The sequence below is a fragment of the Geothrix fuzhouensis genome (assembly GCF_024609325.1).
In the GTDB taxonomy this organism is placed as follows: Bacteria; Acidobacteriota; Holophagae; order Holophagales; family Holophagaceae; genus Geothrix; species Geothrix fuzhouensis.
This window is the reverse complement of sequence record NZ_JANHMQ010000001.1, coordinates 281,270-392,439: the sequence shown is the minus strand read 5'-3', so window position 1 is coordinate 392,439 and position 111,170 is coordinate 281,270. Positions and strand designations below refer to the sequence as shown.

The 111,170-nt window shown below is 65.7% G+C and carries 106 protein-coding genes (2 of these 106 running past the window's edge); 59 read left to right on the top strand and 47 right to left on the bottom strand.

Features of this window, described 5'->3' with window-relative positions; translation table 11 throughout:
• Together NOV74_RS01840 and NOV74_RS01835 are read left to right on the top strand one after the other, a co-directional pair.
• Window positions 1-186 carry the final stretch of a TonB-dependent receptor gene (locus tag NOV74_RS01840; RefSeq protein ID WP_257308752.1) on the top strand. 2,718 nt of this gene lie to the left of the window's left edge, so only the last 186 of its 2,904 coding nucleotides appear in the window; its start codon lies off the left edge, out of view; its stop codon occupies window positions 184-186.
• Between the two features lie 66 nt (window positions 187-252).
• On the top strand, window positions 253-1,023 hold the full coding sequence (locus NOV74_RS01835) for a TIGR00282 family metallophosphoesterase (protein ID WP_257308750.1): 771 nt from the start codon (window positions 253-255) through the stop codon (window positions 1,021-1,023).
• Window positions 1,024-1,045: 22 nt separating this feature from the next.
• Here NOV74_RS01835 and aqpZ read toward each other — a convergent pair whose 3' ends face one another.
• The 3 genes from aqpZ to NOV74_RS01820 all read right to left on the bottom strand — a co-directional run bounded on the left by aqpZ (window position 1,046) and on the right by NOV74_RS01820 (window position 2,983).
• Window positions 1,046-1,726 carry an aquaporin Z gene (gene aqpZ, locus NOV74_RS01830; RefSeq protein ID WP_371748414.1) on the bottom strand — a complete coding sequence of 227 codons (681 nt, stop codon included), beginning with the start codon at window positions 1,724-1,726 and terminating at the stop codon, window positions 1,046-1,048.
• 82 nt (window positions 1,727-1,808) lie between these two features.
• Complete coding sequence (locus NOV74_RS01825; RefSeq protein WP_257308746.1) at window positions 1,809-2,624, bottom strand: 3'-5' exonuclease; 816 nt, start codon at window positions 2,622-2,624, stop codon at window positions 1,809-1,811.
• 2 nt (window positions 2,625-2,626) lie between these two features.
• Window positions 2,627-2,983, bottom strand: coding sequence for a DoxX family protein (locus tag NOV74_RS01820; RefSeq protein WP_257308743.1), 357 nt, complete (start codon window positions 2,981-2,983; stop codon window positions 2,627-2,629).
• Between the two features lie 53 nt (window positions 2,984-3,036).
• On the opposite strand from NOV74_RS01820, the gene NOV74_RS01815 reads away from it, so the two are divergent.
• The 3 genes from NOV74_RS01815 to NOV74_RS01805 all read left to right on the top strand — a co-directional run bounded on the left by NOV74_RS01815 (window position 3,037) and on the right by NOV74_RS01805 (window position 5,718).
• Entirely contained in the window at window positions 3,037-3,816 is a 780-nt protein-coding gene (locus NOV74_RS01815; RefSeq protein ID WP_257308741.1) for an HAD family hydrolase, read from the top strand.
• 51 nt (window positions 3,817-3,867) lie between these two features.
• Entirely contained in the window at window positions 3,868-4,725 is an 858-nt protein-coding gene (locus NOV74_RS01810; protein WP_257308740.1) for a 3-hydroxybutyryl-CoA dehydrogenase, read from the top strand.
• Window positions 4,726-4,797: 72 nt separating this feature from the next.
• On the top strand, window positions 4,798-5,718 hold the full coding sequence (locus NOV74_RS01805) for a class I fructose-bisphosphate aldolase (protein ID WP_257308739.1): 921 nt from the start codon (window positions 4,798-4,800) through the stop codon (window positions 5,716-5,718).
• Between the two features lie 58 nt (window positions 5,719-5,776).
• Here NOV74_RS01805 and NOV74_RS01800 read toward each other — a convergent pair whose 3' ends face one another.
• The 4 genes from NOV74_RS01800 to NOV74_RS01785 all read right to left on the bottom strand — a co-directional run bounded on the left by NOV74_RS01800 (window position 5,777) and on the right by NOV74_RS01785 (window position 12,511).
• Entirely contained in the window at window positions 5,777-7,345 is a 1,569-nt protein-coding gene (locus NOV74_RS01800; protein WP_257308737.1) for a peptide chain release factor 3, read from the bottom strand.
• 70 nt (window positions 7,346-7,415) lie between these two features.
• The gene (locus NOV74_RS01795; protein ID WP_257308736.1) at window positions 7,416-7,847 is read right to left on the bottom strand and encodes a VOC family protein; all 432 of its coding nucleotides are present in this window, start codon (window positions 7,845-7,847) and stop codon (window positions 7,416-7,418) included.
• Window positions 7,848-7,908: 61 nt separating this feature from the next.
• On the bottom strand, window positions 7,909-9,981 hold the full coding sequence (locus tag NOV74_RS01790) for a S9 family peptidase (protein WP_257308734.1): 2,073 nt from the start codon (window positions 9,979-9,981) through the stop codon (window positions 7,909-7,911).
• Between the two features lie 142 nt (window positions 9,982-10,123).
• The gene (locus NOV74_RS01785) at window positions 10,124-12,511 is read right to left on the bottom strand and encodes a sodium-translocating pyrophosphatase (RefSeq protein WP_371748413.1); all 2,388 of its coding nucleotides are present in this window, start codon (window positions 12,509-12,511) and stop codon (window positions 10,124-10,126) included.
• A gap of 439 nt (window positions 12,512-12,950) precedes the next feature.
• On the opposite strand from NOV74_RS01785, the gene NOV74_RS01780 reads away from it, so the two are divergent.
• The 3 genes from NOV74_RS01780 to NOV74_RS01770 are packed head-to-tail and all read left to right on the top strand — an operon-like array spanning window position 12,951 to window position 16,379.
• The gene (locus NOV74_RS01780) at window positions 12,951-13,646 is read left to right on the top strand and encodes a succinate dehydrogenase cytochrome b subunit (protein WP_257308732.1); all 696 of its coding nucleotides are present in this window, start codon (window positions 12,951-12,953) and stop codon (window positions 13,644-13,646) included.
• A gap of 16 nt (window positions 13,647-13,662) precedes the next feature.
• On the top strand, window positions 13,663-15,582 hold the full coding sequence (locus tag NOV74_RS01775) for a fumarate reductase/succinate dehydrogenase flavoprotein subunit (protein WP_257308731.1): 1,920 nt from the start codon (window positions 13,663-13,665) through the stop codon (window positions 15,580-15,582).
• Between the two features lie 11 nt (window positions 15,583-15,593).
• Window positions 15,594-16,379 carry a succinate dehydrogenase/fumarate reductase iron-sulfur subunit gene (locus tag NOV74_RS01770; RefSeq protein ID WP_257308730.1) on the top strand — a complete coding sequence of 262 codons (786 nt, stop codon included), beginning with the start codon at window positions 15,594-15,596 and terminating at the stop codon, window positions 16,377-16,379.
• Between the two features lie 298 nt (window positions 16,380-16,677).
• Here NOV74_RS01770 and gnd read toward each other — a convergent pair whose 3' ends face one another.
• Window positions 16,678-17,583, bottom strand: a complete 906-nt coding sequence (gnd, locus tag NOV74_RS01765) for a phosphogluconate dehydrogenase (NAD(+)-dependent, decarboxylating) (RefSeq protein ID WP_257308729.1) — start codon at window positions 17,581-17,583, stop codon at window positions 16,678-16,680.
• 97 nt (window positions 17,584-17,680) lie between these two features.
• Here gnd and NOV74_RS01760 point away from each other — a divergent pair, with 97 nt between their 5' ends.
• Window positions 17,681-18,193, top strand: coding sequence for a MarR family winged helix-turn-helix transcriptional regulator (locus NOV74_RS01760; protein ID WP_257308728.1), 513 nt, complete (start codon window positions 17,681-17,683; stop codon window positions 18,191-18,193).
• Window positions 18,190-20,025: a chloride channel protein gene (locus tag NOV74_RS01755; RefSeq protein ID WP_257308727.1), complete on the top strand. Its 1,836-nt coding sequence runs from the start codon at window positions 18,190-18,192 to the stop codon at window positions 20,023-20,025. Before NOV74_RS01760 ends, NOV74_RS01755 begins: the two co-directional genes overlap by 4 nt.
• On the opposite strand, the gene NOV74_RS01750 is transcribed toward NOV74_RS01755, so the two are convergent.
• Window positions 20,026-21,915, bottom strand: coding sequence for an APC family permease (locus NOV74_RS01750; RefSeq protein ID WP_257308726.1), 1,890 nt, complete (start codon window positions 21,913-21,915; stop codon window positions 20,026-20,028).
• 303 nt (window positions 21,916-22,218) lie between these two features.
• Between NOV74_RS01750 and NOV74_RS01745 the strand changes: the two genes are divergently transcribed.
• The 11 genes from NOV74_RS01745 to NOV74_RS01695 all read left to right on the top strand — a co-directional run bounded on the left by NOV74_RS01745 (window position 22,219) and on the right by NOV74_RS01695 (window position 34,136).
• Window positions 22,219-22,398 carry a hypothetical protein gene (locus NOV74_RS01745; RefSeq protein ID WP_257308725.1) on the top strand — a complete coding sequence of 60 codons (180 nt, stop codon included), beginning with the start codon at window positions 22,219-22,221 and terminating at the stop codon, window positions 22,396-22,398.
• An 11-nt stretch (window positions 22,399-22,409) separates the two neighbouring features.
• Entirely contained in the window at window positions 22,410-22,502 is a 93-nt protein-coding gene (locus NOV74_RS01740; protein ID WP_257308724.1) for a potassium-transporting ATPase subunit F, read from the top strand.
• Window positions 22,499-24,208, top strand: coding sequence for a potassium-transporting ATPase subunit KdpA (gene kdpA / locus NOV74_RS01735; protein WP_257308723.1), 1,710 nt, complete (start codon window positions 22,499-22,501; stop codon window positions 24,206-24,208). Before NOV74_RS01740 ends, kdpA begins: the two co-directional genes overlap by 4 nt.
• A gap of 182 nt (window positions 24,209-24,390) precedes the next feature.
• Window positions 24,391-26,514 carry a potassium-transporting ATPase subunit KdpB gene (kdpB, locus tag NOV74_RS01730; RefSeq protein ID WP_257308722.1) on the top strand — a complete coding sequence of 708 codons (2,124 nt, stop codon included), beginning with the start codon at window positions 24,391-24,393 and terminating at the stop codon, window positions 26,512-26,514.
• Between the two features lie 8 nt (window positions 26,515-26,522).
• Complete coding sequence (gene kdpC / locus NOV74_RS01725) at window positions 26,523-27,116, top strand: potassium-transporting ATPase subunit KdpC (protein ID WP_257308721.1); 594 nt, start codon at window positions 26,523-26,525, stop codon at window positions 27,114-27,116.
• A gap of 35 nt (window positions 27,117-27,151) precedes the next feature.
• A complete protein-coding gene (locus NOV74_RS01720; protein WP_257308720.1) occupies window positions 27,152-28,075 on the top strand; it encodes a TorF family putative porin in 924 nt (307 codons plus the stop codon).
• A gap of 59 nt (window positions 28,076-28,134) precedes the next feature.
• Entirely contained in the window at window positions 28,135-30,819 is a 2,685-nt protein-coding gene (locus NOV74_RS01715; protein ID WP_257308719.1) for a DUF4118 domain-containing protein, read from the top strand.
• Window positions 30,816-31,511, top strand: coding sequence for a response regulator (locus NOV74_RS01710; protein ID WP_257308718.1), 696 nt, complete (start codon window positions 30,816-30,818; stop codon window positions 31,509-31,511). The genes NOV74_RS01715 and NOV74_RS01710 overlap by 4 nt, the downstream gene beginning before the upstream one ends.
• A 246-nt stretch (window positions 31,512-31,757) precedes the next feature.
• Window positions 31,758-32,618 (top strand): UbiA-like polyprenyltransferase, encoded by an 861-nt coding sequence (locus tag NOV74_RS01705; RefSeq protein WP_257308717.1) that lies wholly within the window; start codon window positions 31,758-31,760, stop codon window positions 32,616-32,618.
• 60 nt (window positions 32,619-32,678) lie between these two features.
• Window positions 32,679-33,656 carry a M23 family metallopeptidase gene (locus tag NOV74_RS01700; protein ID WP_257308716.1) on the top strand — a complete coding sequence of 326 codons (978 nt, stop codon included), beginning with the start codon at window positions 32,679-32,681 and terminating at the stop codon, window positions 33,654-33,656.
• Window positions 33,657-33,674: 18 nt separating this feature from the next.
• On the top strand, window positions 33,675-34,136 hold the full coding sequence (locus NOV74_RS01695; RefSeq protein WP_257308715.1) for a bactofilin family protein: 462 nt from the start codon (window positions 33,675-33,677) through the stop codon (window positions 34,134-34,136).
• Here NOV74_RS01695 and ruvB read toward each other — a convergent pair whose 3' ends face one another.
• Window positions 34,137-35,150 (bottom strand): Holliday junction branch migration DNA helicase RuvB, encoded by a 1,014-nt coding sequence (ruvB, locus tag NOV74_RS01690; RefSeq protein WP_257308714.1) that lies wholly within the window; start codon window positions 35,148-35,150, stop codon window positions 34,137-34,139. It lies immediately after the preceding gene.
• A gap of 117 nt (window positions 35,151-35,267) precedes the next feature.
• Here ruvB and NOV74_RS01685 point away from each other — a divergent pair, with 117 nt between their 5' ends.
• Together NOV74_RS01685 and ispF are read left to right on the top strand one after the other, a co-directional pair.
• Window positions 35,268-36,794 (top strand): ATP-binding protein, encoded by a 1,527-nt coding sequence (locus NOV74_RS01685; protein WP_257308713.1) that lies wholly within the window; start codon window positions 35,268-35,270, stop codon window positions 36,792-36,794.
• The gene (gene ispF, locus NOV74_RS01680; RefSeq protein ID WP_257308712.1) at window positions 36,791-37,282 is read left to right on the top strand and encodes a 2-C-methyl-D-erythritol 2,4-cyclodiphosphate synthase; all 492 of its coding nucleotides are present in this window, start codon (window positions 36,791-36,793) and stop codon (window positions 37,280-37,282) included. Before NOV74_RS01685 ends, ispF begins: the two co-directional genes overlap by 4 nt.
• Here ispF and NOV74_RS01675 read toward each other — a convergent pair.
• Window positions 37,279-38,625: a CCA tRNA nucleotidyltransferase gene (locus tag NOV74_RS01675; protein WP_257308711.1), complete on the bottom strand. Its 1,347-nt coding sequence runs from the start codon at window positions 38,623-38,625 to the stop codon at window positions 37,279-37,281. The two genes, ispF and NOV74_RS01675, sit on opposite strands and share 4 nt — an antisense overlap.
• Window positions 38,625-39,107 carry a GNAT family N-acetyltransferase gene (locus tag NOV74_RS01670; protein WP_257308710.1) on the bottom strand — a complete coding sequence of 161 codons (483 nt, stop codon included), beginning with the start codon at window positions 39,105-39,107 and terminating at the stop codon, window positions 38,625-38,627. Before NOV74_RS01670 ends, NOV74_RS01675 begins: the two co-directional genes overlap by 1 nt.
• 53 nt (window positions 39,108-39,160) lie before the next feature.
• Between NOV74_RS01670 and NOV74_RS01665 the strand changes: the two genes are divergently transcribed.
• Entirely contained in the window at window positions 39,161-40,063 is a 903-nt protein-coding gene (locus NOV74_RS01665; protein WP_257308709.1) for a thiamine pyrophosphate-dependent dehydrogenase E1 component subunit alpha, read from the top strand.
• Window positions 40,064-40,155: 92 nt separating this feature from the next.
• The gene (locus NOV74_RS01660) at window positions 40,156-41,325 is read left to right on the top strand and encodes an acetate/propionate family kinase (RefSeq protein ID WP_257308707.1); all 1,170 of its coding nucleotides are present in this window, start codon (window positions 40,156-40,158) and stop codon (window positions 41,323-41,325) included.
• Between the two features lie 61 nt (window positions 41,326-41,386).
• Here the strand turns inward: NOV74_RS01660 and NOV74_RS01655 are convergent, their stop codons facing one another.
• On the bottom strand, window positions 41,387-41,842 hold the full coding sequence (locus NOV74_RS01655; protein WP_257308705.1) for a hypothetical protein: 456 nt from the start codon (window positions 41,840-41,842) through the stop codon (window positions 41,387-41,389).
• 312 nt (window positions 41,843-42,154) lie between these two features.
• Between NOV74_RS01655 and NOV74_RS01650 the strand changes: the two genes are divergently transcribed.
• The 6 genes from NOV74_RS01650 (at window position 42,155) to NOV74_RS01625 (ending at window position 47,647) form a co-directional block, all read left to right on the top strand.
• Window positions 42,155-43,375 carry an efflux RND transporter periplasmic adaptor subunit gene (locus NOV74_RS01650; protein WP_257308704.1) on the top strand — a complete coding sequence of 407 codons (1,221 nt, stop codon included), beginning with the start codon at window positions 42,155-42,157 and terminating at the stop codon, window positions 43,373-43,375.
• 67 nt (window positions 43,376-43,442) lie between these two features.
• Window positions 43,443-44,192, top strand: coding sequence for an ABC transporter ATP-binding protein (locus NOV74_RS01645; protein WP_257308702.1), 750 nt, complete (start codon window positions 43,443-43,445; stop codon window positions 44,190-44,192).
• Window positions 44,189-45,436: an ABC transporter permease gene (locus tag NOV74_RS01640; RefSeq protein ID WP_257308700.1), complete on the top strand. Its 1,248-nt coding sequence runs from the start codon at window positions 44,189-44,191 to the stop codon at window positions 45,434-45,436. The genes NOV74_RS01645 and NOV74_RS01640 overlap by 4 nt, the downstream gene beginning before the upstream one ends.
• The gene (locus NOV74_RS01635; protein ID WP_257308698.1) at window positions 45,429-46,742 is read left to right on the top strand and encodes an ABC transporter permease; all 1,314 of its coding nucleotides are present in this window, start codon (window positions 45,429-45,431) and stop codon (window positions 46,740-46,742) included. The genes NOV74_RS01640 and NOV74_RS01635 overlap by 8 nt, the downstream gene beginning before the upstream one ends.
• Before the next feature lie 21 nt (window positions 46,743-46,763).
• Window positions 46,764-47,189 carry an alternative ribosome rescue aminoacyl-tRNA hydrolase ArfB gene (gene arfB, locus NOV74_RS01630; RefSeq protein ID WP_257308696.1) on the top strand — a complete coding sequence of 142 codons (426 nt, stop codon included), beginning with the start codon at window positions 46,764-46,766 and terminating at the stop codon, window positions 47,187-47,189.
• Between the two features lie 26 nt (window positions 47,190-47,215).
• On the top strand, window positions 47,216-47,647 hold the full coding sequence (locus NOV74_RS01625) for a DUF6526 family protein (protein WP_257308695.1): 432 nt from the start codon (window positions 47,216-47,218) through the stop codon (window positions 47,645-47,647).
• Window positions 47,648-47,661: 14 nt separating this feature from the next.
• Here the strand turns inward: NOV74_RS01625 and NOV74_RS01620 are convergent, their stop codons facing one another.
• Window positions 47,662-47,844 (bottom strand): hypothetical protein, encoded by a 183-nt coding sequence (locus tag NOV74_RS01620; RefSeq protein ID WP_257308693.1) that lies wholly within the window; start codon window positions 47,842-47,844, stop codon window positions 47,662-47,664.
• 129 nt (window positions 47,845-47,973) lie between these two features.
• Window positions 47,974-48,861, bottom strand: a complete 888-nt coding sequence (locus tag NOV74_RS01615; RefSeq protein ID WP_257308691.1) for a DUF1684 domain-containing protein — start codon at window positions 48,859-48,861, stop codon at window positions 47,974-47,976.
• A 62-nt stretch (window positions 48,862-48,923) separates the two neighbouring features.
• On the opposite strand from NOV74_RS01615, the gene NOV74_RS01610 reads away from it, so the two are divergent.
• Complete coding sequence (locus NOV74_RS01610) at window positions 48,924-49,895, top strand: DUF1028 domain-containing protein (protein WP_257308688.1); 972 nt, start codon at window positions 48,924-48,926, stop codon at window positions 49,893-49,895.
• An 8-nt stretch (window positions 49,896-49,903) separates the two neighbouring features.
• On the opposite strand, the gene lspA is transcribed toward NOV74_RS01610, so the two are convergent.
• From lspA to NOV74_RS01590, 4 genes are all read right to left on the bottom strand, one after another.
• Window positions 49,904-50,395 carry a signal peptidase II gene (gene lspA / locus NOV74_RS01605; protein ID WP_257308686.1) on the bottom strand — a complete coding sequence of 164 codons (492 nt, stop codon included), beginning with the start codon at window positions 50,393-50,395 and terminating at the stop codon, window positions 49,904-49,906.
• Window positions 50,392-53,184: an isoleucine--tRNA ligase gene (ileS, locus tag NOV74_RS01600; protein WP_257308685.1), complete on the bottom strand. Its 2,793-nt coding sequence runs from the start codon at window positions 53,182-53,184 to the stop codon at window positions 50,392-50,394. Before ileS ends, lspA begins: the two co-directional genes overlap by 4 nt.
• Window positions 53,185-53,315: 131 nt before the next feature.
• Window positions 53,316-53,699, bottom strand: coding sequence for a large conductance mechanosensitive channel protein MscL (gene mscL / locus NOV74_RS01595; protein WP_257308684.1), 384 nt, complete (start codon window positions 53,697-53,699; stop codon window positions 53,316-53,318).
• Window positions 53,700-53,755: 56 nt separating this feature from the next.
• Window positions 53,756-54,844 carry an OmpA family protein gene (locus NOV74_RS01590; RefSeq protein WP_257308683.1) on the bottom strand — a complete coding sequence of 363 codons (1,089 nt, stop codon included), beginning with the start codon at window positions 54,842-54,844 and terminating at the stop codon, window positions 53,756-53,758.
• Here NOV74_RS01590 and NOV74_RS01585 point away from each other — a divergent pair.
• Window positions 54,843-55,034, top strand: coding sequence for a hypothetical protein (locus NOV74_RS01585; RefSeq protein ID WP_257308681.1), 192 nt, complete (start codon window positions 54,843-54,845; stop codon window positions 55,032-55,034). The genes NOV74_RS01590 and NOV74_RS01585 overlap by 2 nt on opposite strands.
• Window positions 55,035-55,251: 217 nt before the next feature.
• Here NOV74_RS01585 and NOV74_RS15275 read toward each other — a convergent pair whose 3' ends face one another.
• Window positions 55,252-55,776, bottom strand: coding sequence for an acyl-CoA carboxylase biotin carboxyl carrier protein subunit (locus NOV74_RS15275; protein WP_306672256.1), 525 nt, complete (start codon window positions 55,774-55,776; stop codon window positions 55,252-55,254).
• A gap of 10 nt (window positions 55,777-55,786) precedes the next feature.
• Window positions 55,787-57,280, bottom strand: coding sequence for an acetyl-CoA carboxylase biotin carboxylase subunit (locus NOV74_RS01575; RefSeq protein ID WP_257308680.1), 1,494 nt, complete (start codon window positions 57,278-57,280; stop codon window positions 55,787-55,789).
• Between the two features lie 34 nt (window positions 57,281-57,314).
• Here NOV74_RS01575 and NOV74_RS01570 point away from each other — a divergent pair, with 34 nt between their 5' ends.
• Window positions 57,315-57,758 carry a hypothetical protein gene (locus NOV74_RS01570; protein WP_257308679.1) on the top strand — a complete coding sequence of 148 codons (444 nt, stop codon included), beginning with the start codon at window positions 57,315-57,317 and terminating at the stop codon, window positions 57,756-57,758.
• Between the two features lie 16 nt (window positions 57,759-57,774).
• Here the strand turns inward: NOV74_RS01570 and coaBC are convergent, their stop codons facing one another.
• Complete coding sequence (gene coaBC / locus NOV74_RS01565; RefSeq protein WP_257308678.1) at window positions 57,775-58,983, bottom strand: bifunctional phosphopantothenoylcysteine decarboxylase/phosphopantothenate--cysteine ligase CoaBC; 1,209 nt, start codon at window positions 58,981-58,983, stop codon at window positions 57,775-57,777.
• An 87-nt stretch (window positions 58,984-59,070) separates the two neighbouring features.
• Between coaBC and NOV74_RS01560 the strand changes: the two genes are divergently transcribed.
• The 7 genes from NOV74_RS01560 (at window position 59,071) to NOV74_RS01530 (ending at window position 65,362) form a co-directional block, all read left to right on the top strand.
• Window positions 59,071-59,355 carry a DNA-directed RNA polymerase subunit omega gene (locus tag NOV74_RS01560; RefSeq protein WP_243315126.1) on the top strand — a complete coding sequence of 95 codons (285 nt, stop codon included), beginning with the start codon at window positions 59,071-59,073 and terminating at the stop codon, window positions 59,353-59,355.
• 181 nt (window positions 59,356-59,536) lie between these two features.
• Complete coding sequence (locus tag NOV74_RS01555) at window positions 59,537-60,202, top strand: TetR/AcrR family transcriptional regulator (RefSeq protein WP_257308677.1); 666 nt, start codon at window positions 59,537-59,539, stop codon at window positions 60,200-60,202.
• Entirely contained in the window at window positions 60,199-61,191 is a 993-nt protein-coding gene (locus tag NOV74_RS01550) for an HlyD family secretion protein (RefSeq protein ID WP_257308676.1), read from the top strand. The genes NOV74_RS01555 and NOV74_RS01550 overlap by 4 nt, the downstream gene beginning before the upstream one ends.
• Complete coding sequence (locus NOV74_RS01545) at window positions 61,191-62,111, top strand: ABC transporter ATP-binding protein (RefSeq protein ID WP_257310545.1); 921 nt, start codon at window positions 61,191-61,193, stop codon at window positions 62,109-62,111. Before NOV74_RS01550 ends, NOV74_RS01545 begins: the two co-directional genes overlap by 1 nt.
• On the top strand, window positions 62,108-63,082 hold the full coding sequence (locus NOV74_RS01540) for an ABC transporter ATP-binding protein (RefSeq protein WP_257308675.1): 975 nt from the start codon (window positions 62,108-62,110) through the stop codon (window positions 63,080-63,082). Before NOV74_RS01545 ends, NOV74_RS01540 begins: the two co-directional genes overlap by 4 nt.
• A complete protein-coding gene (locus tag NOV74_RS01535; protein ID WP_257308674.1) occupies window positions 63,079-64,221 on the top strand; it encodes an ABC transporter permease in 1,143 nt (380 codons plus the stop codon). Before NOV74_RS01540 ends, NOV74_RS01535 begins: the two co-directional genes overlap by 4 nt.
• 10 nt (window positions 64,222-64,231) lie before the next feature.
• A complete protein-coding gene (locus tag NOV74_RS01530) occupies window positions 64,232-65,362 on the top strand; it encodes an ABC transporter permease (protein WP_257308673.1) in 1,131 nt (376 codons plus the stop codon).
• A 15-nt stretch (window positions 65,363-65,377) separates the two neighbouring features.
• On the opposite strand, the gene NOV74_RS01525 is transcribed toward NOV74_RS01530, so the two are convergent.
• On the bottom strand, window positions 65,378-66,160 hold the full coding sequence (locus NOV74_RS01525; protein ID WP_257308672.1) for a DODA-type extradiol aromatic ring-opening family dioxygenase: 783 nt from the start codon (window positions 66,158-66,160) through the stop codon (window positions 65,378-65,380).
• 117 nt (window positions 66,161-66,277) lie between these two features.
• On the opposite strand from NOV74_RS01525, the gene NOV74_RS01520 reads away from it, so the two are divergent.
• Together NOV74_RS01520 and NOV74_RS01515 are read left to right on the top strand one after the other, a co-directional pair.
• Window positions 66,278-67,006, top strand: a complete 729-nt coding sequence (locus tag NOV74_RS01520; RefSeq protein WP_257308671.1) for a pyridoxine 5'-phosphate synthase — start codon at window positions 66,278-66,280, stop codon at window positions 67,004-67,006.
• Window positions 67,003-67,821: a DUF4388 domain-containing protein gene (locus tag NOV74_RS01515; protein WP_257308670.1), complete on the top strand. Its 819-nt coding sequence runs from the start codon at window positions 67,003-67,005 to the stop codon at window positions 67,819-67,821. Before NOV74_RS01520 ends, NOV74_RS01515 begins: the two co-directional genes overlap by 4 nt.
• 18 nt (window positions 67,822-67,839) lie before the next feature.
• Here NOV74_RS01515 and NOV74_RS01510 read toward each other — a convergent pair whose 3' ends face one another.
• Together NOV74_RS01510 and NOV74_RS01505 are read right to left on the bottom strand one after the other, a co-directional pair.
• On the bottom strand, window positions 67,840-68,526 hold the full coding sequence (locus NOV74_RS01510) for a fumarylacetoacetate hydrolase family protein (RefSeq protein WP_257308669.1): 687 nt from the start codon (window positions 68,524-68,526) through the stop codon (window positions 67,840-67,842).
• 10 nt (window positions 68,527-68,536) lie between these two features.
• Window positions 68,537-69,457: a tyrosine-type recombinase/integrase gene (locus NOV74_RS01505; protein WP_257308667.1), complete on the bottom strand. Its 921-nt coding sequence runs from the start codon at window positions 69,455-69,457 to the stop codon at window positions 68,537-68,539.
• Between the two features lie 33 nt (window positions 69,458-69,490).
• On the opposite strand from NOV74_RS01505, the gene NOV74_RS01500 reads away from it, so the two are divergent.
• Window positions 69,491-71,317: an AMP-dependent synthetase/ligase gene (locus NOV74_RS01500; protein WP_257308666.1), complete on the top strand. Its 1,827-nt coding sequence runs from the start codon at window positions 69,491-69,493 to the stop codon at window positions 71,315-71,317.
• A gap of 16 nt (window positions 71,318-71,333) precedes the next feature.
• On the opposite strand, the gene NOV74_RS01495 is transcribed toward NOV74_RS01500, so the two are convergent.
• The 10 genes from NOV74_RS01495 to NOV74_RS01450 form a co-directional block, all read right to left on the bottom strand.
• A complete protein-coding gene (locus NOV74_RS01495; protein ID WP_257308665.1) occupies window positions 71,334-71,840 on the bottom strand; it encodes a dual specificity protein phosphatase family protein in 507 nt (168 codons plus the stop codon).
• Window positions 71,841-71,985: 145 nt separating this feature from the next.
• The gene (gene hemN, locus NOV74_RS01490) at window positions 71,986-73,356 is read right to left on the bottom strand and encodes an oxygen-independent coproporphyrinogen III oxidase (RefSeq protein WP_257308664.1); all 1,371 of its coding nucleotides are present in this window, start codon (window positions 73,354-73,356) and stop codon (window positions 71,986-71,988) included.
• Entirely contained in the window at window positions 73,353-74,342 is a 990-nt protein-coding gene (gene hemE / locus NOV74_RS01485) for a uroporphyrinogen decarboxylase (RefSeq protein WP_257308662.1), read from the bottom strand. Before hemE ends, hemN begins: the two co-directional genes overlap by 4 nt.
• A 71-nt stretch (window positions 74,343-74,413) precedes the next feature.
• Entirely contained in the window at window positions 74,414-75,670 is a 1,257-nt protein-coding gene (gene hemL / locus NOV74_RS01480) for a glutamate-1-semialdehyde 2,1-aminomutase (RefSeq protein WP_257308660.1), read from the bottom strand.
• 93 nt (window positions 75,671-75,763) lie between these two features.
• Window positions 75,764-76,741, bottom strand: coding sequence for a porphobilinogen synthase (gene hemB, locus NOV74_RS01475; protein WP_257308658.1), 978 nt, complete (start codon window positions 76,739-76,741; stop codon window positions 75,764-75,766).
• Window positions 76,735-77,427 carry a uroporphyrinogen-III synthase gene (locus tag NOV74_RS01470; RefSeq protein ID WP_257308656.1) on the bottom strand — a complete coding sequence of 231 codons (693 nt, stop codon included), beginning with the start codon at window positions 77,425-77,427 and terminating at the stop codon, window positions 76,735-76,737. Before NOV74_RS01470 ends, hemB begins: the two co-directional genes overlap by 7 nt.
• Complete coding sequence (gene hemC / locus NOV74_RS01465; RefSeq protein ID WP_257308654.1) at window positions 77,424-78,302, bottom strand: hydroxymethylbilane synthase; 879 nt, start codon at window positions 78,300-78,302, stop codon at window positions 77,424-77,426. The genes NOV74_RS01470 and hemC overlap by 4 nt, the downstream gene beginning before the upstream one ends.
• Window positions 78,299-79,462, bottom strand: coding sequence for an NAD(P)-binding domain-containing protein (locus NOV74_RS01460; RefSeq protein ID WP_257308653.1), 1,164 nt, complete (start codon window positions 79,460-79,462; stop codon window positions 78,299-78,301). Before NOV74_RS01460 ends, hemC begins: the two co-directional genes overlap by 4 nt.
• Window positions 79,463-79,543: 81 nt before the next feature.
• Window positions 79,544-80,668, bottom strand: coding sequence for a chorismate synthase (gene aroC / locus NOV74_RS01455; protein WP_257308652.1), 1,125 nt, complete (start codon window positions 80,666-80,668; stop codon window positions 79,544-79,546).
• A 14-nt stretch (window positions 80,669-80,682) separates the two neighbouring features.
• Window positions 80,683-81,909, bottom strand: a complete 1,227-nt coding sequence (locus NOV74_RS01450; RefSeq protein WP_257308650.1) for a glycosyltransferase family 4 protein — start codon at window positions 81,907-81,909, stop codon at window positions 80,683-80,685.
• A 140-nt stretch (window positions 81,910-82,049) separates the two neighbouring features.
• On the opposite strand from NOV74_RS01450, the gene NOV74_RS01445 reads away from it, so the two are divergent.
• Together NOV74_RS01445 and gmd are read left to right on the top strand one after the other, a co-directional pair.
• Window positions 82,050-82,919 carry an NAD-dependent epimerase/dehydratase family protein gene (locus NOV74_RS01445; RefSeq protein ID WP_257308649.1) on the top strand — a complete coding sequence of 290 codons (870 nt, stop codon included), beginning with the start codon at window positions 82,050-82,052 and terminating at the stop codon, window positions 82,917-82,919.
• A gap of 78 nt (window positions 82,920-82,997) precedes the next feature.
• Window positions 82,998-84,041 carry a GDP-mannose 4,6-dehydratase gene (gene gmd, locus NOV74_RS01440; RefSeq protein WP_257308647.1) on the top strand — a complete coding sequence of 348 codons (1,044 nt, stop codon included), beginning with the start codon at window positions 82,998-83,000 and terminating at the stop codon, window positions 84,039-84,041.
• A 22-nt stretch (window positions 84,042-84,063) separates the two neighbouring features.
• Here gmd and NOV74_RS01435 read toward each other — a convergent pair whose 3' ends face one another.
• Window positions 84,064-85,158, bottom strand: coding sequence for a class I SAM-dependent methyltransferase (locus tag NOV74_RS01435; protein WP_257308645.1), 1,095 nt, complete (start codon window positions 85,156-85,158; stop codon window positions 84,064-84,066).
• Window positions 85,159-85,419: 261 nt separating this feature from the next.
• On the opposite strand from NOV74_RS01435, the gene NOV74_RS01430 reads away from it, so the two are divergent.
• The 6 genes from NOV74_RS01430 (at window position 85,420) to mqnE (ending at window position 91,653) form a co-directional block, all read left to right on the top strand.
• Entirely contained in the window at window positions 85,420-87,072 is a 1,653-nt protein-coding gene (locus NOV74_RS01430) for a peptidylprolyl isomerase (RefSeq protein WP_257308643.1), read from the top strand.
• Window positions 87,069-88,373 carry a hypothetical protein gene (locus NOV74_RS01425; RefSeq protein WP_257308641.1) on the top strand — a complete coding sequence of 435 codons (1,305 nt, stop codon included), beginning with the start codon at window positions 87,069-87,071 and terminating at the stop codon, window positions 88,371-88,373. Before NOV74_RS01430 ends, NOV74_RS01425 begins: the two co-directional genes overlap by 4 nt.
• 46 nt (window positions 88,374-88,419) lie before the next feature.
• Complete coding sequence (locus tag NOV74_RS01420) at window positions 88,420-89,082, top strand: 3-oxoacid CoA-transferase subunit B (RefSeq protein WP_257308640.1); 663 nt, start codon at window positions 88,420-88,422, stop codon at window positions 89,080-89,082.
• Window positions 89,083-89,088: 6 nt separating this feature from the next.
• Window positions 89,089-89,445, top strand: a complete 357-nt coding sequence (locus tag NOV74_RS01415; protein ID WP_257308639.1) for a hypothetical protein — start codon at window positions 89,089-89,091, stop codon at window positions 89,443-89,445.
• A complete protein-coding gene (locus NOV74_RS01410; RefSeq protein WP_257308637.1) occupies window positions 89,445-90,461 on the top strand; it encodes a quinone-dependent dihydroorotate dehydrogenase in 1,017 nt (338 codons plus the stop codon). Before NOV74_RS01415 ends, NOV74_RS01410 begins: the two co-directional genes overlap by 1 nt.
• A 64-nt stretch (window positions 90,462-90,525) precedes the next feature.
• Window positions 90,526-91,653: an aminofutalosine synthase MqnE gene (gene mqnE / locus NOV74_RS01405; protein WP_257308636.1), complete on the top strand. Its 1,128-nt coding sequence runs from the start codon at window positions 90,526-90,528 to the stop codon at window positions 91,651-91,653.
• Here mqnE and NOV74_RS01400 read toward each other — a convergent pair.
• On the bottom strand, window positions 91,650-92,852 hold the full coding sequence (locus NOV74_RS01400; protein WP_257308635.1) for a phospholipase D-like domain-containing protein: 1,203 nt from the start codon (window positions 92,850-92,852) through the stop codon (window positions 91,650-91,652). The genes mqnE and NOV74_RS01400 overlap by 4 nt on opposite strands.
• A 68-nt stretch (window positions 92,853-92,920) precedes the next feature.
• On the opposite strand from NOV74_RS01400, the gene NOV74_RS01395 reads away from it, so the two are divergent.
• Window positions 92,921-93,484, top strand: coding sequence for a 5-formyltetrahydrofolate cyclo-ligase (locus NOV74_RS01395; protein WP_257308634.1), 564 nt, complete (start codon window positions 92,921-92,923; stop codon window positions 93,482-93,484).
• Between the two features lie 8 nt (window positions 93,485-93,492).
• Here NOV74_RS01395 and NOV74_RS01390 read toward each other — a convergent pair whose 3' ends face one another.
• Together NOV74_RS01390 and NOV74_RS01385 are read right to left on the bottom strand one after the other, a co-directional pair.
• Window positions 93,493-95,592, bottom strand: coding sequence for an FHA domain-containing protein (locus tag NOV74_RS01390; RefSeq protein ID WP_257308632.1), 2,100 nt, complete (start codon window positions 95,590-95,592; stop codon window positions 93,493-93,495).
• A 48-nt stretch (window positions 95,593-95,640) separates the two neighbouring features.
• Entirely contained in the window at window positions 95,641-95,940 is a 300-nt protein-coding gene (locus NOV74_RS01385) for a YhbY family RNA-binding protein (protein ID WP_257308630.1), read from the bottom strand.
• Window positions 95,941-95,985: 45 nt separating this feature from the next.
• Between NOV74_RS01385 and NOV74_RS01380 the strand changes: the two genes are divergently transcribed.
• Complete coding sequence (locus NOV74_RS01380) at window positions 95,986-97,368, top strand: IgA Peptidase M64 (RefSeq protein WP_257308628.1); 1,383 nt, start codon at window positions 95,986-95,988, stop codon at window positions 97,366-97,368.
• A 131-nt stretch (window positions 97,369-97,499) separates the two neighbouring features.
• Here the strand turns inward: NOV74_RS01380 and uvrB are convergent, their stop codons facing one another.
• The 3 genes from uvrB to acpP all read right to left on the bottom strand — a co-directional run bounded on the left by uvrB (window position 97,500) and on the right by acpP (window position 101,169).
• Entirely contained in the window at window positions 97,500-99,512 is a 2,013-nt protein-coding gene (gene uvrB, locus NOV74_RS01375) for an excinuclease ABC subunit UvrB (protein ID WP_257308627.1), read from the bottom strand.
• 84 nt (window positions 99,513-99,596) lie between these two features.
• Entirely contained in the window at window positions 99,597-100,850 is a 1,254-nt protein-coding gene (gene fabF / locus NOV74_RS01370) for a beta-ketoacyl-ACP synthase II (protein WP_257308625.1), read from the bottom strand.
• Between the two features lie 79 nt (window positions 100,851-100,929).
• A complete protein-coding gene (gene acpP, locus NOV74_RS01365) occupies window positions 100,930-101,169 on the bottom strand; it encodes an acyl carrier protein (protein ID WP_243288255.1) in 240 nt (79 codons plus the stop codon).
• Window positions 101,170-101,306: 137 nt separating this feature from the next.
• Here acpP and NOV74_RS01360 point away from each other — a divergent pair, with 137 nt between their 5' ends.
• Window positions 101,307-102,242 carry a tyrosine recombinase gene (locus tag NOV74_RS01360; RefSeq protein WP_257308623.1) on the top strand — a complete coding sequence of 312 codons (936 nt, stop codon included), beginning with the start codon at window positions 101,307-101,309 and terminating at the stop codon, window positions 102,240-102,242.
• 7 nt (window positions 102,243-102,249) lie between these two features.
• Here NOV74_RS01360 and NOV74_RS01355 read toward each other — a convergent pair whose 3' ends face one another.
• Entirely contained in the window at window positions 102,250-103,128 is an 879-nt protein-coding gene (locus NOV74_RS01355; RefSeq protein WP_257308622.1) for a DMT family transporter, read from the bottom strand.
• A 99-nt stretch (window positions 103,129-103,227) separates the two neighbouring features.
• Between NOV74_RS01355 and NOV74_RS01350 the strand changes: the two genes are divergently transcribed.
• On the top strand, window positions 103,228-104,295 hold the full coding sequence (locus tag NOV74_RS01350; protein ID WP_257308620.1) for a helix-turn-helix transcriptional regulator: 1,068 nt from the start codon (window positions 103,228-103,230) through the stop codon (window positions 104,293-104,295).
• Window positions 104,296-104,318: 23 nt separating this feature from the next.
• On the opposite strand, the gene NOV74_RS01345 is transcribed toward NOV74_RS01350, so the two are convergent.
• Together NOV74_RS01345 and NOV74_RS01340 are read right to left on the bottom strand one after the other, a co-directional pair.
• Window positions 104,319-105,884: an ABC transporter substrate-binding protein gene (locus NOV74_RS01345; RefSeq protein ID WP_257308618.1), complete on the bottom strand. Its 1,566-nt coding sequence runs from the start codon at window positions 105,882-105,884 to the stop codon at window positions 104,319-104,321.
• 49 nt (window positions 105,885-105,933) lie between these two features.
• Complete coding sequence (locus NOV74_RS01340; RefSeq protein WP_257308617.1) at window positions 105,934-106,506, bottom strand: thioredoxin domain-containing protein; 573 nt, start codon at window positions 106,504-106,506, stop codon at window positions 105,934-105,936.
• Between the two features lie 85 nt (window positions 106,507-106,591).
• On the opposite strand from NOV74_RS01340, the gene NOV74_RS01335 reads away from it, so the two are divergent.
• Both NOV74_RS01335 and ttcA read left to right on the top strand, forming a co-directional pair.
• Window positions 106,592-107,098 (top strand): Rrf2 family transcriptional regulator, encoded by a 507-nt coding sequence (locus tag NOV74_RS01335; protein WP_257308615.1) that lies wholly within the window; start codon window positions 106,592-106,594, stop codon window positions 107,096-107,098.
• Between the two features lie 13 nt (window positions 107,099-107,111).
• Complete coding sequence (ttcA, locus tag NOV74_RS01330) at window positions 107,112-107,963, top strand: tRNA 2-thiocytidine(32) synthetase TtcA (protein ID WP_257308613.1); 852 nt, start codon at window positions 107,112-107,114, stop codon at window positions 107,961-107,963.
• A gap of 132 nt (window positions 107,964-108,095) precedes the next feature.
• Here ttcA and NOV74_RS01325 read toward each other — a convergent pair whose 3' ends face one another.
• Window positions 108,096-109,286, bottom strand: a complete 1,191-nt coding sequence (locus NOV74_RS01325) for a class I SAM-dependent rRNA methyltransferase (protein ID WP_257308611.1) — start codon at window positions 109,284-109,286, stop codon at window positions 108,096-108,098.
• A 30-nt stretch (window positions 109,287-109,316) separates the two neighbouring features.
• Here NOV74_RS01325 and NOV74_RS01320 point away from each other — a divergent pair, with 30 nt between their 5' ends.
• Window positions 109,317-110,489 carry an alkaline phosphatase family protein gene (locus NOV74_RS01320; RefSeq protein WP_257308609.1) on the top strand — a complete coding sequence of 391 codons (1,173 nt, stop codon included), beginning with the start codon at window positions 109,317-109,319 and terminating at the stop codon, window positions 110,487-110,489.
• Between the two features lies 1 nt (window position 110,490).
• Here the strand turns inward: NOV74_RS01320 and NOV74_RS01315 are convergent, their stop codons facing one another.
• Window positions 110,491-111,170, bottom strand: the final stretch of a protein-coding gene (locus tag NOV74_RS01315) for an aspartate:alanine exchanger family transporter (RefSeq protein ID WP_257308607.1). It continues 1,003 nt past the right edge of the window; the window shows 680 of its 1,683 coding nt (coding positions 1,004-1,683); the start codon falls outside the window, past its right edge; its stop codon occupies window positions 110,491-110,493.

Genomic DNA, 111,170 nt, shown 5'->3' with positions numbered 1-111,170 from the left:
AAGATTTACGGAAAGGTGAAGGCCACCCTCTCCGCCGATATCTTCAACCTCCTCAACCGGCAGGACACCTACCTGTCCTACCGGCCCACGAGCGCGTCGATAGATGCCGCACCGAACCTCCAGGCTCAGCAGAACTGGATCGGCTCGGCCCGTCAGGTCCAGCTCGGCGCTAGGCTCGCGTTCTAGCTGAACCTGTCCCACCCACGAAAGGGCGGCGCACCAGCGCCGCCCTTTTTCATTTACCCTGGTTCCATGAAGATCCTGGCGCTGGGCGATGTGGTGGGGGAACCGGGACGGCGGCTGGTGGAGGCCTTCGTGCCCGAGCTGCGGCGGGAGACCGGGGCTGATCTCGTGATCGTGAACGGCGAGAACGCCGCCCACGGCCACGGCATCACCGACACCATCGCCCGGGAGTGGTTCGACCGCTTCGGCGTGGACGTCATCACCACGGGCAACCACGCCTTCGACGTGAAGGGGATCGAAAGCTACTTCCGCCAGGAACCCCGCCTGCTGCGACCCGCCAACCACCCCCCCGACACGCCAGGGAACGGGTGGGTGAAGCTGCACACACCTTCTGGCGCCGAGGTGCTCGTCATCAACCTCATGGGCCGGGTACACATGCCCGCCTGCGATTGCCCCTTCAGGGGCGTGGACAGCATCCTCCAGAAGGAACGAGCCGACCTCGTGATCGTGGACATGCACGCCGAGGCCACCAGCGAGGCCCAGGCCATGGGCTTCCACCTGGAGGGCCGGGCGACGGCCGTCCTGGGCACCCACACCCACGTGCCCACCCTGGACGCCAAGGTGCTGTCTGGCGGCACAGCCTACGTCACCGACATCGGTATGACCGGCCCCTACGACGGGGTCATCGGCATGAAGAAAGAAGCCAGCATCGGCCGCTTCCTCAGGGTGCAACGTCCCAAGTACGAAGTCGCCGAAGGTGACCTGCAGCTCCACGCGGTGCTGGTCACCACCGAGGGCCGCAAGGCGACCAGCATCGAGCGAATCCTCCGGCGGCTTTGAGCCGCTGAAGGAAGGCCGGCCCTCACTCCTCCATTTTCGGGAACAGCAGGCCAGCCAGGGCGGCACCGAGCAGCGGCGCCACCCAGAAGAGCCAGAGCTGCCCGAGGCCCCAGCCGCCCACGAACAGGGCCGGACCCGTGCTGCGGGCGGGGTTCACGGACGTGTTCGTGACCGGGATGCTGATGAGATGGATAAGGGTGAGGCAGAGGCCGATGGCGATGGGGGCGAAACCCGCGGCGGCTTTCTTGGCGGTGCTGCCCAGGATCACCATCAAGAAGAAGAAGGTCATCACCACTTCCGTCAGGAAGGCCGCACCCAGCCCGTACTTGCCCGGGGAGTGGTCCGCGTACCCGTTGGCCGCGAAGCCGCCAATGGAGGAACCGTTGCCTGTGGCGATGACGTAGAGGATCAGGGACGCAGCCACGGCCCCCAGCACCTGAGCCAGCCAGTAGCCGGCCACGTCCTTGTAGGGGAAGCGCCCGCCCACCGCCAGCCCTAGGGTCACGGCCGGGTTGAGGTGGCAGCCCGAGATGGGACCGATGGCGAAGGCCATGGTCAGCACGGTGAGCCCGAAGGCCAAGGCGACACCGAGGAAGCCGATGCCCACGCCCGGGAAGGTTGCGGCCAGCACGGCGCTGCCGCAACCGCCCAACACCAACCAGAGGGTTCCGAAAAATTCTGCAACCAGACGCTTGCTCACAATGCCCCCTTTGGGAAGAAACAGGCTATGACCGGAAGATCGGGCCCAGTCTAGCCGCCTCCGAGGCGGATTCAAGTACCGGCGGTCAGGACAGTCGCGTCCATCCGTCGAGAAACAGCCCGAAGACTGGATCCGTGGTCATCTTCTGCTGGACCAGGGCGCGGATCTGAGCCTCCTCGGCCTCCATCTGCTCGGGCGTCAGGTGGCCCGAGAGCGTCATGGCCCGCAGCCACACCAGGAAGGTGGTGAGGGCGTCGAACTGGTTGTAGCGGACAATGCCGGCGATGTCTCCGGCCCGCCAGAGGTCGATGACGCTCTTGCCGTCGGTGCCCAGCTTGCCGGGAATGCCGCAGGCCGTGGCCAGCTCATGCAGGGTGGACGAGGCCTTGCCCCAGGCGCCGGTGATCTCACGAAGATCAATGTGCTGGTTGCCGTAGCGGTCGAAGAAGTCGCCGGGTGCCCACTTCTCCGCGCTGCGACCCAGGCCCGGGATGGACAGGCGATGGACCATGGCGCGCTGCACGAGGATGGGCATATCGGCGTCCCGGGAGTTGAAGCCCACCAACTGGGGCTTCCGGTCCCCGAGGGCCACCAGGAAGCGGCGGAGAAGGTCATCCTCCGGAAGCGCCTCCGGCGTTTCCGGAAGAGCGAACAGCTTGTGGTGCACCTCGCCGTGCTTCACCATGCGGATCACCGCCGCGATGGACACCACGCGGCAAAGAATGGTCTTGAGGTAGGGCCGGGGCTCCGCCTCCGTGGCGCCCCCGTAGGCCCAAAGGCGCTCGGTCACCTCCTCATCCGACATCTCCTTCGGTAGATCAAGCACCCGCCGCCCCGTGGCGGGATCCGGCACCCATTCGGCGTCGAAAGCGAAGATCAGAGGATGTGGGGGGCGCAGCATGGCTACTTCTCCAGGGCCCACTTGCCCCCGCCGCCCACGGCGCAGGCCAGGCCCACGAGCAGACGGAAGAGGGCTGGAAGGTTAGCCAGCGGGCCAGCGCCGTGGATCCAACCATGCACCAGGGGCCAGCCCAGCACGGCCACAAGAAGGCCACCGGCCAAGGGCACCCAGATGCCGAGGAGGATCAGGGCGCCGCAGGCCAGCTCGCCCAGGGCCAAGCCCCAGGTGGAGGCGTGGGCCATGCTGATGGCCCCGTGGGCGCGGCGAAGCACCTCGAAACCCTGCACCACTGCCATGCCGCCCACGGCCAGGCGAAGCAGGAGGAGGGCCCAGTCGGTGCGGGTCTTGGAAGCAGCCATGGAATCCTCGGGAATCCTTCATTGTAGGCTGGGAACCTGACAACAGGACCGCCATGCGCCCCACCCTTGCTTTCGACGCCGATGACACCCTCTGGCACAACGAAACCCATTATGCGGAGACCCAAGAGGCCTTCCGGGCGCTGCTGCGTCCCTTCCACGACGATGCGTGGATCGATGCGCGCCTCCATGACACGGAGATGCGCAACCTCCGAAGCTATGGCTATGGCATCAAGGGGTTCACCCTCTCGATGCTCGAAACGGCCCTGGAACTCACCGAGAACCGGCTCGACGGTGCCGGTCTCAGGCAGGTGCTTGAGCTGGGCAAGGCCATGCTGGACAAGCCCGTGGAGCCCCTGCCCGGCGTGACCGAGGTGCTGGCAGAGCTGGCGGAGACCTTCGACCTCATGGTGATCACCAAGGGCGACCTGTTCGACCAGGAGACGAAGCTGGTGAAATCGGGCCTGGGCGGCCACTTCTCGAAGGTGGAGATCGTTTCGGAGAAGGATGAGGCCGCCTACCTCGCCGTGCTCCCAGCGCCACGGCATCCGGCCCGGCGCCTTCACGATGGTGGGCAACTCCGTGAAGTCCGACATCCTCCCCGTGCTGGCCCTGGGTGGCCGGGCCATCCACATCCCGTACCATCTGACCTGGGCGCACGAGGTGGTCCCCAGTCCGGTGGAAGCCCCCTTCCCCGTGCTCGAATCCATCCGGGACCTGCCAGGTCTCCTCGCAGGCTGGTGACCCCGTCCTCCGCTATGATTGGGGGTTGGAGGATTCCCAATCTTGGTATCCGCTCTGCGGATACGCGAGACCTCTCCCGGCAAGGGCTTTGAAGCCCCATCACACACATCCCCCTGTTCACCATTTCCAATGGAGAGGTCGTTATGAGCATCCAGAACATCGGCGTCATCGGCGCGGGCCAGATGGGCAACGGCATCGCCCATGTCTTCGCCCAGGCGGGCTTCAGTGTGCTGATGCAGGACATCAGCGAGGCCTTCGCCGCCAAGGGCGTGGCCACCATCGACAAGAACCTCCAGCGGGGCGTGGACAAGGGCAAGATGACGGCCGAGGAGAAGACCGCCGTCCTGGGCCGGGTCCGCACCACCACCAAGCTTGAGGAACTCGCCGCCTGCGACATCGTCATCGAGGCCGCCACCGAAAAGTGGGAGGTCAAGAAGCAGATCTTTGAGACCCTCGACAAGGTCTGCAAGCCCGGCGCGATCCTGGCCAGCAACACCAGCAGCATCTCCATCACCAAACTGGCCGCGGTCACCAAGCGCCCCGAGGCCTTCATCGGCATGCACTTCATGAACCCGGTTCCGGTGATGCAGCTCATCGAGGTCATCCGCGGCCTGGCCACGGGCGAGGCCACCTTCGACGCGGTGATGCAGCTGTCGAAGAAGCTGGGCAAGACCCCCATCCACTGCAACGACTTCCCTGGCTTCGTCAGCAACCGCGTGCTGCTGCCCATGATCAACGAGGCCATCTACGCCCTCTACGAAGGCGTCGCCTCCGTGGAGAGCATCGACGGCATCATGAAGCTCGGCATGAACCACCCCATGGGCCCGCTCACCCTGGCGGATTTCATCGGCCTGGACACCTGCCTGTTTATCCTCAACGTGCTGCATGAGGGCCTGGGTGATCCCAAGTACCGCCCCTGTCCCCTGCTCATCAAATACGTGGATGCCGGCTGGCTTGGCAAGAAGAGCGGGCGCGGCTTCTACGACTACAGTAAGGCCTGAAACGAGCCTGACGGGCCGTTTCCAGCCCTCCCCAGGTAGAATGGCTGTTTGTATTCCTTGCGAGGTGAAGTCATGGCTACAGCGAAAGTCCGCGAGATCCTGTCCTGGTACAGCTCTGAAAACCCCGGCGTGAAGGCCAACCTTGCCCGCATCATGAACACGGGCCGCCTCGCCGGTACTGGCAAGTTCGTGATCCTGCCCGTGGACCAGGGGTTCGAGCATGGCCCCGCCCGCAGCTTCGCGCCGAACCCCGGCGGCTACGACCCCCGCTACCACGTGGAGCTGGCCATCGAGGCCGGCTGCAATGCCTACGCGGCCCCGCTCGGCTTCATCGAACACGTGGCGTCGGACTATGCCGGAGACATCCCGCTCATTCTCAAACTCAACAACAGCGACAGCCTGAGCAAGGGCAACGAGCCCTGCAGCGCCATCACCGGCAGCGTGGAAGACGCCCTGCGCCTGGGCTGTGCCGCCATTGGCTACACCATCTATCCCGGCAGCGGCGACCGCAACATCCAGTACGAAGACCTGCGCGAACTGATCCTCGAGGCTAAGGCCGTGGGCCTGCCCACCGTGCTCTGGGCCTATCCGCGAGGCGCGGGGCTCAGCAAGGAAGGCGAGACCGCCGTGGACGTGGTGGCCTATGCCGCCCACACCGCTGCCCAGCTCGGTGCCCACATCATCAAGGTGAAGCCGCCCAAGGATCACGTGGAGCAGGCCGAGGCCAAGAAGGTCTACGAGAAGTACGCCATCCCCACCGCCACCCTGAAGGACCGCATCGCCCACGTGGTGCAGAGTGCCTTCAACGGCCGCCGCATCGTCATCTTCAGCGGTGGCGAGGCCAAGGGCACCGAGGAGGTCCTGAAGGAAGTGGCTGAGATCGCGGCGGGCGGCGCGTTTGGTTCCATCATGGGCCGCAACGCCTTCCAGCGGCCGAAGGCCGAGGCTATCGAGTTGCTGCATGCGGTGATGGATTTCTACAAGAAGGCGTAATCGGCTCGGAACGCTTCGCGTTCCGAGATAGGAAAAACGGCGCTTTCGCGCCGTTTTTCTATTTGGCTGGATGTTCGAGGAACCTCAGATCTGGTGACTTCTCCGCTGTGGTCCTTCGCTGCCAGTCGTTCTCGAAGAGGATGGCGGGGTTGCCCTCGGTGTCTTCCACCAGCTCGCCCCAGAACCGGCTGGGTTCGGGCCAGCCGCCCTCGATCCAGCGCGCCATCTGGAAGGCGCGGGGCTCCAGGAGCACGGGGCTGGCGTACTCCTCCTTCAGGCGGTGCTGGAGCACCTCGAACTGGAGGCGGCCGATGGCGCCAAGGATGGGCAAAGGTGCCCCGCCCTTGGGCCAGAAGACCTGCACCACACCCTCTTCCGCGATCTGGCTTAGGCCCTTGAGAAAACCCTTGCGAGCACCAGGATCCGCCAAGCGCACCGAGGCGAACTGCTCGGGCGAGAAGCGCGGCACCGCATGGAACTCGATGGGCCCCGCGGCGCTGAGCACGTCCCCGATGCGGAAGAGGCCGGGGTTGATGAGTCCCAGGATGTCGCCAGGATAGGCCTCGTCCACAATCTGCCGCTCCCGCCCGAAAAACATGTGGGGGTAGTTCAGCTTGATGGATTTCTTCTCGCGCACGTGGAGGGCGTCCATGCCCCGCTCGAACCGCCCGGACACGATGCGCGCGAAGGCCACGCGGTCGCGATGAGCCTTGTTCATGTTGGCCTGAACCTTGAACACGAAGGCCGTGAAGGGCTGTTCGGGGTCCACCTCGCCGCCCTTCATGAGAGGGCGCGGGCCGGGCGAGGGCGCCAGTTCCAGGAATTCCTCCAGGAACTCGGCCACGCCGAAGTTGTTCACGGCCGAGCCGAAGAACATGGGCGACTGCTCGCCGCGCAGGAAAGCCTCCCGGTCAAAGGCGGGCAGCACGTGGTTCATGAGGTCCACATCGTCCTTGAGCTGCTGCAGCTCAGCCGGGGTCAGCAGGGCCGCGATCTCGGGATCGTCCAGCCCACCCTGCCCGGCCACCCGGGCCTTCCGGCCCGCTTTGGCGCGCTCGAACACCTGGATCTGCCCCGTGGCGCGCACGTACACGCCCTTGAAGTCGGTGCCGGATCCAATGGGCCAAGTCATAGGCACGGCGTGGAGGCCGAAGAGCTCCTCCACTTCGTCGATGAGCTCCACGGGCTCACGGCCGGGGCGGTCGAGCTTGTTCACGAAGGTGAAGATGGGGAGCTTGCGCTCGCTGGCCACGCGGAAGAGCTTCTTGGTCTGCTCTTCCACACCCTTGGCACAGTCCAGGAGCATCACGACCGAATCCGCCGCTGTGAGGGCCCGATAGGTGTCCTCGCTGAAATCCTGGTGACCCGGCGTGTCGAGCAGGTTGATGGCCCGGCCCAGGTACTCGAACTGCATGGCCGCCGAGGTGACGCTGATGCCACGCTCCTGTTCGATGCTCATCCAGTCCGAGTGGGCCGCCGCGCCGCCCTCCCGGGCCTTCACGGAGCCGGCCCGGTCGATGGCGCCGCCGTAGAGCAGCAGTTTCTCCGTCAGCGTGGTCTTGCCGGCGTCGGGATGGCTGATGATGGCGAAGGTGCGCCGCCGCTGGATTTCTTCAATAAGAACCATGATTTCCCAGACATGACAAAGCGCGGCGGAAGGCCGCGCTTGTCCATTGTCCCGGGACTGGGCCCGGGACTCAACCCCGGGCCGCCATCCGCCGCTGGATCTCGGCCTCGTCCACATCCTCGATGTGGGTGGCGATCCACCAGTTGTTGCCCCAGGGATCCTGCACTCCAGCGTTGCGGTCCCCATAGAACTGGTCCGAAGGTTCCAGGAGTGAGGCCCCACCGGCCGCCAAGGCGGCCGCATAGGTGGCGTCGGTATCGGGCACATAGAGATAGAAACCTGTAGGCATGGGCTTCCAGGGCTCCTTGGCCTGGGCCACCATCACCATGGAATCACCCATGCGGATCTCCGCATTGGCGATCGACCCATCGGGGCGGACAGTGCGGCTCAGTTCCTCCCCCTGGAAGGCCGCCCGGAGGAAGGTCAGGAACGCCTCCCCGTCCGCGACGACCAGGTAAGGCGTGACCGTGTGGTACCCCGCAGGAATCGGCTCGACCACCATCCACCTCCATGATTCAGCGATCTCCAAAGGGCGCCCCAGCGCCCTTTGGAGCCAGGAACGACTACTTGGTGATCCCAACCTGCTTCAGCATCCACGCTGTTTCGAAGGCCTTGTCCTTCAGCGCATCGTAGCGACCGGAGGCACCGCCATGGCCGGCGGGATCCATCTTGATCTTCAGGAGCAGGGGGTTGGTATCGGTCTTGAGAGTGCGCAATTTGGCGACGTACTTTGCGGGTTCCCAGTACATCACCTGGCTGTCGTTGAAGCTGGTGGTGACGAGGATGGCCGGATAGGCCTGCTTCGCCAGGTTGTCGTAGGGGCTGTAGGCCCGCATGTAGTCGAAGGCCGCCTTCTCGTTGGGATTCCCCCACTCCAGATACTCGCCCACCGTCAGCGGCAGGCTGGCATCCATCATGGTGTTCATCACGTCCACGAAGGGTACGGCGCTATGCACGGCCTTGAACAAGTCGGGCCGCAGGTTGGTGACGGCGCCCATGAGCAGACCGCCGGCGCTGCCGCCCTCGATGACCAGGCGATCCTTGCTCGTCCACTTCTCCTTCACCAGGTAGTCGGCGGAGTCGATGAAATCGGTAAAGGTGTTCATCTTCTTCATGAGCATGCCGTCGTCATGCCAGGCCTCGCCCATTTCGTTGCCACCCCGGATGTGCGTGATGACGTAGACCATACCCCGATCCAGCAGGCTGAGACGGGGGATGGAGAAGCTGGCGGGCATGCCGAAGCCATAGGAGCCATAGGCATACAGGAAGAGGGGCGCGCTGCCATTCCGCTTCAAGCCCTTCTTGTACACCACTGAGAGGGGCACCTTCACGCCATCCCTGGCCGTAGCCCAGAGGCGTTCAGTGACGTACTGGGTCTTGTCATAGCCGCCGAGCACCTCGGTTTCCTTGAGCAGGGTCTGCTTCCCGGTGGCCATATCGCAGTCGTACACGCTCTGGGGCGTCACCATGGACTGGTAGGAGAACCGGAAGGCCCTGGAGGTGTACTCGGGGGTACCACCGGGGAAGGCGGCGTAGACGCTCTCGGGGAAGGTGACATCCTTCCAGGCGCCGGTGTGGATGTCCTGGATGCGGAACCGGTCCAGGCCCTCGCGCTTCTCAGCCACCACCAGGAAGTTCTGGAAGGGTTCCAGGCCCTCGATCAGCACATCGGCCCGATGGGGAATGAACGTCTTCCAATGTTTTGGATCCGGGGTGGCTTCAGGCGCCGTAACCAGGCGGAAATTCTTGGCGCCCTTGTTGGTGCGGATGTAGAAAGTCCCCTCTCGATGCTCCAGTTCGTACTTGTGGCCCTTCTCGCGGGGCAGCAGCACCTTGAAGGTTCCAGCTGGCTTGGAGGCTTCCAGGTACCGGGTCTCCCAGGTGTCTGTGGACTGACTCTCTACCAAGATGTATTTGCGGTCCTTGGTGCGGCCCACCCCAAGCCGGTAGAGCTCATCCTTTTCCTCGAACACCAGCTCCGGCTTGCCCTCCTTGAGATCCAACCGCCAGAGCTGATTGGAGCGCTTCGTGACATCGTCTTCGGTGACGAAGAACAGGTGGCGGGAATCCGACGCCCACGTGAAGGAGGTCACCCGCTCGGCGAGGGGACCTTCCACCTTGCGCGTGGCCAGATCCTTCGTGAAGAGCTTGTACTGGCGAAACCCGGTCGCGTCAGTGCTGAACAGCAGCGTGTGGTCGTCATCGCTCACCGCCATGCCACCCAGGCTGAGGAACTTCAGGCCCTTCGCCAGTTCGTTCTGATCCAACAGGACCTGCTCTGTGGCTTTCTCGTCATAGGTCCCGCCCTTCCCAGCCGCCCGGCGGCACTGGATGGGATACTGCTTCCCTTCCTCAGTGCGAGCGTAGTAGTAGAAGGCGCCTCGGCGCACGGGCACGCTCAGGTCGGTCTGCTTGATGCGCCCCAGCATCTCCTTGTAGAGGGCCTCCGAAAAGGGCTGAAGGTCCTTGGTCATGGCCTCGGTGTAGGCATTCTCCGCATTGAGGTAAGCCACAACTTCAGGATTGGCCTTCTCTCTCAGCCAGAACCAGGGGTCATTCACCTTCTGGCCATGCCAGAGGCTCATATGCTCCTTCTGGGGCGCCCTGGGGGGTGTCTGGGCAGGATCGGCAGCCATGAGACTCACACAGGCGAACAGGGTGGCAGGAAGGAGAAATAATCGGCACATCGTGGAGACCTCACGGCACAAGGTATCACAGAAGAAGAGGGACCTCACTGGGTCCCTCTTCTTGCGTGGATCGCTCTGAAGGCGAAGGTTTCTACTTGGTTTCCAGCACAGGAATGCGCATCCCGTAGAAGGAACGCCACACGAAGACCGCAGAGATCAGGAAGAAGACCAGGGCGGCGATGTGGGCAGTGGCCGGATTCAGTTCGATGGCCAATTCGACAGCCAGGAGGCCGAAGAGGGTCGTGAACTTGATGACCGGATTCATGGCCACCGAGGAGGTGTCCTTGAAGGGGTCACCCACGGTATCGCCCACGACGCAGGCATCGTGGAGGGGGGTGCCCTTGGCCTTCAGCTCGGTTTCCACGAGCTTCTTCGCGTTGTCCCAGGCGCCACCGGCATTGGCCATGAAGATGGCCTGGTAGAGGCCGAAGACGGCGATGGAGATCAGGTAGCCGATGAAGAAGTAATGATTCGCGCAAGCGAAGGCGAGGGTCGAGAAGAACACCGCCAGGAAGATGTTGAACATGCCCTTCTGGGCGTACTGGGTGCAGATCTCCACGACCTTCTTGGAGTCCTCCACGGAGGCCTTGGTGGCACCCGCGTCGAGGTTGATGTTCTGCTTGATGAACTCCACGGCGCGATAGGCACCCGTGGCGACGGCCTGACAGGCCGCGCCGGAGAACCAGAAGATGATGGCGCCGCCGGTGATGATGCCGAGGAGGAAGAGGGGGTTGATGATGGACAGCCCCTCGACCACCTTCAGGGCGCCGAACTTGCCGTTCAGCACCTGAATGATGGAGAAGATCAGGGTGGTGGCGCCTACGACGGCGGTGCCGATCAGCACGGGCTTGGCAGTCGCCTTAAAGGTGTTGCCCGCACCATCGTTCTCTTCCAGGTACATCTTCCCGTTTTCAAAATCGGGTTTGAAGCCGAAATCCTTCCGGATCTCCGCCTCGATGCCGGGGATTTCTTCAATGGTGGAGAGTTCGTAGACGGACTGGGCGTTGTCCGTCACAGGACCGTAGGAGTCCACGGCAATGGTGACGGGGCCCATGCCCAGGAAGCCGAAGGCCACCAGACCGAAGGAGAAGATCGCCGGGGCGGCCATGAAGCCGGCCAGGCCGAAGGTGGACACGAAATAGGCGGCAGCCATCAGGGCGACGATGGTGAGACCCATCCAGTAGGCGGAGAAGTAGCCCGCCACCAAGCCAGAGATGATGTTGAGCGAAGCGCCGCCTTCCTTGGAGGCCGTCACGACCTCACGCACATGGCCGGAGTTGGTGGAAGTGAAGGCCTTCACCAACTCGGGGATGAGGGCGCCGGCCAGGGTTCCGCAGGTGATGATGGTGGAGAGCTTGCACCAGAGGTGGTCGGGGAGATTCCCGATGAGCACCCAGGACAGGACATAGGTCATCACGATCGAAAGGACCGAAGTCAACCAGACGAGCGTGGTCAGCGGGGTCTCGAAATTGAACTTGGTGGCGGCACCGTACTTGGCCTTCGCCCAGAGCCCGTTGATCCAGTAGGACGCAGCGGAGGTCACGATCATGCCGACACGCATGACGAAAATCCACACCAACAGCGCCACCTGGATGGCAGGCTGGGGAACCGCCAGCAGGATGAAGGTGATGAGCGCGACGCCCGTGACGCCGTAGGTTTCGAAGCCGTCCGCCGTGGGGCCCACGGAGTCGCCAGCGTTATCACCGACGCAGTCGGCGATGACGCCGGGGTTGCGGGCATCGTCTTCCTTGATCTTGAAGACGATCTTCATGAGGTCGGAGCCGATGTCGGCAATCTTGGTGAAGATGCCGCCCGCGATGCGGAGGGCGGCGGCACCCAGAGACTCGCCGATGGCGAAGCCGATGAAGCAGGGGCCGGCGGCATCACCGGGAATGAAGAGCAGGATCGCGAGCATGAGGAACAGCTCGACGGAGATCAGCAGCATGCCGATGGACATGCCGGCCTTCAGGGGAATCTCCATGGTCGGGAAGGGTTTGCCGCCCAGGCTGGCGAAGGCCGTGCGGGAGTTGGCAAAGGTATTGATGCGGATGCCAAACCAGGCCACCGACAGGGAACCGAGGATGCCGATGATCGAGAACAGCAGGATCACGATCACCTGGCCCCAACCCATGGGCGTGTGGGCCAGGAATTTGAAGTAGGCGACGATGATGACCGCGATAAATGCCCAGAGCACGGAGATGAACTTGATCTGGGTGACCAGATAGGTCTTGCAGGTCTCGTAGATCAGTTCAGAGATTTCCAGCATGGACTTGTGGACTGCGAGCTTCCGGATCTGGGAGTACTGCACCAGACCGAAGGCAATGCCCAACAGACAGATGAAGAGGCCGATGAGCAGCAGATTGTGCCCCGTCGTTCCCATGAACTGCTGCGCCGGGTCCTTCAACGAGGGAATCTTCAGCTCCGCCTCGCCACCGGCAAAGGCCGGAGGGGCGAGAACAAAGGCGAAGAGCGCCGTCATCCCCCACTTGAAGAGTCTGGTCGACGCCAGAGAGTCGAGGAGACGTTTCATCGTCACCATGGTGGTTCCTCCGTTTGGGTTAAGGAGAGGGAGACTGGAGAGTTGAAGCGGCTGGGAACGGATCATGGCGGCCTGCATGAAAGCGACACAAGCCCCCACCCGGGGGCGCTCCACCAAAGATCAGGTCTAGATCGGGCTTGATTTTAGCGGACGTGGGGTTGTAACCGCAAGACTTCAGGCCGCGGCAACCACACGGGTTCCACCCGCGTGGAACCGAAGATGCACATTGTCACAGCTTCCCTTGGCTCAGCATTAGCGCTTGGAATCGACGAGCGTCCGAAGATAATCGGGTCAGATATGGCCTTGTCGTTGAAAGCGGGCCCCGCCGCAGATCGCGGGCGCTCCGATCCATCTCCCCGTTTTTCAAAGGAGTCCCCCTATGTCCGTTGCTGAACAGAGCATCGCGGGCGCGGAAGCACGCGGCCACGGTTTCCTGGCTTCCTCGGTCGGCCGGAAGGTCGTCATGGCGGCCACCGGCGTCATCCTCTTCGGGTTCGTCACCGTCCATATGCTGGGGAACCTCACGTCCTACCTGGGTGTCACGGCGATGAACCACTACGCCGAGTTCCTGCACACCATGATCCACGGCGGAGGCATCTGGATCTTCCGCGCCGTGCTGCTGACCGCCGTGGGCCTCCACATCTGGGCCGCCACGACCCTCACCCTCGACAACATGGCCGCCCGTCCCACGGGTTATCGCGCCCAGCAGAATGTCGCCTCCACCTGGTCTTCCCGGACCATGCGCTGGAGCGGTGTCATCCTCGCCGCCTTCATCATCTACCACCTTTTGCACCTGACCACGGGCACGGTCCACCCCAACTTCGATCCCACCAATCCGTACGCGAACTTCGTCAATGGCTTCAAGGTGCCTGCCGCCTCGGGTTTCTACATCGTGGCCCAGCTGTGCCTCGGTCTGCACATGTGGCACGGCGTGTGGAGCTTCACCCAGAGCCTTGGTCTGGCCCATCCCCGCTACGACAGGCTCCGGCGCAACTTCGCCACCGGCCTGACCGTCCTCGTGGTGGGCGTGAACATCTCCTACCCCATCGCCGTCCTGACCGGCTTCATCCACTGATCCCAGGGAGCGCTCCATGGAACTCAATGCCCGAATCCCAGACGGCCCGATCGACAAGAAGTGGGAAAAGCACCGCTTTGATCTCAAGCTCGTGAATCCGGCCAACAAGCGGAAATACAAGGTGCTCGTGGTGGGCTCTGGCCTCGCCGGCGGCGCCGCCGCCGCCTCCCTGGCCGAACTCGGCTACGAGGTCGAGTGCTACTGCTACCAGGACAGCCCCCGCCGCGCGCACTCCATCGCGGCCCAGGGTGGCATCAACGCCGCCAAGAACTACCAGAATGACGGCGACAGCGTCTACCGCCTCTTCTACGACACGGTGAAGGGTGGTGACTTCCGGGCCCGCGAAGCCAACGTGCATCGCCTGGCGGAGGTCAGCAACAACATCATCGACCAGTGCGTGGGCCAGGGCGTGCCTTTCGCCCGCGAGTACGGCGGACTGCTGGACAACCGCTCCTTCGGTGGCGCCCAGGTCAGCCGCACCTTCTACGCCCGCGGGCAGACCGGCCAGCAGCTGCTGATCGGCGCCTACCAGGCCCTGGAGCGCCAGATCGGCCTCGGCAAGGTGAAGATGTTCCCGCGCCACGAGATGCTGGACCTGATCGTCGTCGACGGCGTGGCCAAGGGCATCGTCACCCGGAACATGGTGACCGGTGAGGTCGAGTCCCACGTCGCCGATGCGGTCTGTCTGGCCACCGGCGGCTACGGCAACGTCTTCTACCTCTCCACGAATGCCAAGGGCTGCAACGGCACCGCCATCTGGCGCGCCTACAAGAAGGGGGCTGCGTTCGCAAACCCCTGCTTCACGCAGATCCATCCCACCTGCATCCCCGTCACCGGCGACCACCAGAGCAAGCTCACGCTCATGTCCGAATCGCTGCGCAATGACGGCCGCATCTGGGTGCCCAAACGCAAGGAGGACTGCGGCAAGCCCGCCGCCGAGATCGCTGAGGAGGATCGCGACTACTACCTTGAGCGCAAGTACCCCTCCTACGGCAACCTCGCACCCCGCGACGTCTCCAGCCGCGCCGCCAAGCAGGTGTGCGACGAGGGCCGTGGCGTCGGCCCCACCCGGCTCGGTGTCTACCTCGACTTCAGCGATGCCATCAACCGCCTGGGCGCCGCCAAGATCGAGGAGAAGTACGGCAACCTCTTCGAGATGTATGAACGCATCACGGACGAGAACCCCTACAAGACGCCCATGCGCATCTTCCCGGCCAGCCACTACACCATGGGCGGCCTGTGGGTGGACTACAACCTCATGAGCACCATCCCCGGCCTCTTCGTGCTCGGCGAAGCCAACTTCTCCGACCACGGCGCCAACCGCCTGGGCGCCTCGGCGCTCATGCAGGGCCTGGCCGACGGGTACTTCGTGATCCCCTACACCATTGGCGGCTACCTGGCCGGCATCAAGCCCGGCACCCGCATCAAGGCTGAGGATCCGGTCGTGAAGGCGGCGGAGCAGTCCGTGACCGACCGCATGAGCAAGCTCATGTCCATCGGCGGGAAGGAGACCCCGGACCACTTCCATCGTGAGTTGGGCAAGGTCATGTGGGAGATGTGCGGCATGGGCCGCAACGAAGCCGGGCTCAAGAAGGCTCTGGAACTGATTCCGAAGATCCGCGAGGAGTTCTGGACGAACCTCCGCATCCCCGGGAGCAGCGACAACTTGAACCAGTCCCTCGAGATGGCCGGCCGCGTGGCCGACTTTCTGGAGATCGGCGAGCTGATGTGCCTGGATGCCCTCGAGCGCCGCGAGTCTTGCGGCGGCCACTTCCGCGAGGAATGGCAGACCGCGGAGGGCGAGGCCCTGCGCGACGACGAGAACTTCGCCCATGTGGCCGCCTGGGAATACAAGGGCGAAGGCCAGGCTCCGGTGCGCCACACCGAGCAGCTCGCCTTCGAGAACGTCCACCTCGCGACCCGCAGCTACAAGTGAGGAACTGAGCCATGTCCAAAGACCTCAATCTCACCCTTCATGTGTGGCGGCAGAAGAACGCCAAGTGCGACGGCAAGTTCGTCGAGTACCCCGCCGAGAACATCAGCCCCGACATGTCCTTCCTGGAGATGCTCGACATCGTGAACGAGGGCCTCATCCGCAAGGGTGAGGAACCCATCACCTTCGACCACGATTGTCGCGAGGGCATCTGCGGCACCTGCAGCATGGTGATCAACGGGCGCCCCCACGGCCCCCGCGAGCGCACCACCACCTGCCAGCTGCACATGCGCAGCTTCAAGGATGGCGACAGCGTCACCATCGAGCCTTGGCGCGCCGAGGCCTTCCCGGTCATCAAGGATCTGATGGTGGACCGCGGTGCTTTCGATCGCATCATCGCCGCCGGCGGCTTCATCAGTGTGCCAACCGGCTCACCGCAGGACGCCAACGCCCTGCCGATTCCCAAGGAAAAGGCTGAACTTTCCATGGACGCCGCCGCCTGCATCGGGTGTGGGGCTTGCGTGGCCGCCTGCCCCAATGCCAGCGCCATGCTGTTCCTGTCCGCCAAGGTCACCCACCTGGGCCTGCTGCCCCAGGGCCAGCCCGAACGCTACCTCCGCGTTCGCGACATGGTGGCGCAGATGGACGCTGAGCAGTTCGGCACCTGCACCAACCATGGCGAGTGCGAAGCCGCCTGCCCCAAGGGCATCAAGATGGAGAACATCGCGCGCATGAACCGCGACTTCATCAAGGCCAGCCTCACCTACCGTCCCGCCACCGTCGGTGGCGGCGCAGGCTGAACCTGACCCGTTTCCATGCAAACGCCCGGCAACCGCCGGGCGTTTTGTTTCTGGGGCGGCATCCTTCCGAAGTAGGCAGGTCCTGAACGGACACGATCTCGCACAGGGTCGAAGATCAGAGCCCCATAAACGCTCCGATGTTATGGGCGATCCGGACCTCTGGCTCGCTGCTCGCCCAGCACTGGGATCGAGGGCTCGGCCGCCGGTTGGCCCCCCCTCGACGCCATCCCCACCATGACGAAGAACCTCTGTCTGCTCTCGAGAACCAGGCCGGAACCACAACCAACAGAAACCGCCTTCATTCTTCTTTGACTGGGTGCCCACCAAATTCGTGGCGCATCGCCGCCACCAGCCGGTCCGAGAACGACTCGGCATCGCGCGAGCGCAGCCGCTGAATCAGCGCCTGGGTGATCACGGGCGCCGGCACATCCAGATCGATCGCCTCGTCCACCGCCCACCGGCCCTCCCCGGAATCCGCCACATAGGGGGCGATGCCGACCAGGCCGCCCGGCTTCGCCAGCGCGCTGGCAACCAGGTCCAGCAGCCAGGAGCGCACCACGCTCCCGTGCCGCCAGATCTCGGCGATCTGGCGCACATCCAATCCGAATGCCTCCTTGTGGCGGAGGATCGAGAAGCCTTCCGCGTACGCCTGCATCAGCCCGTATTCGATGCCGTTGTGGACCATCTTGGCAAAGTGGCCCGCACCGCACGGACCGACCCGGCCCCAGCCGCCGCCTCCTTCGGGAGCCAGACTCCCGAAGATCGGCCGCAGCCGCTCGATCACCGCCGGATCGCCCCCCACCATCAGGCAGTAGCCTTCGGTGAGCCCCCAGACGCCTCCGCTCGTCCCGCAGTCCAGGAAGTGGATCTGCCTTCCCGCCACCGTCGCTGCCCGGCGCAGCGTGTCCTTGTAATGTGAATTGCCCCCGTCGATGATCACGTCCCCTGCCGAGAGCAACGGCAGCAGAGCGTCGATCGTCTGGTCCACCTTCTCCCCGGCGGGCACCATCAGCCAGAAGACCCGCGGCCCCGGCAGACCGCCCGCCAGCGCCTCCAAGGACCCGGCGACGTCGAGCCCGTGCCCTTGCAGGCGGCCGCGGGCCACGCCATCCGGGTCGAAGCCCACCACGCGGTGGCCGGCTCCCGCCAGGCGCCGGGCCATACCCGCACCCATCCTGCCCAGTCCGATCATGCCGATGTCCATGGTGGCGCTCCTTGGGTTCGATTCAAGCTCCATGAATGGTGAGCCCATGTGCAACGGTGTTGCCACAGCGTCCCCACGGGGGCTATGCTCCAATTATATGGGATCCCAAACGAAATCACCTCCAGGCAGCGACCCGACCACCCGGCGGGTCTTCCAGGCCCTGCGCGCCATCGTCCGGGATCTGCGCCTGGCCTCGACTTCCTGTGAGAAACAGTTCGGTCTGAGCGCCGCCCAGCTGTTCGTCCTTCAGGCCCTCCGCGACCAGCCGGGCATGAGCCTGGGCGAAGTGGCGGCCCGTACGGTCACGGACCAGAGCTCCGTATCGGTCGTGGTCCGGAAGCTCCAGGAGAAGGGTCTAGTCCAAAAGGGGGTCTCCACCGAGGATGCGCGCCGGCTGGAGCTGTCCCTGACGGCCGCCGGGCAGCGCCTGACTGGGCAGACCCCTCCGACGGTCCAGGACCTGTTGATCCGGCGCATCGCCGGCCTGGAGCCCGGGGACCGGGGCCGGCTGGCCGAGTTGCTCGAGCACCTGGTTCCACCAAGCCTGGAGGCCCGGCCGATGTTCTTCGAGGACCCACCGCGCCCGGCACGGGGAGGGAGGAAGCCATGACGGGCGAGCCGCCACCGTTGCAGCAACCCGTGGAAGGCCTCCCCGTGGCCCCCAGCCTCGCACCCACCCTAGAGCAGGCCCGGATCCCCCTCGAGCGGGCCATCGTCGATGGCCGGGTCGCCCTCATCAGCCTGCTCGCCCTCGTCCTGGGCGTGGCCGCGGGGTACCTCGCGGAGCTGCTCGTCCGGCTCATCGGGCTGGTCACTAACCTCGCCTACCACCATCGCTTCTCGACGGAGTTCGCCTCGCCGGCCGGACACCACCTCGGCTGGCCGGCCATCTTCATCCCGGCCGCGGGAGGCATCCTCGTCGGCCTGATGGCCCGGTACGGATCCCGGGCGATCCGGGGGCACGGCATCCCCGAGGCGATAGAACAGGTCCTGCTCAACGAGAGCCGCATCCCGGCCCGCATCACCTTCCTCAAGCCCCTCTCCGCCGCCATCGCCATCGGCACCGGTGGCCCTTTCGGCGCTGAGGGCCCCATCATCGCCACCGGCGGCGCCCTCGGCTCCCTCCTCGGGCAGGTCCTCTCGACCACGGCGCTGGAGCGCAAGACGCTGCTGGCGGCGGGCGCAGCGGCCGGCATGGCGGCCACCTTCGGGTCCCCGGTCTCGGCGGTGCTCCTCGCCGTGGAGCTGCTGCTCTTCGAGATGCGGCCGCGCTCCATCATCCCCGTGGCCCTGGCCAGCGTCGCCGCCACCGGCGTCCGTTTCTCGCTGGTCGGCATCCGGCCGGTCTTCCCCATGCCCACTCTGGGCACCCCCGGCGGGGCCGCCCTGGCCATCTACATCGCCCTCGGCGCCCTGGTGGGTCTGGCCTCGGTCTACGTGACCCGGGCCATCTACTGGATCGAGGACGGATTCGAGCATCTACCCATCCACTGGATGTGGTGGCCCGCCCTCGGTGGCCTTGGCGTCGGCGGCATCGGCTACTTCGTCCCCCACACCATGGGCGTGGGCTACGACAACATCCAGGCCATCCTTTCGGCGAACCTCCTCGGGACCGGCCTTCTGGTCCTGTGCCTGGCCAAGTTCCTCTCCTGGTCCATCGCCCTCGGCAGCGGCACGTCCGGCGGAACGTTGGCTCCCCTCTTCACCCTCGGTGGCGCCCTGGGCGCCCTCCTGGGCGGCCTCATCGCCGCGGCATTCCCGGAGGCAGGCGTGGACCCACGAATTTGCGCGCTGGTCGGCATGGCCGCCATCTTCGCGGGCGCTTCCCGGGCCATGCTCGCCTCAGCCGTGTTCGCCTTCGAGACGACCCTGCAGCCCCTGGGCCTGCTGCCCCTGCTGGGCGGATGCTCCGCCGCCTACTTGATTTCGGCCCTGATGATGCGGAACAGCATCATGACGGAGAAGCTCGCCCGGCGCGGCATCCGGGTCCCCGGGGAGTACTCCGCGGACTTCCTGGATCAGGTCCTGGTCAAGGATGCGGCCTCGAACCCCGTGGTGACCCTGGAGGCAGACCAGCCGCTCGGCTCGGTACGACGCTGGATCGAAGCGGGAGCCGACGGTGCCTCCCACCACGGGTTTCCCGTGGTCGATGGAGATGGCTCCGTGATCGGCGTGCTCACGCGGCGGGACCTACTGGAGGCCTCTCATCCTCCGGAGGCGCCGATCCGGGACCTGATCCACCGGGACCTGGCCGTGGCCTTCGGGGGCAACTCGCTCCGCCAGGCGGCCGACCATATGGTCCGCGAGGCCGTGGGACGCCTTCCCGTCCTGGACGCGGAGTCCAGGCTGGTCGGCATCCTCACGCGGAGCGACCTGCTGGAGGCCCACACGGCAAGGCTGGCTTCCTCAGAGGTTCCGGCACGAACCTTCCAGATCAGGTAGTCACTCCACCAGCGGCTCCACGTGGTAGGGGATGGAGATCACGATGATCTTGGGCATGAGCAGCAACGTGCCCTTGATCCTCATGGCCGTCTGGTTGTGGAGCAGGTTTGCCCACCAGTGCCCGGTGACGAACTCGGGAAGGATGACCGTGATGGTGTATTCCGGCTCTGCCTGCCGCATGCGCTCCAGCTCGTCCACGATGGGCTCGACCACCTTCCGGTACGGGCTTCGGAGGGCCCGGAGGGGAATCCCTTCGCTGTACCTCGGCCAGTCGGATCGCAGTTTCTCCAGCGTGGCACTGTCCCGGCCGTGATCATCTGTGAAGTCGACGGTCAGCGCCTCGACTTCGCCGTGCTCCGCGATGACCTTCGCATAGTTCAAGGATTGCACTACGCCGGCGTGAATGCCGGACACCAGCACAACCACCCGGTTCCGGCGGGGTCCGATGAAGTCCACCCGGCTCGCGGCGAGGATGGACTTGATGCGGATGTAGTGCCGGTGAATGTTGAAGAAAGTCATCACCAGCAGCGGCACAAGCACAATCACGATCCAGGCCCCATGGGCGAAGCGTGTCACGGCGATCACCAGCATGACGATGAGCGTTGTCACCGCCCCCAGGCCATTGATCAGCGCCTTCAGCTGCCAGCCCTTCCCTTTGAGACGGAACCAGCGGCGCACCATACCGGTCTGGCTGATGGTGAAACCAAGAAACACACCCACCGCGTACAAGGGCAACAGGTGGTCTTCCTTCGCGCCGAAGAGCAGAACCAGGAATCCCGCCGCCAGGGACAGGATGAAGATCCCGTTGGAAAAGACCAACCGGTCTCCCTGGCTGGTGAACTGGCGGGGCAGGAATCCGTCCCGCGCATGAAGCGCCGCCAGGCGGGGAAAATCCGCGTAGGCCGTGTTCGCCGCCAGGACCAGGATGGCCATGGTGAAACCGGTAGTGACCAAGTAGATAACCTTCGCAAAGCCGTGGCCCGCTCCGTCCAGGATGAGGCGGGTGAGCTGGGACAGCAGGGTTTCTGCGGAATCCGGATGGTAGGTGAGGCCGTAGTGATTGGCCAGGTACGTGATGCCGAGGAACATCAAACCCAGGATGGTCACCATCGAGGTCATTGTCTTGGACGCGTTGCGCGACACGGGATCCTTGAAGGCCGTGACGCCATTGCTGATGGCCTCCACACCCGTCAAGGCCGTGCAGCCGGCGCTGTAGGCCCGCGCCAGCAGCCAGAGAGCGGCCAGCTTGGTGGTGCCTTCCATGTGGACCGCAGCGGTGTGGACGACCACGGCTTGGCCCGTGGCCACATTCCAGAGCCCCTTGAGCAGGAGGCCCATGATGCAGACCACAAAGCCGTAGGTGGGCACCGAGAAGACCGTCCCGCTTTCCTTCACGCCCCGCAAATTCATGAGCGCGATGAAGGCGATGAGGCCCTCCGCGAGGAAGACGCGATGGGCCGCTAGCCCCGGGAAGGCCGAAACGATGGCCGACACACCCGCCGACACGGATACGGCTACCGTGAGGATGTAGTCGATGAGGAGAGACGCGCCCGCCGTTTGGGCCGCGACCTCGCCCAGGTTGTCCTTGGCCACCAGGTAGGCCCCGCCACCACTGGGGTAGGCGTGGATGGTCTGGCGGTAGCTGACGTTCAGGATCAGCAGCAGCCCCACGATGCCCAGGGCCACCCACCAGGACCAGCCCAGCACGCCCGCGCCGTAGATGGCCACGGCTGCCGTGAGGGGCGCCATGATCTCCTGGGTGGCGTAGGCCACAGAGGACAGCGCGTCCGAACTGAACACCGCCAGGGCGATGGGGTTGCTGATCTTGGTCTCGTGGCTTTCTTCGCTGGCGAGCCGCCGCCCCAGGAGAAGGGTTCTGTAATTGGGCATGCCTTGGTTCCTGGGGCAGTTGGGCCATCTGGGTTGGGCCAGACAGAGTGACGGTACGACCAGCCCGTCCACAAATGCCCGTGCCAGCCAATCCCTAGAGTGGCCAGGAAGGGTGTTAAGAAGGCGTTAGGACTTCAGGCCAGACCTCTGGCCTCTACGACAACTTAACGGTTTCGCCCTGACTCCTAACAGCGCCTTAACGCTGGTCGCAACCATGCTGTTGGACCGGCTGGCCTTCAGAAAGCGGGAAGCCGGGCCTATTCCTCCCTGGCCGTGAAGGCTGGGTCCACCGTAGGAGTCGTCGTGCGCCTGGTGATGCCCTGGTATTTCCCCTTGGCCACGTTGGCCGCCTGGCTGGGCGTCCGTGCGGCGCGTGACCTGCGAACCGAGGGAGAAACCGGGCGGAGGAATGCCTTGTGGATGTTGGTCCTGATGTTCCTTCCCCTCTTCTTCTGGCTGATCGCCCAGTTCATATCTGACTAAGGACTCCTCCAATGAACGCCACCCTTCTCATCGCTTCCATGCTGGCCCTTGGCCTCCTGGGCTACCTCACCTTCGCCCTTCTGCTGCCAGAGAAGTTCCAATGAGCCACGCCTGGTCCCAGAACCTGCTGTACCTGGCCCTGCTCCTGAGCCTGGCCTTCCCCTTGGGGACCTACATGGCCAAGGTTCTGGAGGGCGGACGCACTTTCCTGCATCCAGTCCTCGGGTCCCTCGAGCAAGGCCTCTACCGCCTCATGGGCATCCGCGAGGATGAGGACATGGGGTGGAAGGCCTACGCCTGGTCCATCACCCTCATCAAGCTCCTCGGCCTGGCGGCGGTGTTCCTCCTCATGAAGACCCAGGCCGCCCTGCCCCTCAATCCCGAACACCAGGCCAATGTGGCGACAGGCCTCTCCATCAACACAGCCGTAAGCTTCATCACCAACACCAACTGGCAGGCCTACAGCGGCGAAACGACGTTGAGTTACCTCACCCAGATGCTGGGCCTGACGGTGCAGAACTTCCTCTCGGCTGCCACGGGCATCGCGGTGCTGGTGGCGCTGATCCGGGGTATCACACGCCGCAACGCCACGGGCCTCGGGAATGCCTGGGTGGACCTGGTGCGCAGCACCCTCTACATCCTCCTGCCCATGTCCTTCGTCTTCGCCCTCTTCCTCGTCTCCCAGGGCGTCATCCAGAACCTGTCCGCCTACATCCACACGGCGGGCGGACAAGTACTCGCCATGGGACCCGCAGCCTCCCAGGTCGCCATCAAGATGCTTGGTACCAACGGCGGCGGGTTCTTCGGCGCCAACGCCGCCCACCCCTTCGAGAACAGCTCGCCACTCTCAAATTTCGTACAGATCCTGAGCATCCTCCTCATCCCTGCAGCCCTCTGCGTGACCTTCGGGCACATGGTGAAGGACCGCCGCCAGGGCTGGGCCCTGCTGGCCGCCATGACCCTGATTTTCGTGGGGGCCCTCACCGTCTGCACGCACGCCGAAGTGAAGGGCAACCCCGCCTTGTCCCCCCTGGGCGTGACCCAGGTGGCCAGCCGCGTGGCAGGCCAGGAGCAGCCTGGCGGGAACATGGAGGGCAAAGAGCTACGCTTCGGCCCCGGCGGGTCGGCCCTTTGGGCCACGGCCACCACGGCGGCTTCCAACGGTTCCGTGAACGCGATGCATGACTCCTTCACCCCCTTGGGCGGACTCGTGCCCATGTGGCTCATGCAACTGGGCGAAGTGGTCTTCGGCGGCGTGGGCTCGGGCCTCTACGGCATGCTGATGTTCGCCTTAGTTGGCGTCTTCATCGGCGGCCTCATGGTGGGCCGCACGCCGGAATACCTCGGCAAGAAGGTGGAAGCCTTCGAGATGAAGATGGCCTCCATCGCCATCCTCCTGCCGTGCGCCGCCGTGCTGATCGGGGCAGCCATCTCCGTGCTGGTGGCCAACGCCGCCGCCTCCGTGAGCAACCCGGGACCCCACGGCTTCAGCCAGATCCTCTACGCCTGGAGCAGCGCCTCCAACAATAACGGCAGCGCCTTCGGTGGCCTCAGCGTCAACACACCATTCTACAACTACGGTCTGGCCTTGGCCATGCTCCTGGGCCGCTTCGGCGTCATCTGGCCCGTGCTGGCCCTCTCCGGCTCCCTCGTGAAGAAGAAGCACACCCCCGAGGGCCTCGGCACCCTGCCCACACATACACCACTCTTCGTCGGCGTGCTCGTCGGCGTCGTGCTCCTGGTGGGGGCCCTCACCTTCATTCCCGCCCTGGCCCTCGGCCCCATCGCCGAGCACCTGGCCCTGCGCTGAGGTGATCCATGTCTGTCTCCGCCTCGTCCAGCCACTCTGACGGTTCCCAGCCTTTGCCTCTCCCGAGCGGAGAAGCGAATCCCTGGTTCCGACTCCTGCTCGTCATAGCAGTACCGGTTCTTTGGCTCCTGGCCGGCATGTCTCTTACCCGTTAATCCACGCCACTCTTCGCGAGGCCATTCATGGTTTCCCACTCCCGGCATGACATCCCCCAACTCGCGCATGCGCGAGTTGGGATCTCTCGTCAAGCCCGCCCCCTCTTCGAACCGGGCATCGTGCGCCGCGCGCTGGCCGACTCCTTCCGGAAGTTGAATCCACTGCACCAGCTGCGGAACCCCGTGATGTTCACCGTGTGGATCTGTAGCGCCTTCACCACGGGGCTCTGGCTGCAGGCCCTGTCCGGCCACGGCGTGGGCCGGCCCGGCTTCATCCTCGCCATCTCGCTCTGGCTCTGGTTCACGCTGCTCTTCGCCAATTTCGCGGAAGCCATGGCCGAGGGCCGGGGCAAGGCCCAGGCGGATTCGCTACGCAAGTCCAAGCGCGACGTGAAGGCCAAGCGCCTCGTCGGCACTGATCGCCTGGGCCCTCACAAGGTGGTCGACGCGCCGGAACTCCGCATCAACGATCTGGTGCTCGTCGAGGCCGGCGAAACCATCCCCGGTGACGGCGAAGTGGTCGAAGGCGTAGCCTCCGTGAACGAAAGCGCCATCACCGGCGAAAGCGCCCCGGTCATCCGCGAAAGTGGCGGTGACCGTTCCGCCGTCACCGGCGGCACCCTGGTGCTGTCCGACTGGCTGGTGATCCGCGTCTCGTCCAACCCTGGGGAAAGCTTCCTGGACCGCATGATCGCCATGGTGGAAGGCGCCAAGCGTCAGAAGACGCCCAACGAGATCGCCCTGGATATCCTCCTGGCGGGCCTCACCATCATCTTCCTGCTGGCCACGGCCACCCTGCTGCCCTACTCCATCTTCTCCACCAAGGCCGCTGGACAGGGCAGCCCTGTGAGCCTCACCGTGCTCGTGTCGCTGCTGGTCTGTCTCATCCCCACCACCATCGGCGGCCTGCTCAGCGCCATCGGCATCGCAGGCATGGATCGCATGATCCAGGCCAATGTCATCGCCACCTCGGGCCGGGCGGTGGAAGCTGCCGGCGATGTGGATGTGCTGCTGTTGGACAAGACCGGCACCATCACCCTGGGCAACCGGCAGGCCGTGGCCTTCCTGCCCGCTGAGGGAGTGGACCTCCAGCAGTTGGCGGACGCGGCCCAGCTCTCCTCCCTGGCGGACGAAACCCCCGAGGGTCGCAGCATCGTGGTGCTGGCCAAAGAACAGCACGGCCTTCGCGAGCGGGATATCCACGCCCTGGATGCCCATTTCGTACCCTTCACCGCCCAGACCCGCATGAGCGGCGTGAACCTGGGCACGCGCCAGATCCGCAAGGGCGCCACCTCGGCCATCGAAGCCTACGTCCAGTCCCACGGCGGTACATTCCCGGACGACCTGCGCCGCACCGTCGACCAGATCTCCATGGCAGGCGGCACCCCGCTCGTGGTGGCCGAAGGCTCTCACGCCCTGGGTGTGATCCAACTCAAGGACATCGTGAAGGGCGGCATCAAGGAGCGCTTCGCGGAGCTTCGGGGCATGGGCATCAAGACGGTGATGATCACCGGCGACAATCCCCTCACCGCCGCCGCCATCGCCGCGGAGGCCGGGGTGGACGACTTTCTCGCCCAGGCCACGCCCGAGGCGAAGCTGAAGCTCATCCGCGAATACCAGGCCGGCGGGCGCCTCGTGGCCATGACGGGGGACGGCACCAACGACGCTCCGGCCTTGGCGCAGGCGGATGTGGCCGTGGCCATGAACAGCGGCACCCAGGCCGCGAAGGAGGCCGGGAACATGGTGGATCTGGACTCCAACCCCACGAAGCTCATCGAGATCGTGGAGATCGGCAAGCAGATGCTCATGACGCGAGGATCGCTGACCACCTTCAGCATCGCCAACGATGTGGCGAAGTACTTCGCCATCCTGCCGGCGGCTTTCGTGGCCACCTACCCGGCCCTGGGCGCGCTAAACGTCATGGGACTGCACAGCCCCGAAAGCGCCATCCTTTCGGCCGTGATCTTCAACGCGCTGATCATCGTCGTGCTCATCCCCCTCGCCCTGCGCGGCGTGAAGTACCGGCCCGTGGGTGCCGCCCAGCTGCTGCAGCGCAACCTTCTGATCTACGGTGCCGGCGGTCTGGTGGTGCCCTTCATCGGCATCAAGGCTATCGACTGGCTGCTCGTCGCCCTCCACCTCGCCGCGTAGGAGACACCATGAACCTGCAACTACGCCCTGCCATTGTCTCCTTCATCGCGATCAGCGTCCTCACAGGCGTCGCCTATCCCCTGCTCGTCACGGGCCTGGGCAAGGCGATCTTCCCGCGCCAGGCCGGGGGCAGCCTCATCCGCAAGGGCGGCCAGGTGATCGGCTCCGAATGGATCGCCCAGTCCTTCACCTCGCCTCGGGATTTCTGGAGCCGTCCCTCTGCCACGGTCGATGCCAACAACAAGCCGCTGCCCTACAACGGCGCCAACAGCGGCGGCTCCAACCTGGCCCCCAGCAACCCGGATCTCGCCAAAGCCGTGACGGAGCGGATCGCGGCCCTGCAGGCCGCCGACCCCGAAACCCGGGACCCAGTGCCCGTGGACCTGGTCACGGCCTCCGGCAGCGGCCTGGATCCCCACATCAGCCCTGCCTCGGCGGCCTACCAGGTGCGCCGGGTGGCCAAGGCCAGGGGCCTGGACGAGGCCAAGGTGCGGGACCTGGTTTCGGCCCATATCGAGCCCCCCCAGTTCGGCGTGCTGGGCGAAGCCCGGGTGAACGTGCTCAAGCTGAACCTGGCCCTCGACGGACTCGGCTCGAAGTAGCTCCCTACTGAATTCGATTCTTCCGGAGCACGACCGTGCGCTTTCCCCTTGCCCTTCCTCTGGGCGCGGCCCTGGCCGTCCACCTGATGGCCCAGACCCCGGCGACGCCCGCGCCCCCGCCGCCCGCACCTCCTACCCTGCTGGGCTTCGCCTTGACCGGTTCCACCACTTTCGGCTCCCAGTACGTCTTCCGCGGCCTCACCCAGACGGACGGAAAGCCCACGGTCCAGGCGGAACTGGACCTGGTGCATCCTTCCGGCTTCTACTTCAGCACCAGCCTGAGCACCATCTCCTGGTTCACCGATCAGAACGCGGGGGTGGCCAGCGCACCCACCGGCCTTGGATCCCCAGCGGCAGTGGGCGCGCCCCTTTACCGGCCGGGCAAGGCCAACTCCGCCGGGGTGGAACTGGACCTGTTCGGCGGCTACAAGTGGGGCTTCGCCAAGGACTGCACCCTAGATGTAGGGCTCTACCGCTACCTCTACCCGGGCACCTACGACAACCTCGGCGCCTACCGGAACCCTGCCACCACCGAGGCCTACCTGGGCTTGAGCTACGCCTGGGCCAGCCTGAAGTACTCGCGGGTCATCAGCGCGAATACGTTCGGCGTCAACAACTCCGGCGGGACGAGCTATGTCGACCTCAACCTGGCGATCCCCCTGGGCGGAAGCGGGTGGACAGTGCTGGCTCATGGGGGGCGGACCAACTTTTCCGCCAAGGCGAACCCAGGTTACTTCTTCAACGGGAGCTACCTAACCGGAGACAACGCGCTGTTTAGTTATTCGGACTACAAGCTGGGCATCGCGAATGAAATCAAGGGCTACGTCCTCACCCTGGCCGCCACGAAGACGGACGCCAAGTCCCGCGCCGCAGACAACGACGTCACCGTCTACGAGAACGTCATGGGGCGCAACCTAGGGAAGAGCACCGTGACCTTCACCATCGCCAAGGCATTCTGACCCTATCCTTGCGGCTTCAGTTGGTTGGTCTCGCCTGGGATTCCGGATAGGTTTACTGCATGCCACTCGAACGCCCGGACCCTGATGCCCTGCTGCGCCAAGTGCAGGAGCAGGAGACCCGGGAAAATCGTGCGAAGCTCAAGGTCTTTTTCGGCGCCGCCCCCGGTGTCGGTAAGACCTACGCCATGCTGTCCGAGGCCCGGGAGCGGAGAGATGAGGGAGCCGACCTGGTCGTCGGGGTCGTCGAGACCCATGGCCGGAGTGAGACGGCCGCCCTGACAGAGGGGCTGGAGATCCTGCCCCGAAAGGAACTGGCCTACGCCGGTCAGTTCCTTCCCGAGTTCGACCTGGACGCTGCCCTGGCCCGCCGGCCAGCGCTGATTCTCATGGACGAACTGGCCCACACCAACGTGATGGGCTCCCGGCACGCCAAGCGCTGGCAGGACGTCATGGAGTTGCTGGACGCGGGCATCGACGTTTACACCACGATGAACGTCCAGCACCTGGAAAGCCTCAAGGACGTCATCGCCCAGATCACCGGTGTCACGGTGCGGGAGAACGTTCCGGACACGGTCATGGAGCGGGCGGACGAAGTCGAGCTGGTGGACCTGTCACCGGAGGACCTGCTGGTTCGGCTCAAGGAGGGCAAGGTCTATCTTCCAGACCAGGCGCGCCACGCCCGCGAACACTTCTTCCGCAAGGGCAACCTCCTCGCGCTCCGGGAACTGGCGCTGCGCCACACGGCGGAGAACGTCGATGCCCAGATGCGGCGATACATGGAGTCGGAGGGCATTCGGAAGACCTGGGCCGCCGGCGACCGGCTCCTGGTCTGTGTGGGGCCGGATGGCCTTTCGGAGCGGCTCATTCGCGCTACGCGCCGAATGGCAGGGTCCCTCGGTGCGCCGTGGGTTGCCCTCTACGTGGAGTCCCACCGCCACCTGAAATTCAGCGAGGCGGAGCGGAGCCGCGTCGAGGCCAACCTCCGGCTGGCCGAGAAGCTGGGCGGGGAGACCGTGGTCATCGAGGGCGGCGGAAGGACCGATGAGGACATCCTGGCCTTCGCCCAGGACCACAACATCACCAAGATCGTGGTGGGGAAGCCCTCCCGCCCACGATGGATGGATGTCTTCGCCGGGTCGCCGGTGGATGACCTCATCCGCCACAGCGGGAACATCGACATCTATGTCATCACGGGAGAGACGGCGGAACAGGCCGGTTCACCGGGCCTCCGCTCCCGCATCACGAGCCCGCTGCGGAACTACCTGCTCAGCGTCATCGCAGTGGTGTTCGCGACGGCCATTGCGAGCCTGATCTTCCGCCGCACGGAGCTGGCGGACATCGTGATGATCTATCTGCTGGGGATCCTGGTGGTCGCCACCCGGTTCGGCCGGGGTCCTTCGCTGTTGGCTTCGATTCTGAGCGTGGCCGCCTTCGATTTCATCTTCGTGCCTCCCTATTTCACCTTTGTGGTATCCGACTTCCGCCACGTCGGCACCTTCTCCGTGATGCTCTTGGTGGGGTTGGTCATCGGCAACCTCACCGAGCGGATCCGGGCCCAGGCACGCCTGGCCCGGGCCCGGGAACAGCGGACGCAGGCCCTCTTCCGCCTGGGGCAGGAACTGTCCCGCAGTGCTGGAACAACGGACCTGGCGACCTCAGCGATCCAGAACGTCACGACTCAGTTCCAGAGCCATGCGGTGATGCTGCTCCCGGACGCCTCGGGTCGCCTGGAAACGCCGGCCCACCCCCTGGCCTTTCCGCTGAACGACCAGGAGCGAGGCGTGGCCCAGTGGGTCTTCGAGCATGAGGAATCCGCCGGGTTGGGGACGCTCACCCTCCCGGGAGCCCGCGCCACCTATCTGCCGCTCAAAGGCTCGAAAGGCACCCTCGGCGTGCTGGGCGTGCTCCCGGATGGCGCGCCCCAATGGGTGGAGCCGGACCAGCGCCAGCTGTTGGAAGCCTTTGCCAACCAGACGGCCCTGGCCCTGGAGCGCTCGCTATTGGCCGAGCAGAGTGTGGCCGATCGCCGGCATGCCGAGGAGGAGCGTTTGCGGAACGCCCTGCTCAGCTCCGTATCGCATGACCTGCGGACGCCGCTGGGTGTCATCACCGGGGCAGTGAGTACGGTCCTGGAGACCCCCGACATCTCAGATGTGACTCGGCGCGACCTCCTGACCTCGGCCCAGGACGAGGCCCAGCGTCTGCACCGCCTGGTGAGCAATCTGCTGGATATCACGCGGCTCGAAGCCGGATCCTTGGAATTGCATACGGAATGGATTCCCATGGAGGAGGTGGTGGGCGCAGCCCTGAACCGACGGGAGCTGGGCTCCGAGACCACACGTGTCAGGACCCACCTTCCCGAAGACCTGCCGATGATCGCCATGGACGCCGTGCTCATGGAGCAGGTCGTGGTGAACCTCATCGATAACGCATTGAAGTACTCGCCGCCCGGATCCCCGGTGGACATCAAAGCCTGGGCCGCGGGAAAATCCCTCACGCTCTCGGTCGCCGATCAGGGGCCGGGGATCGCGCCCGGAGAGGAAACGCGCATCTTCGAGAAACTGGTCCGTGGTGAAGCGGGGACCAGCCGGCCCGGCGCCGGCCTCGGGCTGGCCATCTGCAAGGGCATCGTGACCGCCCATGGCGGCCAGATCCAGGCGGTGAACCATCCTCAGGGCGGGGCCCAATTCCTCATCAGCCTCCCCTTGGGAACACCTCCAGCCATCCCCAAGGAGACACCATGACCAGCCCGGCGCCTCAGGTGCTTCTGGTGGAGGACGAGCCGCAAATGCGCCGCTTCCTGCGGGTGGCCCTGGAAGGTGGTGGCTACCGCTACCTGGAAGCTCCCACGGGAGAGGAGGGGTTGGCTCTTGCGGTCCAGTACAGGCCCGATGTCATCCTGCTCGACCTGGGACTGCCGGACATGGATGGCCTGGACCTCATGAAGCGGCTCCGGGCATGGAGCCAAATCCCGGTCATCGTGATCTCCGCCCGCGGACAGGAAACCGACAAGGTTGGTGCCCTGGATGTCGGAGCCGACGACTACTTGACTAAACCCTTCGGCACCAGTGAATTACTGGCCCGCATCCGGGTTGCCCTGCGCCATGCGGAGCCCGGAGCTGTTGAGAATCCCCTGTTCGTCCTGGATCGGTGGCGGGTGGATCTGGCCAAGCGCCAGGTCCTGGTCGCGGGCCAAGAGGTCCACCTCACCCCACTTGAATATCGGCTCTTCACCACCCTGATCCGCCATGCCGGGAAGGTCGTCACCCACCGGCAACTCCTGAAAGAGGTCTGGGGCGGCGTGGCGGGCGCCCAGCCCCTCTACCTCCGTGTCTACATGGCCCAGCTGCGTCACAAACTGGAGGAGGACCCCTCCCGGCCCCAGTACCTGCAGACGGAGCCTGGGGTGGGATACCGACTCAGGATGGAGGATTAAAAGGTTCGGCCTGACCCGTGGATTCACTTCAAGGTCTGGTCTTTTGGAATCAGACCCGAGACATCAACCCAGAATCGCTGGATCATGTCTCCAATGGACAGCCCGACAAATCCACTCAATCAGACCCCAGAGCCCTCCGAGACGGACGCAGGCCTTCCAAGCGGGGGAGCCAAGGATCCCGCCGGAGGCCCAGACGCGGGCCAAGAACCAGCACCAAATACATCCAGTCATTCTTTCAGTCACTTGATGGAACTGCTCGACATGATCAAGTTCGAGCACACGGTCTTCGCCCTGCCCTTCGCATTCCTGGGGGCACTCGGCGCGGCCCAGGGGATTCCACCGCTCCGGACCATCCTGTGGATCCTCGCGGCCATGGTGGGGGCCCGCACGGCCGCCATGACCTTCAACCGCCTGGTGGACACGGACGTGGACGCGGAGAATCCCCGAACGGCCGGCCGTGCCCTGCCCGCGGGCCGGGTCTCCCGGGTCGGCGCCATGGCCCTGATGGGTGCAGGCATCGTCCTCTTTGGCCTGGCCGCCGGTGCCCTCGGTTCCCTGACCTGGGCCCTGTCACCGCTCGCCCTGGCCATCATCCTGGGCTATTCCCTCTGCAAGCGCTTCACCTCCTGGTCCCATGTGGTGCTCGGCCTCTCACTCTCCGGGGCGCCCCTGGGCGCCTGGATCGCCGTCTCCGGGCGAATCGAAGCGCCGGCCCTGTGGCTTTCCGGTGGGGTGCTTGCCTGGACAGCAGGCTTTGACATCCTCTACGCCCTCCAGGATCAGGGGTTTGACCACCAAAAGGGGCTTCATTCCGTGCCCGTCAGGCTCGGAACCAGCGGTGCCCTGACCCTGTCCCGCGCCTTGCACCTCCTGGCTCTGGCGGCCTGGGCCATGTTCAATGTCCTGATGGGCAGCCACTTTGTAGCCTGGGCGGGATGGGCAACCGTAGCGACCATGCTCGCACGTGAGCAGTGGCTCGTACGGGGGGGGGATCTGTCCCGCATCGACCAGGCGTTCTTCACCCTGAACAGCCTGGTTGGACTCGTGTTTTTCCTCGGCCACGCCTTGGAATGGTGGCTTTCACGCTCGCTGCTCGCGCCGATCTAGATCCTTCGTTGTAAGAAGGCGAGTCGATCCTTCGTGGATTCCAAGGTATGCTGAGAAGCCATGTCCACTCATCAGCCCGAACGCCGACTCGCTGTGCGCTCCAGCCGCCCCAATCCCGTGGGGTGGCTGACCGTGATGGTCGTCTTCAGCCACCGCACCATCCGCTGGTCCCTGACTCGCCGGACGATGCTATGGATCATCGGCCTCGTGGTCGGTTTTTCCGCCCTGGCCATGATCGGATCGGGCTACGGGTTCTGGGCCACCAAGAAAATCATGAGCTTCGGACGGCTCCAGCAGGAGACCAGGGAACAGCAGGAGCAGCTCCGCTCCTCCCTGGACCAGGCTCAAGCCCTGGAGACGGAAGTCGCCACGCTTCGCCAGCAGCACACGGAATTGTTGAAATTGCTTGATCCCAAGGCTCCGGCAGCAGCCCCGCTCCCGGCGCCACCGGGGCAGGCGGCTCACACACCCGACCCGGTCCCCCCCGGAGTCCAGGAACGATTGTCCCGCCTTAAGCGGGATCTGGATTACACGGCCAAGCAGGCGGCCGTGGTCCGGGCCCGCATGGAACCCGTGCTCCGCGCCTGGGCGCACACGCCCTCCATTCCACCCACGGCCGGCTATCTCAGTTCAGGATTCGGGGTCAGGGTCAACCCCTTCTCCCGCACCAACGAAGCTGGTGACGGGTTGTTGGGCTACCACACGGGTATCGACATCAGCAACGCGCTCGACACGCCAATCCAGGTCACGGCCGATGGCGAAGTAGAGGAGGCGGGATGGATGGACCGCTACGGTTGGGGTGTCCGGGTGCGGCACAACAACGAGCAGGAAACCTTGTACGCCCACATGAATCATGTGAACGTCAAAGCCGGACAGAAGGTTTCCCGGGGCGATATCCTGGGGAGCATGGGGCGCTCGGGGAACGCCACCGGCGTTCATCTCCATTACGAAGTCCGGCTGAACGGAAAACCTACAAATCCACAGCCTTACCTCCGTCTCCAGCGTCAATGGGTCCGGACGCTGGGCAAGTCGTTCTGATCCGCGAAGGAGTGCACCATGGCCGTGTTCCGCAATAACAAATCCAAACCCGATTCCGCCCCGGCGATCCACTCCCTGCTGGGCAAGGATGTGATGCTCACGGGGGAGATTCAGACCGGGTCCCAGAGCCTCCGCATCGAAGGCAGTGTTGAAGGCATCATCCATTCCACTGGCGAGATCTCCATCGCCCCTGGCGGCCTTGTGAAAGGCACCATTTACGCCAAGCATCTGGTGGTGACCGGCCGGGCCGAGGGAACCATGAAGATCACTGAATGCCTCGAAATCCACGGCACCGGCTATGTGGAAGGGGACGTGGAGGTCGGCTCCCTCGTCGTGGACGAAGGCGGCACCCTCCAGGGCGTCTGTGTCCGTCGGGACCAGACCCGCAACGTGGACACCATTGGCACTGCCAAAGGCGGCACCCTCGCCCTCTCCCACTCGGGTCAGAAGCCCATCGATACGCTTGACACCAAGTTCTGATCAGCGGAACAGCGGCCCGGGATCGGACTTCACTCCCAGGTAGGCGTACGCCGCATCGGTGGCTTTCCGGCCCTGCGGCGTGCGATCCAGGAAACCCACCTGCATGAGGTAGGGTTCGACCAGGTCTTCGAGCGCCCCCTCGTCCTCGCCGAGAGCTGCGGCCAGGGTTCGCAGGCCCACAGGCCCCCCCCGGTGCTTGTGGCAGATGGCCTGGAGGTAGTCCCGATCCAGGCCATCCAGGCCCAGGTCATCGACTTCATGGAGCTTGAGGCAGGCCTCGGCAGATTCCATGGTGATGGTCCCGTCCCCCTTGACCTCCGCATAATCCCGGCAGCGCCGGAGCAGGCGATTGCAGATGCGTGGCGTACCCCGGCTCCGGCGGGCGATGGCCTCGGAGCCCTCGGTGGCGAGGTGGATCCCCAGCAGATCCGCCGACCGCCGGGCGATGATGGCCAGGTCCGCACGGGTGTAGAACTCGAGACGGTGGACCAGGCCGAAGCGGTCATGCAGGGGTTTCGAGATGAGACCGGCCCGGGTGGTGGCGCCCACGAGCGTGAAGGGTCGGAGGTCCACCTTCAGCGTCTGGGCACTGGGCCCCTGGCCGATGAGGATGTCGAGTTTCCGGTCCTCCATGGCCGAATACAGCATCTCTTCGATGGGCGCCGACAGGCGGTGGATCTCGTCGATGAAGAGGAATTCGCCGGATTCCAGGTTCGTGAGGATAGCCGCCAGGTCGCCCTTTTTCTCCAGGGCCGGAGCCTGGATCACCTTGCAGGGCGCGCCCATTTCGTTGGCGAGCACATGCGCGAGGGTGGTTTTGCCCAGTCCCGGAGGGCCGAAGAGAAGGACGTGATCGAGCACATCGCCCCGTTTCGTAGCCGCCTGCAGGGCGATCTCTAACCGGGCCTTCACCTTGGCCTGGCCGATATATTCCTGGAGCCGCTGCGGCCTCAGCGAATATTCAATGGGGTCCTCCAGGTTGGTGGAGGGGTCGAGGTCAGGGTGCCGGTGCATGACCTCTATTCCCTCATGGGACTTCCACTTGTGTCCAGCCGATGGCCGGATAATCTTGGAATCGCAGTTCACTGTCTATCCCTCTTCCCTCCCCCCTGACGCCTACCGGGAGATGCCGTGGCCCAGCGCTACCAACTCCTGATCCGAGATCGGCACGGGTTCGAGCGAACGGTGCCGATCAACCGCTCCGTCACGGTGGGCCGGCAGAGCCTCTGTGATGTGGTGCTGTCCGACAACATGATCAGCCGCAACCACCTCCGGCTGGAGTTGCAGAACGATACCTGGTGGGCCGAGGATCTACACACCACGCATGGCAGTTTCTATAACGAGAAACCGCTGGACCGCGCGGCCTGGGAGCCTGGGACCTCCTTGCGTCTCGCGGACGGCGCCTACACCCTGACCCTGGTTCGCACGGACCACAGCAGCTCGGAGATTCACCTTCAGGCCATTCTCGAGGCGGCCCAGCTCCTGGCCCAGGAAGTGGACCTGGAGGACATGCTCGAACAGACTTTGGACCGCCTGCTCAGCATCTCGGGGACGGATCGGGGCTTCCTCATGCTCCTGGAGGACAGCGAGCTGGCGTGCCGGGTCCAGCGCAACCTCGGCCAGCAGCTGGAAGGTCAGATCCAGCTGTCGATGTCCAGCGTCCACAAGGTCTTCGAAACCGGAGACCCCATCTGGATCCTGAACGTGTCCGAAGATGGCCAATTGCTCAGCCAGCACTCGATCCAGCGGCTCGAACTGAAGACCATCCTCTGCCTGCCGCTGCTGCTCCAGGGCCGGCGCATCGGCGTGGTCTACCTGGACAGCCGCCGTCCCATCATCGAGCCTCCCGATCGGCCGACCTTCGAAGCCATCGTTTCGCTGTGCGCCATCGCCATCGAGCGGGCCCGACTGTCCGAGGAGAACCTGCGCAGCCACGTGCTCGCCACGGTGGGCCAGGTGGCCAGTTCCATCGTCCACGACTTCAAGAACGGGCTGTTCGTACTCCGAGGCCACGCTGATCTGCTTGAGCTATCCACCGAAGACAGCAAGGTCCGCCACCATTCCCGCAAGATCCTGGAATGCGTCGACCGCCTCACCCACCTCAGCCAGGATGTGCTGGATTTCGCCAAAGTACGCGAACCCCGCCGGGAGACAGTCGACCTACGCGCCTTCCTCGAGGCCATCATCGAGCCGCTGGTGCCGAGGGCGGCCGAAATGGGCGTGGCCCTCCGGGCCGAAGGACAGTCCTGCCTGATCAAGCTGGATCCGGGTCGCTTCACCCGGGTGATGGAGAACCTGCTGGCCAATGCCCTGGACGCCACCGTCGGCATCAGCGGCGAAGTGGTGGTGAGCTGGATCCAGGTTACTGGCGGGGTGCAGATCCGCGTGAAGGACCAGGGCCGGGGGATCCCCAAGCGCGTGGTCAAGCGCATCTTCGAGCCCTTCTTCAGCTACGGGAAGAAGCGGGGGACGGGCCTCGGCATGGCCACGGTGAAGAAGATCGTCGAGGAGCACGGCGGCACCCTGGAGTTCATCAGCGAGGAGGGCGAGGGGACCGAGGTGATCATCCTCCTCCCCGATCACCCCATCACCGGGGCGATCAAGGTTTCGGAGGAGTCCACCGGCGAACACCGCAACCTGGGAGCTGAACGGGTATGACCTCCTTCCGCACCGGCCTGGGATTCGATGTCCATCGCTTCGCGACGCCGGAAGAGGGTCGTCCGCTGATCCTCATGGGCTGCCCCATCCCGCACGACCGGGGCCTGGTTGGCCACAGCGATGCGGACGTCATGCTGCACGCCCTCATGGACGCCCTGCTGGGCGCCGCGGGACTGGGCGACATCGGCCAGCACTTCCCAGATACGGATCCTGCCTACCGGGGCGCCGATTCTGCAGTCCTGCTCGAACGGGTGCTGGGCGATCTTGCCGAACGTGGGTATCGGGTCGTGAACGCTGATGTCTGCCTCATCGGCGAACAGCCGAAGATCGGCCCCCACCGCCAGCACATGCGCGAGCGCATCGCCCCGCTCCTGGGCCTCCACCCCGAGGCCTTGAACGTGAAGGCCACCACCACCGAGAAGCTGGGCTTCACCGGCCGCGGCGAGGGCCTGGCCGCCCAGGCGGTGGTGCTGATCGAGCGGATCTAGCTTGGAAGCCTCTGTTTGGCCAGGTCAGCCAGGGCTTCGGGTGTGTTGAGGGAAGGATCCTCGATCACCACCTCCAGCAAGTCGCGCTGAAGCTTGCCCAGCCAGGGGCCACCCCCGCGCCCGGCCAGCGCCATCAGCGCCGCGCCATCCAGGGCCAGGGCCTTCACGGCCAGGGGCGGCGCCGCGGCCAGCACGGACTCCAACCGGGCCAGGATCGCGGCATGCTCCCGCTCCCGGGCCTCGACCTCCAACCCTTTGGCGCGCTGGTCCGCCAGACGGAAGGCCGCCCAGCGCGCCAGATCCAACCCATCCTCGCCGAGGCGGCGGAGGAATCGGCGGCATGCCGCATCGCTCCACGCCGCCGCCGGATGAGTGCCGTGGTGGCGAACCAGGGCCAGGACCTCGCCGCGAAGCGCATGGGCCGCCTTGAGCCGCTCCAAGATGATCGTCGCGATCGCCAGGGACTGAGCTTCGTGGCCATGGAAGGTCACCTCGCCGTCCGTTCCCAGACCCTTGGCCCCAGGCTTGCCGGCGTCATGCAGCAGGGCCGCCCAGCGGAGCCCCGGCTCGGCCGGCGCCCAGCGCACGACCTCAAGGGTATGGCGCCACACGTCCCAGCGATGGTGCCGGTTCTGCCCGCAGCCGATCATGGGACGCAGCTCCGGCAACCAGAGGTCCAGCAGGCCGGTCTGGGCCAAGAGGTCCAGGCCCTGCTTGGGTTCAGCGCCGCAGAGCAGCTTCGTCAGCTCCGTGAGGACCCGCTCCGCGGCCACCTTCCGGGCCACCTCCAGCCGTTCGGGGATGGCTGCCAGGGTGTCAGCCTCCACCTCGAAACCCAGCTGGGCCGCGAAGCGGCAGGCCCGCAGGGTGCGAAGGCCATCTTCCGCGAAGCGGCGCAGGGGGTCACCTACGGCCCTGAGGATCCGGGCCTCCAGGTCCGCACGGCCGCCAAAGGGATCCACCAGGTCGCCACCACCCACGGGAAGGGCCATGGCGTTGATGGTGAAGTCCCGGCGGGACAGATCCTCCTCCAGGCTGACGCCCAACCGCACCGATTCGGGATGCCGCCCATCCAGGTAGTCCCCGTCACTGCGGAAGGTGGTGATCTCGATGGGCCGGTCCTCCAGGATCACCGTCACGGTGCCGTGCTGGAGGCCTGTGGGGATCGACTTCAGCCCCGCGACCCGCGCCCGGTCCATCACGGCTCGGGGCATCAGCTTCGTGGCCAGGTCCCAGTCCGCGTGGGGGCGTCCCAGCAGTTCATCCCGGACGGCGCCGCCGACTACCACCAGCTCAGCCTCGGGCCCCAGGGCCGCCTGGAGGCGGAGCAGCGGGGCCCACATCAGTCCACGCCTCCAGCGAGTTTCGCCAGCGCCTCGCCTTCCACCCGGCAGGTGAGCCAGGGCCGCATCACCTTGGCGCCGTGGGCCTCATAGAACTCGATGGCCGGGGTGTTCCAGTCCAGCACCTGCCACACGAAGCGGGTCCAGCCCTCCTTCACTGCCAGGGCGGCCAGGTGCCGGAGCAGGGCCTGGCCGATGCCTTTGCCCCGGAAGGCTGGGCGCACGAACAGATCCTCGAGGTAGATGCCGGGCTTGCCTTCCCAGGTGCTGAAGTTCAGGAACCAGAGGGCGAAGCCCGCCGCCCGGCCATCCCATTCCGCCATGGTCACCTTCACCAGGGGGTGGTCCGAGAAGGCGTGGCGCTGGAGGTCCGCCTCGGTGGCGACGGCCGCCTCCGGCTCGCGCTCGTAGGCCGCCAGTTCGCGGATGTACTGCAGGATCAGCGGGGCATCGGCGGGGACGGCGGGACGGAGGCTCAGCATGGGTCTATGCTAACCGGATGGACCGGGACACCGCCCTCCGCCTTCACGAGGCCATGCTGCTCACCCGCCTGACGGAAGAGCGGCTGGTGAAGCTGTTCCGCCAGGGCAAGACCCTCGGCAGCATCTACCGTAGCCTGGGTCAGGAGGCCACCGCCTGCGCCACGGCCATGGCGCTGGGGCCGGATGATGTGATCGCGCCGATGATCCGCAACCTGGGCTCCATGTTCGTCCGGGGCGCCACCCCGCTTGAGATCTTTCTTCAGTACCTGGGCCGCGCCACCAGCCCCACGGGAGGCCGGGAACACAACAACCACTTCGGCTCGGTGGCGCGCGGCATTCTGGCGCCCACCTCCATGCTCGGCGCCCTCATCCCCGTGATGGCGGGCGTGGCCCTCAGCTTCCGCCAGAAGGGCGAGCGGCGGGTGGCGATGACCTGGATCGGCGATGGCGGCAGCTCCACCGGGGCGTTCTATGAAGGACTCAACTTCGCCGTGGTCCAGCAGCTCCCCCTGATCGTCGTGGGCGAATCCAATGGCTATGCCTTCTCCACCCCCCCGGATCGCCAGATGGCGGGACGCATGTCCGCGCGGTCCCAGGGCGCCTTCACCCTCACGGTGGACGGCAATGACGCCGCGGCGGTCTATGACGCCACCGCCCAGGCCCGGCAGCGCTGCCTGGAAGGCAAGGGCCCCGTCTTCCTCGTCTGCGAGACCTTCCGCATGAAAGGTCACGCCGAACACGACGATCAGCGATACGTGGACCCCGACCTGCTGGCCCAGTGGGCCGCCAAGGATCCCCTGCCCCGCTTCGAAGCCTGGCTCACGCGCAGGAAATGGGCACCAGTTCCGGATTTACGCACCCGGCTCGAGGCCGAACTCCTCGCCGCCGCCGAACTCGCCGAGGCGGCCCCCTGGCCCGATCCGACCACCTTGGAGGTGGGGGTTTTCTCGACCTAAGCCAACTCTGGTCCCCATGGGGACCCATTCATCCACAATGAGTCATCGGTCACTTTCCCTGGACGCTAGACTTTCCTGTCATGGGGGACTCTGTGTTTGTTCTCGTTTTGAATGCTGGCTCTTCGAGCCTGAAGTTCAATCTCTTCGACATGGTGAACGAGGCGTCGATCGCCGAGGGCATCGCGGAACGCATCGGCCTAGCCGACGGCATCCTCACCTGCACCATCCTCGGTGAGAAGAAGAAGGAGACCTTTCCCGTCCCCACCCATCGGGAGGCCTTGGAGGCGATTCTTGAGCGCCTCCACTCCAACGTGCTGCATGACACGCCCGTCCACGCCGTGGGCCATCGGGTGGTCCATGGCGGCCCCAAGTACGGTGATTCGGTGCTGGTGACAGACGAGGTGCTTCAGGATATCGAAGCCTTCGCCATCTATGCGCCCCTCCACAACCCAGCCAACGCCCTGGGCATCCGGGTCGCTCGGGAGACGTTTCCCGATGTGCCCCATGTGGCAGTCTTCGACACCGCCTTCCACCACAACATCCCTGACCACGCCCGCACCTATGGCATTCCCTACGAACTGAGCCAAAAGTACGGCATCCGCCGCTATGGGTTCCATGGCACCAGCCATGCCTTCGTGGCCGCCCGCACGGCCATCCTGCTCTGCCGGCCCCTCCGGTCCCTGAAGGTGATCACCTGCCACATCGGGAACGGCACCAGCATCTGCGCCGTGGGTCAGGGCAAGAGCATGGACACCAGCATGGGCATGACGCCGCTCCAGGGCGTCATCATGGGCACCCGCTGCGGCACCATCGACCCCAGTGTGGTGGAGATGCTCATGGAGCAGGAGCACCTGGATTACGCGGCCATCACGGACCTGTTGAACAAAAAATCGGGCTTGCTGGGCATTTCTGGCGTGTCCTCTGACTTCCGCGAGATCGAGCTGGCCGCCGACAGCGGCAACGACCGGGCCCGACTGGCCCGGGACCTGCTGACCTACAACGTGCGCCAGTTCATTGGTTCCTACGCCACCGTCCTGGACGGCGTGGATGCCATCACCTTCACCGCCGGTATCGGCACGCACAGCACCTACGTTCGTGCGAAGGTCTGCAGCAAGCTGGGGTTCCTGGGCGTGAAGCTGGATCCCGAGGCCAACGAGCACGGCACTGGCGAGCGCATCATCAGCACCCCGGATTCCCGCGTGGTGGTCACGGTGGTGCCTACCAACGAGGAATTGATGATCGCGCGGGAGACGGTGCGATAGCGCTTCACTGCTCATGAAAACGGCCCCCGCCTGGGGGCCGTTTTCATGAGGGCTGGAGCAGTTACTTCCCCTTGCTCTCCAGGCGCTCACCCTTGCGTTCGATGCGGGTGCCACGCTGTTCCTTGCGCTCGCCCTTCCGCTTGTTGCGCGCTCCGCGTCGCTCCTGGCGCGCGCCCTTGGTCTCCTGGGCCGCGCCCGCGGCCTCGCGGTGCTCTCCCTTGCGCTCGAGTGCCGCTCCCACCTTCACATCACCCTTGGCCTCGAGGGCCTCGCCGCGCTTTTCCAGGCGGGCGCCCTGGCGCTCCTTCTGGTCGCCCTGGCGTTCGTTGCGTGCACCGCGGCGCTCCTGGCGCTCGCCCTTGCGCTCCTGGGCCTCGCCGCGCCGTTCGACGTGCGCGCCCTTCTGCTCAACCTGCTGGCCGCTCGGCGGGGGCACCACAGGGGCCTGGGCCATGAGGGAGGCGCCGATGAGGCCCGCCGCCACGATAAGGGCCACGCGCTTCTGAAGGTTGGACATGGTGTGCTCCTGCTGCGGCTGGGCCGCGAAGGGGAATCGTCCCGGAACGACCTGATGCCGTCCTCGTGCCAACTCACAACATCTTTAGTCCCGAACAATTGAGAAAGGTTTAACGTCGCTACCGAGGATCGTTGCCTCATCGCTGTGGCGAGACGCCACAGCGGCGCTCCCCCGACCTGCCAGTCCGTTGGCCGGTTCGGGTCCACCGGTTGCCGGTACCCGGGCAGACGCCTGCCTAAACGACCTGAGACTTTGCTTCGTAGGTCATCCATCAACCCGGCAGGTCCGGAGTCTTTCCCATCAGGGGGGTTCATGCAAAAGCGATGGGTCATCGTGTCCGTGGCCGGCCTGGCCTTGGTCACAGGCATGTTCTTCACCCTCAAAGGTGGCGACGGCAAGGGCAAGAAAACCGAGGCCAGCACCCCCTTCCGATTGGGCAAAGTCCAGGCGGAGGACCTCCATGTGAGCGTCCGGGAAGTGGGCGTCGTGGATCCCCTCACCAAAGTGGATGTGAAATCCACGGTCTCCGGTCGCATCGTGGGGCTGAAGGTGCGCGAGGGCGCCACAGTGCGTGCCGGCGAAATGCTGGCGGAGGTGGAACCCGACGTGAACCAGGCCCAGACTCTGTCTGATGTGCAGGGCAGCGTGTCCCAGGCCCGGGTGAGTTTCAAGAACGCGGAACGTGATTTCGCCCAGCAGGCCGAGCTCTTCAAGTCCGGACTCATCTCGGATCAGGCCTACCGCACCGCGAAGACGACCAGGGACCTCGCAGAAGAGAGCTACAAAAGTGCCCAGACCCGGTACCAGATCGTCGAGGATCGCGGCATCCCCATCAGCGGGAACGCCTCCACCCAGTTGGCCCGCGTCACCGCCCCCATGAATGGCGTGGTCATCAAGCGGGGTGTGGAACTGGGTGACACCATCACCTCGGGCGTCAGTTCCTTCAATGCCGGCACGGTGGTCTTCACCGTGGCCGACCTGGCTTCGCTCATCGTGCGAGTGAACCTCAACGAGGTCGACATCGCCAAGGTGAAGGTGGGCCAGGCCGTGCGGATCACGCTGGACGCCTATCCGCAGAAGGCTTTCACGGGCAAGGTGCGCTTCGTGGCGCCGGCCGCCGACCTGGTCGAGAAGATCAAGGTCTTCAAGGTGGAGGTGGCCTTGGACGAACTTACCGAGGCCTTCCGTACCGGCATGAGCGCCAATGTGGAAATCCTCGGCGAGAGGCGGGACAAGGCCGTGAGTGTGCCGCTCGAGGCCCTCCAGCGCCGGGACGGCCAGACTGTGGTCTACCGCCTGAAGGAAAACCTCCTCCCCCAGGACCTCGCCAAAGCCAAAGAGGGCCTCAGTGGGCGCGGCAAGTTCATCTGGCTCTCGGACCACTGGAAGGAATACTTCGACGTGGTGCCTGTCCAGGCCGGCATCGCCACCCTCGAGCGAGTGGAGATTCTCTCCGGTCTCAAGGCCAACGACCAGGTGAGCCTGGAGGATCCGAGCAAGAAGAAGGTCGAGAAGGATGATGAGAACAATTAGCGATCAGCCGTCAGCTCTCAATCACTGATAACTGACCGCCGATAGCTGACAGCCTCGCGGAGCTCCCATGTCCACCATCATCCAGACCCAGGCCCTGACCAAGGTGTACGGTGCCAACGGGACGGCGGTCCACGCGCTGCGGGGCATCGACCTGACCGTGGCCAAGGGCGAGTTCGTGGCCCTCATCGGGCCCTCGGGCTCGGGCAAGTCCACCCTCATGGCCATCCTCGGCTGCCTGGACCTGCCCACCCAAGGCACTTACACGCTGGATGGCCACCAGGTCCAGGGCCTCTCGGGCGGCGAACTGGCGCGGATCCGCAACGAGAAGGTGGGCTTTGTCTTCCAGAGCTACAACCTGCTGCCCAAGGCCAGCATCGCCCGCAACGTGGAACTGCCCATGCTCTACGCCGGGGTGGGCCGCAAAGAGCGCCGCGAACGCGCCCTGGCCCTGCTCGAAAAGGTGGGCATCGCCGACAAGGCCGACCAGTTGCCGGGCACCCTGTCCGGCGGCCAGAAGCAGCGCGTGGCCGTGGCCCGTGCCCTGGCCAATGAGCCGGCCCTCCTGCTGGCGGATGAGCCCACGGGCGCGCTGGATTCTAAGACTGGCGCCGAGGTGCTGGATCTTTTCCGTGAGTTGCACAGCCAAGGCAACACTCTGCTGCTGGTGACCCACGATCCTTCCATCGCCGCCCAGGCGGAGCGCCGGGTCGAAATCAGGGATGGCAAAGTCATGATGGGTGGCTCGGAAGAGGACTTGATGTCCTCTTCCGAGCCGGGCACCCATCCGGCTGAGCATTACGTCGGGGTGGGTCGATGACCTCTGGTGCCTTCCGTGAGCGGCTGCTCGGAGCCTGGGTGGAAATCCGGGAGAACCTCGGCCGCTCCGTCCTGCAGGCCCTGGGCGTCCTGCTGGGCGTGGCCTCGGTGCTGGGCGGTTTCTCGATTTCCGACAGCCAGCGCCGACGAGCCGACGAAATGTTCGTGAAGATGGGCGGGCTGGACAAGCTGAACCTCCAGCCCAAAGCCGCCGTGCGAGATGGCCAACCGACGGCGCTCCAGCAGGCCAACCTGGGGTTGCGTGATGCCGACGCCATTGGCGGTGAGGCCCTGCAGGCAAATGCCATCCAGGGCGTGAGCCGCCAGAAGAACGCCCGCTCCCGGGTGGTCTCGGCTTATGGAGACCAGGACCGCCAGATCACCGGAATCGGCGGGGACTTCATTCCCGCCAACGGCTATGCCGTGGCCCGAGGCCGAGGCTTCTCAGCCTCAGAGATGGATACGGGCGCCCCAGTGGTGATCCTTGGCACCGAGGCCGCCCAGATCTTCTTTCCGAAGGGCGACGCCATCGGGCAGACCCTGCGCATCGGAGCCGTTCCCGTCACGGTCATCGGCACCTTCGAAGAGCGGGTGTTCCGGTTCCGGGAGAACCAGCACAACCAGTTCTGGTGGCGAAACCGCATCATCGCTGTGCCTGCGAACCTGGTGCAGCGCCGCATGAACGGGGATGCCTACCGCCGGGTCGACCGCATCAGCTTCCGCATCCCTGACATGGCCGTGATGGGCGCCTTCGCCAAGCAATTGTCCGACCTCGTAAAGGCCAACCATCGGCTCCAGGATGACTTCCGGCTGGACGATGTGGCGGCCCGGATCCGCCGCCGCGAAAGTCAGGGCGATGTCTACGACATCATCTTCATGCTTTCCGGCGTGCTGGCCTTGGTGGGCGGCGGCATCGTGAACGTGAACATCCAGATGGCCGGTCTCAAGGAACGCGTCCGCGAGGTGGGCGTGAAGATGGCCATCGGGGCCTCCGGCCGCGAGATCTTTAAGGGCTTCATGACGGAGGCCCTCTTGCTCACGGCCCTGGGCAGCCTGGCGGGATTGGTGCTGGGCGTGGGCTTCTCCTGGATCATCACGAAAAGCATCGGCATTCCGCTCTACATGACCCCTGCCAGCTTTCTCTGGGCCTACGTGCTGGCCGCGATCTCCGGGTTCCTGTTCGCCCTGTATCCAGCCTGGAAGGCTTCACGGCTGTCCCCCATGGAGGCCCTGCGCTATGAGTGACGGGACCTTCCTCCTCCGCTCCCCCGGCCCTTCCCTGCTCGACGGCGAGGCCCCGGCGCCCCGGGCGAAGGCACGCGGGTTCAGCTTCGGCATGTTCTGGGAGGTCGTCCGGACCGGCCTTGTGGAGTTGTGGGCCCACAAGGTCCGCAGCCTCCTCACCCTCACCCTCCTCATGCTGGGCGTCTTCGCCCTGGTGGTTATGACCTCGGTGCTGGACGGCATCATGGACAAGGTCAGCACCGGCTTTGCCGGCATGAGCTGGGACGGGACGGTCCGCATTGCTCCCAAATCCGCCGAGACCGCCGAAGAACGGAGCCGCTTCAGCATGAGCCCCGGCCTGCGGAACGAAGATCTGACCCGCCTCACAGCGCCCCATCCGAAGGTGCTGGCCTTCCTGCCCCGAGCCCAACGCACCTCCTCCGTGCGCATCACCGGTGACACCGAACGCATCTTCGTCACAGGGGTCACGCCCGACTATGCCATCTGGATGAACCGCCCCATCAGCCTGGGCCGCGGACTCACCGAAGACGACCAGCGGCGGCGGTCCACGGTGGCTGTGGTGGGCGCCACCCTCGCCGCCAAGCTGTTCGGCGGAGGCGATCCCGTCGGGCGCGACCTCGTGGTGGAGGGCGTGCCCTTCCGCATCGTGGGCGTCCAAGCGCCAGGCCAGATCTTCAACGAGGAGAACTACACGGACGCCAATGGCATCCTCATCCCGCTGGAAGCCTACATGGACCGCATGGATCCCGCCCACAAGCTAGCCCAGGTCACTGTGAAACTCCGCCACACCGAGGATCTGGGCGAGGTGTCCGCCATGCTCCTCGGCAGGGTCCGGCAGGCCCATCACGGCATCGAGGACGCCGAGGTGGTGGACCTGGACGCGGAGGCCGCCAAGAGCTACCAGAACTTCCTGGAGCAATTGCACGGCTGGCAGGTGGTGCTGCTGAGCCTGGCGGGCACCGTGCTGCTTGTCGGCGGCGTGGGCGTGCTGTCCGTGATGCTCATCAGCTTCAGCGACCGCCGGTTCGAGATCGGCCTCCGCAAGGCCCTGGGCGCCTCTGATCACGAAATCTTCATCCAGTTCCTGCTGGAGGCTGTGGTCCTGGCGGCCATCGGTGCCCTCCTGGGTACCGTCTCTGGCGGCCTGCTCTGCCAGGCCCTCGCCGCCCATTTCCCCTATGGTCTGGTGGTAAATCCCGTCGGCCTGATCACCGCCTGGATCGTCGCCCTGACGCTGGCCCTGGTCTTCGGCCTCTACCCCGCTTTCCGAGCCATGAAGCTGAGCACCATGGAGGCGATGCGCTGAAAGGGGCGGTAGGATCGCATCATGGCTGATCCCATCTTCGTCACGACCTCTGTCCGTATCCCCGGAGATGCCATCCGCTTCAAGGCGGTGCGAGCCGGGGGCGCGGGCGGACAGAACGTGAATAAGGTCTCCTCCAAGGTGGAGCTGCGCATCGATCTCACGGCCATCGAGGGGCTGCCGGAAGATGCACTGATCCGCCTGCGCGTGGCCCAGCGCAACCGCCTCGATGCCGAGGGCCTGTGGATCGTGATCAGCGACCGCACCCGCGATCAGCTCAAGAACCTGCAGGACGCCCGGGAGAAGGCGGCCGATGCTGTCCGCGCGGCCTTGGTGCGCCCCATCGCCCGGCGGGCTACTCGGCCCACCAAGGCTTCGAAGGAGCGCCGCCTGGATGCCAAGAAACGGTCCTCCGATCTCAAGCGACGCCGCAGCGGGCCCCTGGAGTAACCTGGAAATTCCTTCCGGAGCCCCCAATGTCCACGCCCCAAACCTATGCGACCCATCGCCGCTTCGAGCCCTTGCACCATTTCGTCCTGCTTCCCTTCTTCCTGATTACGTCCGTCGCCACGATCTACACGTTCGTTCGCCGCCCGGCTCTGGCTACCTTCTGGATCGCCCTTCTGGCCCTGGCGGTGCTGGCCCTGGCCGTGCAGGTCCGCGTCTACGCCCTCAAGGTCCAGGACCGTCTCATCCGTCTGGAGGAGCAGTTGCGCCTCGCCCACCTCCTGCCCGAGGATCTGAAGGGCCGCATTCCCGAGCTGAGCGTCAAGCAGCTCGTGGGCCTGCGTTTCGCGGCCGATGGCGAGGTTTCTGACCGCGTGCGGGAAGCGCTTAAGGAAAGCCTCGACGGTGAAACCATCAAGAAGCGCATCCAGACCTGGCGCCCCGATGAATTCCGGGTCTGATCAGCAGGCCCGTTTCACGACCGCAGCAGTTCCTGGCGCATGACGTCGGCGATCTGGCTGGCCGCCTCGGAGCCAGCCTCATCGCCGGAGACGCGCCGGGCAAGCTGAACCCGCTCGGCGATGGCGATGCAGGCTTCGACCGTCACCTTTTCGACCACCTTGGTTGGTGCCTTGGCAAGGGTGTTCCCGGGCGGCATGGGTCCTCCGGACTGTTTATGGGGTGTCTGAACGAAGGATAACGTTTCCCCAAAAACAATCAATGCATCTATTTTCCTAATACATCTCCAACCAAGGATCTAGCGGACGCGGGTGCCGGCCGCGTTTCCTCAGTGCTCCCCGTAGTCCTTCTCCCCCGCGCGAACGGCGATCCTGAGGTCGTTCTGCTTTGGCGGCAGAGGGCAGGTCGCGAAGTGGGAGAAGGCGCAGGGCGGGTTGTAGGCCCGGTTGAAATCCAGGACCACTTTCCCTTCCTTGGGCATGGCGGCATAGAGGAAGCGCCCGGCCGGATAGGTTTCCTTTCCGCTGGAGGCATCCCGGAAGATGAGGAACAGCTCGGGGTGGGCCGGATCCTCGATGAGGGGTTCCAGCGTGAACTTCCGGCCTTTCAGCTTGAAGCGCAGGAGTCCCGGCGCCGTCATGGGCTCCGAGGTACCCAACACCGTGGGGATGGCCCGGGTCTGCGGTGTCGCATAAGGGATGAACTCCGCTTCCACGCGCCAAGTCGGGTCCACCGGGAAGCGCGCCACGCCATGGAAAGCCTTCCGGGCGGGGGCCTCGGGATCCTTCAGGCGAAGGCCCAGGCGGTCGCCCCGGCGGATGACATAGAAAATGATGCGGCCCGCCCGCAGCACATCGGGCTTCCCGTCCGCATCCGCCTTCAGTGTCGCGGTTTCCACGGCCTGCCCGTTCACGAGGATGCCGCTGCCGGGGAAGAGGTGGACCCTCACCGTGCCGCCTTCAACCGTGAAGGTCCCCGCCTGGGCCGGGGCTGTGCCGGCGGGCAACAGCACGGTCGAGCCAGGCGCGGTCCCCAGCGTGTTCTCTCCAGGCCGGAGCCAGTCCAACCCCACCAGACTCAGCCAGCCATCTTCCGCCGCCAACCGGGTCTCCCGATCCGCGTGCCAGGCGTCCACCGCTTTCACATAGGCCGCGTCAGGCGGAGCGACCGCGCCGAGGAGGAGGCAGGCAAAGAAGAGGCACATGGTTCGGTACATGGAGCCATCGTACCAGCGGAGGGTAGGATGATGGACACACCCCCACTCCGCACGGAGCTCCCATGCGCCTGTCCGTCCTCGTCCTCTTGACCCTGGTCCTTCCCGTGCGAGCGGGGGAGGTCCCGCGCCGCCCCGTCCATACCTACTCCATCGTGGCCCGGGATTCCGTCACAGGAGACTTGGGCGTGGCGGTACAGAGCCACTGGTTCTCAGTCGGCTCCTCGGTACCTTGGGCGGAAGCCGGCGTCGGTGTGGTGGCAACGCAGAGCTTCACCGATCCCACCTACGGCGCCCTTGGGCTGGCCCTCATGAAGGCCGGCAAGTCCGCGCCGGAGGCCCTGAAAGCCCTCCTGGCGGCGGATCCGGACCGCGAAGTGCGGCAGGTGGCCATGGTGGATGCCCAAGGACGCGCCGCGGCGCATACGGGCGCCAAGTGCATCCAGGCCGCGGGCCACGAGGTCGGCGAAGGCTTCACCGTCGAAGCCAACCTCATGGACAAGGCCACGGTCTGGCCGGCCATGGCCAAGGCCTTCCGCGCAGCCAAGGGCGACCTCGCGGATCGCCTACTGGCGGCCCTCCGCGCGGCCCAGGCCGAGGGCGGCGACATCCGCGGCCAGCAGAGCGCCGCCATCCTCATCGTGAAGGGCAAAGCCTCGGGCCAGCCATGGAACGATCGCCTCTTCGACCTGCGGGTGGAGGACAACCCGGATCCGCTCAAGGAACTGGGCCGCCTCATCCAGCTGCGCCGCGCCTATCGCCTCATGGACGAGGGTGACGGCTTCGTCACCGCCGCCAAGTGGCCCGAGGCCAAGGCCGCCTACGAGGCAGCCGCCAAGCTGGCCCCCGGCATCTGGGAGATGCCCTTCTGGCAGGCCGTGGCCCTGGCCTCCAGCGGCAAGCGCGACGAGGCCCTGCCCCTCTTCAAGCAGGTCTTCGCCGCCGAACCCTTCTGGAAGCGCCTCGTTCCCCGCCTCGCCGAGGTGGATCAACTGCCCAAGGATCCCGCCCTGCTCAAGGCCATCGAGGCACAGTAGGCTGCGGCTCAGTTTTCCGTGGGGCGATGCTCGGCCTTCGGCGCCAGGAGCATCCGCAAGCCGTAGAGTACGGCGCCAATGAGGATGAAGCTGTCGGCCACGTTGAAGGTCCAGTAGTGCCAGGTACCTAGGATGAAATCCAGGAAGTCCACCACGGCGCCCCGCACGAGACGGTCGAGGCCGTTGCCCATGGCGCCGCCGAGGATGAGGCCCAGGGCCACGCGGTCCCAGGTGGAGGTCCCCTTGGCCAGGAAGAGGCGGCCGAAATAGATCAGCGCCGCCAAGCCCGCCAGGCCGAACACGGCGAATCGGGCCACTTCCGGCAACCAGGTCAGGCTGCCGAAGATGGCACCCCGGTTGAAGTTCAGGGTCAGGTAGAAGAATCCCTTGATGACCGGCAGGGATTCGCCCTCACCCAGGGTCCGCAAAATCCAGGCCTTGGAGCCGATATCCGCGGCGAGGGCGGTGGCAGGAAGCAGCAACCAGAGAAGGCGTTTCACCCGGCCACCACCGTCGCACAGCGGGCGCAGAGCGCCGCGTCCTCACCCTTCCCCTGTCCGCCTTTGCGGTTCCAGCAGCGGGGACACTTGGTGCCCTGATGGGAGGCGACCGTCACGATGGGAGCGGCAGCTGCGCTCGAGCCTGCGATTCGAGCGATGGAAGAAACCACCAACAGGTCGTCCAGGGATTCGCCGAGGCCATCCAACTGGTCCCATTCCGCCTGATTCAAGGTGATCTCCACCGCCGCATCCAGGCTGGTGCCGATGGTCTTGGCAGCGCGGTGGGGTTCCATGGCCGCCTGAACGGCCTCCCGCACCTCCCAGAGCTTCTCCCACTTGGGATCAGTGGCAATGCTGCTGGCCTCGGGGAACCGCTGCTCATGCACACTGCCGGAGCAACCCGGGATCTGCTCCCAGGCCTCGTCGGCGGTGAAGCTCATGACGGGAGCCAGCAGGGTGCAGAGCCCCTTGGCGAGCTCCCAGCAGGCCTGGCGACAGCTGCGGCGGCGGGGCGAATCGAGAGCATCGCAGTAGAGACGATCCTTGATGATCTCGAAGTACCGGCCCGAGAGTTCGAGCTGGCAGAAGCTCAGGAGGGCCTGGGTGGCACGGAGGAACTCGAACCGGGTATAGGCGTCGCGCACCTCCTGGGCCATGCGGCCGAAGGCGTCCAGGACCCAGCGGTCCAGGGGCGCCAAGTCTCCAGGCGCCACCCCATCCTTCGCAGGATCGAAGTCCGCCAGGGCCCCCAGGAGAAAGCGCAGGGTATTGCGGGTCTTGCGGTAGGCATCGGCGCCGCGGTCGAGAATCTCCTTCGAGATGCGGATGTCCTCGCTGTAGTCACTGCTGGCGGCCCACCAGCGCAGGATGTCGGCACCCAGAGTCTTGAGGATCTCCTCGGGCGTGATGACGTTCCCAAGGCTCTTGGACATCTTCTGGCCCTTGCCGTCCAGAACGAAACCGTGGGTGACCACCTGCTTATAAGGCTTGGTACCGGTGGCGGCCAGGTTGAACAGCAGCGAGCTGTGGAACCAGCCCCGGTGCTGGTCTGAGCCCTCCAGGTAGATGAACTGGCTGTAATCCTCGCGATTCAGTTCCGGATGAGAGGCACACACCACGGAGGCGCTGACACCCGAATCGATCCAGACATCAAGGATGTCCGTCTCCTTCTGGAAGGCCGTGGATCCACACTTGCACCGGGCTCCGGCGGGCAGCAGAACCTCGACGGGCAGCTCGGACCAGGCTTCGATGCCGCCCTGCTCGATGGCGGCAGCGGCCTTCTCGAAAATCGAGTCGGCCACCAGGGGCTCTCCGCACGCCTCGCAGCGCAGCACGGTGATGGGGGTACCCCAGGCGCGCTGGCGGCTGATGCACCAATCGGGGCGGCCGGAGATCATGGCGTAGATACGGTTCTGGCCCTGGGCGGGCACCCACTGGGTCTGCTCCACGCCCTCGAGGCCAAGCTCCCGCAGGCTGCGGCCATTCCCCGCCAGTTCCGAATCCATGGTGATGAACCACTGCTCGGTGGCGCGGAAGAGGATGGGCGTCTTGGTGCGCCAGCAGTGGGGATAGCTGTGGGTGAGCGTCTCCTCGTGGAGCAGGGCACCGATCCGGCGCAGCCTGTCCACCACCAGGGGATTGCACTCGAAGATGTTCTTCCCCTCCAGCTCGGGATCGTTCACGGCCGGCAGGAACTTGCCATCGGGCCCCACCAGCTGCAGCAGACCCAGGTGGTGGGCGAGGTTGAAGTCGTCCACGCCGTGGTCCGGAGCTGTATGCACCAAGCCCGTGCCGGCGTCGGCAGTGACGTAGTCGCCGAGCAGCACCGGGCTGTCCCGGTCGATCCAGGGGTGGCGTGCCACGAGGGTCTGAAACTCCTTCCCCTTGCGGATCTCCACGGTGTGAAGTGGCAGGCCGAGCTTCTTCGCGAAGTCTTCCCGCAGAGTCACGGCCACGATGTAGTGGCGTCCGTCCGCACGGACCACGGCGTACTCCAGGTCCGGATGCATGGCCACGGCCAGGTTGCTGGGCAACGTCCAGGGCGTGGTGGTCCAGATGGGGAGGAACAGGGGCCTCGGTAGTTCCATGTGCTTCGCCGCGGCATCTGTCACCGGGAAGGCCACCGTGATGGCGGGGCTGGTCCTGTCGGCGTACTCGACCTCGGCTTCGGCCAGGGCCGTGCGGGCGCCGTAGCTCCAATGCACCACCTTCAGCTTGCGGGTGACGGAGCCGCTCTCGAAGAGCTTGGCCAGATGGCGCACCGTTTCAGCTTCGTATCGGGGATCCATGGTGACGTAGGGCTGTTCCCAGGCCCCCAGCACACCCAGGCGCTGGAACGCTGTGCGCTGAGTGTCGATCCACTTCTGGGCGTAGGCGCGGCACTTCTGGAGGAACTCGGCGCGGCTCAGCTCGCGGCGCTTGGGCCCCAGATCCTTTTCCACCGCGTGCTCGATGGGCAGACCGTGGCAGTCCCAGCCCGGCACGTAGGGGGACTCGTAGCCCTCCATCCAGCGGGACTTCACCACCACATCCTTGAGGATCTTGTTGAGGGCGTGACCCATGTGGATGGCGCCGTTGGCATAAGGCGGGCCATCGTGCAGCACCTCGCGCCCCCTGCCCTTTCCGGCCGCGTTGTCGGCCTTGCGCTTCGCCTCGATGCGGGCGTAAAGGTTTTCAGCCTTCCAGCGCTCCAAGCGCTTAGGCTCGCGCTGCGGCAGGTCGGCCTTCATGGGGAAATCGGTCTTCGGGAGGAAGACAGTGTATTTTTTGACCGGAGCTTGCTCGCTCATCGGCGCCCTCGTGCGTCGGAGGAGCGCACCCGAGCGCCCCTGAGGTTGAACTTTCAGTTCAGCACGGAAGGGCCTGTCTTCACAAGAGAAAGGGCCCGGAACCCGGGCCCTTTCCGTTCCTCATGGCGTCTCTAGAGCTGGCTCGTACAGTACTTGCAGCGGGTTGCCTTGAGGGGCACCTGCTCCAGGCAGGCGGGACACTCCTTGGTGGTGGGGGCGGCGACTTCCTTCTTCACAAACTTGCCCAGGAACTTGATCAACACGAGGAAGATCACGAGGGCGATGATCAGGAAGTTCACGGTGGCGCCGAGCACCGCACCGATGCGGAACTTGCCCAGGACCCATTCCTCCCATTTAATGTTGGCGGGGAGAACGATGGTCACCAGGGGCATCACGATGCCATCCACAAAGGCGGTGATGATCTTGCCGAAGGCGCTGCCCACGACCACGGCAATGGCCAAGTCGACTACATTGCCCTTCATGATGAAGGCCTTGAATTCGTCTCTCATGGACATGGCGTTGCTCCGGGATAAATAGGGCGGAGGCAATGAAGGCCCCCGCCCTTCATCAGCTACTTCTTGGGGGCCGCGTCCACGGTGTCCGTGGTGATCTGCCGCACCTCGGCCTTGCCGTCCTTCACCTTCACGTCGATCTCGACGCGGCGGTTCTTGGCTTGGCCTTCCTTGGTCTTGTTGTCGGCGATGGGCTTGTCAGGGCCCACACCCACCGTCGTGACCTTGGCAGCGGGGATGCCAGAGTCGATCAGGACCTTGGCCACGGCGTCAGCCCGGCGCTTGGACAAGGCCTTGTTCACGGCCTTGCTGCCCGTGGAAGAGGTGTGGCCACTGACTTCCAGGGTGTAGTCGCCGGGGTAGCTCTTGAGGCTATCAGCCACCTTCTGGATGGCGGTGGTGGCCGCAGGACCCAGATCCGCCTTGCCATTCGCAAAGTGCAGCACGGCTTCGTCTAGGACGATCTTGGCTGGCGGCGGCGGCACAGGCTTGGCCACTTCCTTCGGCGGCGCAGGAGCCGGCGGAGGCGGGGGGGGCGGCGGCGGAGCGACTGGCTCGGGTGCCGGCGCTGGCTCGGGAGTTGGAGGAGGAGGTGGCGGTACGGGCGCAGCCTTCCTGGCGCCGCCCCAGGTGTACCCGAGGCCCAGCGTGGCCAGATACTCGGTGCGGGACTCAGGCAGTTCCACCCGGACCGCCTTCGCGCTCAAATCGAGCATGAAGTGCTCGGCCAGTTTCCCCATGACGCCGAAACCGCCGTGGAAGTTGAGGCGGGTGGTGGCGTCGCTCTTGCCGGAGTAGGGGGATTCGACATTGGTGCCGCCAATGCCAGCGGCCAGGTAGGGATACCAGTTCTCCGCGCCGGGACGGAAGTTGAAGAGGCCCGAGGCCAGCAGATGCGTCTGCTTGGCCGAGCCGATCCCGAAGGGGTTGGGGTCAAGCTGCAGGTCGTTCTGCAGGGCGCGCAGATCGAGGCCCCACCGGTTGGTGTACCAGTGCCCCACACCAATTCCGTAGTGCAGCTTGTCCTTTAGGTTGGCGTCATTCTCGAAAACGGTCTGGCCGACATGGCCCATTACCCAGGCCTGGCCCTCCTGGGCGGATAGGGTGATCGCCGACCCCGCCAGTAGGAATAGGAGCGTTTTTTTCATGCTGCCTCCGCTGATTGTGATTAACATCACGCCACAAGTTAGTCCCGAACCGCATATTGCTTCAACAAAAAAAGACCCTACTTCATTTTTTATGCTGTTACCTAGAACCAACGGAGTATCGTCTGCCTATGTGAATAAACCGATGATTCAATCATTCATCCCGCGCCTGCGTCGGCCAAATCTGCCTTGAATCTCATACGGATTTGAGTCCTTAGCATCACATATTGACCTTCGGTAGAGCCAGGTCCCTACCCTCAGATTCTTTGGCACAACAGGCATGCCCGCCGCCCCCGTCTCCACGGTGGCGCCCTTGCACATGCACGGTCGCCACGGTTCCGGTGGTGCTGGTCTTCAACTCGTTCTGCATCCTCTTGGTATCGCCTGCGGCGATACGCAAGGCCTCCCCTTCAGGCCTCGGGCGCCACAACTGTGATGAGCGCTGCCCCCGTCTCCACGGTGGCGCCCTCTTGCACATGCACGGTCGCCACGGTTCCAGTGGTGCTAGTCTTCAACTCGTTCTGCATCTTCATGGCTTCCATCACGAGGAGGGTTTGGCCTTCCTGGACGGCGTCGCCCGGTTTCACGAGCAGCTTCACGATCTTGCCGGGCATGGGTGACAACAGTAGGCCACCCCCGGCCCCCGCACCGCCGGCACCGGCCAGCAGGGCTCTCCGAGGATCCACCAGGGCGAACTCGTAGGCACCGTCGTAGAGCATGGCACGGTAGGCGTGCGCCTCCGGATCCGGTGACTTGGCCTGGTCCAGGCGAACCTCCACCGAGCGGCCATCCAGAAGGATCGAGTAGCAGCCGGGTTCCAACTCGAGGATGTCGATGGGGTGGCTCTGCCCCTCCCAGACCAGCGTGGTGGCGCCGTCCTGGCGGAGGAGTTCCACCTCGTGGGAGTCCTTGCCGATGAGAAGGGTGCGTTTCATCTGATCCTCCCTACAACCGGTTGAACCGGCCCCAATGCCTCCAGGCATCGGGTTTCCCATCGGCGCTGGCGGCAGGCTGGGCGGCCCGGCGCTGTTCGGTTTCAAGCTCATGCAGCAATGCGGCGGCCACCGCGAATTTCAGGTCGGGGCCCTGCTGCTTCTTCTTCCAGAAGGGCTTGTCGAGCATGCCCGTGTGCAGTGCTCCCTCGCGGAAGGGCTCGTGCTCCATCAGCGCTTCGTGGAAGGCGATGTTGTGGCGGATGCCCCCGATGCGGTACTCGCCCAGGGCCGCGCGCATGCGCTCGATGGCCTCCAGGCGCGTGGGGCCCCAGGTGCTCAGCTTGCTGATCATCGGGTCGTAGAACATGGGAACTTCCGCGCCTTCGTAGACGCCGCCGTCGTCACGCACGTTGCGCCCGCTTGGCGTGCGCAGGAAGGTGATCTTCCCGGGACTGGGCATGAAATTCTTGTCGGGATCTTCCGCATAGACGCGGCACTCGATGGCCCAGCCATTCAGGGGGATCTCCTCTTGGCTCATGGGCAGCTTCTCGCCCTGGGCCACGAGGATCTGCCACTTCACCAGGTCGAGACCCGTGATCCATTCCGTGACGGGATGTTCCACCTGCAGGCGGGTGTTCAATTCCAGGAAATAGAAGTTGCGGTCGGCGTCCGCCAGGAACTCGACGGTGCCCGCACCCACATAGTCCACGGCCTTGGCCACCTTCAAGGCCGCCTCGCCCATGGCCTTGCGCATCTCAGGCGTCACGTGAGGGCTGGGGGCCTCCTCGATCACCTTCTGGTGGCGGCGCTGCACGGAACATTCCCGTTCGTGTAGGTAGACATGATTGCCGTGAGTATCCCCAAAGATCTGGATCTCGATATGGCGTGGCTGGAGGATGGCCTTCTCCACGTACACGCTGTCGTCGCCGAAGGACGACAAGGCCTCGCCCCGGGCCCGGGCCAGGGAGGAGGTGAATTCCTCGGCCTTGTGCACCAGCCGCATGCCCTTGCCACCACCGCCCATGGCGGCTTTGAGCATCACCGGGAAGCCGATCTTCTGGGAGGCCACGAGCAGTTCTTCGTCGGCCATGGTTTCCTGGATGCCCGGCACCACGGGGCAGCCCGCTTGCAGGGCGACGACTCGGGCGGCGGTCTTGGAGCCCATGCTCTCGATGGATTCGGGTCGCGGCCCGATGAAGGTGATGCCCGCGGCCGCGAAAGCCCGTGCCGCTCCTGCGTTCTCAGATAGGAAACCGTAGCCCGGGTGGACCGCGTCAGCGCCGCTGCGCTTGCAGACGTCCAGGATCTTCTCGAGCACCAGGTAGCTCTCCCGGGCCGCGGCCGGGCCAATGCAGTAGGCCTCATCCGCCATGCGGACGTGCAGGGCCCCTCGATCGGCTTCCGAGTACACCGCCACGGTGGGGATGCCCATTTCGCGGCAGGTGCGGATCACACGAACTGCAATTTCCCCGCGGTTCGCAATCAGGATCTTGGTCACGGTCATGGTTGGACCTCGGAATCGGGCATGATGGATGGCGATGCGATCCCTCAGACTAGCAAACCCGCTGTTCGCCATCACGCTCAGCTTCCTGGCAGTCCACTGCGGGCGGAAGGGCGACCCCGTCCCGCGACCCCGGGCGGCCGCCCAGGCCATGGAGGCCCGCCTGGAAGGGCTGCGGAAGGTCCGGCTGGTGCTGCCCTCCACAGACGTGAACGGGATCCCCCTGGCGGGCGTCGAGTCCCTGCGGGTGCTTTACCTGCCCCTGGGCCTCACGAAGCCCACCTCCGAAGAGGTCTTCACCCGGGGCGAGGTGGTGCTGGAGCGCCGCCGCCCGGACCTGCCGGGGCCCGGCGAGTCGCTCATCATGGATCTGAAGTCCCTGCAGCGGCCCCCGGGCTGGATCGTCGTCGTGGCTGTGCGTCTGGGCGAAGTGCCAGGGCGGCCCAGCGAGGTGCTCCCCTGGCTGGATCCAGCACTCTGAGGAGGGAGGGGCTTGGCTACTGGCCGTTCTTCTGGGCCTCGAGCCGGTGGCCCCACCATTCCACGACGGCCCGGGCCAGTTCGGCCTTGGGCAGGGGTCCGATGGCGGCCTGAGGACCCTGGGCCGTGACCGGCGTCAGGGTGTTGACCTGGGCTCCGAAAGCCCGGCCGTCCTGGATGTCGTTCACCAGGACCGCATCCAGGCCCTTCTTTTGCAGCTTGGCCGCGGCATGGGCCAGATGGTCCTGGCTTTCAGCGGCGAAGCCCAGGATCCACTGGCCGGGTCGCCGGACAGCGGAGAGCGTGGCGAGAATATCCGGGGTGCGGACCAGGATCAGGGTTTCGGGCCCGTCGCCTTTCTTGACCTTCTCCGGAGCCACAAGCTCGGGCCGCTGATCGGCCACCGCTGCCGCCCCCACCAGGCCATCGGCCCCAGCCCACCGGGCCTCACAGGCGGCCAGCATCTCCTGGGCGCTGCGGACGCGGACTGTCTCCACCCCCCAGGGCGCCGGAAGCTCGCCTCCCAGCACCAATTGCACCTCGGCACCCGCATCACGGAAGGCCCGGGCCAGCTCGATGCCCATGGTGCCGGTGCTCCGGTTGGTGAGGGTGCGAACCGGATCCAGGTCCTCGCGGGTGGGCCCCGCCGTGAGGAGCACCCGGCGTCCCGCCAGACCCCGGAGCTTCGGCGTGCCATGCATCAGGATGGCTTCGGCGATGGAAGCCACCTGCGCGAGCTTGCCCGAACCTTCTTCCCCGCAGGCCAGGATGCCGTCATCGGGATCCACCACCGCGTGGTCGAAGGAGCGCAACCGGGCGAGGTTGGCCTGGACGGCCGGGTGCGCCCACATCCCGGTGTTCATGGCCGGGGCCCACAGGATCGGCGCCCGGGTCGCCAGCAGCACGGTGCTGAGCAGATCCGAGGCCAAGCCGTTGGCGGCTTTCCCGATGATGTCGGCCGTGGCGGGCACCACCGCCACCAGCTCCGCCCAGCGGGCCAGCTCGATGTGTTCGATGCTCGGGTTCGCGCGCCACTCGCCTTGGTCGGGGTTGGCTCCATAGCAGGGTTCGGCGGTCAGGCTGCTGAGGGTGAGGGGGGTGATGAACCGTGCGCCTGCCTCGGTGAGAATGCAGCGGACCCGGTGGCCCTGGTTGGCCAGCAACCGGGCCAGATCGGCGGACTTGTAGGCGGCGATGCCGCCGGGGATGCCGAGGAGGATCTGCATCGGGGGGACTCCTGGAGCCCTCATCCTACTCCAGCCGCATTGCTTGAAGGCCTGGCAGGTGTTATGCTTCCTGGTTCGGAGTGGCCCATGACCCAACGCACCATCGTCCGTGTTCCAGAAGAAATCGCCAACAAGTACCGCTTCGTCGTCGTGGCGGGCAAGCGCTGCGATCAGCTCCAGCGCGGGGCCTTCCCCAAGGTCGAGGTGGTCGTTCCCGTGAACAAGCACGGGCAGGCCCAGGATGCACCCAAGCTCGCTTCATTCTGGGGGCAGGTGGCCATGGCCGAGGTTGAGGAGAACCGCATCGCCTTCGAGGAGCCCGAGATCATCACCATCGAGGACACGACGGTGGTCCCCATCTCCGGCGAATAGGCGACAGAGCCGGCGATCAGGCCCCTGGGTTCCCGGGGGCCTGATCATGTACCACCTGAATTTCCACGCATGATGAAATAACCCTTGCCAGACTCCGGCCGTGAGTCCCATCATTCAACATTCGTTGAATTGGACCCCTATGCCCCATGCCCCTCGCCCCCGCGGACCCAAACCCATTCGGATGGACCCGGACCGGATCCTGGATGCGGCCCAGGAGGTTTTTGCCCGGGATGGCCTCCGGGCGGCCAGCCTGCGCGCCATCGCCAAGCAGGCCGGCTGCGACCCGGCCCTGATCTACTACCACTTCGACAGCAAGGAGGCCATGTTCACCGCCCTGCTGGCCCGTCGCTTCCCTCCCATCCTCCAGGAGCTCGAGGTGGTGGCGGCGGCCGATGATCCGCGCCCCACCGCCCTCAGGCTCTGGGAGGTCGTCCGGATCTACCACCGGCACCTCAAGGCCGACCCGGCGATCCGGTCCCTCATCCGGGGCGAGATCGTGCGTGGCGCCGAGGGGCTCTCGGACCTCATCGAGGCACGAATCCGCCCCATCGTGATGGCCATCCGGAGCATCCTCGACCAGGGCGTCGCCCGGGGAGACCTGCGAGCGGACCTCCATACCCTGCTGGGCACCTTCTTTCTCGCGAGGATGCACCTCGAGATCCTCGACCTGCTGCCCACCGTGCTGCCCCGTCTCATGGGATTGCCCCATGACCAGGCCGTGGAGACCGGATTGCATGTCTGGTTCGACCTGTACTGGCGGGGCATCGCCCGGGATCCGCTCGCCCCCCTGCCGCCCCTGCCCGAGCTCACGGTTGACACGCCCGCCATCAAGGAGACCCGTCCATGAGACCGACTGACCGGCATCTTCCCATCGCCATGATGATTCTGCTCGGCGGAGCGGCCTTCCTGGCCACCGGCTGCGGGAGCCATCAGGCCGACCGCCTCAAGCTCTCGGGCAACATTGAAGTCATCCAGGTGGAGGCCAGCTTCCGGGTGGCGGGGAAAGTGATCGAGCGCCCCGTGGATGAGGGCCAGGTCGTCCAGGCAGGTCAGCTCCTGGCCCGGCTCGACGCCCGGGACCTGGAGCAGCAGGTGGCCATGCGCCGAGCGGATGCCGCGACGGCCAGGGCAGCCCTGGACGCCATGCTGGCGGGATCCCGCAAGGAGGAGATCGCCGCGTCCAAGGCCGCGCTAGAGCAGGCCCAGGCCGACCTCCGCCGGCTGGAGCCCGACGAGGCCCGCATCCGGGACCTTCAGCAGAAGGGCATCCTCTCGGTGCGCGACTACGAGGCCAGCCGGGCCTCCCTTGAGGCCGCCCGGGGCAAGGTCCAACAGGCTGACCAGCAGTATGCCCTGGTGCGGAAGGGCCCCCGGAAGGAAGACATCGACCAGGCCCGCGCGCGCTACGACCAGGCCCAGCAGGCCCTGGCCCTGGCGCAGACCCAGCTGGGCTACGCCACCCTCACGGCTCCGAGCGCGGGGGTGATCCTCTCCAAGAACATCGAGCCCATGGAGTACGTCTCGCCGGGCACGGCGGTCGTGACGATGGCGGATCTCAGCCAGGTCTGGCTGCGCGCCTACGTGGAAGAAACGGACCTGGGCCGCGTGAAGGTGGGCCAGAAGGCGTTCGTCACCTCCGACTCCTTCCCCGGGAAGCGCTACGAGGGCCGTGTGGCCTTCATCGCCTCCGAGGCGGAGTTCACGCCCAAGACCGTCCAGACCCGCAAGGAGCGCACGAAGCTGGTCTACCGCATCAAGATCGATATCCCCAACCCGGCCATGGAGCTCAAGCCCGGCATGCCCGTGGACGCCGAGATCACCCTGGACGTCCGGTGATGGAGACCGTTCGGACCCAGGCGCTCACGCGCCGCTTCGGCGAACTCGTGGCCCTCGAGCAGCTGACCCTAGCCGTGGAAGAAGGGGAGATCTTCGGGCTCGTCGGGCCGGACGGCGCAGGCAAGACCACCACCATGCGCCTGCTGACCGGGATCCTCGAGCCCAGCTCGGGCGAGGCGTGGGTCGACGGACTGCACGCCGTGCGGGACGCAGAGGCCATCAAGGACCGCATCGGCTACATGGCCCAGCGGTTCGGCCTGTACCCGGACCTCACCGTGCAGGAGAACATCGATTTCTACGCCGAGCTCTATGATGTCCCGAAGGCCGGCCGGAGCGAACGCCTGGAGCGGCTGCTGGCCTTCAGCAACCTCACCCCCTTCCGGCGCCGCTTGGCGGGCAACCTCTCCGGGGGCATGAAGCAGAAGCTCGGGCTAGCCTGCGCCCTCATCCACACGCCCCGGGTGCTCTTCCTGGACGAACCGACGAACGGGGTCGACCCGGTCTCCCGCCGGGATTTCTGGCGCATCCTCTACCAGCTCCAGCAGGAGCGCGTGACGATCTTCGTCTCCACGGCCTACCTGGACGAGGCGGAGCGCTGCAACCGGATCGGCCTGCTCCACCAGGGTAGACTCATGGCCTGTGACACCGTGGACGGCGTGAAGGGCCTGCTGAAGGGCGCGCTCCTGGAGGTCCAGTGCGAGTCCCCCCGTCGGGCTGCGGTCCTCCTGCGCGCCGGAAAGGTCGGCAGTGTGGCTCTCTTCGGCGACCGCGTCCATGTCCTGGCCGATGATGCGGATCGCGGGCGCGCCGCCGTGGAGGCGATCCTGCGCACGGAGGGACTCGCCTGCCATGCCGTGGACGTGATCGAACCCACCCTGGAGGACATCTTCACCTCAGCCCTGCCCAGCGGTGCCGCATGAACGCCGCGCCGGGCAGGTTCGCCGTCACGCTGCGGGACCTGGAACGGCGGTTCGGGGACTTCGTGGCCGTCAACCGCATCAGCCTCGACGTGCGCCAAGGCGAGATCTTCGGCTTTCTCGGGCCCAACGGCGCCGGCAAGTCCACCACCATCCGGATGCTCTGCGGGCTCCTGGAGCCCTCCGGCGGCCAAGGCACGGTCGCGGGCCTCGACATCCGCACCCAGCGGGAGGAGATCAAGCGCAGCATCGGCTACATGAGCCAGAAGTTCAGCCTGTACGACGACCTCACCGTGGAGGAGAACATCGACTTCTTCAGCGGCATCTACCGGGTGTCCAAGGAAAAGAAGGCCGAGCGGAAGACCTGGGTCCTGGACATGGCCCACCTCCAGGAGCATCGCCGCACCTTGACGGGCCTGCTGCCCGGCGGCTGGAAGCAGCGCCTGTCCCTGGGCTGCGCCCTGCTCCACGAGCCCCGGGTGCTCTTCCTGGACGAGCCCACCTCGGGCGTGGACCCCCTGAGTCGGCGGTCCTTCTGGGACCTCATCTACCAACTGGCCGGCGAGGGGGTGACGGTCTTCGTCACGACACACTACATGGAGGAGGCCGAGTACTGCGACCGCCTCGGCCTCATCTACCGGGGTGAGCTCGTGGCCCTGGGGACGCCGGGCGAGATGAAGGGCGGCCTCATGACCGACCAGGTGTTGCGCGTCTCCTGCGACCGCTCCCACGAGGCCCTGGGCGTGGCCGCGACCGTGGACGGCGTCCGGGATGCGGCCCTGTTTGGGCGGGACATCCACCTCATGACGGAAGACGCCGAAGCCCTCGCGCCCCGCCTCCGTCAGGCCCTCGAAGCAGCCGGTTTCCAGGTGGGGGCCGTGGAGCGCATCACGCCCTCCCTGGAGGACGTCTTCGTCTCCCTCATCGAGGCCCGGGACCGCGCCGACGGCGCGCAGAAGGAGTTCAAGGCATGAGCGGCCTCAACTTCCGCCGCCTCGTCGCCGTGGCGCGCAAGGAGTTCATCCACGTCCTCCGGGATCCGCGCGCTCTGGGCATCGCCATCGTGCTGCCCATGATCATGCTGATGATCTTCGGGTACGCCCTGACCATGGACCTGGACCGCGTGCCCCTGGCCGTCTGGGACCAGAGCCGCACGCCCCAGAGCCGGGAGCTGGTGAGCCGCTTCGAGGGGTCGCGGTACTTCTCCGTCGTGGCGCGGCCAGGCTCGTACGGAGAGGTGGAGGATACCCTCGCTCGGGGTCAGACGATGATGGCGCTGGTGCTCCCTGTCGAATTCGGGCGGCGGGTCGCCTCCGGCCGGAAGGTCCAGGTGCAGGTGCTGACCGATGGCAGCGACGCCAACACCACGACCCTGGCCATCTCCTATGCCGACGCCATCGTGCGGAACTACTCCCAGGAGATTCTGGTGGAGAAGGCACGGCAGCTGACGGGCCGGCCCCCCGCCCTGCCCCTGGACCTGCGCTTCCGGGCCTGGTTCAACACGGACATGGAATCCCGGATCTTCATCGTGCCCGGGCTCATCGCCGTGATCATGATGCTCATCGCCGCGCTGCTCACCTCACTCACGGTGGCGCGGGAGTGGGAGACGGGCACCATGGAGCAGCTCATCTCCACCCCGCTTCGCGGAAGCGAGCTGATCCTGGGCAAGCTCGCGCCCTACTTCGCCATCGGCATGGTGGATATGTTGCTTTCCGTGCTGGCCGGGCGCTTCCTGTTCGACGTGCCCATCCGGGGCAGCCTGCTGCTCCTGTTCGGCGTTTCCGCGGTCTATCTGGTGGGCGCACTCTCCCTGGGCATCCTCATCAGCGCCAAGGCCAAGACCCAGCTCCTGGCCAGCCAGTTCGCCTTCGTGGCGACCTTCCTCCCGGCCTTCCTGCTCTCGGGCTTCATGTTCGACATCGGCAACATGCCCAGGGCCCTGCAGGTGGTGACCTACCTCATCCCCGCCCGCTATTTCGTGGCCTTCCTGCGAGGCCTCTACCTCAAGGGGACCGGCCTCGCGCAGCTGTGGCCTGAGTGCCTGCTGATGGTCGCCTTCGGCGCCCTGATGCTCCTCGCCGCCGTCCGCACCTTCAAGAAGCGCCTGGCCTAGGAACCAATCCATGTTCGAACGCCTCTACCACATGCTAGTCAAGGAGTTCATCCAGGTCCTCCGGAATCCGAGGATGCGGGCCGTCTTGTTCGTCATGCCCGTGGCCCAGATCATCATCATCGGCTACGCGGTGAACACGGACGTGCGCCATGTGCCCATGGCCGTCTACGACCTGGACCGCACGCCAGCCACCCGCGATCTCATCGCCCGCTTCGAGGGCTCGGGGTGCTTCGATGTCGTCCGGCGGATCACCTCGGAGCCGGGGATCCAGAAGGTCCTGGATTCGGGAGAAGCCAAGGCCGTGCTGCGGCTCAACCGGGGTTTCGCCGAGGCCCTGTCCGGGGGCGGCACCGCCCAGGCCCAGTTCCTTCTGGATGGATCGGACTCGAACACCGCCAGCGTGGCGCTTACGTACGCCGCCAGGATCTCGGGCGACTTCAACCGGTCACTCCTGGAGCAGCGCTTCGCCCGCTCGGCCGGTGTGCGCCTGGACGCGGAACCCGTCACCCTGGCCACCCGCGCCTGGTTCAATGCCAACCTGGACAGCCGCAACTACTTCGTGCCGGGGGTCCTGGCCATGCTCGTGGCGGTGCTCTCGATCATCCTCTCCAGCATGTCCATCGTGCGGGAGCGGGAGGTGGGCACCATGGAGCAGATCATGGTCACGCCCATCGGGCGGCTGGAGTTCATCCTGGGCAAGACCATCCCCTTCGCGGTCATCGGCTTCGCCGACGTCGCCCTCATCGCCCTCATCACCGTTTTCTGGTTCAAGGTGCCCATGCTCGGCTTCCCGCCGGTCCTGTTCCTCGGCACGGGCCTGTACCTGCTGAGCACCCTCGGCGTGGGCTTGTTCATCTCCACCGTGAGTTCCACCCAGCAGCAGGCCATGATGACGGCGTTCTTCTTCATGCTGCCGGCCTTCATGCTCTCGGGCTTCGTCTATCCCATCGCCAACATGCCCAAGGTGGTGCAGCTGCTCACCTACCTGAATCCCCTGCGGTACTACCTCGTGATCATCCGGGGCGTGTTCCTGAAGGGGCTGGGTCTGGAGGTGCTCTGGCCCCAGATGCTGGCCCTGACCGCCCTCGGAACCCTCATGCTGCTGCTCGCGGCCGGGCGCTTCAGGAAGACCATGGGCTGAGCCTTCTTGGAAGTTTCAAGCGAACTGGTAGCTCTCCAGGCTGAGGCTGCCCAGCTGCCAGCCTTCGAAGATCGGCTCGGGAACGGCTTGGGCGGCGCCCAGCGCCACGAAGAGCGGATCCAGGTGTTCCGAGGTGGGTACGGACTCCGCCGCGCCGGGGGCGTTCCGCCAATCTGCGAGACCGGCGGTGTCCCCGGCCGCCAGGCGCTCCCGCACCCAGGTCTGGAAGGCCAGGGCCCAGGGCTCCGGCCCGGAGGCGTCCTGCCAGACCAGGCGACGGAGGTTATGCACCACGCCCCCACTGCCCAGGATCAGCACACCAGACTGGCGCATGGGCGCCAGGGCGCGGCCTGCGGCCAACAGCAGTTCCGGTGTCCGTGCCCGCGGGAGCGACAACTGCACCACGGGCACGTCCGCCTCCGGAAACAGATAGCGCAGGGGCACCCAGGCCCCGTGGTCGAGCGGGCGCTGATCATCCAGCCGAGCCTCCAGTCCCGCGGCACCGAGAAGACCCGCCGCCTCAGCGGCCAAGCCCGGCGCTCCGGGCGCGGGGTAGTTCAGGGTGTAGAGGGCTTCGGGAAAGCCTCCGAAGTCGTGCATGACTCCCGGAATCTCGGCCGAAGAGAGGCGGAACGGACCTTCAGCCTCCCAGTGGGCGGAACAGACCAGAATGCCCCGCGGTTTGGGCAGTTCGCGGCCGAGGGCGGCCACTGCATCGCCCCAGGGCCCGCCCTCCAAAGCGAGCATGGGTGAGCCGTGAGCGAGAAACAACGTGGGGAGAAGAGAGAACCTGGCCATGGAACAAGGATGGTTCCAAAATTTATGTGTTTCAACTTCTTTTTTCGAAACTTACCCCCTGCTTCTTCCCAACCGATTGGAGGGTAAGCTAAGGGAGATCAGCTACTGGAGCCCTCATTGAACCTCAGGCTTGGTGTGAACATCGATCATGTGGCTACCCTCCGGCAGGCCCGGGGGGGTCATGAGCCCGAGCCCGTGGCCGCAGCTCTGCTGGCGCAGAGTGCCGGCGCCCAAGGCATTACGGTCCATCTCCGAAGCGACCGCCGACACATTCAGGACCGGGACCTGCGCGTACTGAAGGAGGTCCTGGCGATCCCCTTGAATGTGGAATGCGCCGCCACACCCGAGGCCCTTGAGGCCATTGTCCCCTTCCGCCCCTCCTGGGTGACCCTGGTGCCCGAAAGCCGGGAGGAACTCACCACCCAGGGTGGCCTGGACGCCATCTTCCTTCAAGGCATGCTGCGTCCCGTCATTCGGGAGCTCCGCAGCGCTGATATCCGCGTGAGCCTGTTCGTGGACCCGGTGCTGGATCAAGTGAAGATGGCCGCCAAACTAGAGGCCGACGCTGTGGAACTGAACACGGGGACTTACAGCGATCTGCCCATGGATTCCGACGCCACCCTTGAGCTGGGCCGGATTCGCGACGCCGCCCGCCTGGGCAGCCGCCTGGGCTTGCGCCTCCTGGCTGGCCACGGTCTGAACCTTCAGAATGTGGGGCCCATCGCCGCTATTTCTGAAATCGAGGAGTTGAACATCGGCCACAGTCTCATCGGACGGGCCGTCCTCGTGGGGTTGGAACGTTCAGTGGAGGAGATGCTGGCGGCCATGGCGGAGGCCAGACCTTGAGTAATCTCCGCGGTACCTTGGAGAGCATTGCCCTTACCGATGTGCTCCAGCTCCTGCACGTCAACCGGAAAACGGGCATGCTCCAGGTGACCTCTGGGAAGACGAGCGGTGTTCTCTACCTTTCGAGTGGCGAGGTAATTCACGCCGAGACTGTTTCGGCTCGAGGCGAGACCGCTGCCTTCGAGATCCTTGAGTGGGTCGCCGGCCACTTCGAGTTTCTCGCCACCCAGATCCAGGTCCCCGCTTCGATCCGCCGCACGGTGCAGGACCTGCTCATGGATTCCGCGCGCCTCCAGGACAGCCGGAGGCGCCTCCATGGAATCTTCCCCAGACTGACCGCGGTGCCCTGGCCCACCATGCGTCCGCCCCAGCTCCTGGAAGGCATCAAGGTCTACGCCGAGGACCGCCGGATCATGCCCTTCTTCGACGGCTATCGCAATTTCCAGGAGATCATGGCCGCCACGGGACAGAACGATGTCGCTGTGCTTCAGGCGGCCTCCCTGCTCAAGGAGGCGGGCCGACTCGAGGTGCTGGAACCGGACGCCCATGTCACCGTCGCAGAACTGAAGACCGGTCTCTTCAAGAAGGCCGATCACCTGGGGCTGCCCAAGGCCATTGAGGGTTGGTGGACCGTGCTCGGCCCCTACCGCCATGGCATCGACAATCTGCGGGTCATCTGGCCCAAGGGGCCCGCCGTCGAGCGAGTCGAGTTCCTGTCCGACCTCCCCGAGAAGCATGTCGGCATCCCCCGAGAGCTCATGCAGGCCTGGGGGCTGTCCGAAGGCGCCCATGTGAAGGTGCGGCCCGCCCCCTGAAGGGAATCGGACCCCGGATCAGACCAGGACGATCTCCAGTTCGCCAATACCCTCGATGCCGCAGCGTACCCGGGCCCCGCGGACCAGCGCCCCCACACCAGCGGGCGTGCCGGTGAAGATGAGATCGCCGGGTGCCAGGGCCACGTAGGCCGACAGGTGGGCGATCACTTCGGCCACGTTCCAGGTCATCTGCGCCAGATCGCCGCGCTGCCGGTCGACGCCGTCCACCGATAGCCAGATGGCGCCAGCAACCGGATGGCCGCACCGCGAGGCCGGCATCACCGCCGACACGGGCGCCGACTGGTCGAAGCCCTTGGCCATCTCCCAGGGCTGGCCCTTGTCCTTGTACTTGGCCTGGAGGTCCCGGCGGGTGAGGTCGATGCCCACGGCATAGCCATAGACGCAGTCCAGAGCCTTCCCCGCGGGGATGTCCCGCCCGCCGCTGCCCAGGGCCACCACCAGTTCCACCTCGTGGTGCAGGTTCGAGGTCATGGGCGGATAGGCGATCTCGCCGCCGAGCGGCACCACGGCATCCGAGGGCTTCCCGAAAAAGAAGGGGGGATTCCGCTCCGGATCTCCGCCCATCTCCCGGACGTGGTCCGCGTAGTTCTTCCCCACGCAATGAACCCTCCGGATGGGGAACTGGGCGTCGGAATCCACGATGGGAAGGGCCGCAACGTGCGGTGCGGGGATGACGAATGCCATGACGGAACTCCTAGCCTTTCGCCCTGGGGTGGGCCTTTTCGTAGGTGCGGGCCAGCTCTTCGAGGCCCAGATGAGTGTAGCGCTGGGTGGTGCTCAGGCTCGCATGGCCCAGCAGTTCCTGGATGGCGCGCAGGTCCATGCCGCGGTTCAGCAGGTGGGTGGCGAAGCTATGCCGCAGCGCGTGCGGACTGATCCGCGAGCGCACCGCCGCCGCCTCCAACGCGGATCGCAAGAGCGCACGCACGCTTGTGGGCGTGAGCCGGCCGCCTCGTTGGTTGAGGAAGAGGGCCGGACTCGGCGGCAGCTCCTTCTGGGCGAGGAACGCGGATCTTAACCCGAGGTAGGCATCCAGGATGCCGGCGGCCTGCGCGTGGTAGGGAACCAGCCGCTCCTTGCGCCCTTTGCCCAGCACTCGCAGAGCACGCTCAGCCACCAGCAGGTCCTGAAGATCGAGGCCCACCAATTCCGAGACGCGCAGGCCCGAGGCGTAGAGCAGCTCCAGCAGGCAGGCCAGGCGAGCGGAGGGAAAGTCCACGGCCGGTGGAAGATCCAGCAAGGCCTGGCTCTCGCCCTCCGTGAGAAAGGCGGGCAGACGCTTGGGCTGCTTCGGATTCCGCAGGCCAGACGCGGGATTTTTCGGAAGGCGCCGGGTCTCCCACAGCCAGCGGAAGAAGGTGCGCGCCGTAGAGAGGACGCGGGCCTGGCTGGCGGGATCCAGGCCGCGATCGCCCAGTTCCAGCGCAAAGCCGCGCAAGGTGCGGGGGCTGACATCCCAACCTACCCAGAGACAACGTACGGCATGGTCCAGGAGTTTTTCCAGGTCGCCTCGCTGCGCACGCGCCGTATGCGGAGACACACCGCGCGCGCGCTGCTCCAGGTGGAAGGCTTGGATGCCTTCCGCCAGCAGTGCTGCGCCTTCCCCTGTTACCATGGTCCCCACATCCCCAAGTGTTTCGGAGTCATTGTGGCGCAGCCCATCGAGACCATTGCCCAGCTTTTCTATGCGGCAGCGGAAAGAAACCTCCCGGACGCCCTGGCGTCGAAACGGAACGGGGTCTATGTGCCCATCTCCCACGCGGAGCTGGTGGCCATGGTGGAGCGGCTGGCGCTGGCCATGGCGGCGCGCGGACTCAAGCCCGGTGACCGGGTGGCCTTCATGTCCGAGAACCGCCCGGAATGGGCCATCGCCGATTTCGCCTGCGCCATCCAGGGCATTCCGGATGTCACCATCTACGCAACGCTGAACAGCGAGCAGGCGGCTTACATCCTCCGCGACAGCCAGTCGCGATGGGCGATCTGCTCTGATCGCGGCCAGCTGGACAAGGTGCTCGAGCGCTGGGAGGAACTGCCGGATCTCGAAGCCGCAGTGTTGATGGACGGCGACCTTCCCACGGGCACGAACAGGACCCTGCTCCTTTGGTCGGACCTGCTGCGCGAAGGGGAAGCCATGGAGGCCCGCCGTCCCGAGGTACGCACCTGGGGCGAGCAGCGGAAAGCCTCCGACCTCCTCACCTTGATCTACACGTCGGGCACCACGGGCGATCCCAAGGGCGCCATGCTCACCCATGGCAACCTCGTGTCCAACGTCCTCGCGGCCAGGGCCACGGTGACCAACATCGGAGAGAACGAGCGGGCCCTGAGCTTCCTCCCACTTACGCACGTCCTCGAGCGCATGGCGGGCCATTTCCTGTGGTTCCACGCGGGTGCCTCGATCTACTACGCCGAGAGTGTCGCCACTGTCGCGGCCGACATGCTGGAGGTCCGGCCCACGCTCATGGCCTCGGTCCCCCGTATCTACGAGAAGATCTTCGCGAAGATCTACGACACCGTGTCCGCAGGCGGCTTCCTCAAGCGCCTGATCTTCCACTGGGCCATGCTGGCTGGTCGGCAGGCGGTCCCCTATTTGTTGAAGGGGGAAGAACCGCCCTCATGGAAGGGCATGTGGTACCGCACCGCGAAGGCCGTCGTCTTCGAAAAGATCCGCCAGCGCACCGGCGGCCGGATGAAGATCGCCATCAGCGGGGGCGCACCCCTGGGTGGCAAGATCATGGAATTCTTCTGGATCCTCGGGCTGCCCATCCTCGAAGGCTACGGCCTCACTGAAACCAGCCCAGTCATCACCGTGAACCGCCTGGGCGAGGTCATGCCCGGCTGCGTGGGACGCCCGCTGTACACGGAATGGAATGACAAGCCCTTCGTGAAGATCGCGGAGGATGGCGAAATCCTCTGCCAGGGCCCGAACGTCATGATTGGCTACTGGAACAACGAGACAGCCACCCGGGAGGCCATCGACGCGGACGGCTATTTCCACACCGGCGACATCGGTCATTTTGATGATCAAGGGCGCCTCTACATCACGGACCGCAAGAAGGAACTCATCGTCACCAGCGGCGGCAAGAAGGTGGCTCCCCAGCCCATCGAGAACCTGCTCAAGGTGGACAAGTACATTTCCCAGGCCGTGCTCATTGGCGACCAGCGGAACTTCATCAGTGTCCTCATCGTGCCGAACTTCGACAGCCTTGTCCGCTGGGCCGGCTACAAGAAGATCGCCTTCAAGAACCACGCCGACCTCATCCGAAACCCCCTGGTATTCGCCAAGATCGGCAGCCGCGTCGAACGCATCAACGAGCGCCTGTCGCACTACGAGCGCATCAAGAAGATGGTCCTCCTCCCCGAGGAGATGACCCTTGAGGGTGGCCAGCTGACGCCTTCATTGAAGGTGAAGCGTCGCGTCGTCAATCAGATGTACGCCAAGCAGATCGAGTCGATGTACCAGGAGCCCAAGGCCTGATCCTGCGGACCAACGCTCAGGTGCGGCCTTGTTTGGCCAAGTAACGCCGCACGGCCTCTTGCGTCTCCGGGAGCTTCATCCCAGCCTCAGCAGCGATCCGCATGGCTTCGGAGACAGGCATCCCCTTCTCGATAACCAGCCAGGGACACACGGCTGCGGCTGCGCGGTTGCCGTTGTTGCAGTGGACGACCACCTTCGAGCCCTTCGGCAGGTCCCGCAGCACGGACCTCAGAAAATCGAAATCCGAGGCAGGGGGTGTCTTGCTGATGGCGTACCGCATGTAGTGAATCCCCAGTTCCTGCAGGCGGGAGGATTCAGACTGGCAGTCCAGGTCAGGCTCGTCGTCCCGGCGGAGGTCGATGACGTGGGTGATGTGCTCCTTCTTCATGGCCGCGCAAGTCGCGGGACTCGGTGAGCCTTTCAGGACGAAGACGCCCGAACGCACCTCCACGGCGTTCGGTATCGCCGATTCCTCAGCCTGGAGCACGAGGGCCGGGAGCAGCAGGAACAGAGTCCGATACATGGAATCCTCCGCGACAACGCCTGGCAATCCAGGCTGGTTCGCGGAGACCACCGGAGAGGCCTTCGGCTGCGGAGCCAAGGCCCGGGCGGGCGGGTCTCCACAGTTCTTAATGTAGGCCTTTGGGTCAGCTATTCAATGCCAGGCGTCACACTGTCCTGGAAAAAGGCGTTTTGGCACTGAGCTTGGCCAGATAGGCATCGAAAGGCTGCACCAGGTTGCGGACGAACCGCCGTCCCAGATCCGTGATGAAGATGCCTTCGGGACGCAGGTCCACGGTGCCCTGGGGCACCTCCGCCTGGAGCTCGGTGACCGCGTCGGCGAAGAGGACGGGCCCATCTACGCCGAACCGCTCCTTCAGGTCGGTCCACTTCAGCTCGAAGTGCCCCATGAGGTGGTGGATCACCCAGCGGCGCAGCTCGTCGTCCTCGGATAGGCGGTGGCCCTTGTGGACCGCCAGGTGACCGTCCGTGATGCTGCGCTCCCACTTGGCGAGGATCTTCTCGTTCTGGGCATACACCCCGGCCACGTTGGAGATGGCACTGGGGCCGAAGCCCACCAGGTCCGTGCCCGCCTTCACGGCGTAGCCCATGAAGTTGCGGATGAGCTTGCCCTCAAGCACGGCCTTGGCCATGGGATCGTCCGGGTGGGCGAAGTGGTCCATGCCGATGGCGACGTAGCCGGCCTTTTCCAGGATGTCCGAGGCCAGCAGCAGCAGATCCAGGCGCAGGTCCGGGGTAGGCAGGGTCTCCTCGGGGATGCTCCGCTGGAAAGGCATGATGCTGGGCAGGTACGCGAAGCCGTAGATGGCCATGCGATCCGGCGACAGCTCCAGGGTGGATTCCAGCGTGCGGCGGAAGGTGTCCATGGTCTGGCCCGGCAGCCCGTAGACCAGGTCCAGGTTCACGCCTTCGAAGCCCAGGTCCCGGCACTGCTTCATGGCCGTCAGGGTGTGGGCCCAGGTCTGGCCGCGAGTGATGAGCGCCTGCACGTTCTCGTCCAGATCCTGCACGCCGAAGGACACGCGATTGAAGCCCAGCTCACGGAGGGCCGGCAGCTGATCGGGCTCCAGGAAGGTGGGATCGACCTCGATGGCGATCTCGGCGCCGGGCTGGAACTCGAAGCGCTCCTTGAACAGATTGAACGTGCGCTTGAGGTCGGCCGCTTTCAGATACGTCGGCGTGCCGCCACCCCAATGGAGCTGAAGCGCCTTGCGACGGTCCGGCAGGCGGGAGCAGACCAGGTCCAGTTCCTTGGTCACCGCGGCCAGGTAGGCCTCCACGGGGTCGTACTGGGGGCTCACCACCACGTTGCAGCCGCAATAAGCGCAGCGACGGGGACAGAAGGGAATGTGGAGGTAGAGCGACAGCGCCTCGTCCTGGCGGGCATTGGCGCGCTCCAGGGCTGAGAGGACCTCGGGCTCCGGGAAGTCGTCGGACCAGACCGGAGGCATGGGGTAGCCCGTGTAGCGCGGGCCAGGCCGGTCGTAGCGGCGGATGAGATCGGCGAGCTGGTTCATGCCTTCACCTCGTCAAGGACGGCTGCCACCACGGCGGGATCGGTCTCGGGCACCAGCCCGTGGCCGAGGTTGAAGATGTGGGGGTGGCCCTTCATGGCGTCCACGATGGCGCGGGCCTTCCGTTTGGCGGTATCCGCCCCGGCAAGCAGCGCAATGGGATCCAGGTTGCCCTGGAGCACCATCTTCGGGAAGCGGCGGCGGGCCTCGCTGATGGGGACCTGCCAGGGCACGGCCAGCCCCTTGCAGGGCAGGTTGTTCAACGAATCCGGCAGGTAGCCAGTGCGGGCGAAGAACAGCGTAGGGGCGACCGTCACCTGGGATAGCGTGCGCTCCACGGAAGGCAGGGCGAAGGTCGCGTAGTCATCGGCGTCCAACTCACCGGCCCAGGTGTCGAAGAGCTGCACGCCCTGGGCACCGGCCTCGATGTGCAGGTTCAGCAGGCGGGCAGCGGCGTCCGCCAGCTTGTCCATCCACTTCTGGGCCAGCACCGGATTCTGGTGGATGAAGGCCTTGGCCTTCGACCAGCTCTTGCTGCCCTTGCCTTCGATGCCGTAGGCCAGCAGGGTCCAGGGGGCGCCCGCGAATCCCAGCATGGTCACCTTGGGCGGCAGATTCGCTTTCACCTTGCGGATGGCGTTGCAGACGGGCTCGAAGACCTTTTCGTCCAGAGGGCGGTTGATGTCGATCTGGTCCAGCGTCTTGCCGATGCGCGGCCCGCCCTCGGGAATCGTCACCTCGCAGCCCAGGGCGTCCAGGATCACCAGGATGTCGCTGAAGATGATGGCACCGTCGATCTGCGGAAACCGGCGGATGGGCTGGAGCGTCACCTCCGCGGCCAGGTCCGAGTCATTGAGCAGCTGTTCGAACGTGACCTTGGCCCGCACCTCGCGGTACTCCGGTAGGAACCGCCCGGCCTGGCGCATGAACCACACCGGGGGCTTGTCGAGGGTTTCGCCATTCAGGACGCGGAGGAGGGGCTGAGTCATCACATCACCAAAAACATGTCATCACAGAAACCAGGGAAGGCGCGCAGGGAAGTGGGCTGAACCTTCGGAAATCAGGCGAAGTCCTTGGCCACGGCAGCCACGGCCTGCTTGAAGTGGGCCAATTCGGGTTCGCCATGTGCGGCGCCGAGGAAGGCCACTTCATAGCCGCTGGGCGGCAGGTAGACGCCCTGGCCCAGCAGCGCCTTGTGCAGGCGGTTGAAGGTACTGATGGCCTCGCCCTTCACTGCGTCACTGCGACGCACGCCATCCTGGAACAGCGGCCACAGCAGGCTGCCGTAGCGGGGGCAGTGGAGACCCGGAATGGTCTCGAAGGCCGCGGCCCACTTCGCGGCGTTGGCTTCCAATGCGGCGTAGAAGGCCGGGGTCAGCTTCTCCATGGTGGCGAGGCCCGCGGCCATGGCCACGGGATTCCCCGACAGCGTGCCCGCCTGGTAGACCGGGCCGTCCGGCGCGACGACGCCCATGATGTCCTTGCGGCCACCGTAAAGGCCGACGGGCATGCCGCCGCCGATGATCTTGCCGTAGGTCGCCAGGTCGGGCGTGATGCCCAGGCGCTCCGCCGCGCCGCCGGGGGCCACGCGGAAGCCGCTGATGACCTCGTCGAAGATGAGGACCACGCCGTGCTTTGTGCAAAGTTCGCGCAGACGCTTGAGGAACTCGGGGCGCTGGAGCAGCAGACCGTTGTTGGCGGGGATGGGCTCGATGATGGCTGCAGCCAGCTCATTGCCGATCTCGGCGAAGGTGCGCTCCAGGGTCTCCAGGTCATCGAGGGTGACCACGGAGGTCAGCTCGGCAATGCCCTTGGGCACGCCCGCGCTGGTGGGAGCGCCGAAGGTGATGAGGCCAGAGCCGGCCTTCACCAGCAGGCCATCGCTGTGGCCGTGATAGCAGCCCTCGAACTTCAGGATGCGATCCCGGCCCGTGAAGCCGCGGGCGGCCCGCAGCGCGGACATGACGGCTTCCGTGCCCGAGGACACGAAGCGCATCTTCTCCACGAATGGCACCATCTCCTTGATCTTCCGGGCCAGGGCCAGCTCGCGGCGGCTGGGGGCGCCGAAGGTGAGCCCCTCCTGCATGGACTCGGTCACGGCCGCCAGGATGTCGGGATGGGCGTGGCCCAGGATCAGCGGTCCCCAGGACATGCAGAGGTCGAGGAAGCGCTGGCCGTCCTCGTCCTCGAACCAGGCGCCGCTGGCCTTCTTGAAGAACTTCGGTGTGCCGCCCACGGCCCGGAACGCCCGCACCGGGCTGGAGACGCCACCGGGGAAGTGCGTCAGGGCCTCTTGGAACAAGGTGTCGTTACTCATGAAAACCTCTAAGGGATTAACCGCAGATGTCGCAGATGAAGAAAGATGGCCCGGCTTTTATCCGCGCCATCTGCATCATCTGCGGTTTCAAATTCAAGAGATCCAGCCTTTCTCCACGGCCTCGCGGCCAGCGTAGGTGACGATCATGTCGGCGCCGGCGCGCCGGATGGCGATGAGGTGCTCGTACATCAGCTGGTCGCCGTTCACCCAGCCCAGGCGATCTGCAGCCTTCACGCTGCTGAACTCGCTGGACACGTGGTAGGCGCAGATGGGCGCCAGGGTGCGCTCCCGCAGGCGCCAGATGAGGTCCAGGTTCGGCAGGGCGGGCTTGACCATGAGCATGTCGGCACCCTCTTCGATGTCGAGTAGCGCGTCGCGCAGGCCTTCCCGGGCATTCCGCGGATCCATCTGGTAGGTCTTCCGGTCGCCGAACTTGGGGCTGCTGTGGGCGGCTTCGCGGAAGGGGCCATAGTAGGCACCGGAGTGCTTGATGGCGTAGCTGAGGATGCTGGTCTGGGTGAAGCCGTTCTTGTCCAGGAGCGTGCGGATGGCCGCCACGCGGCCATCCATCATGTCGCTGGGGGAGGCCACGTCCGCGCCCGCCTCGGCGTGGCGGAGGGCCATTTCCGCCAGGATGGGCAGGGTTTCGTCATTCTGCACCACGCCGTTCTCATCCACGAGGCCACAGTGGCCGTGGCTGGTGCAGCCGCAAAGGCACACATCAGTCATGACGATGAGGTCCGAGCCGAAGGCCTTCTTCAGGGCCTTCACGGCCACGGGCACGACGCCGTTGTGGTCGCAGGCATAGCGGGCATCCGGCGTCTTGGAGGCATCCTCCGGCACGCCGAAGAGCAGCACGCTGGCCAAGCCCTTCTTCAGATCCTTCTCCACTTGCCGCAGCGTCTCCTCCACGCCGGCATTGACAATGCCTGGCATGCTGGAGATCTCGGTGCTGCCCGCCTGGGGCTGCACGAAGTGGGGCTGGATGAGGTGGCGCGGCCGGAGATCAGTCTCGGAGACCAGGTTGCGCATGGCGGCACTGGTGCGGAGGCGGCGGGAGCGGTTCAGCATGGGGACTCCTCCTTGTTCAGGTGTTGCGCGAGCATGGCCCAAAGCAGGCCGGGTTTCGGTTCGCAGTGGGCAAGAGCCGGGGCACCGGCCTTGGCGAAGGCCACGGCTGTCGCCTCGCCCCAGGCGAAGCGCTGCACGCCGAGGCTGATGGGGGCCAGGATCTCAGCCTGGAGGGGGCTCAAGGCCAGAACGGCTTCCACCTTTGGCAGAGCGGGAAGTGGATCCTTCGCAACCTCGCGATGGGTGATCCAGGGATGGATCCGCCAGGCGGTCCCTCGGGTCGCCAATTCCAGGTATTCCCGGCTCCGCTCACCGCGGGCCAGGATGAAGTCTCCGCCCTCAGGGAACCGGGCTTGCAACAGCTCCCACAGGGCTTCAGCCCGGGCCTCGGAAGGCAACTCGACATCCAGATCGTGGCGCCCTAAAGCGTCCGCCGTGCCTGCGCCCTGCACGAGACAGAGCATGCCTGCGGGGAGTCGCGGCGCGGCCACCTGGGCCCCCGAGGGACTCAGCACCAGCAATCCCTGGGCCTCGGCAAAGGGGATTGGCGGCGGTGCCGTGGACACCTTCAGGCAGGTGAACGCGAAGGGCACCGCTTCCCAGCCAGCCTTGCGCACCGTGTCCGCCAGCGGGTGCTGGGCGGGCCGGGCCAAAGCCAGGCGGGGAAGTACGGCCACCGAGGTCATGACAGGCCGATGCCCTGGAGAACGGTCTTCAGGAGGATCGCATCATCAGTACCACGGGCTTCGGCACGACGAAGCTCACCCTCGGGCGCATAGGCCGCGCGAAGAAGGAGGGTGCCATCCGCCTGGGGCGTGGCCAGGGCACCCAGGGGCTGCTGGCAGCCCCCGCCGATGCCCGCGAGCACCTTGCGCTCGAGGGTGACGCAGCGGGCGGTCAGGGCGTCGTGGAGCTCTGCCAAAGCCTCGATCAGGTCGGGGCGGTCCGCCCGGGCCTCCGCCAGGAGGGCCCCCTGCCCCGGTGCCGAGGGCAGCTCTTCGGGCGTCAGCGGGCGCACGGTAAGGCCAGACAGGTCGAGCCCCAGACGCTTCAGGCCCGCGGCGGCCAACAGGGTGGCGTGGAGGGGCGCCTCCCGCAGGACGCCGTCCCTCACGCGCTGAAGGCGGGTCTGGACGTTGCCACGGATCCAGGTGAACTGCGCCTTGGGGAAGAGCTGGCTCAGCACGCGCTCCCGCCGTACGGCGCTGGTACCGATGGTGAGGCCCTCGGGCGCATCGGGGCGCATCACCAGCCAGTCGGAAGGATCCTCGCGCTTCGGGATGCACGCGGAGACGATGCCCGCAGGCCGTTCCAATGAGACGTCCTTGAGGCTGTGGATGAGGAGATCGGCCGCGCCCGCGGCCATGGCGTCCTCCAGTTCCTTGGTGAAGAAGCCTCCGCCCACCTGCTTGTCCAGGGGGCCTTGGAGCCACTGGTCGCCAGAGGTCGAGAACTTCCGCCAGGACACTTCGTAGCCCTTCGATTCGAGGAACCTCACCAGAGGCTCAGCCTGGCCCACGGCCAGGGCGGATCCGCGGGTGGCGACGGTGACGTGCTTCATGGTTTGGCTGCCTCTCCGTTCGGGTCCGGTTTGGGCTGGGTCTGGATCAGGGCCCGGAAGGCCAGGGTGCGGCCTCGGGTCAGGATCTCCTTGAGGGCTTCTCGCTGGGCTTCGTCCAAGCCCTGCATGGAATCCTCCAGGGTCTTCACTTCCGCCTCCAGCGCGCCCCAGGCCGAGTCCAGGCGCTCCTGCGCGCTGGCCAAATGGCGCTTGTGCCCCCGGGCGTGGGCCCGATGGCGCAGGCGGCCCGCAGCGCCTACGAGGAAGGCTTCGGCCTTCGTGGCCGCCTCGGCCCGCTGCGCCCGCGCCGTGGCGGTCTCGGCGAGGAAGGCCGCCAGATCCACGCGGTGGACCCAGGGCAGCTGTTCCAAGCCGGGCTCGGAGTCAGGCGGCAGGGCCAGATCAAGGATGCGGAGGATCGGCCGCTTCAGGGTCTGCCAGGCATCCAAGGTGAAGATCGGTTCAGGGGCGGCGGTGGCACTCACGATGGCCTGGAAGCCGGCGGGATCACGTTGGAGCTGAGGCAGGTCCACCACAGCGAGGCCAAGGGGATCGGCCAGATCATGGGCCTTGTGCTTGGTGCGGTTGGCCACGGAGACCTTGAACCCGCGCTCTGGCAGGCGCTCGGCCAGGTACTGGGTCATGGGGCCCACCCCCACAAGTGCGATGGAGGAACCCTCTGGAAGGCCCTCGCACAGGTGTTTGAGTGCGACGGTGGCGACGCTGACGTTGCCGTCCGCCAATCCCAGCCGAGATCTGAGCCGCTGACCTTCGCGGATCACGTCCTCAAAGACGGCCTGGGCTTCGTCACCGGCCACGCCCACCTGGCGGGCCTGCTCGAGAGCATTCTTCATCTGACCCGGGATCTCGCGATCGCCCAGGTTGGCGGACTCCAGCCCGGCCGACATGGCAAGCAGGTGCACCCAGGCCTCTTCGCCCTCATAGCGGCGCACGCCGGGCCCCGGATCGAGGGCCCCAGGGTCGCCACCCCAGACCAGCCACAGAACCCTCTGGCAGGTGGCCAGGTAGACAATTTCCCGGGCACCCGACGCGCGTTGCCACTCGCGGAGCCGGGCGGGTACACCATCCCGCACCACGTGCTGGGCCACCAGGTCCAGATCGTGGATGGGCGCGTGGAAACTGAGTAGGACGGGTTCCATATCGGATCCGATTGTCGGTTGGCCCAGAGAGGGCAAGGTCATCGGTTCGTCATGCGACCGCGAACGTGGCGGTCATCACAATCATTTCGGGAACAGCGCGTCGATGGCGTCCCAGTTCCATTCCGCCATCGGCGCCACCGAACCCTCCCGGAGGGCCTGCTGGGTAAGCCAGGCGTCGTAGACCACCAGGGCGCACATGGCCTCTGCCACCGGGACGATGCGGGGGGCGATGCAGGGATCGTGGCGCCCCTTGGTGGAGATATCGGCGGCATGGCCCTCGCGGTCGATGGTCTTTTGCGCCTTTGAGATGGAGCTGGTGGGCTTGACCGCCAGACGCACCACCACCGGGGCGCCCGTGCTGATGCCGCCAAGGGTGCCACCCGCGTCGTTCTTCAGCGGCCCCTCCGGTCCCAGCGGGTCGTTGTTCTCGCTGCCGCGGCGGCGGGCGCTCTCAAAACCCGCGCCCAATTCCACGCCCTTGACGGCGCCGATGGACATGCAAGCCAGGGCCAGCAGCCCGTCCAGCTTGCCGAAGGCCGGGTCCCCAAGCCCCACGGGCAGCCCCTCGATCCAAACTTCGCAGACGCCGCCCACGCTGTCGCCTTCGGCAAGGGCGGATTCCACGGAGGCGCGCTGGGCCGGGAAGGTTGCGGGATCCGCCACCCGCAGCGGGTTGGACTCCACAAAGGCCCAGTCCACCATCGACCCCGCAATGCCCGCGATCTCCCGGTTGAAGCCCCGCACCGTCACACCCTGTGCGGCGAGCTGCTGCTTCGCCCAGGCGCCAGCCGCCACCCGTGCCAGAGTCTCCCGGCCGCTGCTGCGCCCACCGCCCCGTGGATCGCGGATCCCGTACTTGCGGTCATAGGTGAGATCCGCGTGGCCGGGCCGGAACAAGTCGGAGATCGCCTTGTAGTCGCCGCTCCGCTGGTTCTCGTTGAACACCGCCAAGGCAATGGGATGACCGGTCGTCCGGCCTTCGAAGACCCCGCTGAGCACCTGCACCCGGTCTGCCTCATTCCGTGGCGTCACCAGGTCCGACTGGCCCGGTCGCCGGCGGTCCAGTTCCTTCTGGATGGCCTCCAGATCGAAGGGCAACCCCGGCTTCACGCCATCGATCACCACTCCCACCGCAAGCCCATGGCTCTCGCCAAAGGTGACGATGCGAAAGGCCCGGCCGAAAGAGGAAGGAGAATCGAAAAGCATCCCCCAAGTCTAAGTCAGGCCTCCGATAAAAGCGCCATGAGCTGAGGACCCACTCTGTCGACGCCGTACCGGCCTCGACAGGCCCGATCCGCGGCTTCCCGGCGTCGGTCCACTTCGACATCGTCAAGTTCCCAGACCTCCTCCAGTGCACCCGCCAGTGCCTCCGGGCTGAAGGCGTCCACAACCCACCCGAGCCGACCTCCGTCCAGGATTTCCAAAGGACCCCCATGATCAGGCCCCACGAGAAGCAGCCCCCTAGCAGCAGCCTCCGGATAGACCATTCCGAAGGGTTCATCCAGCGTCAGCAGTGCGAAAACATCGCAGGCATCGTAGACCTTCCGCAGGTCTTCATCGGTCAGATAGCCATGAAACCGTACCGAGCCTGCGACACAGATGTTCCCGGCCAAAGCCTCCAATCGGTTGTGAAGAGGCCCTTCCCCCACCACATGCAGCTCACAAGGCACCGGGCTGGCCGCCTGAAATTTGGCGAAGCCGCGGATGACGGTATCGATGTTCTTGAGTACCTCCAGGCGGGAATGCACCAGCACCCGGCGTACGGAACGCTCCAATCCCGCACGGTTCCGGCCCCCTGCGGGGAATCGCACGATGGGGTAGATCACTTCATCGCGGCACCGGCCATAAATTTGCCGGGCATTGTCACGGCTGAACTCACTGATGGCATAGATGAGATCCAGGTTCCGCGTGGCCACCAGATCATAGGCATGGCGAGCGCGAACCCCGGTGTCCCTGGCCATCTCCTGATCATGGCGTTCCAGATTCCGGGCGAAGGCGAGCGTCGCCTCTTCAGGACCTCCCCCGCCCGTGGCCAGGACCCTCGCGGTCAGCGTGGGGTTCGCCTCCCGCTGGTAGATGCCCCGCGGGGGTTCGTTGCACTGCCAGATTTTGCGGGCACGTATCGGGGCTGCCCCTAGCATCGCGCTGGCGGGGAAGTTGTGGGCGATCACCAGGTCGTATCCCTCGAGTGCCTTCGCAGCCCGCAATCCCCGCCGGCGCAGCTTGGCCAGGCGACTCCAGCCGAACAACGGATCGCTCCAATGCCGCTTCTGCACCGTGTGAATGGGAATTCCCTGTAGCCGGGAACCCCATCGGGCCTCATCGAAGCCCAGGGTCACGAGCTCAGGGGCCGCGCCCTGGCTATGGAAATACCTGGTCTGGGCCGCTACCAGCAGCTCTGCTCCACCCACCGTCTCGAAAGCTGGATGGAATATGGCGAGCCGCATCAAGCCTCCTGGATGTAACGCCCAGCAGCAAAGTCGGAAGGGCCTAGATGGTAGCATTTCATCAGGCCTCGCCTGGCGAGGCCCGCATCAGAGTTGCGTTGGAACCACCAGAGCACCCTCAGGTCCATGGAGTGGAATGCATGAAAATCCTTGTGGTGGGAGGCTCCGGTTTCGTGGGAAGGGCCCTGACGGTCCGCCTTCTCGAGGCCGGCCACGAGGTCGAGATCTGGGATCGGGCCCCCCAGGCAGGCGCCCCCCGACTGCGTTGCCAGGCAGTGGACCTCCTTGGCCATGACGCCCTGCCGGCCCCGGATGGCAGGCCCTGGGATGCCGCCATCCATCTCGCCGCCTACTCGGTGCCCGGCATGGCCTGGACCCAGGATCTGGTCATGGCCAACTTACGGATGACTGCGCGGGTCTTCGACCATCTGGCCGCCAGGGCTCCCGGTTGCAAGGCCGTCTTCGCATCCAGCGCCTTCGTCTACGCCCCAAGTTCCCAGCCGATCAAAGAAACGGACCCCCTCGGATCCGCCCATCCGTATGCTCTCTCCAAGCACCTGGGGGAAGTCTGGGCCCTGAGTCGGCAGGCATCTCTGAAGGTATTCATCGTCCGGCCATTCAACTTGATCGGCCCCGGCATGGCGGCTGGGCTGCTCGTGCCCGATCTACTGCACCGAATCCACAAGGGAGAGGACCCGCTCCAAATGCAGGGCCGGGACGATGTCCGCGACTTTCTCGACTGGCGCGACGCTGTGGAGGCCTACCTCCATCTGCTGGATCTCGACGCTCCCAGCGGATCGATCTGGAATCTCTGCTCGGGCCGCCCAACCCGCGTTTCCGACCTGGTCCGCGCCTTGGTCCAGGCCCACGGGTTGGAACGATCCATCCAATTCGCAGACCCGGCGGTGGAGATCATGGTCGGTGATTCCATCCGATTGAGGGAGGCCACGGGGTGGTCGCCACGGTTCACCCTGGAGGACACAGCCAGGGCCATCGCCTCCCTGCCATGAGGCTGGACCGAGACCTGCCCTTCCTCCAGGGCAGCCCCGCGAGGTAGAGTGGGTACTTCCATCTATTCCGGGGAACCCATGCAGAAAACCGCACTCATTACGGGCGTGACTGGCCAGGACGGCAGCTATCTGGCAGAGCTGCTGCTGTCGAAGGGCTATCAGGTCCATGGCGTAGTGCGGCGGGCCAGCCTGTTCAATACGGACCGCATCGATCACCTGCACGTGGGCGAGACACCGGATCCCGCCTTTTTTCTTCACTACGGTGACCTGTCCGATGCGGGCGCCCTGCGGAACCTGTTGGATGAGATCCAGCCGGACGAGGTCTATAACCTGGGGGCCCAGAGCCACGTGCGGGTGAGCTTCGACCAGCCCGAGTACACCGTGGACGTGGTGGGTGTGGCCGTTATCCGGCTGCTGGAGGCCATCCGCAGCTACATGAAGCACACAAAGAAGCAGATCCGCTTCTACCAGGCCGGCAGCTCCGAGATGTTCGGCAGCGCCAAGCCCAGGCAGCACGAGCGGACCCGCTTCGAACCCCGCAGTCCCTATGCTTGCGCCAAGGTCTACGCCCACTACCAAGTGATCAACCACCGGGAAAGTTACGGGCTCTTTGCCTGCAATGGCATCCTCTTCAACCACGAGAGTCCGCGCCGAGGGGAGACCTTCGTGACCCGCAAGATCACCCGGGCCGCCACGCGAATCAAGTTGGGGCTGCAGGACAAGCTGTTCCTGGGCAACCTTGATGCCCGGCGGGACTGGGGCTTCGCGGGCGACTATGTGGAGGCCATGTGGCGCATGCTCCAGCAGGACACGCCCGATGATTACGCGGTGGCCACCGGCGAGAGCATCACCATCCGCGACTTCCTGGGACTGACCTTCGGCCGCCTGGACCTGGATTGGCAGAAGCACGTGGAGATCGATCCCCGCTACTTCCGGCCCGCCGAAGTGGACCACCTGGAAGGCGACGCCACCAAGAGCCGCCGGATCCTGGGCTGGGAGCCGAAGACGGACATCCGGGCCCTGGCCGCCATGATGGTGGACTCGGATCTCCGGTTGGCCCAGAAGGAGCAGGTGCTGCGCGACGCCGGGCATGCCGAGGCCCCTCGGGCTGGCTACCGCTAAACATCCCTCGATTGGGGGAAGTTTAGACCAAGGGGCGAACTGCCACCAAGGCATAGTCTCGGGGCCCAAAGAGGCAATCCGCAGCTTTCAGAAGTGACTTATTCCCTGACCAGGCCTTTTTCGCACGCTGAAGGTCCCGCTCGTCGCCATGAAGCCGGAGGATCTCCGCCTGCTCCCATCCGATCTGGGTGGCCATAAAGGCTAGGAAAGCCTGCGGAACCGGGCTCCTGTGGGACGGATCCAGATAGAAGGTGTGTGCCCCCACCTGCAGATTTTCGGCATTCGGCGTCTCCAGGATGAGGAGCCCCCCGGGCCTCACCACCCGAAGCCCTTCCCGCAGCAGTTCGATCACCAGTTCCGAGGGCAGGTGCTCAACCACATGGAAGGCGCTGAGCCCATCTACGCTGCCTGCATCGCGGGTACGCAGGCATTCCATCAAGTCTCCGACCTGGACGTCCAGACCCGAGTTCTTGGCCACCTCGGCCATGCCCTGGTTGCTGTCCACACCAAGGCCCCGGATGCCAGTGCGCGCCAGGACCCGAAGCCATTCGCCGCGCCCGCAACCGAGATCGAGCCACAGGGGATCCTGGACCCCGACGAAGGCCCTCTTCACCCTGGGCACGTAAACCTCCAGACGTTCCTCGATCATGGCCTCGCTGCCCCGAAAGGCATCCTCAAAGGCTCGGTAGTACCGATCGAAGCTTTCCCCGCCTGCCGAGGTGGCGCCACTCTGAGCGATCGGGGCACCCGGTGCCTCTCTTTGCCGAATCGCCAGAAGGTCCTCCCGAATGGCACGCAGAGCCTCCTGGATGCCTTCGGGATGATCGGACTGACGGAGTAAGGCGTGCTGCCGGACCACTAGGTCATTCACTGTGGCTGACAGATTCCGAAGGGCCTCAATCAGCGCCAAATTTAATTGTTGCTGGTCCAAAAAGAGATCGCGCCCCCCTCGCCAGGCAGCCCGAGCCACTTGGCGTGAGATCCATCGCTTGATTCTGGAACCGGGCCCTTGTGAATCTGCCGGCACAGGTTTGGCGGCAGTCTGCAAATCCCTGAACCAAGCCAAGTCTTCAGGATGCAATTTCTTTGGAACGTCCAATTGAGCGAAAGAAGGCATGCTAAAGCTCCAAATCGGTGCTGTAGGTCTGTAGTTATCATCCAGCATACCTAAGGCAACCCTCATAGCAATTTCAGGAGTCGCAGCGTCCTTGACGAGGAGTCTTTCATGCCCATCGCATCCGTATCCTCTCGGCGGATTGCCTGTTTGCTCATTGTGTCGCCACTCTTCGCGAAGGTCCCTTGCTTCACCGTGCGCGATGCGATTCAGGCAGAGTGGACGCGACAGCCATTGACGTTCACCGAAGACCAAAAGGCGGCCATGCCCCAACCGGACCGTGCACGGCTGGAGCGTGCCATTCAACGCATCGGTGCACCCGGCGCGCTCGCCCTAGTTCCTCTGGAGTTGGAGAAACCCACCGAGGCCCTGTGGCTCAAGCAAGCCGCCTCGGCCAAGTTCCCCCGAGAGCGGTTCGATGCCCTCTTCTTCCTGAACCGGCTCAAGAGCCCGAAGGCCCTCCTGGCCCTCGATGGCCTCACGCCTGCCGACGCTGCCGCCTGGCCGAAACACCTGCGCCTGGAAGCGTCCATCGCCACGGCCCGGCTGAATGGCGCCGAGGTATCCCCTGCCCTCCAGGCCTTCCTCGAGGCGCTCCAGAAGGCCGGCAAGGTCGATCCCGTTCGGGCCCAGGCCGCCAGGCTGCGGTTGGTGATGGCGGGTAAGGAGAAGGAATTGCTGCCGCCGGTCCCCGCAACGGCGGGGACGATTCTGGCGTTGATGGATGCGTGGAACCGCGGTCCCTGGTCCACCCGCCGGGATCTGGCGCTGAAGGCCTTCACCTCGCTCTCGCCAGAATCCCCGGCCTGGGCCAGGTTCGGCCTTGGCCGCCCGGATCAGGCCACGCTGGATCAGGCTTGTGTCGGCATCCTCTCGAGGCTGGGCGAGGGCGTCCCAAAGCCAGCGCCCGTGGAGGCGTTCGAGGTGGAAGGTGGTCCTTGGCCCTGCTCAAACAGCCCGCTGGCCCAGTGGTACGGATTCCAGGCGCTGGCCAAGCTCGAATCACCTCTGCCCGGTCTCCGAAGGCTCATGGAACAGGACCATCCTCTCGGTGCCTCCAGCGCGCTGCTGCTGGGCGCGTTGCTGCCAGCCATGCGAATCCAGAGTCCCGAACAAGCGGACCGGGTGCGGGCACGCCTCCTGGCCGGATCAGACCCCATCGCCCGCGCCGCCGCCATCGAGGATCTGCCCGCACCTCCCGCAGACCTCGATGCGCTGACCAGACGCGTCTGGACCGACTCCCAATTCGAAACCCAGCAGACGCTCATCCAGAGCTACGCCCGCTGGAAGCTGCCCGTGCAGGACCAGAAAACCCAGCTGCGCCCGTGGCTCCAGCATCCCAACTGGACCTGCCGCTGGGAGGCCTACCGGGCTTTGCTGAAGCTGGACCCGGCCACGCCCTGGCCAGCCGCGCCGGAACCCACGGAGACCGACCGGGCCATCCTGAAAGAAGCCACACGCCTCGCCGAGCGTGGAAAACCCGTCCGCCTGCGCATTTCCTTGAGCGGAAAGCGAAGCTTTACGCTCCGCCTCGATCCCACCGTGGCGCCCATGAACGTCGCCAACCTGGTGCTGTTGGCCCGCAAGGGCTACTTCAACGGTCGACTGGTGCCCCGAGTGGTGTCGGACTTCGTCGTGCAAATGGGCTCTCCCTTCGACACCATGGACGGCGGGCCAGGCTACACCGTGCGCTGCGAGAACAGCCTGGACTGGTACGGCCCCGGCAGCGTAGGCATGGCCCTCTCGGGCAAGGACACCGGCGGCAGCCAGTTCTTCATCACCACCAACGCCACGCCGCATCTGACGGGCCGGTACACGCGCCTAGGCGAGGTGGAGGATCTGGATCACGCGTTGAAGATCCTCGATGACCTTGAACTCGGCGCCAAGATCGTCGCCATCAAGGTCCTTGAGCCGTGAAGCGACAGGGCTGCCGGACCATAGCCATCGGCCTGACGGCGGGGCTCGGAGCCTGGGCCCAGGCGCCCCTGCTCCAGGATGGCGCCACCGCCCTTCGGCAGGCGCAGCGGTCCTGGACGTTGGGGGAGCCACCCCTGCCACCCTTGTCCTTCCCCTCCCTCGAAGTGGGCCTGGGCGGGGCCGGGTCGGATGGGCACTATGCCCCCCTCATCGGAGGTGAAGGCCTGGGCCACGGCACCCAGGGCTGGGGGCTTGGTCTGCAGGGCCGGTACGTCCAAGGGGGCTGGTCCTTTTCGGCCACGGTCCTGGGCCTGAGAGATCAGGACCACACCTCCGGCACCCTCCAGCGCGCAGCCCTCGCCTACCAGTGGAAAGCGGGTTGGCGCCTGGCTCTTGAGCAAACCCCCTTCGCCTGGGGATCCGGCCTCCTGGGCGGCGATCTGCTGGGTAATTCCGCTCGGCCCTTTGCGCGGCTCTCCCTGGCGACCGGGGAAGCCACCTTCCTCTCGAGCCATTGGCGTGCGGAAGCTTTCGTCGGGCGCTTGGAGTCGGACCCACCCATCCCGGAATGGATTCTCAATCGGGACGCGCGGATCGCCGCCCAGGCCGCGGGACTGGATCTACAGAAGCCACTTTTACGGGGCGCCCTGGTGCGGGCTTCCTTCGGATCCCTCGTGGAAGCCACCTTGGGAGCGATGACCTTAGGGAGTGGTCAGGATGCCCAGGGCCAGAGCGCGCCCAGCGCCGCCGAACGCACCTCGACTCTGGCGGAACTGAAGGTGCGGGCGCCCGCCCTGGCCCGCTTTGTCCATGCCCAGGGCGCCTCGCTCCACTTCAGCCGTAGCGCCGCCCCGGAGAGCCGTTCCGTCACCTTGGTCCCTGCCCGCGATCTCGGAGGTCTCCAACTGGTCTGGGAACGCTGGGATCTCGGACTTGAATACGCCGGAGCCGTTTCCCACCGAGCCTCTGCCTCCTTCACCCAGCCTGCCAACCTCGCGGGGTTCTCGACGCACGGCGATCCGCTGGGAGCGGCCTTTGGACGTGATGCCGTCACGCGCACGATCGAACTCGGTCTGCCCCTCTTCCTGGAAGGTCAGGGGCGGCTCAGGGCCGTCCGGGCCACGGCAGCCCTGGATGATCCGTTGGGCCCCGGTTCCTGGTTCCTCCAGGGTGAGGCCCAGTGGCGCACGCCCACCGGCAGGATCGGCGCCACCGTCGCCTCGCGGAGGGATGAGTTCCCTGGCTCGCCCGCGCGCTGGGGCTGGGCCTTCACCATCTTCCAGAGCTTCCGCGTCTTCTGAAGCCTGGACCGCCTGCGCTATCCTGGATGCCCTTATCGAGGTGCGAATGGCGTTGTCCCGCGATCAACTGGTCCGCCGCGCGGCGCAGGAGCTGCACGATGGGTACTACGTCAACCTCGGCATCGGCATCCCCACCCTCATCGCCAATGCGATTCCCGAGGGTATGGAGGTGATTCTCCAGAGCGAGAATGGCCTGCTGGGCATCGGCCCCTTCCCCACGCCAGAGGAAGTGGACGCGGATCTCATCAACGCGGGCAAACAGACGGTGACCACAGCTCCGGGCGCCAGCTTCTTCAACAGCGCCGACAGCTTCGCCATGATCCGCGGCGGCAAGATCGATCTCAGCATCCTGGGCGCCATGCAGGTGGACATGGAGGGCAACCTCGCCAACTGGATGATCCCCGGCAAGATGGTCAAGGGCATGGGGGGCGCCATGGACCTTGTGGCGGCGGCCAAGCGCGTGGTGGTGGTCATGGACCACACCAGCAAGGAAGGCGAGTTCAAGATCCTTCGCAAGTGCAACCTCCCCCTCACGGGCCAGCGCTGCGTGCATCGCATCATCACCGATCTGGCCGTCATCGACGTGGTGCCGGGCCGCGAAGGCCTGCGGCTGGTGGAAGTGGCCCCAGGCGTCACCCGAGAAGAAGTCCAGGCCCAGACCGAGCCCCCTCTCGTGATGGACCACGTAACTGAAATGACCGGTCTGTGAGGCCCCATGATGAATCGCATGCTCCCTGCCACCGCCATCCTGTTCACGCTCGCCTGCAACGCCCCGGGGGATGCCGTGCCCGCCAAGCCCGCTGAACCCTTCAAGCCCTTCCTGAGCCTTCGGCCGGTGGCCGTCAGTCTGGCCAAGGGCGCCACCCAGGCCTTCCAGGCGGAGATCAACTATCCCGAAGGCGTGCGCTACATGCGGCAGCCGGTCGGGTGGCGAGTAGTGGAACCCGAGGGAGGAAGCATCACGGGCGCCGGCCTCTACACCGCTCCTGCGGCAACTGGAACCTTTCATGTGGAAGTCCGCCGCGAGGACTTTCCAGAGATCACTGCCTTGGCCACCGTCACGGTGAAGTGATGGATCTGTACGCCGCCCTGCGGCCGCTGATCTTTCGCCTGGATCCCGAAACCGCCCACAATCTCGCCTTCTGGTTGGGTGAACGCGCCTGCTCCTGGCCCTGGCTGCCGAAGCCAGAGCATCCAACCTCCTCCCGCCGAACCGCCTTCGGCCTGACCTTCCCCACCCCCCTGGGCCTCGCCGCGGGCTTGGACAAGGGGGCTACGCTGCTGCCCCTCTGGAAGAGCCTGGGGTTCGGGCACGTGGAGATCGGCACAGTCACGCCGCGCCCGCAGCCCGGCAATCCCAAGCCACGCCTGTTTCGCTTCCCCGAGGCGGGCCTGATCCTCAACCGGATGGGCTTCAACAGCGAGGGTGCTGAGGTGGTGGCTGGGCGGCTGAAACACCGTCCGACGGGCCTGATCGTCGGCGGCAACCTGGGCAAGAACAAGGAGACACCCGAGGCCCAGGCCCTGGACGACTACCGCGCCGCCTACCGTCTCATCGCGCCGCAGGTGGACTACATCGCCCTGAACGTCAGCAGCCCCAACACGCCGGGCCTGCGGAACCTCCAGGCGCCCGAGGCCCTGAAGCCCCTGCTGGCGGGCATGCTGGATCTGCGCAAGGAGATGGGCCTGGAACGCCAGCCCCTGCTGCTGAAGCTGGCGCCGGATCTGGCTCCTGAGGACCTGGACGCCATCGTCGAAGTGGCCGCGGCCTCGGGCATCTCCGGCCTCGTCGCCACCAACACGACACTGGATCGCGGCGTGGTGGCCGAACCTCTGCGGACCCTGGTGGAATCCAAGGGCTCCGGCGGCCTCAGCGGTGTTCCGCTCAAGGCCAAGGCCCGCGACATCCGCCGACACATTCTCGCCGCCCTGCGCGGCCGCCTGCCCTTGGTGGCCTGCGGTGGCCTGGGCTCGGCGGAGGACGTACAGGGCGCCCTGGACGACGGAGCCGTTCTGGCTCAGATCTACAGCGCTCTGATCTTCGAGGGGCCCAGCCTCGTGCGACGCATCCACGAGGGGCTGGGATAGTCCCTGAAAAGAAGGTCAAACAAGGATGAATGGCCCAGCGCTACACTGGGAGATCGAGGTTTCGATGTTGTCACTCCATTCGAAGATCCGTGATCCGCGCCTGCTGCCCCTGGCTGACAAGGTGCTGCACGGCGAACGCTTGACCTTTGACGATGGCCTGCTGCTCTACGAGAGCCCTGATCTCACAGGCATTGGTGCCATGGCGCACCATGTGCGCCTCCAGAAGAACGGCCGGGCCGCCTACTACGTCATGAGCCGACGGCTGTCTTACACCAACGTCTGCTTCACCCACTGCCAGTTCTGCGCCTTCCAGGCCAAGCCCGGTGATCCCCGGGCCTACGCCCTCTCGGCCGAGCAGATCATCGCCGAGCTGGAGAAGCCCGAGAACGCGGACGTCCGCGAATTGCACATGACCTCGGGCCACAACCCGAAGCTGAAGATCGACTACTTCGAGGACCTGTTCACCAAGATCAAGGCGCGCTTCCCGTCCATCCACCTCAAGGTCTTCACCATGATCGAGATGGACTACTACTCCCGCATCTCGGGCCTAAGCACCGAGGCCTTCCTGGATCGCTGCATGGCCGCGGGCCTGGAGAGCTGCCCTGGCGGCGGCGCGGAGATCTTCGACGAGGCGCTGCGCGAACAGATCTGCATCGGCAAGAAGGACGCGCAGGTTTGGCTGGACACGGCCGAGCTCTGCCACCGCAAGGGCCTGCCCACCAACTGCACCATGCTCTACGGCCACATCGAAGAGGCGAAGCACCGGGTGGACCACCTGCTGCGCCTGCGGGATCTGCAGGATCGTTCCCAGGCCGCAGGCTACCAGGGGTTCCTGGCCTTCATCCCCCTGGCCTACCAGAACGAGGACAACGAGCTGAGCGCCACCCACGTGATCCACGAGACCACCGGCACCCAGGACCTGCGCGAGATCGCCGTGGCCCGGCTGCTCCTCGACAACATCCCGCACATCAAGGCCTACTGGGTGATGATCTCGCCGGGCCTGGCCCAGGCGGGCCTGAGCTACGGGGCGGACGACGTGGACGGCACTGTCATCGCCGAAGAGATCGCCCACGACGCCGGTGCCAAGACGCCTCAGGGCCTCCGCCGGGACGAGCTGGTGCGGCTCATCGAGGAGGCTGGCTTCGAGGCGCTGGAGCGGGACAACCTCTACAACGTCTACGCCCAGGTCTAGTCGACCTTCCGCTTCTCGTAGGCCTTCATGGGGTCCAGCGGGAAGGCGAAGCGGCTTTTCCACAGACGATCGTGGATGCGCACCGCCTGGGCGGCCAGGGGCGAATCCCGGAAGATGAGCTCGACATTGCGGGAGTCCATGAAATAGCTCTCCTCCCAGTTGCTGGTACCGATCACCAAATGCATGCCGTCCACCACCAGGTACTTGCTGTGGACGGTACGGGCATAGGGGATGTGGCCTTCCTTGGCTTCGGGGATCGAGACCACCTTCACCTCGACATTGGGGATCAGGGTCAACGCTTTGAGATGAGGAAGGGCCCGCCCGCCCAGCACCCAGTCGGAGACCAGCAGGCGCACGCTCACGCCCCGCACCGCAGCAGCCCGAAGGGCATTGTCCAGCACGGGCCAGAACCGGTCCTGGCCAGCCACTGGTGAGTAGGTCAGCAGCTGCACCCGCACGCTCTCCTTGGCCTGGCCGATCAGTTCCACCAGGGCATCGATGGCGGGCCGGAGATCCTTCGGCGTGAGGAAGGGCGGACTGGCCACCAGCTCGGCGTCAGGCCGGAGGACCGGCGTAGGCCGCCCCGGCAGGCTAGGCAGCTTGCCGCTTCCGGCGAAGGCCCAGTCGATGGCAAACAGCTCCGCCAGCCGAACGACGATCCGTGGATCTGTGGTCCGCACGCCTAGCTCGTGGATCTGCTCCAGGGCCCGCCAGTCGAAGTTCTGGCTACCCAGGGCGGCCTCACGGCCGTCCACCACGAAGTACTTGGCGTGGAGGATGCCCTTCGAGACCGCTGAGAGATCGAAGCTCCGCACCTCGGCGCCGGGGATACGCCGGAGTCGGGCCACGGAGGCCGGATCCTGGTCCAGCATCTTCGCGGAGAGGAGGAAACGCACCTTCACACCCCGCGTACCGGCCTTCTCCAGTTCCTCCAGCACGGGCTCCAGGGCGCTACCGGGCCGGTTGGTGACATAGAACTCCGCCGCGTCCACGCTGACCTTCGCGCCACGGATCATGTCCACCCAGGCATCCTTGGCAAATGGCACGGTGGGATCAGCCAGGCCCGTCTCAGCAGGAACGGACTGCACCAGGGACGTGGTGGGAACTGGAGGCTGGATGCCGGCCTGTGCCCGCACAGACTGCGGGGCACCGAGGGCCAGGCAAGCGGCGAGGATCAGCAGCATGGGACGTGGGGTCATGACGGCGTCGCTCCAGGTGCGAGGATACTCCGTTGACGAAGCCATCGTCGGTCTGGTGAGGTGAAGGCGTGGAGACCAAGGCCGAATACCGCACCCATCTCAAAGCTCGCCGGGACACTCTGCCCACGGATTCCCGTGCGGCCTGGTCTGCCGCCATCGCCACCCATCTCGGCGACCTCTGCCGCAACCGGCACTTCCGGCGCATCGGCGCCTTCTGGCCCTTCGGCTCGGAGGTCGATTTGCGCCCGGCGGTCACGGCCCACCCGGACTGGCTCTGGTTTTTTCCACGCGTGGCCTCCACCCAGCCCCCCCGACTCGTCTGGGGCTCGGAACCTCTGGAGAAGGGCCACTGGGGCCTCCTGGAACCAGCTCTGGCCCAGCACTTCCTCCCGCCCGTGCAACTGCTGCTGGTGCCTGGTCTCGCCTTCGACGAGGCGGGCTACCGCATGGGCTACGGTCGCGGCTTCTACGACGCCCTCCTGGCGAAGCTGCCGGAAGAGATCCTCACCGTAGGCGTGGGCTTCGAAGCCCAGATGCACCTGCCTGTCCCCATCGAGCCCCACGATTGGCCAGTCCAGGCCTTGCTGAGCGAGCGCGGCATCAGGTGGCTGATTGATCGGGACCGGGAGTAGCTGTCCCCTTACCCCAGCCGCAGAATGCTCGACCCATCCGCGTAGCCTTCCGTGGGGGTCTCGCGGATCTTCTGCAGGACTTGCACCAGGGTCTGGATGCGATCGACCATCTCCCCGATCTTGGCCAATTTGGCCTCCTCCGGATACTTTCGCTGCAGCATCTCCACCTGCATGGAGATGACCGCCAGAGGGTTGTTGATTTCGTGTTTGAGGGTTCCGGCCATCTGCCGGAAAGATTCCAGGCGCTCGGCCGCCAGGGCCCGCTGCCGAAGTTCCGTGTGGCCGCGCAGCACGCGGAGGCGATGGTACAGCGCCTCCCAACGGAACCCCTCGGCCAGCCAGTCCGTGGCCCCAGCCTCGATGAGCTGCGGGGTGTCGTCCTCCGTGCATCGGACCACCAGGATGGGGGTGGTGGCGAAGGAGGGATGGTGCCGGTAGGCCCGGATGGTGCCTTGCGGATCCCTGGCCTCCTTCGCATCAATCACCAAGAACCGGTACTTGGGCAGAGGCGGGGGCGGGGGCACGAGTTCGAGGCGATTGAGCAACAGGTCCCCCGCCTCGGCCACTGTCTGGAAGAGCCCCAGCAGATCCAGGTCCTCGCTCACCAGCCCCAGCAAGGGTCGCGCGGGCTCTTCAGGCATGGCTTCCGGCCCTTCAGGCAGGAACACGTCCAGGGTCTGATCCGCCCAGCGCCACCGGACCCCGGCCTCCTGCAAGGTCCGCTGGGTCCAGTCATCTGGGGCAGGGCCTCGCAGCCCCGCGGGAAGGCCAAGGCGGAGTACCTGGAGCCCACGCTCGTGATCCCAGCGGAGGGACGCCTCCGAGTCCTGGGGCAGCTGCATGATCACGGGCTCGACAAGCCCATCCAGGGCCTGCTGGAGCGGGCCACCGCGGCACCAGATGGCTCCCTGGGGAGGGGCGGGCAACCGCAATTTGGCGTGACGGAGGGCCAAGAGTGCGTCCCAGCGTTTGGCCAGGTCCGCCTGCAAGGCTGCCACTAAAAGGGGATGCCCCGCTACCGGCGCGGCATCGAGGCAGGCTCCGCGCTGTCCTTCTTCGAGAAGGGTGGACAGGTGCTCCAGCTGGAACCGGATGGCCGCACCGGCCGCCTCGGGCAGTTCCTGGACCCAACCCTGGATGCGGCGAAGGGACGCGGCCATGGCCGCGAGTCGCTCGCCGCGGCGTTCCGTGTCGCGCTGCAACTCGTTCCGCAGGCGCAGAAGCTCACCCTGCTGTTCCGCCTGACCGAGGGCGTGGCGCTGGAGCCGAGCCTGGCGGAGCACCAGGGAACCCCGGCGCACGTAGGCCTGGAGCATCGCCAGGTCAAGCCGGCTGAACGGCCGGTCCTCCGCACCGCGGTCTAGATACAGGGCGCCCACCAGGCCACCCTCCTCGGCCAGGGGAGCGCACAGCAGCGGGCCGCGCCTCTGCTCGGGGTGGCCTGCAGCCTCGAATCGGGGATCCGCCTGAGGCTGGTTGGAGAGGATGGCCGTATGTTCCCGGGTGGCGTAATCGAGCACGGCTGGCGATGGTCCGGACTCCTTCCCGGCTGCTCCCAGCCGATGGGTGGTGCGCCAGCCGCCCTGCTTCAATCGCACGACAAAGAAGCCGCGATCCCCGGCCATCAAGCGCAGGGACTCCTCCAGGAGGGTTCTTTCCAGGGCGTCCGAATCCGCTTCCCCCAGCAGCTTTTCCGTGGCGCTGTAGAGCTGTTTCAGTTCCGGGAGAAAGGTCTGGCCGGGGTGGGCCTGCATCTCGTCAAAAAGGTCCCCCACCCGTTCCACGAAGGTGGCGCCATCGAGCCCCGGGAATCCCTCTGTGAAGGTCAAACGCCAGGTGCCCAACACCAGCTCGTCCCCATCCTGCAGGGGGTGCCCCTGGGAAGGGTGCAGGGGAACCCCGTTCAAAGCGGAGCCGTCGGCCGATTCCAGAACTTTCACCCGCCAGAGGCCCCCGCTTCGGGACAGGGCGGCGTGGATGGGCGACACGGTACCAAGGGCCGGTTGCGCCACGGCGCAGGCCACGGGGTCACGGCCCAGCAGGCAGGGCTCCTCCACCACGGCATGCCGGAAGGGCTGGTCCCCCTCCATCCATGACAGGTAGGGCATCGGAACTCCTTTCCCTGACTCCTCGGAACGGAACGCCCCGGGCTTGAATCAGCCGGGCAAGGGAAACCGCGTGTCGTGGGTGCGGCTGGGCCGGAAGAACAGCATCGTGTGGCCGATGGTCCAGACATGCTCGAGACCGGGTACGGCGGAACAGAGGGCGGCGGTGGCCGTATCCTCGCTCTCGAAGCTGTTCTGGTTGATCTTGATCTTCACGAGTTCGAGGCTATCCACCATCACATCAAGTTCCACGGCCTGGGCGGGAGTCACCCCCCCCTTGCCCACGTGCATGACCGGCTTCAACTTGTGGGCCTGGGCCTTGAGAAACTGGCGCTGTTTCGAGGTGAGCATCGGATCTCCAGGCGATCAGTTTATCGTGGAAGCCAAGGTGCCCCCATGCTTCGTACCCTGCTGTTCTCCCTCGCCACCCTGGTCTGCCTGGCCGCCCCGCCCCGCACGCTGCGAGTGGACTACGGACATACGGGAGACGCCACCGTGGAACGGTTCGGCCTGGACCGGGTGGTGCTGGAACCGCTGCCCTGGCCCGGAGACCTCGCCAAGGCCGTGGATACCAGCAACCTTGGGAAATACTGCTTCGAGGTGGCGGACAAGGCCACCGGGAAACTGCTCTATTCCCGCGGCTTCGCCAGCATCTATGGCGAATGGGAGACCACAGACGAGGCCAAGGCCCTGAGTCGGACGTTCTCCGAATCCCTGCGTTTCCCGCAACCGGATGCCCCCGTGCGCATCCAGGTGCGGAAGCGCGACGAACGGAACGCCTTCAAGACCCTTTGGACCTTCGACCTCGATCCCAAGGATCCCCTCATCGAGCGCGCCCCAGCCCCGGAAGCGGGCGCCCTGCTCGCCCTTCAGAAGGCCGGAGATCCAGCGGGCAAAGTGGACTTCCTCATCCTCGGCGACGGCTACACCGCCGCTGAGCGGGGCAAGTTCGAGGCCCAGGCCCGCAAGGTCATGGAGCTGCTCTTTGCACAGACCCCCTTCAAAGAGCACCGGAAAGACTTCAACGTGTGGGCCCTCTGCCCTGAATCCAAGGAAAGTGGCATCTCCCGACCCTCCACGGGTGTCCACAAGCGCACGCCCCTCGGCGCCACCTATGACGCCTTCGGCAGCGAGCGCTACGTGCTCACCTTCGACAACCGTGGCTTCCGCGACATCGCGGCCCAGGCCCCTTATGAGTTTGTGGAGATTCTGGTGAACGCCGAAACCTACGGCGGCGGAGGCATCCACAACCTCTACAGCACCGCCTCCGCGGGCAACAGCACCATCGGCTACCTCTTCGTCCACGAGTTCGGTCACCACTTCGCGGGCCTGGCGGACGAGTACTACACCTCGGATGTGGCCGTTACCAACAGCCCTGCTCGTCCCGAACCCTGGGAACCCAATGCCACGGCGGATCCGAAGCATCCGAAATGGGCGAATCTGCTTACCCCCAGCGTGCCCCTGCCCACTCCCTGGAAGAAGGATGAATTCGAGGCCCACAGCCACGCCTACCAGAAGGAACGTCGCGCCATTCGCGCCGCCAACAAGCCCGAAGCTGAGATGGACGCCCTCTTTGCCCGAGAGAAGGTCTTCGAGACGAAGGTCCTGGGTACCGACGCGCACAGCGGGAAGGTGGGCGCCTTCGAAGGCGCCAACTACGAGGCCAAGGGCTACTTCCGCAGCCAGGAGGACTGCCTCATGTTCACCCGGGATGACGTGGGCTTCTGCGCCGCCTGCCGGGCCGCCATCGAGAAGGTGATCCGGCAATACGCGAAGTAGTTAAACCTCCGGGCCTGTTGCCGGAACACCACTCACATCCAGCAGCCGTTCGCGTCGGGCGCGAAGAATGCGGTCGCGTAATTCCGCGGCATCCTCTCGGTATGCCTGCGGCATACGCGAGACCTCCCGCGTCATAGGACGGCGACCAGCCGTTCGCGTCGGGCACGAAGAATGCGGTCGCGTAATTCCGCGGCATCCTCAAACTTCATGTGGGAGGCCAGTTCCTTCATGCGCTTCTCAAGCTTGGCGACTTCGCGCTCGAAGGCCTTGTCTTCCAGGTAGAGCAGCGGCTCTTCGGCGGCCTGTTCTTCCTTGGTGACGTTGATGAATTCCCGGGCCAGGGCTTCGCCCATGACGTCGTCCAGGTTGCGCTTCACGGTCTCTGGCGTGATGCCGTGTTCGAGATTGTGAGCCAGCTGCTTGTTGCGTCGCCGCTCGGTCTCGCCAATGGCCTGCTTCATGGAGCCCGTCATCACATCGGCGTAGAGGATGGCCCGGCCGTTCACGTGGCGGGCGGCGCGGCCGATGGTTTGGATGAGGCTGCGGTTGTTGCGGAGGAAGCCTTCCTTGTCCGCGTCCAGGATGGCCACCAAGCTCACTTCCGGCAGGTCCAGCCCCTCCCGCAGCAGGTTGATGCCCACCAGCACGTCAAACACACCGCGCCGCAGGTTCTTCAGCAGCTCCACCCGCTCCAGGGTGTCAATCTCGCTATGGAGGTACTCGGCCTTCACCCCCAGCTCCTGGTAGTAGGCCGTGAGCTGCTCCGCCAGCTTCTTGGTGAGCACCGTCACCAGCACCCGCTCGTCCCGGGCCACGGTCTTGCGGATCTCCTCCAGCAGGTCGTCCACCTGGGTGCCCACGGGGCGGACTTCCACCATGGGATCCACCAGCCCCGTGGGCCGTACCACCTGCTCCACGAAGGCCCCACCGCTCTGCTGCAGCTCATAGTCGCCGGGGGTCGCGGAGACGTAGACCACTTGTTTCACCCGGCTCTCAAATTCTTCGAATTTGAGAGGACGGTTGTCCAGTGCTGATGGGAGGCGGAAGCCGTAATCGACGAGTGTCGTCTTGCGGGATCGGTCGCCGTTGTACATGCCGTGGAGCTGGCCGGTGGCTACGTGGCTTTCGTCCATGAAGACGATGAAGTCCTCGGGGAAGTAGTCCAGCAGCGTGTGGGGTGGCTGGCCTGGCTGGCGGCCGTCCAGGAAGCGGCTGTAGTTCTCGATGCCGCTGCAGTGGCCCATCTCCTTCATCATCTCCACGTCGTAGATGACGCGCTGGTGGAGGCGCTGCAGCTCCACGATCTTGCCCGCGGCCCGGAACTCGTTCTCCCGTTCCTCCAGCTCAATTTTGATATCGTGGATGGCGGTCTTGAGCTTGTCCTCGGGCGTCACATAGTGGGTCTTGGGCCAGATGGTGAGCTCGTCCAGCTTCTCGATCACCGCGCCCCGCAGCGGGTCGACCTTCGACAGGCGCTCCACCTCATCGCCCCAGAGCTCGATGCGATAGGCCACGTCTTCGTAGGCCGGGTAGACCTCCACCACGTCGCCCCGCACGCGGAAGATCCCTGGTTCGAAACTCAGGTGGTTGCGCTGGTACTGGATGGCCACCAGGTCCCGCAGCAGCATGGCCCGGTCGATGGATTGACCCGTCTTGAGCGTCACTGAAAGGTTCAGATACGAGCTGGGATCGCCCAGGCCGTAGATGCAGCTGACGGAGGCCACCACGATGGTGTCCCGGCGCTCCAGCAGGCAGCGGGTGGCGCTCAGGCGCAGCTTCTCCAGCTCCTCGTTGATCTTCGCGTCCTTGTCGATGAACAGGTCCCGCTCGGGCACGTAGGCCTCGGGCTGGTAGTAGTCGTAGTAGCTGACGAAGTACTCGACGGCGTTCTCGGGGAAGAACTGCTTGAACTCGCTGAACAGCTGCGCGGCCAGCGTCTTGTTGGGCGCGAAGATGAGTGCCGGCCGGCCCGCCCGGGCGATGGTGCTGGCCATGGTGTAGGTCTTCCCCGACCCCGTCACCCCCAGCAGCGTCTGGGCCCGGTCCCCGCGCTCCAGCCCCGCCACCAGCTGCGCGATGGCCTCGGGCTGGTCCCCGGCGGGCTGGTAGGGCGAGACGAGCTTGAAGGGGATTGCCTTGGCCATAGAAGCAAAAGAAAAGCACGAAGACACAAAGACGCGAAGGAAAAGTTTCGTCTTTCCTTCGCGTCTCCTGGGGATCTCTTTCTGCTAGACCTTCCGCAGCACCAGGCAGCCGTTGGTGCCGCCGAAACCGAAGCCATTGTTCATGACGTATTCGGAATCCAGGGTACCAGCCACGTTGGCGGTCACGTCCAGATCACAGTCGGGATCCTGGTTGTCCACGTTGATGGTCGGGGGGATCTGCCCCGTCTTGACGGTCATGACCGCCACGATGGTCTCCAGCCCGCCTGCGGCGCCCAGTAAGTGCCCGTGCATGGACTTGGTACTGCTCACCTTGATTTTCTTTGCGTGTTCTCCGAATACTTTCTGGATGGCCATGCACTCCAGCTTGTCGCCCACGGGCGTGCTGGTGCCGTGCATGTTCACATAGCCCACTTCCTCGGGCGCGATGTCCGCGTCCTTGATGGCGGCGCGCATGACGCGCTGACCGCCCTCGCCCTCGGGGGCAGGGGTGGTGATGTGGTTGGCGTCGCCGCTCATGCCATAGCCGGCGACTTCGGCGTAGATCTTGGCGCCACGGGCCTTGGCCAGCTCATACTCCTCGAGGATGACGATGCCAGCGCCCTCGGCCATGACGAAGCCGTCGCGATCCACATCGAAGGGTCGGGAGGCTCGCTCGGGCTCGTCGTTGCGGGTGCTTAGGGCGCGCATAGCGGCGAACCCGCCCACGCCCAGCTGGTTGACGACAGAATCGCTGCCGCCGGCCATCATGCGATCCGCATAGCCAAAGGCGATGAGGCGGGCCGCATCGCCGATGGCGTGGGCTCCCGTGGCGCAGGCGGTGGCCACGGCGCTGTTGGGGCCCTGGAGCCCGTACTTGATGCTGGCCTGGCCGCTGGCCATGTTCACGATGAGGCTGGGGATGAAGAAGGGGCTGGTGCGGCGGGGTCCTCGGTAGCCGTTGGCCTCGTCCCAGATGGTGCTGAGGCCGCCGATGCCGCTGCCGATATACGCGCCGAACACTTCACGCTCGGCCTTGGTGAGCTGCACCTGATCGAACCCGGCGTCCACCCAGGCCTCATGGGCGGCGCCAAGGGCGTACTGGATGAAGATGTCCATCTTCTTCTGTTCTTTCTTGTCGATAAACAGATCGGGGCTGAAACCCTTCACTTGTCCCGCGATCTTGCAGGCAAAGTCGGTGACATCGAAGCGGTCGATGGTGCTGATGCCGCTCTTTCCCGCCAGCAGGTTGTTCCAGGTTTCAGGGACGGTGAGGCCGCAGGGGTTGATCGTCCCCATGCCCGTGATGACAACGCGGCGACGCTGGACGGTCCTGGTCATGGTTTCACCTCGTAGGACGGGAAAACAAACGTGCCGCAGGGCCGTCTGGGGCGCTGCGGCACGTCACGATCGCTCTGGATCAAGCCTTCGCGTGCTTCTCGATGTAGGCGATGGCATCGCCCACCGTGCGGATCTTCTCCTGCTCACTCTCGGGGATCTCGAGGCTGAAGGCCTCTTCGATGGCCATGATGATCTCGACAGTGTCAAGGCTGTCAGCGCCGAGGTCGTCGACGAAATGGCTGGACTCGGAGATGGAATCTTCGGGCTTGGCCAACTGCTCAGCAATGATCGCAATGACCTTCTTACGTACATCAGCCATCGTGGGCTCCTCCAAACGAACCTGGAAACCCTAACATACCCCCAGCCCGATGTCCAAACTCCAGGTAGAAGGTGGCCACCCCCGGGCCTCATGACAGTAAGGATTGCGCCGGTACCCAGGCCGTGGAGGATGGTCCCATGCCCCGCCCCAAGACCCTCGAGGAACCTGAGCACGGCTGGCCCCTCGGCTGGGCCGCCAGCCTCAGGGAATTCCGCACGTTCGTGACGGTGGAGCGAGGGCTGTCGCCCCACACGGCCGCAGGCTACCTCTCCGATCTGAACCATCTGGCCGTCTGGGCCTGCGGCCGGGAACTCCCCGCCACCGACCTCACCCGCGACCACCTCACGGCCTTTCTCGTGGCCCAGCAATCCGAGGGCAAAGCCCCCCGCAGCCTGGCCCGGCTGAGTTCGAGCCTGCGCGCCTTCCTGTCCTTCCTGCGCATGGAAGGCGGTGGCGGGGCGGGACCCGAGGCCGTGGTGAAACCGCCGCGACCGCCCCGCATCCTGCCCCGTACCCTGGGCGAAAGCCAGGTGGAGGCCCTGCTCGAGGCTCCGGACACGGCCACGCCGCTGGGTGTGCGGGATCGCGCCTGGCTGGAGCTGCTCTACGCCTCCGGCCTCCGCGTCTCCGAGCTGACGGAGCTTCCGGCCTTGTCGGTGTTCCTGGATGAAGGCTTCCTGAAGGTCATGGGCAAAGGGAGGAAGGAGCGGCTCATTCCTTTCGGCCAGGGCGCCGAGACGTGGATCCGCGCCTGGCTGGCCTTGCGGCCAGGCTTCAGGCCGAAGGGCGGGGAGCTCTTTGTGGGCCAGCGCGGTGAGGGCCTCACGCGACAGCACCTCTGGCGCCTGCTGAAAGGCTACGCACGCACGGCGGGCCTCCGCGCCGAGGCCGTGAGTCCTCATGTGCTGCGGCACGCGTTCGCCACCCACCTCCTCGACCACGGTGCCGACCTGCGCTCGGTCCAGGCCATGCTCGGCCACGCCGACATCAGCACGACCCAGATCTACACCCATGTCCATCAGACCCGGCTGAGGGCACTCTACGACCAGATGCACCCCCGCAGCCAGAACTGACAACCCCTCACAACTGCGTCAGCAGGACCCCTCCGAGTACCAGCACCGCGCCCACCGCAAAGGCCGGGGTGATGGCCTGGCCATAGAAGAGCCAGGCCAGGATGGCGGTGGCCACCGGCTGGCCGTTGGTGGCGATGGCCACGCGGCTCGGCTCCTTCGTGGAGAGCGCGTGAAACCAGAGCAGGTACGACGCCACGCTGGTCATCAGGCCGAGGTACACCAGACCCACCCAGGCCATGGGTGGCACCGTGGCCACCACCAGCTTCGGGAGGCCCAGGGCGCCGAGGGGTGCGAAGATCGCAAGGCCGAAGAGGATGGAGAGCGTGGTGGCGCGCTGGGCTCCATGTTTCTGGACCAGGGGCCGACTCATGACTGTGTAGCCAGCCCAGGCGATGACCGCCACCAACACCAGGAGGTCACCCAGGATCCACCGCGGCGGCAGAGTGCCGCCCCCCTTGTCCGAGAACAGCACCAGCACCCCGGAGAAAGCCAGCGCCAGGCCACCCAGTTTCCGGGGCCCCGGCCGCTCCTGACCGCGGGCCCAGGCCAGCAGCAGCACCACCGTGGGTGTGAGCGCATAGAGCAGCGCCGCATGCGAGGGCAGCGTGAAAGCCAATCCGCTGAGGAAGGCCAGCTGGTTCAAGGTCACCCCCAGGAACCCAGCCAGGAGGTAGGTCCGCCATTCCGCGCGGGCGACGGTCCACAGTTCCAGATGCCGCAGCCGAGCCAGGATCAGGAACCCGGCCCCGGCGATGAGGAAACGCAGCAGGCCCAGGGCCAAGGTCGGGATCGCATCGGCGGCGGTCTTCCCGAGCAGGAAGGTCCCCGCGGAGATGAAGGTGTGGAGCCCCATGACGGCGGCGAAGCGGAGATTGCGATGGCCCATCCTTCCAGCATGGCCGCAAGGGCACAGGTCGCCGCCACCGAAATGGGCATGGACCAGCTGTGGTGGTATGGGCGATGATGGGCCAGGAGCCACAGACCCATGGCCGTGACCAAAGCCCCCCGCAAGAAGCCCACCGGCACAACGCCCGAAGTGGAGAAACCCGCCACCAAGGCCAAGGCCGCCCCCGCCAAGAAGGCGACCCCCAAGAAGGCTGAGGCCGCGGAACCCAAGGCCAAGCCAGCCACCAAGGCGCCCGCGAAATCCAAGGTCCCCAAGATCGTTGAAGCCGCGCCGGAAGCCCCGGTGGCCGTTGTTCCTACCGCCCCGGCTCCGAAGCCCGCCATGCGGAAGGCCACGCCACCTTCCACCTTGCCGCCTCTGGTGGAGGCCATCCTGGCCGCGATCCGCGAAGGCCGTCCCGTGGAGTTCATCTTCGCCGACGCCGACGCCAACGCCCCTCGCACTTTCGAGCCCCGGCAGCTGACCTTCGACGCCTTGGCCCAGGCCTGGTACGTCTGGGGCTGGGACCGCCGCTACAACGCCGAGCGCCACCACCGGGTGGATCTCCTGGCCGAGGTGAACGACGTGGAGGGCGTGGGCCGCGCGGCCCAGGGCCCCTACGCCGAGGGCACCCCCGCCAACCAGATCGGCGGCTGGCTGGGCGGCGAGCCCATTCCCGTCAAGGCCACCCTGCTCAAGCAGTGGGTCTTCGCCGTGAAGCAGGCGCCCCCGGCTTTCCCTCACTTCAAGATCGAGGAACAGGGCGACGGCCAGGCACTCGTGACCTTCACGGCCACGGACCTTCGCGCCATCGCCCGTTGGGCCATGCAGTTCGGCGACGGCATCCAGGTGCTGGAGCCCGCCCGGCTGGTGGATCGCATCAAGCAGGTGGGTGCCGTGTGGGCCGGCCGCGAGCGCCAGGCCGCCCTACCAGCACCAAAGCCTGCCCCCAGGCCGGACCAGGAACCCCGCCGGCACGAGCCCGAATCACGCCGGCATGAGCCTCGGCATCATGCGGAGGCGAAGCCCGAAGCTCGAACCGAAGCCCGGCCCGAGGCGAAGCCCCACCGCGAACCCCGTCCCGAGCGCGACCGCGACCGCGAGCGGGAGGACGCCCCAAAGGGAAAGGCCGGTAAGGTGGAGACCATTCACTTCGATCGGCTTTAGCGCTTGTTCTCCAGCCTCGACCGTTAGTTCTCCAGCCTCCAACCACGCTTGCCCGGCCAGAAGCCGTAGGCCTGCCCCAGCACGTTGAAGGACACACCCCGGAGCCGGGCGTCCGCGAGCACCCGCACCAGGATGTAGTTGAGGGGAATCACGGGCTTGTCCCGCCAGATGATCTCCGAGAGCTTCAGGTAGATTTTCCGGCGGGACACCCGGTCCAACGTGTAGCGCCCCTCCTCGAACAGTCGGTCTACCTCCGGATTCAAGTAGCTGCTCACATTCGCCTTGGTGCGGTAACCCTCCTTGGTGAACAGAGGGGCGTCCACGTCGGGATCCAGGGACGTCGTCCACCCGTAGGACCAGATGTCCCCATCATGATTGGCTGATTTCTCCGTGAGGGCCTCAAATGTCAGGCGTCGGACCTCGATGTGCATGCCGACTTTTGCCGCCTGTTCCGCCAGGAGGCGGGCCGTGCTCCGGCTGACGGACATGTTCTGCTCGTAGGCCACCAGGGACAACGGGCGACCTTTCTCGTCATGGCGCAGGCCGTCCGGGCCCATCCGCCATCCCGCGGCATCCAGGATCGCCTCGGCCCGCCCGATCTGAGGCAAAGGTCGCGGAGAATCATCATGGGCCCAGTTCTCCGGCGGCCAGAACGATGAGGCCAACCGGGCCGGGAAGAAGCGCCGTGCGCGCGCCAGCTCTTTCCATGGCACCAGTTCCGCCAGGGCCTGGCGCAAGGCGAGATCGCCCAGCAGGCTCAGCTTGGGATCACAGTTGAGGAAAAACGCCCCGAAGGCTGCCTGGGGCACCGAGTAGGCCTGGAGCTGCCCCCCGCCCCGGGCGCCCTTCCGGACGAGGTAGTGCGGCAGTCCGCCCACCAAGGCGTAATGGTAGCGGTGGTCCAGGAGGGCCTGAACCAAGTTCTTCTCGTCCGTGGAATCCGAGAATTCAAACGCAGGCCAGGTCCCAGGATGGGCGCCCTTGTACCCGGGCCAGAGCTCCAGCCTTAAATGGGTGGTGGTCGCCCGGCCGACGACCCGGTAGGGGCCCGAGCCCACGGGCTGGAAGTTCACGAGATCTATCAGGGGGTTCGGGCCGACCTGGTAATGGCGGCGGGGCACGGGGATGAAGTTGTAGAGATCGGAAAGCAGCGTTCCCCGCGGCCGCGCCAGGTGGATCCGCACCCGCAGGGGCCCCTCGGCCACCAGGCTGTCCAGCGAAGCCACCCCGCCGACGGTGTCAGCAACGGCCCGGACCTGGGGAAGCCGCAGCGCCCGCCAGGTGAACACCAGATCCTCGGCCTCGATGGGCGTGCCATCTTGCCAGGTCATGCCAGGGCGAAGGTCCAGGACGACCTCCCGGCCACCCTTGAGGACCGTCCAGCCCTGCAATAACCCTGGGATGAAGGTGCCTTGGGCGTCCATGGTCACCAGGCGATCGAAGACGAGATCCACTGCCTCCCCGTCCGTATCTCGAGTCATGAGGAGGGGGTTCAGGGTGGTCCAGCCATCCACCGCCACCCGGATGGGTTCCACGGCGCCTAGGCCGCAGAGGAGGCAGGTCATCAGGATGAGGGAGCGCCAAGGCATGGTGCCCCCTCATCGGCCCTTTGGCCCAAGGCCTGAAATCCGGTGCACCTCAGGGCTGCTTGGGGGCGGTTTCCGCCAGTTCCACCAGGGCCTCGGCCATGCGTTGCCCCGCCCGCGGCGGGTTCTCCACCACCGCCCCCACCAACGTCTGCACACCCCCCGGCTGGGTGGCGAACAGGTAGAAAGTCGGGACGCGGACTACCACCTGGGGTGCGCAACCCTTGGGCCACGCGGCCTCGGCGAGGTGCTTCTCCCGGTCGACTCCCAGGTAATGAACCTCGATGAAGGGGTTGGGATCCGCCTCCAGGGCCAGCAGATCCGGAAGCTGATACTGGCTGTCACCGCACCAGGACCCGAAGACCGCCACCAGAGTCAGCGGGTGGCTCACGGCCTTCCAGCGGGCCTTCAGCTCTGCAGGCAGCGGACTCGCCGCCAGGTTGTCTCGGAAGATCGCCCGGTGGGCCAGGATGGCCTTTGCGGTCGTTTCACCCAGGAGCAGGGGCTGATGGTCGCGAGCATCGAGGCGTACCCCGGCGGGAAGGGCTTCCGGCGGTTGGGCGAGGACGACGGGGGGCTGGGCCGCCAGGCCCAGGGTTCCGAAGGCCAGAAGGACAGCTTTCATGGGGATCTCCGGGTTCCAGTCTAGCCATGCGATAAACTTGACTCATTCACTCAGGAATACTAGCCTGGAACCTGGAGCATTTTTCGTGAAGATCTCGGCCCGAGGCAGGTACAGCATGCAGGCCCTGTTTGACCTGGCCCACCACAGCCATGGCCAGCCGGTACCCTTGCACGTCATCGCCGAGCGCCAGAAGCTCTCCCTGCCCTTCCTCGAACAGATCTTCAACAAATTGAAAAAAGCCGGTGTCGTTGCCAGTGTGCGCGGCCCCAAAGGCGGGTACATCCTCACACGGCCCTGCAACCAGGTGAGTGTGGGCGAGGTCCTTCGCCTCACGGACAGCAGCTTCTATGCCGTAGCCAAGGAAGATCCCAAGGCCGCGAATCAAGCCCTCATGGCCGATGAGCGCATGAGCCTCATGCTTTGGAACCGCCTCTCAGACCATATCTCCGCCTTCATGGAGAAAGTGACCTTCGCCGACCTGTGCTCTGAGACCTCCAGCAACACTTGTCCCGATTGCACCTGCCCCGAGTACGTGAAGGATGTCCAGGGACAGATCGTCCGCGGCGAACGCAAAGCCTGCGGCGTGATGTAGGGTCAGCCTTCCTGTGAGTAATCCCTGCGCCCTTCCCAGCCTGGCCCTGCCACCCACCGAGGCTGAGCTCAAGACCTTGCCCCAGCTGGAAAAGAAGCTCGCCCGCCGTGTGGGTGAGACCAACGCGGCCTACCAGCTCATCGAAGAGGGCGACCGCATTCTGGTGGCCGTGAGCGGTGGCAAGGATTCCTGGGCTTTGCTCGATGTCTTGGAGCGGCTGCGCAAGCGGGCACCCGTCGACTTCACGGTTGAAGCCGTCACGGTGGATCCCGGCTTCCCGCAGTTCAACCCCGATCCCATCGCCGAGACTTGCGAGCGACTGGGCGTGCCCCACCACATCATCCTCGCCCCCATCGACAAGATGGTGCGCAGCAAGCCAGAGGAGCTGCCCTGCATCATCTGCTCTCGGCTGCGGCGCGGCGTGCTCTATTCCTTCGCCAAGCAGCACCGCTACACGAAGATCGCCTTGGGCCATCACCTGGATGACCTCGTCGAAACGCTGCTCATCAACCTGTTCTTCGAAGGCCGCCTCAGCACCATGCCTCTGCGCCTGGTGAGCGACGATGGTGCCAACACGGTGATACGCCCCTTGGGCACCTGCGAGGAGAAGGACCTGCAGCGCTACGCCTGGCTGCGCGGCTTCCCCATCGTGCCCTGCGGCTGCCCTCTCTGCGGTTGCTCCAGCCTGGAGAGCCGCCGCAAGCAGGTGAAGGAACTCATCGCTTCCATGGAAGGCAGCATCCCCCGCCTCAAGGCCTCCATGCTCGGCGCCATGGGCAACGTGAAGCTGAGCCACCTGCTGGATTTGAAGCTCGGCGCCCTGCATGCCACAGGCGTCGACGAGGCCGTGGAGCGGCTGGGCTGATTTGGCCATCGAAAAGGAATGGAAGGAAGCGGAGGAGAGGTGAGGAACTGAGGAAAGCGGAGAACTGAAACAGGCCCTCTCGTATTCCGCTTTCCTCCGCTTTTCCGCTCTCCTCCGCTTATCCCATTCCGTTCAGGACAAGCTCAGCCACAGCCCCTTGAGGTAGAACCCTTCGGGATGGTTCAGCGAGTAGGGATGGTCGGCGGGCTGGCCGAGGTGTGCCAGGACGCGCGCTTCGCGACCGGCTTCGAGCAGGGCGGTCCAGACGGCTTCCTGGAAGCGGGTGCGGTCCAGGTGCTGGCTGCAGGAGAAGACCCAGAGCATGCCACCGGGCGCTGTGGCCCGGGCACCGAGGCGGTAGACGTCCTTGTAGGCCTTGAAGGCCTTGTCCACATCCTTGCGCTGCTTGGCGAAGGCGGGCGGGTCCACTATGACGCGGTCCCAACCGCCGGGCTCCAGTTGGCGCATCAGCTCGAAGGCATCGCCCTCCATGCGGACGTGGACCGCGGGATCCAGGCCGTTGGCGGCCCAGTCGCGCTCCGCCTGGTCCAGGGCCGGGGTGCTGATGTCCAGGGTGGCCACCTGCGAGGCGCCGCCCAGACCCGCGTGGATGCTGAATCCGCCGGTGTAGCCGAAGGTGTTGAGCACGCGGCAGCCCTCGGCGTGGGCGCCAACCTGCAGCCGGTGGGCCCGCTGGTCCAAGAAGAATCCTGTTTTCTGACCCCGCAGGAGGTCCACGCCGAGCCGTGCAGCGCCCTCGTGCACCGTCACAGGCCCCGCAAGGCTGCCTTTGAGCAGGCGATTCACGGGCTCGAGTCCCTCCTCCCGGCGGCCGGATTGGCTGCGCTCCACGAAGGCGGCGATGCCTTCACGCTTCCCCAGCTCGAAGAGGATGGGCCACCACGTGTCGCGCAGCACCTCCAGCCCCGCCGTGCCCACCTGGAGCACCAGGGCATGGGCGTAGCGATCCACGACCAGGCCCGGCAGGCCGTCGCCCTCGCCAAAGATCCAGCGACAGCCTCCTTCGGGGTTCCACAGGCCCAGTGCCTTGCGCAGGGCCAAAGCCGATTCGAACCGCGAGCGGAAAAAGGCTTCGTCCAGGGGCGCGTCCTCGAAGCGGAAGATCCGCGCCGCCAGCGGGCTCGCGGGGCTGGCCGTACCCACGCCGAGCACCTGGCCTGAATCATCGGCGAGGCGCACCAGGTGGGCGTCCGATGGCTGGGCCAAGGCCCCAGAGAACACCCAGGGATGGCGCTTGGAGAGCATGGTCTCCTTGCCAGGTTTCAGACGGAGCAAGGGGTAGGGCCAGCGGGGCGTGTTCATGGGTCCAGGGTAGCTTGTTAGGCTGGAAGGATGCGCTGCTCCGCCCTGCTTGCCGTCCTGCTCGCCTTCTTCCCCGTCCGGGCCGGCAGTCCACCGACTCCCACCGCAAGCCCGGTGCTGCTCATCAGCGAAGACGGCCTGGGCGCCGATCAGTTCCGGCCGGACACCATGCCGCAACTTTGGGCCCTGGCGCAGCAGGGCCGGCAGGGGGCGGTGCTCCCACCCTTCCCCGCCACGACCTTCAATGGACACGTCACCCTGGCCACCGGCTGCTGGCCCGAGCACCACGGCGTCGTGGCCAACGGCTACCTCCGCCCGGAGGATCGCCAGCGCGTCGCGGCGGCCAACCGGGTGGAAGACATCCTGCGGGAGCCGCTGTGGGTGGCCGCCACCCGTAGCGGGGTCCGCACGGCCGTCTTCCACTGGGTCGGTTCCAACGGCCCCTGGGAGGGTGTGACCCCCTGGCGCATGCAGCCCTTCAAGCTCGGCGTGCCGGACACGGAGGGCTTGGCCTTCTGCGAAGCGGCCCTGGCGGATGAAGCCCGCCTGGTCATGGCCTACCTGTCCGGAACGGACGAGGAGGGCCATCTGCACGGCCCCCGCAGTCCCGAGGCCCTGGCCAAGCTGCGCGCCCTCGACGCCGAACTCGCCCCCTGGCTTGCCCGCATGGTGGCCGCCCATCCGGGCCTCCGGGTGATCCTCACGGCGGACCACGGCATGGTCCCAATGAAGCGCCGCGTGCACCTGCCGAGCGTCCTCGACGGCATTCCGGTGGATCTCATCACCCACGGCGGCAGCGCATACGTCTACCTGAAACAACCCAGAGACATGGCCCGCGCCCTGGCGCGCCTCCGGAAAGCCGGCCTGAAGGCCTGGCCCCGCGAAGCGGTGCCCGCCCACTACCACCTGGGTGCGAGTCCGCGGGTGGGGGATGTGGTCGTCCTGGCCCCCCTGGGCACCTGGCTCTCCCAGGCCCGCAGCAGCCGCGAGGATGAATCCGAGCGTCATGGCCGCGCCGGCGCCCATGCCTACGCCCCGGAATCCCTGCCCATGCGGTCCTGGCTGGTGGTGCTGGGCGCGGGCCGGGGTCCCCTGGCGGACGTGCCCGCCTGGGACATCGCCCCCACCGCGGCATCGTGGCTGGGCATCCGGTGGGCGCAGGCTCCGGACGGAAAGCCCGTGGCGACGCTGCTCGCCCGCTGACTCAGCGGATCAGCGCCAGCAGCACCTGCGCCAGGACGATCTTGAGGATGGTGGCCAGCGGATACACCGTGGCGAAGCCCACGTTGGGCAGTTCGTTGCCCGTCTGGTGGTTCGCGTACCCCAGCACCACCGGCTGGGTGTGCGTGCCCGCCACGATGCCGAACATCACGTTGAGGGGGATGCCGAAACCCTTGTGCCCGATCAGCATGGTGAGCGAATCGGCCATCAGGCAGACCAGGAAGGCCGCGCCCAGAAAGAGGGGCAGCACGCCGGCATTGCCGGAGACGATGGCCCGGAAGCCCTCGCCGGAGATCACGCCGATGCCCGCCGCGAACAGCACCAGCCCGAACTGGCGGATGGTGTGGTTGGCGCTGTAGGGGAAGTTCCAGACCAGGGGGCCGATCCGGTGGAAGCGGCCGAGGATGAGGGCCACGGCCAGGGGTCCGCCCGCGAAGCCGAGCTTGAACACGATGCCGTGGCCCAAGGGGATGGGCACCTGCCCGAGCGCCAGGCCCGCCGCCAGGCCCATGGCGAAGGTGAGAAAGCTCACCTCGCTGAGGGCGCGGTAGCTGTCCCCGAAGAAGGCCTCGATGGCCTCGATGTTGTCCCGGCGGGTGGTGACGCGAACCCGGTCGCCGAGTTCCAGCACCGTGTCGCCCGCCGGCACGAACCAGAGATCCC

What these genes read in the sequence shown, in the direction of transcription:
- NOV74_RS01835 (WP_257308750.1), top strand. Translation starts at nt 253, where the DNA reads ATGAAGATCCTGGCGCTGGGCGATGTGGTGGGGGAACCGGGACGGCGG.
- NOV74_RS01825 (WP_257308746.1), bottom strand. Translation starts at nt 2,624, where the DNA reads ATGCTGCGCCCCCCACATCCTCTGATCTTCGCTTTCGACGCCGAATGG.
- NOV74_RS01820 (WP_257308743.1), bottom strand. Translation starts at nt 2,983, where the DNA reads ATGGCTGCTTCCAAGACCCGCACCGACTGGGCCCTCCTCCTGCTTCGC.
- NOV74_RS01815 (WP_257308741.1), top strand. Translation starts at nt 3,037, where the DNA reads ATGCGCCCCACCCTTGCTTTCGACGCCGATGACACCCTCTGGCACAAC.
- NOV74_RS01810 (WP_257308740.1), top strand. Translation starts at nt 3,868, where the DNA reads ATGAGCATCCAGAACATCGGCGTCATCGGCGCGGGCCAGATGGGCAAC.
- NOV74_RS01805 (WP_257308739.1), top strand. Translation starts at nt 4,798, where the DNA reads ATGGCTACAGCGAAAGTCCGCGAGATCCTGTCCTGGTACAGCTCTGAA.
- NOV74_RS01800 (WP_257308737.1), bottom strand. Translation starts at nt 7,345, where the DNA reads ATGGTTCTTATTGAAGAAATCCAGCGGCGGCGCACCTTCGCCATCATC.
- NOV74_RS01795 (WP_257308736.1), bottom strand. Translation starts at nt 7,847, where the DNA reads ATGGTGGTCGAGCCGATTCCTGCGGGGTACCACACGGTCACGCCTTAC.
- NOV74_RS01790 (WP_257308734.1), bottom strand. Translation starts at nt 9,981, where the DNA reads ATGGCTGCCGATCCTGCCCAGACACCCCCCAGGGCGCCCCAGAAGGAG.
- NOV74_RS01785 (WP_371748413.1), bottom strand. Translation starts at nt 12,511, where the DNA reads ATGACGGCGCTCTTCGCCTTTGTTCTCGCCCCTCCGGCCTTTGCCGGT.
- NOV74_RS01780 (WP_257308732.1), top strand. Translation starts at nt 12,951, where the DNA reads ATGTCCGTTGCTGAACAGAGCATCGCGGGCGCGGAAGCACGCGGCCAC.
- NOV74_RS01775 (WP_257308731.1), top strand. Translation starts at nt 13,663, where the DNA reads ATGGAACTCAATGCCCGAATCCCAGACGGCCCGATCGACAAGAAGTGG.
- NOV74_RS01770 (WP_257308730.1), top strand. Translation starts at nt 15,594, where the DNA reads ATGTCCAAAGACCTCAATCTCACCCTTCATGTGTGGCGGCAGAAGAAC.
- gnd (WP_257308729.1), bottom strand. Translation starts at nt 17,583, where the DNA reads ATGGACATCGGCATGATCGGACTGGGCAGGATGGGTGCGGGTATGGCC.
- NOV74_RS01760 (WP_257308728.1), top strand. Translation starts at nt 17,681, where the DNA reads ATGGGATCCCAAACGAAATCACCTCCAGGCAGCGACCCGACCACCCGG.
- NOV74_RS01755 (WP_257308727.1), top strand. Translation starts at nt 18,190, where the DNA reads ATGACGGGCGAGCCGCCACCGTTGCAGCAACCCGTGGAAGGCCTCCCC.
- NOV74_RS01750 (WP_257308726.1), bottom strand. Translation starts at nt 21,915, where the DNA reads ATGCCCAATTACAGAACCCTTCTCCTGGGGCGGCGGCTCGCCAGCGAA.
- NOV74_RS01740 (WP_257308724.1), top strand. Translation starts at nt 22,410, where the DNA reads ATGAACGCCACCCTTCTCATCGCTTCCATGCTGGCCCTTGGCCTCCTG.
- kdpA (WP_257308723.1), top strand. Translation starts at nt 22,499, where the DNA reads ATGAGCCACGCCTGGTCCCAGAACCTGCTGTACCTGGCCCTGCTCCTG.
- kdpB (WP_257308722.1), top strand. Translation starts at nt 24,391, where the DNA reads ATGGTTTCCCACTCCCGGCATGACATCCCCCAACTCGCGCATGCGCGA.
- kdpC (WP_257308721.1), top strand. Translation starts at nt 26,523, where the DNA reads ATGAACCTGCAACTACGCCCTGCCATTGTCTCCTTCATCGCGATCAGC.
- NOV74_RS01715 (WP_257308719.1), top strand. Translation starts at nt 28,135, where the DNA reads ATGCCACTCGAACGCCCGGACCCTGATGCCCTGCTGCGCCAAGTGCAG.
- NOV74_RS01710 (WP_257308718.1), top strand. Translation starts at nt 30,816, where the DNA reads ATGACCAGCCCGGCGCCTCAGGTGCTTCTGGTGGAGGACGAGCCGCAA.
- NOV74_RS01705 (WP_257308717.1), top strand. Translation starts at nt 31,758, where the DNA reads ATGGAACTGCTCGACATGATCAAGTTCGAGCACACGGTCTTCGCCCTG.
- NOV74_RS01700 (WP_257308716.1), top strand. Translation starts at nt 32,679, where the DNA reads ATGTCCACTCATCAGCCCGAACGCCGACTCGCTGTGCGCTCCAGCCGC.
- NOV74_RS01695 (WP_257308715.1), top strand. Translation starts at nt 33,675, where the DNA reads ATGGCCGTGTTCCGCAATAACAAATCCAAACCCGATTCCGCCCCGGCG.
- ruvB (WP_257308714.1), bottom strand. Translation starts at nt 35,150, where the DNA reads ATGCACCGGCACCCTGACCTCGACCCCTCCACCAACCTGGAGGACCCC.
- ispF (WP_257308712.1), top strand. Translation starts at nt 36,791, where the DNA reads ATGACCTCCTTCCGCACCGGCCTGGGATTCGATGTCCATCGCTTCGCG.
- NOV74_RS01675 (WP_257308711.1), bottom strand. Translation starts at nt 38,625, where the DNA reads ATGTGGGCCCCGCTGCTCCGCCTCCAGGCGGCCCTGGGGCCCGAGGCT.
- NOV74_RS01670 (WP_257308710.1), bottom strand. Translation starts at nt 39,107, where the DNA reads ATGCTGAGCCTCCGTCCCGCCGTCCCCGCCGATGCCCCGCTGATCCTG.
- NOV74_RS01665 (WP_257308709.1), top strand. Translation starts at nt 39,161, where the DNA reads ATGCTGCTCACCCGCCTGACGGAAGAGCGGCTGGTGAAGCTGTTCCGC.
- NOV74_RS01655 (WP_257308705.1), bottom strand. Translation starts at nt 41,842, where the DNA reads ATGTCCAACCTTCAGAAGCGCGTGGCCCTTATCGTGGCGGCGGGCCTC.
- NOV74_RS01650 (WP_257308704.1), top strand. Translation starts at nt 42,155, where the DNA reads ATGCAAAAGCGATGGGTCATCGTGTCCGTGGCCGGCCTGGCCTTGGTC.
- NOV74_RS01645 (WP_257308702.1), top strand. Translation starts at nt 43,443, where the DNA reads ATGTCCACCATCATCCAGACCCAGGCCCTGACCAAGGTGTACGGTGCC.
- NOV74_RS01640 (WP_257308700.1), top strand. Translation starts at nt 44,189, where the DNA reads ATGACCTCTGGTGCCTTCCGTGAGCGGCTGCTCGGAGCCTGGGTGGAA.
- NOV74_RS01635 (WP_257308698.1), top strand. Translation starts at nt 45,429, where the DNA reads ATGAGTGACGGGACCTTCCTCCTCCGCTCCCCCGGCCCTTCCCTGCTC.
- arfB (WP_257308696.1), top strand. Translation starts at nt 46,764, where the DNA reads ATGGCTGATCCCATCTTCGTCACGACCTCTGTCCGTATCCCCGGAGAT.
- NOV74_RS01625 (WP_257308695.1), top strand. Translation starts at nt 47,216, where the DNA reads ATGTCCACGCCCCAAACCTATGCGACCCATCGCCGCTTCGAGCCCTTG.
- NOV74_RS01620 (WP_257308693.1), bottom strand. Translation starts at nt 47,844, where the DNA reads ATGCCGCCCGGGAACACCCTTGCCAAGGCACCAACCAAGGTGGTCGAA.
- NOV74_RS01615 (WP_257308691.1), bottom strand. Translation starts at nt 48,861, where the DNA reads ATGTACCGAACCATGTGCCTCTTCTTTGCCTGCCTCCTCCTCGGCGCG.
- NOV74_RS01610 (WP_257308688.1), top strand. Translation starts at nt 48,924, where the DNA reads ATGCGCCTGTCCGTCCTCGTCCTCTTGACCCTGGTCCTTCCCGTGCGA.
- ileS (WP_257308685.1), bottom strand. Translation starts at nt 53,184, where the DNA reads ATGAGCGAGCAAGCTCCGGTCAAAAAATACACTGTCTTCCTCCCGAAG.
- mscL (WP_257308684.1), bottom strand. Translation starts at nt 53,699, where the DNA reads ATGTCCATGAGAGACGAATTCAAGGCCTTCATCATGAAGGGCAATGTA.
- NOV74_RS01585 (WP_257308681.1), top strand. Translation starts at nt 54,843, where the DNA reads ATGCTGCCTCCGCTGATTGTGATTAACATCACGCCACAAGTTAGTCCC.
- NOV74_RS01590 (WP_257308683.1), bottom strand. Translation starts at nt 54,844, where the DNA reads ATGAAAAAAACGCTCCTATTCCTACTGGCGGGGTCGGCGATCACCCTA.
- NOV74_RS15275 (WP_306672256.1), bottom strand. Translation starts at nt 55,776, where the DNA reads ATGAAACGCACCCTTCTCATCGGCAAGGACTCCCACGAGGTGGAACTC.
- NOV74_RS01575 (WP_257308680.1), bottom strand. Translation starts at nt 57,280, where the DNA reads ATGACCGTGACCAAGATCCTGATTGCGAACCGCGGGGAAATTGCAGTT.
- NOV74_RS01570 (WP_257308679.1), top strand. Translation starts at nt 57,315, where the DNA reads ATGCGATCCCTCAGACTAGCAAACCCGCTGTTCGCCATCACGCTCAGC.
- coaBC (WP_257308678.1), bottom strand. Translation starts at nt 58,983, where the DNA reads ATGCAGATCCTCCTCGGCATCCCCGGCGGCATCGCCGCCTACAAGTCC.
- NOV74_RS01560 (WP_243315126.1), top strand. Translation starts at nt 59,071, where the DNA reads ATGACCCAACGCACCATCGTCCGTGTTCCAGAAGAAATCGCCAACAAG.
- NOV74_RS01555 (WP_257308677.1), top strand. Translation starts at nt 59,537, where the DNA reads ATGGACCCGGACCGGATCCTGGATGCGGCCCAGGAGGTTTTTGCCCGG.
- NOV74_RS01550 (WP_257308676.1), top strand. Translation starts at nt 60,199, where the DNA reads ATGAGACCGACTGACCGGCATCTTCCCATCGCCATGATGATTCTGCTC.
- NOV74_RS01545 (WP_257310545.1), top strand. Translation starts at nt 61,191, where the DNA reads ATGGAGACCGTTCGGACCCAGGCGCTCACGCGCCGCTTCGGCGAACTC.
- NOV74_RS01540 (WP_257308675.1), top strand. Translation starts at nt 62,108, where the DNA reads ATGAACGCCGCGCCGGGCAGGTTCGCCGTCACGCTGCGGGACCTGGAA.
- NOV74_RS01535 (WP_257308674.1), top strand. Translation starts at nt 63,079, where the DNA reads ATGAGCGGCCTCAACTTCCGCCGCCTCGTCGCCGTGGCGCGCAAGGAG.
- NOV74_RS01530 (WP_257308673.1), top strand. Translation starts at nt 64,232, where the DNA reads ATGTTCGAACGCCTCTACCACATGCTAGTCAAGGAGTTCATCCAGGTC.
- NOV74_RS01525 (WP_257308672.1), bottom strand. Translation starts at nt 66,160, where the DNA reads ATGGCCAGGTTCTCTCTTCTCCCCACGTTGTTTCTCGCTCACGGCTCA.
- NOV74_RS01510 (WP_257308669.1), bottom strand. Translation starts at nt 68,526, where the DNA reads ATGGCATTCGTCATCCCCGCACCGCACGTTGCGGCCCTTCCCATCGTG.
- NOV74_RS01505 (WP_257308667.1), bottom strand. Translation starts at nt 69,457, where the DNA reads ATGGTAACAGGGGAAGGCGCAGCACTGCTGGCGGAAGGCATCCAAGCC.
- NOV74_RS01495 (WP_257308665.1), bottom strand. Translation starts at nt 71,840, where the DNA reads ATGTATCGGACTCTGTTCCTGCTGCTCCCGGCCCTCGTGCTCCAGGCT.
- hemN (WP_257308664.1), bottom strand. Translation starts at nt 73,356, where the DNA reads ATGAACCAGCTCGCCGATCTCATCCGCCGCTACGACCGGCCTGGCCCG.
- hemE (WP_257308662.1), bottom strand. Translation starts at nt 74,342, where the DNA reads ATGACTCAGCCCCTCCTCCGCGTCCTGAATGGCGAAACCCTCGACAAG.
- hemL (WP_257308660.1), bottom strand. Translation starts at nt 75,670, where the DNA reads ATGAGTAACGACACCTTGTTCCAAGAGGCCCTGACGCACTTCCCCGGT.
- hemB (WP_257308658.1), bottom strand. Translation starts at nt 76,741, where the DNA reads ATGCTGAACCGCTCCCGCCGCCTCCGCACCAGTGCCGCCATGCGCAAC.
- NOV74_RS01470 (WP_257308656.1), bottom strand. Translation starts at nt 77,427, where the DNA reads ATGACCTCGGTGGCCGTACTTCCCCGCCTGGCTTTGGCCCGGCCCGCC.
- hemC (WP_257308654.1), bottom strand. Translation starts at nt 78,302, where the DNA reads ATGAAGCACGTCACCGTCGCCACCCGCGGATCCGCCCTGGCCGTGGGC.
- NOV74_RS01460 (WP_257308653.1), bottom strand. Translation starts at nt 79,462, where the DNA reads ATGGAACCCGTCCTACTCAGTTTCCACGCGCCCATCCACGATCTGGAC.
- aroC (WP_257308652.1), bottom strand. Translation starts at nt 80,668, where the DNA reads ATGCTTTTCGATTCTCCTTCCTCTTTCGGCCGGGCCTTTCGCATCGTC.
- NOV74_RS01450 (WP_257308650.1), bottom strand. Translation starts at nt 81,909, where the DNA reads ATGCGGCTCGCCATATTCCATCCAGCTTTCGAGACGGTGGGTGGAGCA.
- NOV74_RS01445 (WP_257308649.1), top strand. Translation starts at nt 82,050, where the DNA reads ATGAAAATCCTTGTGGTGGGAGGCTCCGGTTTCGTGGGAAGGGCCCTG.
- gmd (WP_257308647.1), top strand. Translation starts at nt 82,998, where the DNA reads ATGCAGAAAACCGCACTCATTACGGGCGTGACTGGCCAGGACGGCAGC.
- NOV74_RS01435 (WP_257308645.1), bottom strand. Translation starts at nt 85,158, where the DNA reads ATGCCTTCTTTCGCTCAATTGGACGTTCCAAAGAAATTGCATCCTGAA.
- NOV74_RS01430 (WP_257308643.1), top strand. Translation starts at nt 85,420, where the DNA reads ATGCCCCAACCGGACCGTGCACGGCTGGAGCGTGCCATTCAACGCATC.
- NOV74_RS01420 (WP_257308640.1), top strand. Translation starts at nt 88,420, where the DNA reads ATGGCGTTGTCCCGCGATCAACTGGTCCGCCGCGCGGCGCAGGAGCTG.
- NOV74_RS01415 (WP_257308639.1), top strand. Translation starts at nt 89,089, where the DNA reads ATGATGAATCGCATGCTCCCTGCCACCGCCATCCTGTTCACGCTCGCC.
- NOV74_RS01410 (WP_257308637.1), top strand. Translation starts at nt 89,445, where the DNA reads ATGGATCTGTACGCCGCCCTGCGGCCGCTGATCTTTCGCCTGGATCCC.
- mqnE (WP_257308636.1), top strand. Translation starts at nt 90,526, where the DNA reads ATGTTGTCACTCCATTCGAAGATCCGTGATCCGCGCCTGCTGCCCCTG.
- NOV74_RS01400 (WP_257308635.1), bottom strand. Translation starts at nt 92,852, where the DNA reads ATGACCCCACGTCCCATGCTGCTGATCCTCGCCGCTTGCCTGGCCCTC.
- NOV74_RS01390 (WP_257308632.1), bottom strand. Translation starts at nt 95,592, where the DNA reads ATGCCCTACCTGTCATGGATGGAGGGGGACCAGCCCTTCCGGCATGCC.
- NOV74_RS01385 (WP_257308630.1), bottom strand. Translation starts at nt 95,940, where the DNA reads ATGCTCACCTCGAAACAGCGCCAGTTTCTCAAGGCCCAGGCCCACAAG.
- NOV74_RS01380 (WP_257308628.1), top strand. Translation starts at nt 95,986, where the DNA reads ATGCTTCGTACCCTGCTGTTCTCCCTCGCCACCCTGGTCTGCCTGGCC.
- uvrB (WP_257308627.1), bottom strand. Translation starts at nt 99,512, where the DNA reads ATGGCCAAGGCAATCCCCTTCAAGCTCGTCTCGCCCTACCAGCCCGCC.
- fabF (WP_257308625.1), bottom strand. Translation starts at nt 100,850, where the DNA reads ATGACCAGGACCGTCCAGCGTCGCCGCGTTGTCATCACGGGCATGGGG.
- acpP (WP_243288255.1), bottom strand. Translation starts at nt 101,169, where the DNA reads ATGGCTGATGTACGTAAGAAGGTCATTGCGATCATTGCTGAGCAGTTG.
- NOV74_RS01360 (WP_257308623.1), top strand. Translation starts at nt 101,307, where the DNA reads ATGCCCCGCCCCAAGACCCTCGAGGAACCTGAGCACGGCTGGCCCCTC.
- NOV74_RS01355 (WP_257308622.1), bottom strand. Translation starts at nt 103,128, where the DNA reads ATGGGCCATCGCAATCTCCGCTTCGCCGCCGTCATGGGGCTCCACACC.
- NOV74_RS01350 (WP_257308620.1), top strand. Translation starts at nt 103,228, where the DNA reads ATGGCCGTGACCAAAGCCCCCCGCAAGAAGCCCACCGGCACAACGCCC.
- NOV74_RS01345 (WP_257308618.1), bottom strand. Translation starts at nt 105,884, where the DNA reads ATGCCTTGGCGCTCCCTCATCCTGATGACCTGCCTCCTCTGCGGCCTA.
- NOV74_RS01340 (WP_257308617.1), bottom strand. Translation starts at nt 106,506, where the DNA reads ATGAAAGCTGTCCTTCTGGCCTTCGGAACCCTGGGCCTGGCGGCCCAG.
- NOV74_RS01325 (WP_257308611.1), bottom strand. Translation starts at nt 109,286, where the DNA reads ATGAACACGCCCCGCTGGCCCTACCCCTTGCTCCGTCTGAAACCTGGC.
- NOV74_RS01320 (WP_257308609.1), top strand. Translation starts at nt 109,317, where the DNA reads ATGCGCTGCTCCGCCCTGCTTGCCGTCCTGCTCGCCTTCTTCCCCGTC.